The following is a 114,534-nucleotide window of genomic DNA, read 5'->3' as shown; positions in this document are numbered from 1 at the left end:
TCCGGATGGCGCAGTGGGCGCCCCGCCCGCGGGCCGGCCAGCCAAGGCGGCCTTGGCCGCGTGGATCGGCAGCGCGCTCGAGTACTACGACTTCTTCATCTACGGCACGGCGGCCGCGCTGGTCTTCAACAAGATCTTCTTCCCGGCCTCCTCGCCCGCGACCGGCACGCTGCTGGCGCTCTCGACCTTCGGCGTCGGCTACGTGTCGCGGCCGCTCGGGGCGCTTTTGCTCGGGCACCTGGGGGACAAGTTCGGCCGCAAACGCGTGCTGCTGGCGACGTTGCTGCTGATGGGACTGTCCACTGTGCTCGTCGGCTGCCTGCCGGGCTACGGGACGCTGGGCGTGGCCGCGCCGATCCTGCTGGTCGCGCTGCGGTTGCTGCAGGGCCTGTCCGCCGGCGGGGAGCAGGCCAGCGCGAACTCCATGAGCCTCGAACACGCCCCCGAGCACCGGCGCGCGTACTACACGAGCTTCACCCTCAGCGGCACGCAAGCCGGGCAGATCCTGGCGACCGCGGTGTTCCTGCCGGTGGCCGCGTTGCCGCAGGAAGAGCTGCTGTCCTGGGGCTGGCGGGTGCCGTTCTGGCTCAGCGCCGTCGTGGTGCTGGTCGGGTACTACATCCGGCGTTCGCTGGAGGAGACGCCGGTGTTCCAGGAGGAGGTCGCGAGCGGCGAGGTGGTGAAGCTGCCGCTGGCCGTGCTGCTGCGCGACCACTGGGCCGACGTCCTGCGCGTGGTCGTGGCCGCCCTGATCGCTTCCGTCAGCACGATCTTCACCGTCTACGCGCTCAGCTTCGCCGTGAACACGGTGGGCCTGAGCAAGACGCCGATGCTGTGGGTCGGCGTGCTGGCCAACGTCGCCGCCGTCGTCTCGATCCCGTTGTGGGCCAAGTTCTCCGACCGCTTCGGGCGCAAGAAGATCTTCATGGCCGGGTCGCTGGGCTGCGCGATCCTGATCTTCCCTTACCTGGGCGCCATCGCGGCCGGCAGCTACCTCTGGATCTTCGTCGTCGGCATCGGGATGTTCGGCATCGTCTACACGGCCACGAGCGCGGTGTGGCCGTCGTTCTACGGCGAGATGTTCCCCGCGCGGGTCCGCCTGTCGGGCACCGCGATCGGGACCCAGATCGGGTTCGCCATCAGCGGGTTCCTGCCGACCATCGCGGTCGGGGTCACCGGGACGGGCCACGGCGCGTGGGTGGGCGTCGCCGTCTTCACCGCGGCGCTGTGCCTGGTCAACGTGATCGCCGTGGCCACCGGGAAGGAGACCTTCCGGGTGCCGACCGCGCGGCTGGGCCTCAAGGACCCGGCACCCGAGCGGAGCGGGGCCGGCGTCCCGCGGTGAGCGGCTTCGAGGTCTACGCGCTCTGCTACGGACGGCGGACCGGGTACCGCGGCGAGCACTTCCTGGGCCACGGCCGGGATTCCGCGGAACCCCACCCGACCGCCTACTACGTCTGGCTGGCGGTGTCGCCGGAGCACACGGTGCTCGTCGACGCGGGCATCCGGGCCGAACGCGCGCGGGAGGTGGCCGGGCTCGAGTACGTCGAGCCCGGCCGGCTGCTCGCCGAACTCGGGGCGACGCCGGACATCGTCGTCCTCACGCACCTGCACTACGACCACTGCGGCACGGTGGCCGACTTCCCCGGTGCGCGGTTCGTGGTCCAGCGGTCCGAAGTGGACTACTGGACCGGCCCGTGGGCCGAGCGGATCGAGCGGGAACGGTGGCTGCTCGACGAAGTCGCCCTCGACCACCTGCGGGCCGGGCCGCTCGACCTCGTCGACGGGGACGCCGAGGTGGTGCCCGGGCTCAGCGTCCACCTGGTCGGCGGGCACACCGCCGGGATGCAGGTCGTCCGCGTCGAGACGGCCGCCGGTCCGGTCGTGCTGGCCTCGGACGCCGCCCACTTCCACGAGAACCTCGACGACGACCGCCCGGCCCCGCTGCTGCACTCGATGACCGGCGTGTACGGCGCTTTCGACCGGGTTCGCGCGCTGGCCGGCACCGGTCCGGTCGTCCCGGGGCACGACCCGGAAGTGCTCACCCGGTACCCGCCGGTGGGGGACCGGATCGTCCGGCTCAGCGGGTCGTCAGGTAGCTGACCAGCATGTCGGCGACCATGCGGCGGTGGTGGTCGCGGTGGACGGGGTCCAGCATGTCGCGGTCGAAGATGGCGTTGAAGGTGTAGCGGTTCGCCGTCCGGAACACGCAGAACGCGCTGATGACCATGTGCACGTCGAGCGCGTCGACGTCGTCGCGGAACTGCCCGGCCGCCCGGCCGCGCTCGAGGATCCGGGTGAGCACGTCGAGGGCCGGGTTGGCCAGGTTGGACAGCGCGTTCGACCGGGCGATGTGCTCGGCGCGGTGGATGTTCTCGATGCTGACCAGCCGCACGAAGTCCGGGTGGGACTCGTGGTGGTCGAAGGTGAGCCCGGCGAGCTGCCGGATCGCCTCGGCGGGGTCGAGGTGGTCGACGTCGAGGTCCTGCTCCAGCGAGCGGATGACCGTGTACGCCCGTTCGAGCACCTCGACGAACAGCTGGTCCTTGTTGGTGAAGTAGTAGTAGATCATCCGCTTGGTGGTGCGGGTCTTCGCGGCGATCTCGTCCACGCGGGCGCCGTCGAAGCCCTTCTCGGCGAACTCGCGGGCGGCCGTGTCGAGGATTTCGGCACGCGTCCGGTCGGCGTCGCGGATGCGCTCGGGCCCGCGCTTCGCGGCGACGTTCGAAACCTCATCGGGCGATGGTGCTGCCACGGCCTTCCTTCCTCGCGCCGGCTGTTGTGCCCACTCTAGGGTGCCGCGGGCTCTTCACGGGGCCGACGCCATGAGGTACAAATAACGTACTGGTTCGTACATTAGGAGTGTCCGGTGTCCCTGTCTTCGGCCGTCGAGGCGATCCGCGTCCACGCTGGGCGGGCGGCGCCGGGCACGCTGCTCACCGGGCTGATCGGCACGGGCATCGGGCCGTCGCTGAGCCCGCCGCTGCACGAGGCCGAGGCCCGCCGGCTCGGGCTGGCGCTGGGGTACGCGCGGTTCGACCTCGACGACCACGGGGTGCCCGCCACCGCCGTCGGCCCGATGCTGGCGGCGGCCCGGGACGCGGGGTACCGCGGGCTCAACATCACGCACCCGTGCAAACAGGTGGTGCTCGGGCACGTCGACGAGCTGTCGCCCGACGCCGCCGCGCTCGCCGCGGTCAACACCGTCGTGTTCCGCGACGGCCGGTCGATCGGGCACAACACCGACTGGTCCGGCTTCGCCAGCGGCCTGCGGACCGGGCTGCCCGACGCGCCCCTCGGGTCCGTCGTGGTGCTCGGCGCGGGCGGGGCCGGCGCCGCGGTGGCGTACGGCTTGCTCACCGCCGGCACGGCTCGAATCCACGTCTTCGACCTGGACACCGGGCGGGCCCGCGAACTCGCCGCCACGCTCGCGGGCCGCTTCGGGACCGGCCGCGCGGCGGCCGGGACGGACCTCTCGGCGGCCGTCGGCGCCGCGGACGGGTTCGTGCACGCCACCCCGACCGGGATGGCCGCCCACCCGGGGCTGCCGCTGCCCGCCGAACTGCTGCGGCCCGGCCTGTGGGTCGCCGAGGTGGTCTACCGCCCGCTCGACACCGAGCTGGTCCGGGCCGCCCGCGCGGTCGGCGCGCGGGTGCTCGACGGCGGCCGCATGGCGGTGTTCCAGGCCGCGGAAGCGTTCCGCCTGTTCACCGGCGCGGAACCCGACGCCGGGCGGATGCTGCGCCACCTCGCCGTGCTCACCGGAAACCCACCCCTGGAAAGGCAACCCGCCGATGTCCTCGACTGAACCCCGCCGCTCGATCGCCACGGTCTGCCTGTCGGGGACCCTGGCGGACAAGCTGACCGCGGCCGCCCGCGCCGGGTTCGACGGGGTGGAGATCTTCGAGAACGACCTCATCGCCTCGTCGTGGTCGGCGAAGGAGATCAGCGAACACTGCGCCGAACTGGGGCTGTCGATCGACCTCTACCAGCCGTTCCGCGACTTCGAAGCCGTCCCGCCGGACGTGCTCGCGCGGAACCTCCGGCGCGCGGAGCTCAAGTTCGACGTCATGGAGCAGCTCGGTGCCGGCACGATGCTGGTGTGCTCGTCGGTGTCCCCGGACGCGGTCGACGACGACGAACTCGCGGCCGAGCAACTGCACCTGCTCGCCGAGCGCGCCGCGGCCCGGGGGATCCGGATCGCCTACGAAGCCCTGGCGTGGGGCCGGTTCGTCAACACCTACGAGCATTCGTGGCGCATCGTGCGCCGCGCCGCCCACCCCGCGCTGGGGCTGTGCCTGGACAGCTTCCACATCCTGTCGCGGGGCAGCGACCCGGCCGCGATCCGCACGATCCCCGGGGAGAAGCTGTTCTTCCTGCAGCTGGCCGACGCGCCGCGGCTGCAGATGGACGTCCTGCAGTGGAGCAGGCACCACCGCCTCTTCCCCGGCCAGGGCGCGTTCGACCTGACCGCGTTCACCGGGCACGTGCTGGCGGCGGGCTACCGCGGACCGCTGTCGCTCGAGGTGTTCAACGACGTCTTCCGCCAGGCCGACCCGGCGCCGGCCGCCGTCGACGCGATGCGGTCCCTGCTCGCGCTGCAGGAAACCCTCGGTGTCACCGACGTCCCGCCCGCACCGGAGCTCGCCGGGCACGCGTTCGTCGAGCTGGCCGTCGACGACGTGTCGGAGCCCCGGCTCGCGGAGGCGCTGAGCGGCCTCGGGTTCGCCGAAACGGGCCGGCACCGGTCCAAGCCGGTCCGGTTGTGGCAGCAGGGTGACGCGCGGATCCTCTTGAACCGCACCGCTTCCGGCCAGCAGGGGAGTGCGTCCGTCGGCGCGGTCGCGGTGGAGAGCGCGGACCCGGTCGGCTCGGCCCGGCGGGCCCAGCGGCTGCTCGCCCCGCCCCTGCCGCGCGACCACCGCGCCGGCGAAGCCGACCTGTCGGCGATCGCCGCCCCGGACGGGACGTCGGTCTTCTTCTGCCGCACCGGCGCCGAAACCGGCGACAGCTGGCTGGGCGACTTCACCGTGACCGAGCCGGCCGGCCCGGGCACGGGCGTGACGAAGATCGACCACCTGGCGCTGGCCCAGCCGTTCGACCACTTCGACGAGGCGGCGCTGTTCTACCGCGCGGTGCTCGGCCTGGAGCCGGAGCCGGTGACGGAGTTCGCGGCGCCCTTCGGGCTGGTCCGCAGCCGCACGGTCGCCGACCCGCCCGGCCGGGTGCGCATCGCCCTCCAGTCGGCGTTGCTGCGCCGGGGCGACTGGGCGCCGAAAGTGCGGGAGCCGCAGTGCGTCGCGTTGAGCACGGGCGACGCGCTGGCGAGCGCACGCCGGATGCGTGAGCGGGGCGCGCCGCTGCTGGAGATCCCGGGGAACTACTACGACGACCTCGACGCCCGGCTGGCACCGGAGCCCGCGCTGCTGGCCGCCCTGCGCGAGCAGTCGGTGCTCTACGACCGCGACGAGCACGGCGAACTGCTGCACTTCTTCACGGTGGTGCTGGGCGGCCGCGTGTTTTTCGAGGTGGTGCAACGGATCGGGGCTTACGCGGGCGACGGCGCCGCGAACTCCCCGGTCCGCATGGCCGCCCACCGGCGGCAGCGCGAAGCCGGCGCCTGAGTTCCGCGCGGACGCCGTCCGCGCGCCGGCCGTAACCCGCGTCCCCGAGCCGGCGCAGCAGGTCGTCGCGAGCCGGGCACCCGGACCGGCCGCGCGGCGGTCCGGCACGCCCGGTCGGCCGGCCACCGTGGTTCGCTAGGGCCTGTCCTCAAAGCCAGAGGAGCAGAGTGGCCAGATCGATCAACCCTCGGTAAGAGGTAGCGGTCTTGTCGAAGCGGGTGGCGATGGCACGGAACTGCTTGAGCCGATTGAAGCAGCGTTCGACGACGTTGCGGCGCCGGTAGGCGACTCGGTCGAAAGCCGGTGGGCGATCACCGGCCCGGCCCCGGCGCAGCCGGTTGGCTCGTTGGTCCCGGCGTTCAGGGATGGTCGCCGGGATGTGCCGTCGACGCAGGTAGGTCCGGATGGCGCGGCTGGAGTAGCCCTTGTCTGCAAGGACCCTGCTCGGCCGGGTCGGCGGGCGGCCAGGACCGGGCCGACGGAATTCGATACCTGCCATGACCTGGGTGAACATGGTGCAGTCGTTGACGTTGCCGCCGGTCAACACGACCGACAGAGGCCGTCCGTGGCCGTCGCAGGCGAGGTGAATCTTGGCCGTGGGTCCGCCACGGGACCGGCCGATGGCATGATCACCTGGCTCGCTGTGCCCGCCGCGAGAGCGTGCTTCCCCCTGTGCGGGACGCGGTTGCGCGGCGGGCGCCGGCGGCGTGCTGATGCGCCCGCACGATGCTGGAATCGATCGAGACCTCGCGGTCGAGTTCGTCGATCGCTTCGGCGAGCACCTGCACCTGCGCGACCAGAGCGGACAGGGTGCCGGTGCGTGACCAGCGCCAGAACCGGTTGTAGACCGTCTTCCACGGCCCATACCGTTCCGGCAGGTCCCGCCACGCCATCCCGGTCTTGGCCTTGAACAACATCCCGTTGATCACCCGCCGGTCATCAATCCGCGGACGTCCCTTCGCACCAGACACCGGCAGCAACGGCTGGATGACCTGCCACTGCTCATCAGTCAGCTCATGCCTACGCACCACGACCGAAGATCAAAGCAGACCTCTCACACCAGCTTTGAGGACGGGCGCTAGCCCGGGCCGCGCCTGAGCCCGTCCAGCATCACGATCGTCAGGTAGTCGTCCGGGCGGGCGCCGGGGCGGCAGACGATCGTGCTCAGCAGCCGCTGGGCTTCCCGCAGGGGGATGTCCGCGCGCAGCGTGCCCTCCCGCTGGGCGCGCACGATGACGTCGGCCAGCAGCGAGTCGACCGTGTGCTCGAGCTCGGCCTGCGTCTCGTCCTCGGGCAGCAGCTCGGTCAACGACTTCGCCAGCGCCAAGGGCAGCGTCGCGCAGTGCCCGATGATCGCCAGCAGTTCCGCCCAGGCCGTCTCTTCGCGCTCGCGGGCCCCGCGCGCGAAGTCCGCCAAGTCGCGCAGGGCGCCGGCGCCGATTTCCCAGGCGAGGGCGCGGCGGTCGGGGAAGTGCCGGTACAGGGTTCCGACGCCGAGGCCGGCCGCGTCGGCGATCTCGCACATCGGCACGTCCGGTCCGCGCCCGGCGAACAGCCGCACCGCGTGCTCGACGATCCGCTCGCGGTTGCGCACGGCGTCCGCCCGCATGACCGGCCTCCTCCCAAAACGGAATCCTGGATTCATCTTATGCTACGTTCGCGGCACAAGGTGAATCTGATATTCCGGTTGGAGGCGGCATGCGGATCGGGCTCTACGCGACCGGTCAGGCGGGACTCGAGGGGATCGTCGAGGACATCGCGGCGGCGGAACGGCTGGGGCTGGACAGCGCGTTCCTCCCGCAGCTCACGGCGTGGGACGCGCTGACCGTCGCGGCGCTGGCCGGGCCGCGCGTGCCGCGGATCGGGCTGGGCACCGCGGTCGTGCGGACCTACGCCCAGCACCCGCTGGCACTGGCCGGCCAGGCGCTCACGGCGCAGGCGGCCACCGGCGGGCGGCTGACCCTGGGGATCGGGCCGAGCCACCGCGAGATCGTCGAGGGCGGCTACGGGCTCTCTTACGACCGCCCGGCGCGGCACGTCCGCGAGTACCTCCAGGCGCTGCGGCCGTTGCTGCGCGGGGAAAGCACCGACTTCCGCGGCGAGACGCTCTCGGTGTCCGGGACGGTCGACGTGCCGGGCGCCGAGCCGCCGCCGGTGCTCGTGTCCGCGCTCGGCCCGGTGCTGCTCGGCATCGCGGGCGAGCTGGCCGACGGCACGGTCACCGTGTGGGCGGGACCGGAAGTGCTGGGCGAGTACGTGGTCCCGAAGATCACCGACGCCGCGAAGCGCGCCGGGCGGCCGGCTCCGCGGGTGGTCGCGTCGGCGATGCTGTCGGTGACGGCGGACCCGGACCGGGTCCGGGCCGACATCCGCGGCCGGTTCGGTACGGCGGGGGAGTTCGCGAGCTACCGGCGGCTGCTGCGGCAGCAGGGGAAGGCCGGGCTCGAAGACACCGTGGCGGCCGGTGACGAGGACTTCGTGGCCGCCACGGTCGCCCGGTTCGCCGCGGCGGGCGTGACCGACCTGCTGGTCAGCCCGGTCGGCACCGACGAGGAGCGGGAGCGGACGCTGGCGTTCGCCGCGCGCCTGCGCTGAGCTTTCACACCGCGGCGAGCCGGCGGAAGCGGCTGCCGTGGAAGACCAGGGGCGGGGTCTCCGCCGTGTGCAGGCCGTGGATCCGCAGCAGCGCGATCAGGTGGTCACCGGCGGGCACCTCTTCCTCCAGCGAACATTCGAGCAGGGCGCTCGACCCGGTGATGAACACGCTGCCGTCCGGGCCGGGCTGCCACGGGATGCCGCGGAACCGGTCGCCCCGCGACGACAGCCGGCGGCAGGCGTCGTCCTGTCCCTCGGCCAGGACGCTCAGGCCGAGCCGCCGGTCGCGCAGCCGCGGCCACGTCGACGACGTGCGCTGGATGCACAGCGACACCAGCGGCGGGGCCAGCGAAACCGACGTGAACGAACTCGCGGCCATCCCGTGCGGGACGCCGTCGATGAGGGCGCACACCGCGGTGACGCCGGACGGGAAGCAGCCGAAGGCTTCGCGCAACCGGCTTTCGGACGTCACGGGCTGCAAGGCGATCATCGGTGGCCTCTCACGATCGGGGGACGCAGGACACTCACTTCCGGGACCGGGCCGTCGAAGCGCTCGACGTCGACGGCCGCGTGCTGGCCCGCGCAGCCCTGCGACAGGCGGGACGACGGGATGTCGGCGGTCAGGACGTTCGGGTTGCCGTGCGCGCACAGCGGGCCGGTCGGGTGGTCCTCGACCGGGTCGAACCAGGCACCGGTCGGGAGCTGGACGACGCCGGGCCGGAGCGCGTCGTCGAGGACCGCGCCCGCCAGGCACGCGCCGCGCGCGTTGAACACCCGGACGATGTCGCCGGTCGCGATGCCGCGGGCCGTCGCGTCGGCCGGGTTCAGCCGGATCCGCTCGCGGCCCGCCACCTTGCCCTCGCGGCTGGTGTCGCCGGCGTCGAGCTGGCTGTGCAGGCGGGTGTGCGGCTGGTTCGCGATCAGCCACAGCGGCCCGGTTTCGCCCGGGGGCAACCAGACGGGGTGCCCGGGGCAGTCGGGGTAGCCGAAGCCCGCGACGGTCGCCGACGTGATTTCGATGCGTCCGCTCGGGGTGCGCAGGGGGTGCGCGGCCGGGTCCGCGCGGAAGTCCGCGAACAGCGTGTGGTGCTCGCGCCCGGGCGGCAGGCGCAGCCCGCCGTCGGCCCAGAACTGCGCGAACGACGGTGTCTCGCGCCAGCCGGCGTAGAGGTGCTCCAGCCACTGCCGGGCCGTGCGACCTTCGGTGAACTCCGCTTCGACGCCGAGGCGGCGGGCCAGCGCGGCGAAGATCGAGTAGTCGTCCCGCGCTTCCCCGGCGGGCGAAGCGATCCGGTGCATGGCGATCACGTGGGTGTCGCGGCGGCCGGAGCCGATGTCCTCGCGTTCCAGCGCGGTCGTCGCGGGCAGCACGATGTCGGCGTGCCGCGCGGTGGCCGTCCAGTGCGGTTCGTGGACGATCACCGTGTCCGGGCGGGTGAACGCGCGGCGGAGGCGGTTGAGGTCCTGGTGGTGGTGGAACGGGTTGCCGCCGGCCCAGTGGACGAGCCGGACGTCGGGGTAGCGGCGGACCTCGCCGTCGTAGTCGTAGGACTCGCCGGGGTGCAGCAGCAGGTCGGCGATCCGCGCGACCGGGATGAACTCGCGCACCGGGTTGCCGCCTTGGGGCAGGTACGGGATCCGCAGCTCCGGCCCGGTGTCGCCGACGTCGCCCATCGAGCCGTAGCCGTGGCCGAACCCGCCGCCGGGCAGGCCGATCTGCCCCAGCATCGCCGCCAGCGCGATGCCCGCCCACACCGGCTGCTCGCCGTGTTCGGTGCGCTGCAGGGACCACGTCACCGCGATCAGCGTCCGCTTCGCGGCCATCTCGCGGGCCAGCGCGACGATGTCGGCCGCCGGGATGCCGGTGAGCTCCGCCGCCCAAGCCGGGTCCTTGTCGAGCAGGTAGCGCTCGAACTCCGCGTAGCCGACGCAGTACCGGTCGAGAAAAGCCTTGTCGTGCAGGCCTTCGACGACGAGGGTGTGTGCGAGGGCGAGCATCAGCGCGGTGTCGGTCGCGGGCCGCACCGGGTACCACCGCGCGTCCACTGTGGACGGCAGGTCGTCGCGCAGCGGGCTGACGAGCGCGACGCTGCCGGCGTACCGCGCCAGGTGACCGGGTGTGCCGTGGATCGTGACGCCGCCGGGCGTGACGAAGACGTTCTTCTCGGGCACGCCGCCGAACGCGACGATCAGCTCGGTGTGCTCGAGGATAGTCGGCCAGGTCGACGCCTGCCGCAGCACGGCGTGGGTGTCGCCGACCACGTGCGGTAGCAGCACCGACGACGTCCCGTTGCTGTAGGTGTTGCGCGAAGACGTGAAGCCGCCGATGGTGTTCAGGAACCGGTGCAGCTGGCTCTGCGCGTGGTGGAACCGCCCGGCGCTCGCCCAGCCGTACGAGCCGCCGAAGATCGCCTGGTTGCCGTGCCGGGTGCGGACGCGGTCGAGCTCGGCGGCCACCCGGTCGAGCACCTCGTCCCACGGCACCTCGACGAACTCGTCGCGGCCCCGGCGCTCGTCCGGGCCCGGGCCGTCGTCGAGCCAGCCGCGGCGCACCGCCGGCCGGGCCACCCGGGTCGGGTGGTCCAGCCCGGCGGCGAGGTTGCCCAGCAGCGGCGACGGCGCCGGGTCGGCCGGGTGCGGCTCGACCCGGAGCCGGCCGTCGGCGTCGACCTCGGCGGAGAAGGCGCCCCAGTGGGAAGTGCTCGGCTTCATGCCCCGACGGTAACGTCCGCGCGCTCCCGGACCAGCCGGACGAGCGTGCCGTAGTCGCGGGCGTCGGCCAGCGGCGAGAACCCGCGGATCAGCAGCGTGCCGACGCCGAGCCGGACGTAGTCGAGCAGCGAGTCGGCGACCTGCTCGTAGCTGCCGACCAGCGCGGTGGAGTTCCCGGCCGCGCCGGTCGTCTTCGCGACCGCCGTCCACAGGCGTTCGTCGACGACGTCACCGGTCGCGGCGGCCTCGAGCAGGCGTCGCGACCCGACGGCCTCGGTCGAGTCGCGACGGCCCTTGAACTCGCCGACGCGGTCCTGGGTCAGCCGCAGGATGTCCCGGGCCCGCTCCCACGCCTCGGCTTCGGTGGCCGCCGGGATCGGCCGCAGGCTGACGCTGAACGCGACGTCCCGCCCGGCCGCGGCCGCCCGGACCTGGTCGATCCGCTCGGCGATCCCGGCCAGCGGCTCGCCCCAGAAGGCGTAGACGTCGGCGTGCTTGCCCCCGACCTGGATCGCGTCGGCCGAGGCGCCGCCGAAGTAGACCGGGATCGGGCGCTCGGGACGGACGTCCGAGAGCGCGCCGCGGACCCGGTAGAACTCGCCGTCGTGGTCGAACGGCTCGGCCGACTCCCACGTCCGGCGCACCACGGAGAGGAAGTCGTCGGTGCGCCGGTAGCGGGTGGGCTTGTCGGTGAAGTCGCCGTCGCGGGCCTGGTCGGCGTCGTCACCACCGGTGATGACGTGCAGCGCGACCCGCCCGGGGTGGAACGCGTCGAGCGTGGCGAACTTCCGGGCCAGCTGCGTGGGCGCGACGAACCCGGGCCGGTGGGCGAGCAGAACACCGAGCCGTTCGGTGGCGGCGAGCACCTGATCGGCGAGCACGAACCCGTCGGGGCTGCTCGCGGACTGGGCGATGAGCACGCGGTCGAACCCGGCTTGTTCGTGTGTGCGGGCGACTTCGCGCAGGTAGTGGGGTTGGATGGTGGGGCCGTCGGGTGCGATGGTTTCGCTGGTTTGGCGGCCGGCGGCGTAGCCGATGAATTCGAGGGTCATGGGGTCTCCTGTCCCAGGGCGCGGGCGGCGGCGAAGATGTCGCTCATCCGCCAGCTCTCGTTCGGGTGGGTGCGGCGCGCCCGGCCCCAGCCGGAGTCGCGCCGGTACTGCGCCGGCCAGTCCGTGGCGCGGACGGCCGTTTCGTCGACGCCGACGGGGGTGCGGCAGTCCGGGGCGACGAACAGCGCGTCGACCGGGCAGTACAGCTCGCACAGGAAGCACGTCTGGCAGTCGCTCTGCCGCGCGATGACCGGCGGGGCGTCCGGTACCGCGTCGAAGACGTCGCTGGGACACACCTGGACGCACTTGTCGCAGGTGATGCAGCGGTCGGCGAGGACCAGTTCGATCACGCGGCGGCCTCCTTTCCGTCGATGCGCCAGTGCATGCCGAGGGTTTCCCGCCGGTGCAGCGCCGCCTCCTTGACCCAGCGGCCCATGGCGACCAATGACGCGGTCTCCCGCGCGGTCACCGCGTCCCGACCGGTGCCGGTCAAGCTGCCTTCGACCTCCGTCCACAGGGAATCCAATGTGGACAAGGAGGCGCGCAGGCCCGGCTCGTTCCGGAACATGTTCTTGTCGTAGGCGTTCAGCTCCTCACGGACGACATCGACGACCGCGGTGGTGTCCACTGTGGCCGCCCGTCCGCTGGGCCGGATCCCGGCGCGGCCGGCCGGGTGCAGGGGTGCCGGGCCGGCCGAGCGGGCGTGCTTCACCGCCGCGCGGCCGGCCCAGGTGCCCGACGAGACCGCCCACGCGGAGTTCGGTGAGCCGCCGCCGGAGATCGCGCCGACCACCGGTACCCGGCTCGCGACGTCGCCCGCGGCGAACAGGCCCGGCACGTCGGTGGCGCAGTCCGGGGCCGAGACGGTGAGGCCGCCGACGCCGCGGATCGTGCCTTCGCCGAGGAGGGTGACCTCGAACCGGTCGGTGTAGGGGTCGAGGCCGCGGCGGGTGAACGGCAGCAGGAAGTTCGGCTGGACCACCGGCATCTTCCGGCGCACCCACTCCGGCGCGCGGTCGAGGGTGGTGAACACCGGCCCGCGCAGCAGCGCCGCGCCGAGGACGCGGTTGCGGTCCGGCCCGGACGGCAGTTCGAGCTCGCGGCCGTCGGCGTCGGTGTAGGTGCCGAACAGGTACGACATCGACCGCGCCATCGTCGAGAAGGCCGGGGCGAGCGTGTAGTAGTTCGAGAACTCCATGCCCGAGAGCCGGGCACCCGCTTCGACGGCCATCAGGTGGCCGTCGCCGGTGTTGCCGCGCGAGCCGAGCAGGTGCGAGCGGAACGCCGTCCCGCCGGTCGCCAGCACGACCGCCCCCGCGTGGACCCGCCAGCTCCCGCCGGCCTGGCGGCGGACGCCGGCCGCGCCGCCCGCCGAGCCGTCCGGCCGCAGCAGCAGCTCCAGCGCCGGGTGGTGGTCGAGGATCCGGACGCCGGCGCGGTGGACCAGGCCGCGCATCGCGCGCAGGTACTCCGGGCCGCGCACGTTGTGGGTGCGGTCGGGTTCGCCGCCGCGGACCGGGAACGGGTAGTACCTGTCCAATGTGGGTAGTCGCTCCCACGTCGTGCGCAGGACCCGCAGAGCCTGTTCGGGATCCGCGAGCCCGCCGGCGTGCGCGTGCCGCTCGGCGACCGCCTGTTCGTGGCGATCGGGCGGCACGAACCAGTGCGTGACCCCGGCGGTCGCGGTGACGCCGCTGGTGCCGCAGTAGCCCTTGTCCACGAGCACGACGTCGCCGCCGGCCTGGGCCGCGGCCAAGGCGGTCCAGGTCGCGGCGAGGCCGCCGCCGATGACGAGCACGTCGGCGTTCACCGGGTCCCGGCCAGTTCGGCGACGCCGAGTTCGGCGAGCAGGCGGTGGCGCAGCTCCTCGAACTCGGGGTTGCGGCGGCTGCGTTCGCCCTCGAAGGTCACGCGGTGCTCGGCGGCGAGCCGGCCGGACCGCATCGCGACCACGCGGTCGGCGAGGAGAATGGCCTCGTCGACGTCGTGGGTGACGAGCAGGACGGCCGGGCGGTGCGCCGCCACGAGCTGCCGGACCAGTGCGTGCATCTTGATCCGGGTCAGGGCGTCGAGCGCGGCGAAGGGTTCGTCGAGCAGCAGGAGCCGCGGCTCGCGCACCAGCGCCCGGGCGAGCGCGACGCGCTGGGCCTCGCCGCCGGAGAGCGTCACGGGCCAGGCGTCGAGGTGCCCGGCCAGGCCGACCTCGGTCAGCGCCCGGGCGGCGGCCTCGCGGGGGAGCCCGAGCGCGACGTTCTGCCACACCCGCCGCCACGGCAGCAGCCGGTGCTCCTGGAAGACCACCATCCGCTCGGGCGGGGCCGCCAGGTCGCCGCCGTCGGGCCGGTCGAGCCCGGCGAGCAGCCGCAGCAACGTCGTCTTGCCGCACCCGCTTTCGCCGATGAGCGCGACGAACTCGCCGGGCGCGATGTCGAGGTCGAGTCCACTCAGGACGGTCCGGTCGCCGAAGCGCTTGGCGAGCCCGCGCACGCGCACGGCGGTGCTCACAGCTTCACCGCGTGGTCGGCGACGGTGATCGGGCCGCTGAGGATCTTGCGCTGGGTGAGCCAGTCGGCGCCGCGCTGCAGCTGGGCGATCCCGGCGTCGTCGATCAGCGCCAGCTTGGTCCGCACGTTCTTCGCGGCCATCTTGTCCAGCACGGCCTGCGGGTAGTGCGAGACGGCATTGCCGATGTCGAGGGACTCCTGGTAGTGCTGGTTCTGCCAGTCGTAGTCGGCCTGGAACGCGGTGACGACCTTGCGGATCGTGTCGGCGTTCTGCTCGGCGTAGTCGCGGCGGACGAGGAAGCTGGTGAAGTCGATCTGGAAGTCCAGCTCGTCGCCGTCGACGAAGATGGGCTTGGCGCCGTACTGCACCTCGGCGATCTCGCGGAAGCCCTGCCAGATGGCCCAGGCGTCGATCTTCCCGGCGCCGAACGCGGCGGACGCCTCGGGCGGGTTGAGGTAGGTGACCTTCACCGATTCGCGCGGTACGTGGTACTTCTCCAGCGCGGCGACGAGCAGGAACTCGCCGAGTCCGGCCTTGTTGACCGCGACGGTCTTGCCCACGAGGTCGGTGACCTTCGTGATGCCGGTGTGCGCGCCGGCGACGATCGCGGTGGTGCGTGGGGTGGAGGTCGCCCACGCGACGTAGACGAGGTCGGCGCCGGAGAGGATCGCCTGGTCGGCCGGGGTGGTGCTGCCGCCGAAGCTGAAGTCGGCGGTGCCGCCGACGACGGCCTGCAGCGTGGGCGCGTGGTTGGGGAACGGGCCGACCCATTCCACAGTGATGTCCTGCTCCTTGAGCGTCTTTTCGAGCACCCCGCGGGACTTCGGGACGGAGATGGTGCTGTAGGTCAGGCGCACCTTGCCCTGGGTGGCGCCGCCGGCCGAGCCGGTGGCGCACGCGGCGAGCGGCGCGGCCAGCGCGGTGAGCCCGGCAGCGGTCAGGAACGTGCGTCTCGAGAATGTCATGGGGTTTCCTCAGGCGTTCAGGCGGGCGTAGGTGGGGTGCCAGCGCAGCAGGCGGCGTTCGAGGAGCCGGGTGACGAGGTCGCAGAGGATCCCGATCACGGCGTAGATGAGCACGACCAGGACGATGACGTCGGTCTGCAGGAATTCGCGGGCGTTGGTGGCCATGAACCCCAGCCCCGCGTCCGCGCCGAGGGTTTCGGCGATGACGAGGGCGAGCCAGGCGGCGGTGAGGGAGAGCCGGAGGCCGCCGAGGATCGAAGGCAGCGCGCCCGGCAGCACCACCCACCGGATCTGCGCTGTCCGGCCGAGCCCGACGACGTCGGTCATCTCCAGCAGCTTGGGGTCGATCTGCCGGATGCCGAGCACGGTGGTCAGGTAGAGCGGGACGGCGGTGCCCAGCGAGATCAGGAAGATCTTCCCGGCCTCCCCGATCCCGAACCAGACGATGACCAGCGGCAGGATGGCCAGGAACGGCACCGCGCGCACCATCTGGATGCTGCGGTCCAGCACGGCTTCGGCCACTTTGGACAGTCCGACCAGCAGTCCGGTCCCGAGTCCGATGGCCGCGCCGAGCACGAACCCGGTCGCCGAGCGCTGGAGGCTGGCCAGCAGGTTGGTCACCAGCTCGCCGTCGGCCAGCAGTTCGCCGGCCTTGGCCAGCACGCTGCTGGGCGCGGGCAGGACCTGCTCGGGCAGGATCCCGGTCCTGGCCAGCAGTTCCCAGAGCGCGAGCAGGGCCACCGGCGTCAGCCAGGAGACCGCCCGGTACGGGAACCGGAACTCGCGGGCCGGGGTCACCGCGGATCGAGTCCGGAGTCGATGTACTCGGTCAGCTTCTTGCCGCCGGGGAACAGGCCTTGCTGCACCCAGGTGTCGTAGGTCTTCTGCAGCTGGGCCGCGAGCGCGGCATCGACCGGGATGCGCTGGTACGTCGTCTCGTCCGGGCGGACCTGCGCGGCGATCGCCAGCGGCTGGTGCGCGAACCCGGCGTACCACTTGTCGAACGCGCCGGGGTTGTCCTTGGACCAGGCGTAACTCTTGTCGACGCGGCTCGCGAAGTCCTGGATGGCGGTGCGCTTGCGCGGGTCGCCCAGTGCCTTGTCGGTGGCCGAAAGGACGTTGAGGCCGGAGTTGATGCCCGCGCCGTCGGACAGCACGCGGGCACCGAGTTCGCCGCGGGCGCGGGCCGCGTAGACGCTCCACGTGGCCCAGGCGTCGATGTTGCCGGTGGAGAAGGCGCCGTTCGCCTCGGACGGGGCGAGGAAGTTGAGCGTGACGTCCTTGTCCGACAACCCGGCCTGCTTGAGCGCGCCGATCACCAGGTAGTGCGCGACGCTGCCGCGGGTGGTCGGCGAGATCCGCTTGCCCTTGAGGTCGGCGACCGTGCGGGCCGGGCTGTCCTTCGGCACCAGGAGGTAGGTGCCCTTGCCACCGTTGCTCCAGGCCGCGGCGACCTTGATCTTCGAGCCGCCGGCGATCGCGGTCACGGTCGGGGAGTCGTTGGCGCCGCCGATGTCGATCGCGTCGGCGCGCAGGGCTTCGTGCAGGTTGACCGCGGCGGCGAACTGCGACCACTCGACCTGGTACGGCAGGTTGTCGAGCAGGCCCGCGGCCTTGAGCCGGGACTGCGTGGCGCCGGTCTGGTCGCCGACCCGCAGCACGACCTCGCCGGAAGCGTCCGAAGTGGACGATCCGCACGCCGTGAGCGTGGTGAGGCCGAGCAGCGCGGCCACGAGCAGGGCGAGCCGGGGTTTCGAGGGCATGCGGGAACTCCCCAATGCGAGTCAGGGTGCGGAGATTCGGTGACGGTGCCGGGCTAATCAGTCACCGGCATGTGTCTATTTTCCCCGGCGGGCGGGGAGAGTCAACGCCCGCGGCCGGGTTCCCACGAGCCGGGAATGGTTCCACTGTGGACCGACGCGGCGCGCGCCGCGTCGAAGTACTCGCGCAGGGGACGCCAGCCGGGCACGACGAACCGGCCGCCGGGGCCGGTGAACGTCAGCGTAGGCAAGGCGTAGCGGACGTGGTGTTCGAGGTGTTTCGCGCGGCCGCTGTGCGGTCCGGGCGCGGTGATGTCGAGGACTTCCGGGCACGGGTTTCGCGTCTCACGCCAGTCTTCGCGCACGGCCCGGCGGACTTCGTCGCTCGCCATCGCCGTCCGCAACGCGGGGAGGTCGAGGCCCGGGACGCCGTCGACGGCGGAGAGCACGCGCTCGGGGTCGTCGGCCGGGGTGCCGAGCAGGAACGTCGTCTCGCGCAGCCGCTGCAGGACCCGGTCGGCCACGGCTTGTCCTTGCGCCTCGGCGGCCTTCGCGGCCAGGGAAGCGGGCCAGCTCGTCTTCGCCACCCAGGACAGGTGCGGCGGTTTCGGGGCGCCGGTGTGTTCGGTGACGCCGTCGATGAACTTCGCGTACCAGGCGGCTTCCGCGGCCGGGTCCGGCGCGGGGTCCTCGTCGTCGTCGAAGAGGATGCCGAACACCCGGCGCCACCGCACGGCCGGCAGTTCCGCCCGCAGCAGGCGGAACTTCGGCTCCGAACCCCACGCCCACGGGCACGCCGGGTCGGTGTACTCGACGACTTCGAGCGCCGGGCCCATACGTCAGTCCTCGGGCACGTCGACCGGGGACCAGAGACTCGGCAGGTTGACCACGATGCCTTCCTGGCTGCTGCGCGCGATGATCACGACCGCTTCTTCGTCGGTCGGGTTCTCCTCGCGGTGCGGCACGTAGGGCGGCACGAAGATGTAGTCACCGGGGCCGGTTTCGATGCGGACCTCTTCGTCGCCGTCGGCGAAGACGAACACCGGGTGCCCGGACTTGACGTAGATCGCGGTCTCGGCCTCGCCGTGGTGGTGGTCGCCCGAGTTGGTCACCGGCGCGACGTGCGTCTCGCCCATCCAGACCTTCGACGAGCCGGCCGTCTTGCCGGAGATCGCCTCCAGCCGGGTCATCCCGGTCGTCTGGTTCGTGTCGCCGGTCAGGTCCGCGCCGCGGATGTGGCGCAGCGGCTGGTGCCAGAGGTCGGTCATGCCGGGGTGTCCTTTCGTCGGCCGGTGGCGGCACCGGTGAGCAGGTCGGCGAGCGTCGTCGCGCGCAGGATCGAGTCCAGGCCGGCCTCGACGCCGGACCAGAACGGGCCGAGCCCGGCGGCGGTGCCGTGGTAGGCGAGGGCGGGGCGCGGTTCGCCGCGGACGGAGAGGAACTCGCCGTCGACCGCCACGACGGCGTCCCGCACGGTGATCTCGGTGGCCGTCCTGGCCAGCCAGTAGCCGCCTTCGCAGCCGCGCTGGCTGCGGACCAGCCCGGCCTGGCGCAGGTCGCGCAGGACGGCCTTGATGAACCGCGCCGGGATGTCCTGGGTGGACGCGACGGCCTCGCAGGTGATCGGCCGCGTGGTGTCCGCGGCCAGCTCCAGCAGGACGCGGATCGCGTAGTCCGCCCGGGCCGAGATGCGCATACCCGCCATCATCCCCGGACCAGGGCCGGCGCGCCCGCTCCGGCCCGCAGCCACTCCAGGAACTGGACGATCTCGGCGGCGACGCTGCGGTGGTCGACGTCGTTGAGCACGTCGTGGCGGCCGCCGGAGACCAGCACGAACCGGGCGTCCGGGAGGTTCGCCGCGTACGCCCGGGCGGCCTCGGCGTCGGCGACCCGGTCGGCTTCGCCGTGCAGGACGAGGACCGGGACCGGGGGACGGGCGGACGACGTCCGTGCGGGCTCGCCGAGCTCGCCCCGGGCGAAGCGGTCGTCGGATTCGAGCAGCGCGCGGTGGACCGGGCAGGCGGTCCGGGCGTCCAGCTCGTCCTCCCAGCCGCGCGGCGCGCCGAGGGGGAGCCCGCTGGCGACGACGGCGGCTACCGGCAGGGTCGAGGCGAGCTCGAGGGCCCGGGTGGCACCGGTGTCGTGGCCGAGCAGCACCACGGGCCCCGGGCCGGCGGCGACCTTCACCGGGACGCCGGGGTCCGGCACCGTGACGCGGTAGCCGTCGAACGCGAGCCGGGCGCCCAGCCGGGGGTAGGTCCCGGCGTGTTCGCCGCGGCCCGGCAGCACCAGCACCGTGCCGCGGACCGCGGCGCTCGCCGGCGGGCTCCAGCTCGCCGGGACGGGTGGGGCGAGCGTCATACGGCGGCCGCCGTGGCCGGTCGCCGGTCGCGGCGGGCGAGCTCGGCGCGGACCAGCGGCAGCAGATGCCTGCCGTAGTCGATCGCGTCGTCGAGGGGGTCGTAGCCGCGGATCAGCAGGGTGGTGACACCGATGTCGACGTAGTCCAGCAACGCTTTCGCGACGGTTTCCGGCGTGCCGACCAGCGCGGTGGAGTTGCCGGCCGCGCCGGTGGCGGTGGCCGTGGGTGTCCACAGTGCACGGTCGTGGCGATCGGCCTTCGCGGCCGCGGCCAGCAGCCGGACGCTGCCGACGTTGGCCGGGGCGCCGCCGTCGCGCCACTCGCGGGCCGCCTTCGCCGCGCCGGACGCCGTGATCGTGTCGAGGATCCGCTGCGCGCGTTCCCAGGCGAGGTCCTCGGTGGGGCCGAGGATCGGGCGGAACGACACGCTGATCCCCGGCAGGGTGAGCCGGCCGGCGGCCTTGGCCGCGGCCCGGACGGCGGCGATCTGCTCGGCCGTTTCGGCCAGCGGCTCGCCCCAGAGCGCGAACACGTCGGCGTGCTTGCCGCCGACCCGGTAGGCGGCTTCCGAGGAACCACCGAAGTACACCGGGATCCGCGGGTTCTGCAGCGGCCGCACCTGCGGGGTGTAGCCGTCGAGGCGGTAGTGCTTGCCGTGGTGGGAAAAGGCGTCGCCGGAGGTCCAGGAGCGCTTGAGGATCTCCAGGTACTCGTCGGTGCGCTCGTAGCGCTCGTCCTTGCCGAGGTAGTCGCCGTCGCGGGCCTGCTCGACGTCGCTGCCGCCGGTGATGGTGTGCACCGCGACCCGGCCGCCGCTGAAGTGGTCGAGCGTCGCGAACGCCCGCGCGGCGAGCGTCGGTGCGACGAACCCGGGCCGGTGGGCGATGAGCAGGCCGAGCCGCTCGGTGTGCGCGGCGGCGTAGGCGGCGACCTGCTGGCCTTCGGGCCAGCCCGCGCCGTAGCCGATCAGCACGCGGTCGAAGCCGCCGTCCTCGTGGGCGCGGGCGAACCGCCGCACGTAACCGGGGTCGATCACCGGTCCTCTGGCCGGCCGGGTCTCGCTCGCGTCCCGCGTGCCGATCATGCCGACGAACTCGACGGACATCTGCTTTTCCTTTCGCCGCAACCCAAACGCCTTCGTAGCGAACGGCATCGGCCGCGGCGCTGTCAATTGGTCAGCTCCGGGTGTCCATTTGCTGGACGCGCTGGCCCCGGGCGCGCGGGACGGCTTATCGTCCCCGCAACCCGACTCCCCGGAGGACTTCGTGAGCACCAGCGTCGCCACCGTGCCGCAGCCCGACCTGGGCGAGCTGCCGTCGATCGCCACCGCGCTCGCGGCCCGCGCGGGGGAGCACGACCGCGAAGCGACGTTCCCGCACGAAGGCGTCGAACTGGTGCACGCGGCGGGGTTGCTGACGACCACGGTGCACCCGCGCTACGGCGGCCCGGGCGCGGGCGTCCTCGACACGGCCCGCCTGCTCGCCGAGCTCGGCCGCGGCGACCCGTCGGTCGCGCTGGTCACGGCGATGACGCTGTTCGTGCACGCCGCGCAGGGCGAAACGCCGACGTGGCCCGACGAGATCTACCGCGAGGTGCTCGCGGAGTCCGCGGACCGGCCGGTCCTGATCAACGCACTGCGCGTGGAGCCCGAGCTGGGCTCGCCCACCCGCGGCGGCCTGCCCGCGACGATCGCCCGCCGGACCGCGGACGGCTGGCGGCTCACCGGCCGCAAGATCTACTCGACCGGCTCGGAAGGCTTGCGCTGGCTGGTGGTCTGGGCCCGGACCGACGAACCCGAGCCGCGCGTCGGCGGATTCCTGGTGCGCGCCGACGCGCCGGGCATCACGATCGAACCGACGTGGGACCACCTCGGCCTGCGGGCGAGCGCGAGCCACGACGTCGTCTTCACCGACGTCCCGGTTCCGGCGGACGCCACCGCCGGACTGTCCACACCGGACACCCAGCGCCCGCCGGTGCTCACCTTCCCGCTGGCGCTGCCGGCGCTCTACCTCGGCGTGGCGCGCAACGCGCTGGACTGGCTCACCGGCTTCCTGCGCGAGCGCGTCCCGAGCGGGCTGGGCAAGCCGCTGTCGACGTTGCCGCGGTTCCAAACGGGAGTGGGCGAGATCGCCGCCCGCATCACCGGCGCCCAGGAAATCCTCTTCGGCGTCGCCGCCCGGGCGGACCAGGGGGTCGTCGGAGCGGACGCCGGCGTCGCCAAGGTGCTGGCGACGCGGCTGCTCATCGAAGCGGTCGAGCACGCGGTCGCCCTGGCGGGCAATCCCGGCTTGACGCACGGGAACCCGCTGCAGCGCCACTACCGCGACGTCCTCTGCAGCCGCGTCCACACGCCCCAGGACGACGCGGTGCTGACCGGGCTGGGCCGCTCGATCCTGGGGTGAGCGGCCCGCACCCGGTGGGATCAGGCGCCGGTCACGGCTTCGGCGACGTCGCGGAGCGTGCGGACCGGGTCCTCGCCGAGCGGGTAGACGCCGACGTGGTCCGCGCCGGCGTCCAGGTGGGCGTGCAGCCCCGCCGCGACGGCCGCCGGGCCGCCGTGTGCGACCAGTGCGTCGATGAGGCGGTCGCTGCCGGCGTCGGCGAGGTCGTCGTCGGTGTAGCCGAGCCGTCGGAGGTTGGTGGCGTAGTTGGTGACCTGCAGGGCCGTGCCCGGGGGCGCGGAGCGGGCCAGCTTCCGGGCGCGCCCGGGGTCGGGGTCGACGACCGCGAAGTGGCCGGGCAGGAGGAGCTTGCCCGGGCCGAGGATCGCCCGCGCCCGCCGGGTGTGCTCGGGCGTGCTCATGCACGGGAGGGTGCCGGCCGCGCGGTCGCGGGCCAGTCGCAGCATCCGCGGGCCGAGCGCGGCCAGCACGATCCGGTCTTCGGGCACCCCGGCCGCGGCCAGCCGGTCCAAATAGGACACCAGGGTGTCGTACGGCGACGCGTAGCCGGTGTGCACCTCGCGGTGCCCGATCCCCACGCCGAGCAGGAAGCGGCCGGGGTGCGCGGCGGCGATCCGGTGGTACGAGGCGGCGACGGTGTCCGCGTCGGCGGTCCACACGTTCACGACGCTGGTCCCGACGGTCAGCCGCGTGGTGGCGTCGAGCAGCCGTTCCGCCAGGGCGAGGTCGGCCGGGGGAGAGGCGTCCAGCCACAGCGTGCCGTACCCGGCCGCTTCCAGTTCGGCCGCCCGGTCCGGGGTCACTTGGTGGTCGCGCAGGTGGGCACCGAGCACGCCGAGTTCGATCGTCATGCGACGACTTCAGCACCCGGCCCGGCGGTGAACCAGATCCGAAGCTCACGTGCAGCGATAACCTGTCGTTATCGTGCGAGGAGGAGACGTGGAACTACGAGCGCTGCGGTACTTCGTCACCGTCGCCGACGAACTGCACTTCGGCCGCGCCGCCGAGCGCCTGCACATCGCGCAGCCCGCGGTCAGCAGGCAGATCGCCCGGTTGGAACGCGAACTGGGTGCCCGGCTGTTCGACCGCTCCCCGCGCCGGGTCCGCCTCACCGGCACCGGCCGCCGCGTGCTCGACGCGGCACGCGCCGCCCTCGCCGCCGCCGATGAGGTCCGTGCCGCCGCCGCGGTGCCCGCCGGGACCATGCGCATCGGCACCGCCGCCGGGTTCACCGGCCGCCTCGAGCGCGGTATCGACGCCCTGCGCGCGAGCCCGGCGTCCTTCGACGTCGCGCTCGTCGACCTCCCGCTCGCCGCGCGCCTGAACGCCCTCCGCCAGGGCGACCTCGACGTGGCGCTGGCCCGCGGCGTTCCGTCGGTGCCGGGCCTCCGCACGCTGCCGGCGTGGACGGAACCGCTGTTCGCCGTCGTCTCCCGGCACCACCGGGCGGCGGAGCTCCCCGCGGTCGCCCTCGCCGACCTGGCCGGCGGCGTCCTGCGGGTCCCGGACTCGTCCGTGCACGACGTGGTGACGACCGCGTTGCGCGAGGCGGGGGTGAGGCCCCGGCTGGGCCGCCCGGCCGGAGCGGTCCAGGACACCGTCGTCGAGGTCGGCTCCGATCCGCCACAGCTGGGCGGTGCTGCCGCCGACCAGGTCGCCGAGATCGGCTCGACCCGCGTCCGCGCGATCCCGCTCCGGCCGGCCCTGACGATCACCGGCAGCGTCGTCGTCCCCGGCGACCTCCCGAACCGGTGCGCCACAGCGCACGGGGCGGCCTTCCGCGACGCGGTTTCCGTCAGCTGTAGGTGACCGTGGTCGCGCCGGTACTGGTGTTGTACGTGACGCCACCGTGCTGGAAGTCGTTGCGGCGCCCGACGGACACGCCGTATTCGTCACTGGTCGGGTAGGCGAGTGCGCTGCGCTCCCAGCCCAGCGAGGCCCACTTGTCCCGGATCGCGCCGTGGATCGACCACGCCCCCGTGGACGCGGACCAGTAGACCGACGCGGAGTTGGTGAAGTGGTTGTAGCGGCCCACTCCGTCCGGGGTGCTCGACTCGTCCGTGGTCGGGTAGCCGAGGCCGCGTTCCCAGCCGAGCGCGGCCCACTTCTTCCGGATCTCGCCCTGGATGCTGTGGGTGCCGGTGTTCACGGTGTAGTAGATCGACGAGCCGGTCGTGAAGTGGTTGTACCGGGCGACGCCGTCCGGGGTGCTCGACTCGTCGGTCGTCGGGTAGCCGAGGCCGCGTTCCCAGCCGAGCGCGGCCCACTTCTTCCGGATCTCGCCCTGGACGTTGTGGGCGCCGGTGCCGACCGTGTAGTAGATCGAAGCGTTGGTGCTGAAGTGGTTGTAGCGCGCGACGCCGTCGGGTGTCGACGTCTCGTCCGTCGTCGGGTAGCCCAGGCCCTTCTCCGCGCCGAGCGCCCGCCACTTCTTGCGGATCTCGCCCTGGATGCCGTGCGCGCCGGTGCCCGGCGTCGTGTAGATCGAGCCGATCGCGAAGTCGCTGTAGCGGCCGGCGCCGTCGGACGTCGTCGTCTCGTCGGCCACCGGGAAGCCGAGTGCGCCGGCCGGACCGCCGAGGCGCTGGTAGGCGGTCAGGATGTCGCCGTGCACCGCGAACGCGCCGGTGTTCGGCGCGTAGTCGATGACGCCGCCGGTGTACTTCTGCTCCCAGCCACCGGCGACCGGGGTCTCGCCGCCCACCGGGGTGCCCAGGTAGGACGCGGCGCCGCCCAGCGCGGCGTAGTGGTCGGCGATCTTGTCCGGCCCGCTGCCGAGCGCGACCGCCCGGACCTGGTCGGCGGTTCCGCCGAAGTAGTCCTGGTCGCCGGGGAAGGTGCCGGAATCGGCGTACTGCCAGAACGTGTAGGCGCTCCACCCGCCGGGGAGGGTGCCCGGGTCGGTGCCGTTGTGGGCGATCCACAGTGGACTGTTCGCGGCGGTGCCGGTGTCGCCGCCGGTGCAGTTGGCCCACCAGCCGTTGGTCGTGTAGATCGCCGGCCAGCGGTTCGTGCGGTCGTGGACGGTGGTGGTGAAGTCGGTGATCCACGCGGTCAGCTGCGCCGGGGTCAGGCCGTAGCACCAGCCGGCCCAGTCGGCGGTGCCGTACGGGTTGTACTCGATGTCCAGCACCGGCGGCAGGGTGTGCCCGTCGGCGACCCAGCCGCCGCCCTGGGCGAGGAAGAAGGTGGCTTGCGCGGCACCGGAAGCGGTGTCGGGCAACGCGAAGTGGTAGGCGCCGCGCATCAGCCCGGCGTTCGCCGAGCCCGCGTAGTTCGCGGCGAACCGGTCGTCGACGTAGGTCGTGCCCTCGGTGGCCTTCATGTAGGCGAAGGTCGCCCCGTTCGTCGCGGCCGTGGTCCAGTCCACCGAGTTCTGCCAGTGGCTGACGTCCATGCCCGCCGCGTCCGGAGTCGCGGCCGCCGCCGCGGCGCGGGTCGTCGCGCGGGCCGTGCTGTGCCCTTCGACGCGGTGCACCATCGAACCCATGAAGTCGGATTCGGGGTGGGCCGGCGTGCTGTTCGCTTGTGCGGGAACGGTGCACAACAGCATTCCCGCCGCCAACGCGGGCACCACGACAAGGGCGCGCAACACCATGGAGTCCTCCCCGGTTTCGATCCGAGCGGGACTTTAACCGACGCCGAATTCCCTGGGTAGATCCGTCCGGGAACCGAGGAAAACGGTTCGTCGGTCAATTTCTCACCGGTGTCGCGGCCGGTCGGTCGGCGCGGCCGATCGCGGCGATCGGGCGGCAAGGCACACTGACCGGGGAGCGTCCGGAGCCGGGCGCGGAAACGAGGGGGTTCCTGTGCGGCGTTGGTGGGTGGCCGCGGCGGCCGGGGTCGTGGCCGCCGGTGTCGTCGTGGCGGTGGCGGTGTGGCCGTCGGGGGAGCAGCCGGACCTCCCGCCCGCCCGGGCGCGGGTGTACGCCGACTTCTCGGCGTGCCTGCTCACCGGGGGTCAGGGCCTCGCGAGCCCCGGCGCCGGCCCGGTCTGGGCCGGGCTGCAGGACGCGTCCGGCGACACCGGGATCAAGGTCTCCTACCTCGCCGCGGCCGGCCCGGCGACCGACGCGAACTACCGCCCGTACTTGACTTCCCTGCTGCAGCGCCGGTGCGACGTCGTCCTGACGGTGGGCGAGCCGGGCGGCGCCGTGGCGCTCGCCGAGGCCCCCGGGCACCCCGCCACCGGGTTCGTCGTCGTGGGGGATTCCGCCCCGCAGGCGGCCAACGTCTCCCCCGTGCGGGTGACTGATCATGTCCGCCAGGACGTCGCCGAGGCGGTCCGGACGGCCGCGCACACCGCCGGGCACTGAGGAATTGGATTCGTTCGTCCGATTTGGTCCCTTTTGTTCTTCGCGGCTGGTGTCCGGGATCTCAAAACTGGTTGTTTTGGAGTCTTTTCCGGACACCCTTCCGTGTGGTGAACTCATCCGCCGTTCGTCGGGGATGGACATCGAGGGGGACTCGTGCGTCATCGCGCTGCGCGGATTTGCGCTGCCTCAATTCTTTTGGGACTGGGGCTTTCGCTGGGCACCGGGCAGGCGGACGCGGCCCAGCTGACGCCGGGGCACCTGCCGGTCACCGAGCTCGGCTCGTGGCTCGGTTCGCTGTTCTCCGGTTCCCCGCACTGGGGCGCGACCCCGCGGCAGGGGGGCGGCACGGCCGACGGCAAGGGCCACGACGCGAGCACCGCGTCGACCCGCGCCCGCGGCGGGACGGGCCACGCGCCCGGCGCCGCACCCGGTGAGCTGCCGGCGGATCGGGACCACGGCCGGAAAGTGACGCCGGGGCCGAGCGGCGTGGCGACCCGGGGCTTCGACGCCGCGACGAGCCGGCGCGACGCGGTGAAGTCGAGCGCCACGATGAACTACTTCACCAACGCCGACGGCTCGGTCACCCGCGACTACACGCGGGGCCCGGTCAACTTCGCCGACGGGCCGTGGGGCTGGCGGCCGATCGACACGACGGTGCGCGGCGGCCAGGACGGCCGCTGGCACGAGACCGCCAACTCGCTGGCCGTCGACTTCGCCGGCAACGCGGCGGATCCCGCACTGGCCACCCTGACCGTCGACGCCGGTCACGCCGTTTCCTACGGCCTGCAGGGAGCCCGTGCCGTCGCCCCGCGCGTCGACGGCCACGCCGCGACCTACCCGGGCGCGCTCGCGGGCACCGACGTGGCGCTCGAGCCGACCGCGACCGGGCTGAAGGAGTCGCTCGTCCTGCACGCCGCGACCGCGCCGAACACCTGGGTCTTCCCGCTGGCGCTCGACGGGCTGACCCCGCGGCTGGAAGCCGACGGTTCGGTGAGCCTGCTCGACGGCGGCGGCGCGACGCGGCAGCGGATCCCCCGCGGCTACGCCTTCGATTCGCGCGTCGACCCGGTTTCCGGCGAGCCCGCCACGACGTACGCGATCAAGTACGAGCTCAGCTCCGCGGCGGGCAAGCCCGCGCTGAAGATCACCCTGGACCCGAAGTGGCTGGCCGACCCGGCGCGGGTGTTCCCGGTGACCGTCGACCCGACCTTCACCGACACGCCGTCCTCGACCTACGCCGAGATCGGCGCGCCCGGCGACCACTCGATGGAGAAGGTCGTCAAGATCGGGTCGTTCAACTCCGGGCCCGACTCGGCGAACACGTTCCTCCAGTTCCCGAAGGACCTCGACGGCTCGCAGGTCACGGTGAGCGCCGCGACGCTGAAGCTGTTCGACACCTGGGCTTCGACCTGCACCGCCGAACGCTTCGACGTCGCCCCGGTGACGCAGACCTGGACGCCGTCCGGCGTCTCCGCGTACCCGGGGCCCTCCTACGGCGCGAGCATCGGCAACGTCACGCCGTCCGTGCCCACCGCGTGCGCCAACCGCGCGGCCGACCGCACCAAGGGCGACTGGGTCAGCGTGCCGCTGTCCACGGCGACCTTCACCGGCTGGGCCAACGGGTCGGTGGCGGACAACGGCCTCGCCGTCTACGCGGCCACGAACGACTCGCTGCACTGGAAGCAGTTCGACTCCTGGCAGATGAACGCCGGGTTCCAGCCGGTGCTGTCGCTGACCACGAGCGGGAACGTGCCGCCGGTCGTCGACTCCGCCTACCCGGGCGCGGGTGGTGTCACCACCAGCCTCGTCCCGTTCCTGTTCGCCACGGCCCACGACATCGACGCCGGCCCGGGCGCGCTGAAGTACCGCTACCAGGTCGCCGACCAGGCGGGCACGACCATCGCCGACTCCGGCCTGGTCGCCGAGGGCACCTGGCGGGTGCCGGCCGGGAAGCTCAAGTACAACCAGACCTACTACTGGGCCGTGCAGGCCTACGACGGTTCGTCCTATTCGGCCGATCCGCCGTGGAACCCGCTCACCGTCAGCGTCGACCAGCCGCTGGTGACGTCGTCGCTGTCGCAGAACACCGGCGTGCACGGGGTCGAGCCCAGCATCGGCAACTACACGACTTCGGCCACCGACGCGGAAGTGCGCGGGGTCGGCCCGGCCCTGTCGGTGGTGCGCGACTACAACTCCCGGGATCCCCGCACGTCGGGGGCCTTCGGCGCCGGCTGGTCGAGCTTGGTCGACGCGCGCGCGGCCGAGCAGTACGACTTCGACGGCTCCGGCACGGTCGTCAGCGTGCTGGTGACCTACCCGGACGGCTCCGAAGTGGGCTACGGGAAGAACGCCGACGGCACGTTCTCCCCGCCGGCCGGGCGGTTCGCCACCTTCAAGGCGATCACCGGCGGCTACAGCCTCACCGACAAGAACGACACGGTCTACACCTTCACCCAGGCGCTCGGCTCGGGCGTCTACCAGCTGTCGTCCATCGCGGACGCCAACGGCCGCGCCGTGAACCTGACCGTCTCCGGCGGGCACCCCGCGACCCTCACGTCCGCGGTGTCCGGACGGGCCCTGCACCTGGCCTGGACCACTCCGGCCGGCGCCACGAGCGCGCACGTCGCCACGGTCTCGACCGACGAGCTGACCCCGGGCACGCCGCTGACCTGGACCTACGGGTACACGGGCGACCAGCTCACGAGCGTCTGCCCGCCGGGCACCACGACCGGCTGCACCCGCTACGGCTACACGGCCGGTTCGCCGTACCGCACCAGCGTCCTCGACGTCGGCCCGCACTCGTTCTGGCCGCTGGCCGAAGCGACCGGGACGACCGCGGCGAGCGCGGTGCTGACCAACGAAGGCGCCGACGCCGGCACTTACCACGACGTCACCCTCGGCCAGCCGGGTCCGCTCGCCGGGTCCGCCGCGACCGCCGCCGGGTTCAACGGCACCTCGTCGTACCTGCAGCTGCCGCGCGCCGACGCGGCCGCGCCGAACACGATGTCGGTGTCGATGTGGTTCAAGACCGCGGCCACCAACGGCGTTCTGTTCTCCTACAGCACCATGCCGCTGACCGAGACGACGAGCCCGGCGTCGCAGTACACGCCCGCGCTCTACGTCGGCAACGACGGCAAGCTCGTCGGCGAGTACTGGACCGGCGCCACGGACAAGACGATCACCACGGCCAACCCGGTCAACGACAACGCGTGGCACCACGTCGTGTTCACGCACTCCTCGACGAGCCAGGGCATGTATCTCGACGGCCAGTTCGTCGGGTCGTCGATCGGCGCGATCGTGCCGATGGGCCCGCAGAACCGCTACATCGGCGCGGGCTTCCTCGGCAACGCGTGGCCGGACCAGTCCCACAGCGGCCAGCCCGGCACCGCGACGTTCTTCAACGGGCAGATCGCCGACGTCGGCATCTGGGACAAGTCCGTCCCCGGCGTCCAGGAGATGCCGCTCTACCAGGCGGGCAAGCAGCAGGCCAGCCTGCTCACCTCGATCACCCGCCCGTCCGGCGCGGTGCACACGACCGTCTCCTACGACCCGGTTTCCCAGGCGGTCACGCAGATCGGCGACGAGAACGGCGGCACGTGGAAGTACGCGCCGCTGACCGCGGCCGGCTCGAGCCAGGTCTACCGCGGCGCCGTGCTCGGCTCGCACCCCGAGCTGTACCAGCGGCTCGCCGACGCGCCGGGCACGGCCGTCCCGGCGGGCGAGGTCAACTACCGGCCGTCGGCCTACACGAACGCGACGCTCGGCGTCACCGGGCCGTTCACCGACTCGACCGCGGCGAAGTTCCCCGGCACGGTCGCCGGCGTCACCCTGCCCGACCACGTGGTGAGCGCGTCGAACACCGCGTCGGTCGAGCTGTGGTTCTCCACGACGTCCGCCGCGGCCGGCATGCTGTTCTCGACCGGGAACTCGCCGCTCGGCGCCGCGAACCCGTCGACCGGCGCGATGCCGGTGCTGTACGTCGGCACGGACGGCAAGCTGCACGGGCACTTCTGGGACAACTCCGTGGCCGGTATGGCCTCGGCCGGGAAGGTCAACGACGGCAAGTGGCACCACGTCGTGCTCAGCGGTGCGAACACCGGCCAGGCGCTCTACCTCGACGGCCAGCAGGTCGGCTCGCTGTCCGCGCAGATCTTCAACGTCGACCCGTACGCCTTCGCCGGCGCGGGCGTCTTCAACACCGGCGGCTGGCCCGCGGCGCCCGCGGGCACCACCTGGAACTACTTCACCGGGTCCATCGGGGAGCTCGCCTACTACCGGTCGGCGCTGTCGGCCGGCGAGGTCGCCCAGCACTTCCTCGCCGCGGGCAACTCGCAGGGGCTCGCCCCGCTGACGACCTCGACGGTCACCGACCCCGGTGGCAAGACTTCGGTGCTGCAGTACGACCCGGCCGCCGGCAACCACAAGGTGGCCGAGACCGACACCGCCGGGCACCGGACGACCTACGGCTACGACACGTCCGGGTTCCTGCACACCAGCACCGACCCCAACGGCAACGTGGTCACCGTCGGCCACGACGTCCGCGGCAACACCGTCTCGCAGACCACCTGCCAGAACCAGGCCGCCGAGAAGTGCTCGACGACGTATTCGACGTACTTCCCCGACGACACCACCCCGCAGCTGACGACCGCCGACGCGCGCAACGACCTGATGCTCACCTCGCGGGACGGCCGGTCGGCGAGCGCGACCGATCCGGCGTACCTGACGACTTTCGGCTACGACACCGCGGGCAACCGGACCTCGGTGACCACGCCACCGGTCCCGGGCTTCCCGAACGGGCGCACCACGGCCATCGCCTACAGCGACGGCACCGCGGCTTACCCCGCCTCCGACACCGGCAACGTCCCGGCCGGGCTGCCGGTCAAGACGACCTCGCCCGGCGGCGCGGTCAACAAGATCGCCTACCGGCACAACGGTGACGTCGACAGCACGACCAACGCCGACGGGCTCGTCACCCGGTTCACCTACGACCCGCTCGGGCGCGTGCTGACCAAGACCGCGGTGTCCGACAGCTACCCGGCGGGCCTGGTCACCTCCTACGGCTACGACGGCAGCGACCAGGTCGTCTCGCAGACCGACCCGGCGGTGACCGACCGGGTGACCGGCGCGGTGCACACCGCCGTCACCACCAGTGTCTACAACGCCGACGGAAGCATCACCTCCCAGACCGTCGCCGACGGCACCGGCGGCGACGCCGCCCGGACCACCAGCTCGGTCTACAACGACAAGGACCAGGTCGCGTCCACCACGGACGCGAACGGCAACGTCACCACCTACACCTACGACGCCTACGGCAACAAGAAGAGCGAGGCCGATCCCAACGGCACCGAAACGGACTGGACCTACGACGGCGAAGGCCGGCTGCTCACCCAGGGCTTCTGGTACACCGGCAACCCGGCCGACCCGCAGCCGGCGACGTTCCTGACGCAGAAGTCCAACGCCTACGACCCGGCCGGGCGCCTGGCGTCCGAAACGGACTCGATGGGCAACACCACCGCCTACACCTACACCGACAACGGGCTCACCTCGACCGTCACCCGCAAGGACCCGACCGGGCAGCAGTCCTTCGTCACCGAGTCGAACACCTACGACGCGGCCGGCAACCTCGTCGGCGCGGTCACCGGGAACGGCGCGAACACCTCGGCGTCCACAGTGGACGCCGCGGGCCGCGTCGCGCGGACCGTCGACGACCCCGCCGGCGCGGCGCGCACGACTTCGGTGTCCTACACCCCGGACGACAAGGTCGCCACGAGCACGCAGTCGGACCCGTCCGGGCGCAGCCGCACGGTCAGCACCACCTACGACCCGATGGGCGTGCTCACGTCCCGGTCGCTCGCCGCTGACGGCGCCGGGCACCCGGTCGGCTGGTGGAAGCTGAACCAGCCGTCCGGTACGACGGTCACCGACTCCTCGGGGACCGGCAACACCGCCGCCGCTTCCGCGGTCACGTGGTCCGGCGGCGCCGCGACCCTCGACGGCACCAGCTCGCAGATCGCCACCAACGGCCCGGTGCTCAACACCGCGGCCGCGTACACGGTGTCCGCCTGGGTCAACCCGGCCACGCTCGGCACCGCCTGGCAGACCTTCGTCGTGCAGAAGGGGACCGTGATGAGCGGTCTCTACCTGGAGTACGACGGCTCCGCCCACAAGTGGTCGTTCTCGCGGCACGGCACCGACGCCGCGAACGCGACGGTCTACCGCGCCGAATCGGCGGCGACCGCGCAGGCGGGGTGGACCCACCTCACCGGCGTGTACGACCCCGGCACCGGCGCGATGACGCTGTACGTCAACGGCGCGGCCGCCGGGAGCACGACCGACCCGTCGCCGATGGCGTCGGGCGGCCCGCTGGTGATCGGGCACGGCTGGGCCGGCGGTGCCAACGGCAACTACGCCACCGGGCAGGTCGCCGGCGTCCAGGCGTACTCCCGCGCGTTGTCCGCGGCCGAGGTCTCGACCATCTTCACCGGCGGCCGGAACGGCGGCACCGCGGCGTCTTCGGCGGCCGAAACGACGACGTGGACGGTCGACCAGCGCGGGCTGCCGACGTCGATGACCGACGCGAACGGCAACGTCACGGCCTACGCGAACGACGAGGCCGGGAACCCGGCGGTGACCACCGCGCCGACGGTGAACACCGAGACGAACGGCGGCGCGCCCGTCGCGGTGCACCCCGTCACCACGAACGGGTACAACACGTTCGGCGAACCGGTCGAGAACGTCGACCCGGACGGCAACCAGATCACCACGGTCTACGACGCGTCGGGCCGGCCGGTGTCGGTCACCAACCCGAACTACACCCCGCCGGGCGGCGGTGCCCCGATCACCGCGACCACCGTCCGCACCTACGACAAGATCGGGCAGGTGGTGTCCGAAAAGGACCCGCTGAACCACGTCACCGGCTACAAGTTCGACCAGCTCGGCAACCTCGCCCAGGTCACCAAGCCGTCCGGCGCGAAGTCTTCGTCGACCTACGACACCAACGGCGACCGCCTGTCGGTGACCGACCCGAACGGCGCGCGCACCGAGGCGACGTATGACTTCCTGTCGCGGCCGCTGACGTCGACGGTGTTCGAGCGCTACCCCTCGACGCTGACCGCGACCACGACGAACTCCTACGCCGCGTCCCCGCTCAACCCCGGTGGCGCGAACCTGGCGTCGACCAGGACACCGAACGGCGCGCTCACCTCCTACGGGTACAACGCGCTCGGGGAAACCACGTCGGTCACCGACGCCGCGGGCAACACCACCCGCTACGGCTACAGCTACCTCGGCGAGAAGGCGTCGATCACCGCGGCGGACAACACGTCCACGGTGACCAGCTACGACCAGTCGAGCAGGCCGGTGCAGGTCACCCGCAAGGACGCGACCGGCGCGGTGCTGAAGCAGACGTCGGCGGCCTACGACGCCGGCGGCCGCCTGACGTCCAGTGTGGACGGCCGGGGCACGCCCCGGACGTTCACCTACGACGCCGCGAACCGGCTGGCGAGCGAGCTCCAGCCGGTGTCGGCGACGTCGTCGATCACCACGACGTTCGGCTACGACGCGGCGGGCAACCGGACGCGGTTCACCGACGGGCGCGGCAACCCGACGATCACCCGCTACAACCCGTGGAACCTGCCCGAGGCGCTGGTCGAGCCGGCCACCGCCGCCTACACCACCGACGCGGACCGGACGTCCACTTCGGTCTACGACGCGGCGGGCCGCGCGGTCACGCAGACCCAGCCGGGCGGGGTGACCGTCTCGGCGGGCTACGACGACGACGGCAACCTGGTCAGCCAGACCGGCGGCGGCGCGGACGCCGCGACCGCGTCCCGGACGTTCGGCTACGACCCGGGCGGCCGGCTGACCTCGGTCGCCACCGCCGAAGCGGGCGTGACCGGTCACTCGGACCACCAGGCGGCCTCGAGCGAGACGCTGGGCTACAACGACCGCGGCGAACTGCTCACCGCGAGCGGGTCGGCGGGCTCGTCGTCGTTCGCCTACAACACCGACGGGCTGATGACCGCGCGCACCGACGCGGCGGGCACCACCTCCTACGGCTACGACGGCGCCGACCGGCTCTCGAACATCACCGACGCGGCCACCGGCGGCTCCCAGACCCTGAGCTACAACGCGCTCAACCAGGTCAGCGGGGTGACGTACGGGACCGGCAACACCCGGACGTTCGGCTACGACGGCCTGCACCGCCTGACCGGCGACACGCTGAAGACGGCCGGGGGAGCGGCGATCGCGTCGGTCGGCTACGGCTACGACGGCAACGACAACCTGACGTCGAAGACGACCGCCGGCTTCACCGGCGCGGCGGCCAACACCTACACCTACGACCTCGCCGACCGGCTGGCGTCGTGGAACAACGGCGTCAGCACGGTGGCCTACGGCTACGACGCGGCGGGCAACCGCACGCAGGTGGGCTCGTCGACCTACACCTACGACGCGCGCAACGAGCTGACGTCCGACGGCTCGAACACCTACACCTACAGCGCGCGCGGCACGCTGCGGGAGCGGGCGTCCTCGACCAGCTCCCTGGTGTCCTCTTCGGACGCTTTCGGGCAGATGATCGTGCAGGGCTCGCAGAACTTCGGCTACGACGGGCTCGGCCGGAACCTGACCGACACGACGATCGCGTCCGGCGCGACGACGACGTTCGCGTTCTCGGGGCTGGGCAACGCGATCGCCTCGGACGGCACGTCGACCTACAGCCGCGATCCCGGCGGCGGCCTGGTCGGCATCGCCTCGGGCGGCACCGGCGCGTTCGCGTTCGTGGACCAGCACACCGATGTCGTCGGGACGTTCACGGCGACCGGCTCGGCGTTGGCGGGTTCGAGCACGTACGACCCGTTCGGGAACGTGCTGGCGTCGGCGAACGTGAAGGGGCAGCTGGGGTACCAGTCGGGCTGGACGGATCGTTCGACGGGCAACGTGAACATGGCGGCGCGCTGGTACAACCCGGCGGTCGGGCAGTTCATGAACCGCGACACGGTGTCGAACAGCCCGGTGCCGAACCCGATGGAGGCCAACAAGTTCGCCTACGTCGACGACAACCCGATGACGGGCACGGACCCGTCCGGGCACGGCTGGTTCAGCGACGCGTGGTCGTTCGTGAGCAACCACGTGGTGCAGCCGGCGGCGTCGTTCGTGTACCACCAGGTGATCCAGCCGGCGGCGCACTTCGTGAACACGTATGTGGTGCAGCCGATCGTGCACGTGGCGGTGGCCACGTACCACGTGGTCCGCGACGCTTACCACGCGGCGGCGCGGGTGGTGCGCACGGTGTACCACCATGTGGTTCGAGCGGTGAAGAAGGTTTACCACGCGGCTGTGCATGTGGTGAAAACGGCGTACCACGCGGTGGCGAAGGCGGTGAAGACGGCAGCGCACGCGGTGGTGCACGCAGCGGCGGCGGTGGGCCACGCGGTGGCGTCGGCGGCGAAGAGCGTGGGTCATGCGGTGGCTACGGCCGCGACGGCGGTGGGGCATGCGGCGGCGTCGGCGGCTTCGCACGTGGCGACGTTCGTGAAGGATCATGCTTCGACGATTGCGGGCATCGCGGCGGGAGTGATCGTCGGCGCGGCGTGCACGGCGGCGACGCTGGGGATCGGCGCGGTGGGCTGCGCGGCCATCGGCGGTGCGGTCGGTGGTGCGGTGTCTTATGGGATGGATTGTTCGAAGGCGCACAACTGTTCTGTCGGTGGTGCGGTCGAGGCAGTGGGCCTCGGGGCTTTGGGCGGCGCTTTGGGTGCCGGCTTGGCGGGCCCGCTGGGCGGTCGGCTGGTGTCCGAGGCTTTGGACGGTGTCCTGCCCCAGGCGGCTACGCAGGGTCTGATCGGTGCGGGTTCGGGTGCGGTCAGCGGCGGGGTGACGGCGTTGGCGGGCTACGGGTTGAACTGCGGCCGAAGCTGTTCGGTGGGTGGCGCTTTGTCGGCGGCTGGCTCCGGCGCGCTGGTCGGTGGTGCCGGTGGGGCCGCGTTCGGGGCTTTGGGTGGTCTGCGAGCCCGGGGGCGCAGTTCTTCGGAGGAGCCGGCGGCCTGCCCGGTGCATAGCTTCCTGGGCTCGACGAAGGTGTTGCTGTCCGACGGTTCGTCGAAGCCGATCTCTTCGTTGAAGGTGGACGACCGGGTCGCGAACTCGCAGCCAGGGAAGGCCGGACTCGAGTCGCACCCGGTCGACCGGGTGATCAAGACGGAGACCGACCACGACTTCGTGAACGTCAAGGTGAAGCCCCTGCGCCGCGCGTTGGGCCGGGCAGCCGCGGGTCTGGCCGTCGCGGCGGCGGTGGTGACCGGTGCCGCGGCCCCGGCTTCGGCCACACCCGCGACGTTGACGACGACGTTCCACCACCCGTTCTACGACTTGACGCGGGGCGTGTTCGTCGAGGCGGTGAATCTGCAGGCGGGTGACCACCTGCAGACCGCGGATGGCGGCGAGGCAACGGTCGAGGAGGTGGTCCCGTACCACTCGACGGAGGTCACGTACGACCTGACGATCGACTCGCTGCACGCGTACTACGTGTTCGCGGGCGACACGCCGGTCTTGGTGCACAACTGCGGGGGGCGTGATCCCGAAACCGGCGGTCTGGACGATCCTACCTATGACCGGATCGATGACGCTCACGGACCGAATGTCGCACAAGGTGTCGACTACCAGGTCAAGCGAATGCACGACGGTTCATCAACCTCGGCAGATCATGAGCTACCAGGGATCGGGCACAACCCGGACGCGCTCGGTGAGTATTTCGCATCGTGGGAGGGTAGGATGACGCACGTGGATGCGAAAACAGGGTCACAAGTCGCTTACGACGCCGTGAATGGCAATATAGTCGTCGATAATTCTTACATGATCCACGGATATCAGATGTCGGCGGACGCATTCAATGGAGCTCAATTCAAGGGGCCTGGCGGAAGTATGACTCCCCGGTATGTGCGCCGATGAGGGCCAGATTCCGAGTTGCTCCTGTCGATGGAGGAGTTGAACTCCAGATTACGACGTCGAGCCGGGATGTAATACGTGCGGCCACTTTGGTGGCCCAGGATGTCCATATTTCCGAGACTGCGTTCTTGGTTCAATTTGGCGTTCTTCGAAATGCTGTCGTCGAGGCGGGGAGTCGATGCTCGGACTCCGATGCCCTTGCGGTGTCGCTCACTGTCGCTGAATTGCATCTTGTCTACCTGCTCCTGGTATCCGTGCCGAGGTGGTTCCCGTCCGAAGAGTCGTTCCACATTCGTACGGGGTTTTACAAGGAGAACTTTGCGGAAATCGGTCGTGGGTTGCTGAGTGCTAGCGCGACAGTCGAACTTGGATGATCTTGGCTGTTCAGGGTCATTGGCGAGACCTCGTTGATCGTGAGGGCTGCGGCTGCGACGGTAGAAGGGTTGATGGCGAGGAAATGGCCGCAGCGTCGGTCAGCGCGTCAGCGGAATCGGTTTGAAGTCGACCGGAACCTCCAGCGCCACGTTGATGTAGTTCGTGAACACGTTCAACGCCACGTGCGCCACCGTCTCGACGATCTCCTCCTGGGTCAGGCCGGCGTCGCGGGCGGACTGGAGGTCCGTGTCGCCCAGCCGGCCGCGGTGGTCCACGAGGGCCGTCGCCAGCTTCAGCACCGCGTCGGTGCGGGGGTCGGTGGAGTGGCCGGTCTGCGCCGTCGTCATCTCCTCGGTGGTCGCGCCGGCCTTCTTGCCCAGCATCGTGTGGGCGGAAAGGCAGTAGTCGCACCGGTTGCGGTCGGCGATCGCGACCGCGATCTGCTCGCCGAGCTTGGCGCCGAGGGTGCCGGTGCCGAGGGCGGCGAACTGGGACCACATGCTCGTCAGCGCCGCGGGGGAGTTCGCGACGGCGCGGAACATGTTGGGTACCAGGCCGAACGCGCCCTTGATCTCCGACAGCGTTTCGGCGCGCTGGTCGGTGATCCGGTCGGGGTCGACGAGGTCGATGCGGGTCACGGTTTCTCCTTGGGGTTCACGGGCGGGTGGTACGCCACCAGCATGCCACAAAGTAGCTAGGAGTCCTACCTAAAACTACGGCCGCCGGTAGATCGTGATCGAGTGGCCGACCTCGTCGATCGGCACGCTTCCGGAGAGCAGTGCCGTGAGCTGGGCGTCCGCCTTCGCGATGGCCGAGTCCGACACCGCGAGCAGCCCGTGGACCTCGTCCGGGGGCACGGTGCGGGGGTCGGCGGCGTCGATGCCGTACGCCGAGGGCACGCCGCTGCCCTTGTAGACGAGCCAGAGCCGGTCGTGCGGGTACCGCTGGTGCAGCCGGCCCAGGTCCTGGCCCCAGTCGACGTTCGAATCGTGCAGCCGGAGGTGGGTCTCGGCCGGGCCGCCGAAAGCCTCGTTGGAGTACGGCAGGTAGTAGGGGAACGTCCGCAGTGAGCTGACGGCGGCGAAGACGACCAGTGCGGCCACCACGGCGTGCACCCACCGGCGCTCGACGACGACCAGGCCGCCCGCCGCGACGGCCAGGAACATCGGGACGGAAATCGCGTACCGGACGCCGAGGTCGCGGGTGCTGGTCATGGCCGCGGCCAGCAGCACGGCCGTGGGGACGAGCACGTACAGCGCCGCGGGACGCAGCCGCGCGATCAGCACGACCGCGCCGGCGAGGCCGAGGGCCAGTGCGCCCAGTGGCAGCTTCACCAGCAGTGCCGCCGGGACGTAGTACCACAGCGCGCCGGGGTGGTAGGTCCCGAACAGGAACGTGCTCCACGTCCGGTCCTCGAAGGCGAACTGGACGCGCATCCCGTCGACGTACGGCCGGGGCAGCGGCAGCCAGCCGGCGAGGGAGCGCGGGCCGTGCAGTGCCGGCAAGCCGGCGGGCTCCGCCCAGCGCAGCCGCGGATCCACCACGAGGTAAGCGGCCCACACCACGGCGATCGCGATCAGCGCGACCCCGATCGCCGCCGCGACAGCGCGCCCGAGCCGTGGAACGGTTTGCCAGGAGGACACCGCGGCGAGGATCAGCAGCACGGGAACCGCGGGAAGCGCGCTCATCTTCGTGGCCAGTGCGGCGCCCAGGGCGAGCCCGGCGGGGGGCAGGTACCGGGCCGGGCGGTCCCGGGCCCGCCACAGCAGCCACGTCGAAGTCAGCAGGAACCCGGTCACCGGGACGTCGAGGGTGGCCAGCGAGCCGTGCGCGATGACGTCGGGGGAGAACGCGTACAGCGCCAGCGCCGTCACCCCGCCCGCCGGGCCCGTCAGATCACGCGCGAACGCGAAGACGACCAGCCCGAACAGCAGCGTCAGCACGATCATCGGCAGCCGCGCCAGGAACAGCAGCCGCCCGGGGTCGTTGCCTGACTCGTACAGCACGTGCCGGCCCAGCTGCGTCTGGTCGCCGGCGAAAGCCGGGTCGAGGTGGACGTCGGCGAAGGCCAGCCCGCTCGCCACGATCAGCTTGCCCAGCGGCGGGTGCTCCGGGTTGTACCGGAGGCTGTGCTGCTCCAGGTAGACCGTCGCCGTGCCCACGTAGACCGGCTCGTCGATCGTCGGGGACTGCGCCACGGCCGTCGTGATCATCGCGATCGCCATCTCCGTGAGCAGCGCGACCACGACGAGCGGGAGCAACCACGGGCGAAGCACGAGGGACACCCCTTCCGCGCGCGAGAACCGGGTCACTCCTCAGGACGTCCGGCGGGCAGCCACGGTTCCCTCTCGAGAGCTACACAGGTGTCCGGCACGGAGTGACGCGGAACTGCTCGGCCCGCTCGTAATCTCGCCGCACCCCGGAAAACTCGGCGAGAGGATCCCCGATGACCAGCCCCACCGAACGGAAGCCGGCGCTGCTGCGCTTCCGGGTTCCGCTCCTGCTCCTGGCCACCGCCGTGCTGCTGGTCGCGGCCCGCGGGCTCGACGCGCTCGTCGCGGGCGTGCCGGTCCTGCGGCTCCTGGTCGGGTTCGCCGCCGCCGCGGGCGCGGTCGTCGCCTACAAGTGGGTGGTCCGGCGGGTCGAAAACCGGGACGAGGTAACGGAACTGGCCACGCCGGGGCGCTGGGGTGGTCTCGGCCGCGGCGTGCTCGTCGGGGCCGGTGCCTTCCTCGCGACCATGCTGCTCGCCTTCGTCTTCACCGACGCCGACGTCTCCGGCGGCTCGTTCTGGGCCTGCCTCGGTGTCGCCGGGTCGATGGCTTCGGTGGCGGTGACGGAGGAACTGCTCTTCCGCGGCGTGCTCCACCGCATCCTCGAACAACGCGTCGGCAGCGTGCTCGCGATCGTCGTTTCGTCGCTGCTCTTCGGCCTCACGCACCTGGTCAACGGCAACGCGACCCTGTGGGGCACGCTGGCCATCGCCGTCGAGGGCGGCGCCATGCTCGCCGTCGCCTACACCGCGACGCGGTCGCTGTGGCTGCCGATCGGCCTGCACTTCGCGTGGAACTTCCTCCAGGGCGGCGTGTTCGGCACCGCGGTTTCCGGCGCCGAAAGCGAACCCGGCCTGCTGCGGACCGTCCTTTCCGGACCGGACGCGCTCACCGGCGGCGCGTTCGGCCCGGAGGCCGGCCTGTTCGCGCTGCTCTGCTGCGGCACGGTGACGGCGCTGCTGCTGCGCCGCGCGAAGCTCATCCCGCGGCGCTGACCAGCCCGGTCCGGTAGGCCAGCACCACGGCCTGCACCCGGTCCCGCAGGTCGAGCTTGGTGAGGATCCGCGAGACGTACGTCTTCACCGTCTCCACGCTCAGCACCAGCTCGGCCGCGATCTCGGCGTTCGACAGGCCGCCGGCGATCAGCTCGAGCACCTCCCGCTCCCGCGGCGCGAGCCGGTCCAGGGGACCGCCGGCGGGCGCCACCGGCTGGAGCCGGTCGGCGTAGCGGCCGATGAGCGTCCGGGTCACCGCGGGGGAGAGCAGCGACTCGCCCCGCGCGACCGTGCGCACCCCCTCGGCGAGCTCGTCGAGGGGCGCGTCCTTGAGCAGGAACCCGCTCGCTCCGGCCCGCAGCGCGTCGTAGACGTACTGGCCGACGTTGAACGTCGTGACGATCAGGACCTTCGCCGGGTTCGCGGCGTCGGGGCCGGCGACGCGCCGGGTCACTTCGATCCCGTCCAGCAGCGGCATCTGGATGTCCATCACGACGACGTCCGGGCGCAGCCGGCCGATCTCGGTGAGCGCGTCGCGGCCGTTCCCGGCCTGTCCCACGACCTCCATGTCCGGCTGGGCGCCGAGCACGGCCACGTACCCCGCGCGGATGAGCTGCTGGTCCTCGCAGATCAGCACGCGGATCGGGTCGTCGGTCATCGGTCGCTCCCGGCGGGGATCTCGGTGGTGGGGAAGGCGGCGCTGACGCGGAAGCCGTCCCCGGACGGCCCCGCGCTGAACCGGCCGCCGAGCGCGCCGACCCGGTCGCGCAGCCCGGCCAGCCCGCGGCCGCCGGAGCCGAGCGCACCGGCCGCCGTCGGCGGACCCTCGGTGGTCACCTCGATTTCGAGGAGGTCCGCACCGTAGCCGACGCGCACCTTCGCGGGCCGCCCGGCGGCGTACTTGGCCGCGTTGGTCAGCGCTTCCTGCACGATCCGGTACGCGGTGAGCTCGGTTTCCGCCGGCAGCTCCGGGCGTTCGCCCGCTTCGACGAGTTCGACGTCCCGGCCCGGCTGCTCGACGAGGCCGCGCAACGCGCTCAGTCCTGGTGTGCGCGCGCCGGTCGCTTCGAGGACGCCGAGCAGGAACCGCAGCTCGGTGAGCGCCTCGCGGCCCGAGCCGGTGATGGCGGCGAAGACGCCGGGGGCGTTCTCGGGCGGGAGGTACCGGGCGGCGTCGGCCTGGACGACCATGGCCGTCACGTGGTGGGTGACGACGTCGTGCAGTTCACGCGCGAGCCGGGCCCGCTCGTCCGCCGCCGCGGCCCGGGCGGTGAGCCGCCGTCGTTCGGCTTCCTGCCGCCGTCGTTGCCGCACCAGCGCGCCCAGCGACCAGAACAGGCCCAGCACGACGTAGTAGACGGCGTAGGTGAGCAGTTCCGTGGGGGAGCCGCGCAAGGTGACCAGGACCGCGAAGAGGACGTAACCCGCTGACACCGCGATCGGCGCCGCCCGGCGGAACCGCTCCTCGCGCGCCCCGGCCGAATAGAGCGCGAAGTACAGCGCGAGACTGCCGACCGTCGGTGGGTACGCGAGCACTTCGTGCGCCGCGAAACAAGTCGCGATGACCGCCAGGCTCGCCGCGGGCCACCGGCTGCGCACCGCCAGCGGGAGCGTCTGCCCGAGCACCAGCAGGAGCGCCGCGGCCCCGCCGTCGTGCCTCGGCAGGTCGCCGAACTGCGCCCCGATCATCGACAGCACCGGCACGAACGCGGCGGCGGTGACGACCGCGGCGAGAGCGCCGTCCCTGGCCGCCGGGGTCACGCGCGCCCAGCGGTCCCGGAGACGTCCCAGCGTCGGCATGGCGAGGAGCCTAGCGAGGCCGGGCCCTTCGTTGGTCGCGCCGCTGCCCATCGCCCTCGGGGAGAGCGACGGGCAGCGGCGCACCCGACCGGATCAGTGTGCGGTGACGTCCGTGCAGTCGAGGTCCTTCTCCGGCAGCCGCCCGCTGTCGAGGAACGTGACGGTCGCGTTGTCGGCGCACGCCGAACCCTCGTGGTAGACGTAGTGCCCGCCGTTGTCGACCCCGACGAGCGCCGCGCGGTTCCCCAGGGCGCGGCGCAGCCCGACGCCCGACTCCCACGGCGTGGCGTGGTCGCGGCGGTTCTGCAGGATGAGCGTGTTCCGCGCACCCTGGTCCGTCACGGTGACCGGCTTCTCGACCGGTTTCGGCCAGAACGCGCACGGCCAGATGTTCGCCGGCATGCCCGCGGTCAGGGGCCAGGCCTTCCGGTCGGCGGCCGTGGCACCGGCGTAGCTGCCGACGTCGTGGGACCACTCGGCGTCCCCGCAGGTGAGGGCCAGGAACATGGCCGCCTGGTTGTCCGCGGGCACCCCCGGGGCCGCCGGGCTGTCGGCGAAGACCTGCTGGACGACCTTGCCGTCGGCTTCGGTGAGGTGGCCGTCGGCCAGGTCCGCGGCGGCCTTCCAGACCTGGGCGAGCACCGGCAGGGTGTTGTTGTGGATCAGCAGGGCGTAGGTGACCCCGCGCAGCATCGCCCCGCTCAAGGACTGGTTCGTGCCCGGGACCGGCGCCGGCGTGCGGTCGAGCCGGTCGGCGAGCGCGAGGTAGGTCCGGGTGACGTCCTCGGGGGTCTTGCCGAGCCCGAGGGAGACGGCGACGGCGGCCGCGTCCGGGAACCGCTCGGCCATGCCCTTGCCCCAGCTCCGCGCTTCCCCGGCCCAGACGTGGGCGGGGTCGACGTTGCCTTCGAGGACCACGCGGTCGGTGTGGTCCGGGAACAGCGTGCCGTAGACGGTGCCGAGGTAGGTGCCGTACGACTGGCCCCAGTACGAGATCTTGGCTTCGCCGAGCGCTTCGCGGACGCGGTCGAGGTCGCGGGCGGTGTTGGCGGTGGTGAAGTGGCGCAGGTTCTCCCCGGCCTCGGCGGCGCACTTCCCGGCCGTGGCGCGGGCGGCCTCGACGTTCGCGTCGATCGAGCCGTCGGCGGCGGGGAAGGGGAACAGCGCGGCGACGCTGGGGTTTTCGAGGCCGCAGGTCTGCGGGGTGCTGGTGCCGACGCCGCGCGGGTCGAAGCCGATCAGGTCGTAGCCGTCCAGGACGGACTTCGGCAGCGTCGGCGCCATCGCGCCGGGGGTGTCGAGACCCGGCAGCGCCGGACCACCCGGGTTCAGCAGCAGGACGCCGTGCCGCTTCGCGGGATCGGTGGCGCCCAGCCGGGAGACGACGACCTCGATCGCCGTGCCGTCCGGCCGGCCGTAGTCGAGCGGGACCTTCACCTTCGCGCAGGTGAGCCGGGGATCGCGGGCCGTGCCCGGCGCCGCCGCCGGGCACGGCTCCCATGCGAGCGCCGCGGCCGCCGGGTGGTCTTCGTCGTCCGCGCTGTCGCAGGCGGCCACCCCGGAAACGGCCAGTGTGGTGACCGCGAACGCCGCGGCCAGTCGTGTTTTCCTCATGGGGGCGAAATTAGCGAGCACCGGCAAGGGAAAACGTCACCCCGGAGCGAGCAACGGGTGTAGCTCGCCCGGGGGACAGAAGGCTCAGGAACTGCTGCAGCTGACGCTCGGCCAGTTCCAGTTCCCGTTGTGCTGGATGGTGACACCCCAGTTGTTGCCGTTGCCGTTGGGTGTCGCGACGAGGACCTGGCTGCTGGGCCACGTGGCGTTGATGTTCCAGGTGGCGCTGATCCTCGCCGGGCTCGGCACGGTCATGGTGACCGTCCACGAACTGGCGCCGCTGACCGAGACGTTGAGGTTGTACCGGTCGCTCCACGACTGCCCCGCCGACAGCGAAGCGGTGCAACTGCCCCCGCCCGGTGTGGTCGTTGTCGTCGGTGTCGTCGTGGGATCCGTCGGTGTGGTGGTGGTGGGGGTCGTGGTCGTGCCCCCGCCGGAGTTGAGGACGTTCAGCACCGAGTTGTACGCGGCTTTCTTGTTCCCGTTGCCGTCGAACAGCAGCGGGCTTTCATTCGAGCGCCAGGAATCGCTGTCGCGCACGCCCCACACGGTGATGCCGACGCACCGCGCGACGTTCATGCACGCCTGGGTCAGCGCGGCGTACTGCGAGGTCGACGAGTTCGTGACGTCGACTTCGGTGAGCGCCACGTCGACGCCGAGCGCGGCGAAGCTGGAGATCGTGGTCTGGAGGTTGCTCGGGACCGAACTGCCGCCGGTGAAGTGGGCCTGCAGGCCGACGCAGTCGATCGGGACGCCGCGGGACTTGAAGTCCCGCACCATGTTGTAGACGCCCTGGGTCTTGCCGTAGTTCCAGTTGTCGATGTTGTAGTCGTTGTAGCAGAGCTTGGTCGACGGGTCGGCCGCGCGCGCGGTCTTGAAGGCGACCTCGATCCAGTCGTTGCCGGTGCTCTGCAGGTTCGACGAGCGGCGGCTGCCGTCTTCGTTGAAGGCTTCGTTGACGACGTCCCAGTACGCGAGTTTCCCTTGGTAGTGGGCCATCACCTTCTGGATGTGGTTGATCATCGCGTTGCGGAGTGAACTGCCGCCCATGTTCTGCATCCAGCCCGGCTGCTGGGCGTGCCAGGCCAGGGTGTGCCCGCGGACCTTGGCGCCGTGGCCGACCGCCCAGTTGTAGATCTGGTCGCCGGAGGAGAAGTTGAACTGGTTCTGGTTGGGCTCGGTCGCGTCGGGCTTCATCTCGTTCTCGGGCGTCACCATGTTGAACTCGCGCGCGGCGATCGTGGTGTAGGCCGAGTTCCCGAGCTTGCTCGCGGCGATCGCGGTGCCGAAGTACCGGCCCGACTGCGCGGCCGCGGCGCCGAGGGTACTGGCCGCGGCGTCGGCGCCGGGAGCGGTCACCAGGACGGCGGCTGTCGCGGCGATGGTGGCCACTCCCGCCAATGCCCGGGTGGCGGGCGATCGCCACCATTTGCTGTGCGGTCCCGCCGAAGTTCTTGCCATCCGTGGTCTCCTTGCCGGCACGCGATGAAGTCACTTACCGCAAGCAGAAGAACACGGCGTCTCGCCGTGTCGCAAAGACTTTCGATCGACTTTCGAGGCCGGAGCCCGGGCAGGTGCGCGTGCGCCCGGCGGGGGAAGTGCCGCCTCAGCGGTGCCGCGCGTCGTCCAGGCGGCGAGCCTCGGCGGCCTGCTCGAACGGGGTGTCGCCGGCCGGGTGGCGGTCGCCCAGGCCGGCGAACAACGCGGCCACCTTGACGGAGTCGTGGTGGGTGGCCAGCTCGGCCAGTTCGGGGTCGGTGGCCGCGAGCACCTGCCGGAACCGGAGCTCGGCCAGCGGGCCGAGGCGGTCGTAGATCTGCAGGAACACCTTCTGGGCCCGGTCGCGCGCCCAGCCGGCGGGCAGCAGCTCGGCGGGCAGGTCCGGGTCGGTCTCGGGGAACCGCCGCCAGTCCACGCGCAGTTCGGTACGGGTGTGCAGCGCCTGCGCCGGGCTGATCAGGCCGGCGTCCAAGCCGGTGAGCACCTGCTCGTAGCGCTCGACGAACCCGTCGTACTCCCGGGCGAGCGGCTCGAGGTCGAACGCCGCGACCGCCGCGCCCGAACCGGGGACCTCGGTGGCGCGGAAGACCGTCGCGCTGCGGAGGTCGAGCTCGCGCAGCGCGGTGAGCGCGGGTTCGGCCAGGTCGTGCGGGCTGACCCACACCCCGTCGTAGAGGGCGGCGAACCGCAGCACCCGCAGCCGCGACCGCAACGCCGTGCGCAGCCCCCGCTCCTGCTCCGGCACCGAGAACGTGACCACCGTCCACTGCCCGTCCCACGCGGGTGCGCTCGTGCCGAAGGTCAGCATCCGGTGCGTGCGCTCGATGATCACCTCGGACGTGCGCGCGGGGATGCCGTACGCGGTCGTCCGCCCGCTGCGCGACACCGTGAGCAGGCCGCGGGCGGCGAGCCGGCGGATCGCCGCCCGCGCGCTCGCCGGGCTGATGTCGAACTCGCCGAGCAGCTGCACCAGCGCGGCCGAGGGGATGTGCTCGTCGCGCCAGTACCAGAAGTCGCCGAGCAGGGACGTCAGCAGCAGCTGGGGCTCGGCTCCCTGCTGGGAGCGGGGCAGCGGCCCCGAGGGCGTCGCTGTCATCGCGCGCGTGCCTCTTCCGGGTTCGGGTCGGCGGCCGGCCGGGTGTGCCCGCCGCGGGTGTCCATGGTGGCAGTGCCGTCCGGGTGGCCGCTCCAAGGGGGTTGAATCACGCGACACATCATGCGACGATCGGCGCCCAGATAGCAACCAATTGATCCCTCGGGTTCCCGCGCCGCCTGCTCCGGGTGGCCTTCCTCAGGAAGAAACGACATGGGCTCCTCTCTTCGTCAATGGCGTCGAAGCTCGCTCGCCGCGGTCGCCGCCGGGCTCGTCCTGGCCGGCTGCACGGTCGAGGACGGCGCGGCCCCGGCGCCCACGGCCGCCGCGCTGACCGCCGACACCGCGTTGCACGACCAGCTGCCCCCGGCGGTCAAGGACTCGGGCGTCCTCCGGTTCGCCGGCGACTCCCACCCGCCGTACCGCACCGTCGGCCCGGACGGGAAGACCGTCACCGGCATCGACCACGACTTCCAGCAGGCGCTCGGCCAGCTCCTGGGCGTGCGCACGGAAACCACCATCGTCAGCGGGCTCCCGGCCGCGCTGCAGGGCATGCTCAGCGGCCGCTACGAAGCCTTCAACGGGCCGGTGAAGGCCACCGCCGAACGCGAGAAGCAGTTCGACACCGTCACGTGGATGACCACGCGGACCTCCTACGTGATCCCCGAAGGCTCCGCGGCGGGCATCAAGCAGGCCGCCGACCTGTGCGGCAAGCGCGTCGCCGTGGTCACCGCCAGTGTCGTGGAGGACCAGCTCGCCAAGCTGTCGAAGTTCTGCGAAGGCGCGCGGAAGCCGGCCGTGCAGGTGGTCGGGCTCGACGACACGAACGCCACCCTGCTGGCCGCGAAGTCCGGCCGCGCCGAGGCCGCCGGGATGACCCAGGCGGCCGCGATCGACGTGACCACCCAGCAGAAGGGGCAGTACGAGTACGTGACCCAGACCGAGGAGCAGGGCGCCACGAAGGACAACCTCGCGCTGTACACGCCGAAGGCCGGCAAGCTCGGACCGGTGCTGCAGAAGGCTTTCGAGGAACTCTTCCGCAACGGCACCTACACGCGGATCATGCACCAGTGGGGCCTCGGCGACGTCACGGTCCCGCAGCCGGTCTTCGACGCGGCGTCCGCGAAATGACCGCGGTGTCCACAGTGGAGGAAACGACGGCGCCCCCCGACGACGTCGCCGCCGCCCGCGGCCGGTTCCGCCCGCTGCGCTGGCTGTTCGTGCTCGTGCTGGCCGTGCTGCTCGCGCAGCTGGTCGTCTTCCTGGCCGGCAACTCCCGGTTCCAGTGGGACGTCGTGGTGAAGTACCTCTTCGAGAAGAGCGTCATGGCCGGCCTGGGCACCACGGTGCTGCTCGCGGTCGCGGCGATGGTGCTCGGCTCGCTGGCCGGCGGCGTGGTCGCGGCGATGCAGCTGAGCGGGTTCGGGCCCGCCCGCTGGGTGGCGACGCTGTGGGTGGGCCTCTTCCGCGGGATCCCGCCGCTGGTGCAGCTGATCTTCTGGTTCAACCTCGCCTACCTGCTGCCGAAGCTCTCGATCGGCATCCCGTTCGGCCCGGTGTTCGGCACGTGGGACGCCAACAGCGTCATCACGCCGCTGACGGCCGCGGTGCTCGGCCTGTCGCTGGTCGAATCGGCCTACCTGGCGGAGATCTTCCGCGCCGGGGTGTCGTCGGTCGACCCCGGCCAGCGCGACGCGGCCCGAGCGATGGGCTACCCGCCGGGCCAGACGCTGCTGCGGATCGTGCTCCCGCAGGCGATGCGCGTGATCATCCCGCCCGCGGGCAGCCAGTTCATCAACGTCCTCAAGGGCACCGCGCTGGTGTCGGTCATCGCGATGTCGGACCTGCTCCACTCGGTGCAGGTGATCTACAACCGCACCTACGAGATCGTGCCGATGCTGCTGGTCGCCTGCTTCTGGTACCTGGTCGTGGTCACCGTCCTGACCGCCGGGCAGCGCCGGCTGGAGCGCCGGTTCTCCCGCGGCCACCGGGACGTCCGATGACCGCCCCCGTGCTGCGGATCAGCGACGTCCGCAAGGAGTTCGGCCCGGTGACCGCGCTCGCGGGCGTCAGCCTCGACGTGCACGAGGGCGAGGCGGTCGTGGTGATCGGGCCGTCGGGCTCCGGCAAGTCGACGCTCGTCCGCTGCGCCCACCAGCTGGAGCCGATCGACGGCGGGGCGATGTACCTCGACGGCGAGCTGCTCGGCCACCGGCGCTCCCCGGGTGGCCTGCGCCCACTGACCGAGCGGCGGATCGCCGCTCAGCGCCGCCGGATGAGCATGGTCTTCCAGCAGTTCAACCTGTTCCCGCAGTTCACCGTGCTGCGCAACGTGACCGACGCGGCGATCCACGTCCACGGGCGCGATCGGTCCACTGTGGAGCGAGAGGCCCGTGAGCTGCTGGAGCGCATCGGGCTGGCCGGGCGCGAGGACCACTACCCGCGGCAGCTCTCGGGCGGGCAGCAGCAGCGGGTCGCCATCGCCAGGGCCGTGCTGGTCCGGCCGCGGATCATGCTGTTCGACGAGCCCACCAGCGCCCTCGACCCGGAACTCGTCGACGAGGTCCTTGCCGTTCTGCGAAACCTCGCCGCGGCGGGCACGACGATGGTCGTGGTCACCCACGAAATGGCCTTCGCCCGCGAGGTGGCCGACCGGTGCGTGTTCATGGAAGCTGGCCGGATCGTCGAGGAAGGGCCGCCGGGTGAGCTGTTCGCGCGGCCGCGGACCGAGCGGCTGCGGGCCTTCCTGTCCCGTCATCTGTCCGAAAAGGAGGGTGTTTCGTGATCACTGTCGGCGCCGTCGGCGACCTCATCCTGGACGAGCCGGACCCGGAATCGTTCCTCGCCCCGGCCGCGCCGGTGCTGCGGGGGATGGACCTGGCCATCGGGCACGTCGAGGTGCCGCACTCGACCACGGCGGTCTCGCGCAGCACCGACGTCCCGGCGCCCCCGTCGGACCCGGAAGCGCTGAAAGCGGTGGCCGATGCGGGCTTCGCCGTCGTCACCCTCGCGGGCAACCACGTCTGCGACGCCGGGGACGGCGGACTGGCCGACACCATCGCCTACTCCCGCGCGGCGGGGATGGTGACGGCGGGGGCCGGGCCGGACCTCGCGCAGGCCCGCCGCCCGGCGATCGTCGAGCGCGGGGGGCTGCGCATCGGCGTGCTGTCCTACAACTGCGTCGGCCCGCGCGACTCGTGGGCGACCTCCCGCAAGCCCGGCTGCGCGTACGTCCACGTCCTCACCCACTACGAGCTCGACCACGCGAGCCCCGGCGGGCCGCCGAAGATCTACACCTTCGCCGACCCCGACAGCCTCGAGGCGATGGCCGAAGACGTGCGCGCCCTGCGTGCCGAGGCCGACGTCGTGCTCGTGTCGCTGCACAAGGGCGTCGGGCACACCCCGGTCACGGTCGCGATGTACGAGGGCCCGGTCGCCCGCGCGGCGGTCGACGCCGGGGCGGACGCCGTGTTCTCCCACCACCCGCACATCATGCGCGGCATCGAGGTCCACCGAGGGCGGCCGATCTTCCACGGGCTGGGCAACTTCGTCACCGTCACCCACGCCCTCACGCCGGGAGCCGGCGTGGGCGCGGACGAGCTGCGCGCGTGGGCCGAGCGGCGGACCGAGCTCTACGGCTTCGCGCCGGACCCCGCCATGCCGTTCTTCCCGTTCCACCCCGAAAGCCGCAACACCGCCATCGCCTTCTGCCGCTTCGACGGAACCGGGTTGCGTGAAGCCGGTTTCGTCCCGTGCTGGATCGACGACCACGGCCGTCCGGTGCCGGTCGGCGGCACCGCGCGAGGCGAGGCCGTGACCCAGTACGTCGAGGACATCACCCGCGGGGCCCGGCTCAACGGCCGGTTCACCCCGCGCGGCACCGAAGTGCTCGTCGATCTCTCCGAGGGGGCCCCTTCATGACCGACCAGCCACTGGCCGGCCGCACCGTCGTCGACCTGACCACCGCGCTCGCCGGGCCGTACGCGACGCTGCTGCTCGCCGGGCTCGGGGCGACCGTGATCAAGGTCGAGAACCCGGCCACCGGCGGGGACTCCTCCCGCAACAACGCGCCCTACGTCGGCCGGGACGGGCTCAACCTCGCCCGGCGGCACGACGACGACCTGTCGGTGTCGATGCTGCTGCGCGGCCGCAACAAGCTCAGCGTCACCCTCGACCTGAAGAACCCGCGGTCGCACGCGGTGTTCACCGACCTCGTCCGCGACGCCGACGTCCTGGTCGAGAACTACAGCCCGGGCGTCACCGACCGGCTCGGCATCTCCTACGCCCACGTCCGGGAGGTCAACCCCCGGCTCGTCTACACCTCGATCAGCGGGTTCGGCGCCCAGGGCGGCCCGGGCTCCGGCAAGGCGATGGACTCGATCATCCAGGCGCTGAGCGGCGTGATGATGACCGCGGGCGAGCCCGACGAAGGCCCGGTCCGGTTCGGCCTGCCGATCGGCGACCTGCTGGCGCCGCTGTTCGCCGTCGTCGGCACGGTGTCGGCGCTGCTGCAGGCCGAACACACCGGCGAGGGTCAGCATGTCGACGTGTCGATGCTCGGCGCGCTGACCTCGCTGGTCGCGTGCGAGCCGTTCGACGCCTTCGAGGCGGTCGGCCTGCCCCAGCGCACCGGCTCGATGGTGCCGCGGCTGGCGCCGTTCGGGATCCTGCCGGCGCTGGACGGCCACCTCGCGCTGTGCGCGCCGACCGACGCGTTCGCCCACGGCGTCCTCCGCGCGATCGGCCGGCCCGAGCTGGCCGAGGACGACCGCTACCGCACGCGCGACCAGCGCGTCGGCGCCGCCGACGAGCTCCACGACCTCATCCGCGAGTGGTGCCGGGTGCGGCCGCTGGCCGAGATCCTCGCCGCGTTCACCGCCGAAGGCGTGCCGGCCGCCGAGGTCCGCGAGCCGCGCGACGCCGTCCGCGACCCGCTGGTGCTGGCGCGCGAGGAGGTCGTGCCGCTGCGGCACCCGCGCCACGGCGACGTCGCCGACCTGGCCGGGACCGGCGTGCCGATCCGGTTCTCCGCCGCCCGCGTTTCGCTGGACCGGCCGGCGCCGGGGCTGGGGGAGCACAACGAGCACGTCTACCGCGAGCTGCTCGGCTACACCGAACAGCAGCTGGCGGACCTGGCCGCGGAGGCCGTGATTTGAGCGCCGTCGGGTACGTCGGCGCCGACGTCCCGGTCGAGCTGATCACCGCGGCCGGCCTGCGGCCGCTGCGGCTGACCGGGAAGCCGGGCGAAGACAGCGCGGTCGGCGACCGCTACCTCGGCCGCGGCGTGGACCCGGTCGCCCGGTCGATCCTGACGCGGATCCTCGGCGGGGACTACGGGCCGCTCGAAGCCATCGTCGTCTCCCGCGACTGCGAAGCGTCGTTGCGCCTGTTCTACGCCTTGCGGGAGCTGCACCGGATCGAGCCGGCGCTGGGGCTGCCGCCGGTGCGCCTGGTCGACGTGCTGCACCTGCCGCACCACACGACCACCCGGTACGTCCACGCGAAGATCGCGCAGCTGCGCGAGTGGCTGGGCCGCTGGCGGCCGATCGGCGACGACGACCTCGCCGCGGCCATCACCGCGCACGACACCCTGCGCCGGTCGCTCGGCCGGCTCGCCGCCCACCGCCGGGCGAACCGCCTGAGCGGCACCCGGTTCCTCGAGATCGTCGCGGCGACCACCGCGGTGCCGGTCGCCGAGGCCATCGCGCTCGTCGAACGCGAGCCGGCCGTCGAAGGGCCCGAGGCCGAGGGGGTGCGGGTGTTCCTCACCGGCAGCTCCCACGACAGCCCTGCCGTTTACGAAACGGTCGAGCGCAACGGATTTCTCGTCGTGGGGGAGGACCACGACTGGGGCGAGCTGCTCTTCGCCCGGACCTGCGCGGCGCCGACGGAACTCGCGCTGGCCGAGCGCTACCAGCACAACGGCCCCGCCGCCCCGCGCGCGTCCATCCGGCAGCGGGCGGCGCACACCGCCGCGGCCGCACGCGCTTGCGGTGCGGAGGTGCTGTTTTCCTACGCGCGCGTGCACGACGACGCACCGCCGTGGGACTTCCCGGAACAGCGGGCCGCGACGGGACTGCCCGCGGTCCTGGCCGAGCGTCAGCCCTACGGCGAACTGACCGGCGAAGCGCTGGCGGCGCTGGGTGCGGCGGCATGAGCGCCCGGCTGACGTCGGCGACCACCGCGACCGCCCACCAGCGCGAGTGGTTCGCCCGGGTGCGCGCCGCCGAGGGGCCCCTGGCCCTGGTCAACGCGGACGCGCCGCAGGAGATCTTCCGCGCGATGGGCATCCCGTACGTGGTCAACCAGTGGTGGGCTTCGATCGTCGCGGCGAAACGCCAGACCCAGCGCTACCTCGGCCTGCTGCGCGAGCGCGGCTACCCCGACTACATCGAGCAGTACAGCGCCACGTCGCTGGCGTCGGCGTTCGAGACCGATCCCGGCCAGGCGCCGTGGGGCGGGCTGCCGAAGCCGTCGATCGTGCTCGGCGAGACGACCGGGGACGCGTCCCGCAAGATCTTCGACGTCTGGGACGCGCAACCCGGGGTCACCTACTACGCCCTGGAAAGCGCGGCGGAGAACGAGGTCCCGCAGCGGTGGTGGGAGCTGATGCCGCACCGCTGGGAGGAGGCGATCGGCAGCGACCGCCTCGACCTGCTGACCGGCGAGCTGACCGGGCTGATCCGTTTCTTGGAGCAGACCACCGGCCGGGTGTTCTCCGAGACGCGGTTCCGCGAAGTCCTGGCGCTGGTGAACGAGCAGCAGGAGTGGAACCGCCGCACCCGCGACCTCATCGCGGCCGCCCGGCCGTGCCCGATCGCCGTCACCGACGGCATCCCGAGCGTCATGGTGCCCCAGTGGCACCGCGGCACGGAGTGGGCGCGCGACGCCGCACGGGCGTTCCACGACGAGGTGCGCGACCGGATCGACGCCGGCGTCGCGGCGTGCCCGGACGAGCGGCTGCGGCTGATGTGGGTCGGCCGCGGGCTGTGGTTCGACCTCGACTTCTACCGTCGGTTCCAGGAGTCGCACGGCGCGGTCTTCGTGTGGTCGATGTACCTGGCCATCGCCGCGGACGGCTACCTGCGCTACGGCGACGACCCGCTGCGCGCGCTGGCCGCCCGGTTCGCCGCCTTCGGCGACCAGCTCTACACCCCGCCGTGGTCGGCGGAGTGGTACGTCAAGGAAGCCCGCCACCACGGCGTCGACGGCGTGGTCCACCTGGTCTCCGACGACGCCCGTGGCAGCTACTTCACGACCCGGGCGCTGCGGGCGGCGGGCATCCCGGTGCTCGAACTGCCCGCGGACAACGTCGACGCCCGCACCGGAGCCGAGCTGACCGCGCGGATGACCGCGTGGCTCGACGGACTGACCTGACCGTCCGAAAAGGACAGGAGTGTTTTCATGGGCACCAGGATCACCCTGCTGGCCGCGGCCGTGGTCGCCGCCGCCGCACTTCCCGCCACCGCCCACGCGGCGGAACCCTGCGTGGGCTCGGCGACGTGCGTCGGCGGGCAGCTGAGCGACGGCACGCCGTACAGCTTCGCCAAACCCGCGCGGTGGAACGGCGCCGTGCTGGTCGACCTGGACTTCGCCGCGGGCGGGCTGTCGAGCGCGCTCACCGCGAGTCTCCTGGGACGCGGCTACGCCGTGGGCGGCACCACCCGCACGGTCACCGGCTGGAACATCGCGCGGGCCATCGACAACCAGGCGGCGGCGCTCGGCCGCTTCGAGACCGCGTTCGGCCCCGCCCGGTACGCGATCGCCGAAGGCCGCTCGATGGGCGGGATGGTCGCCGCCGGCGTCGCGCAGGTGTACCCCGGCCGGTTCGACGCGGCCGTGCCGATGTGCGGCGGCCTCGGCGGCGCGGTGGGGCAGTGGAACCAGAAGCTGGACACCGTCTTCACGCTCAAGACCCTGCTGTTCCGCGATACGGCCCTCCCGGTGACCGGCATCCCCGCCGACGTCCCCGGCACCCAGCAGCAGTGGATTTCGGCGGTGACCGCGGCGCAGGCGACCCCGGCGGGCAAGGCGCGCATCGCGCTCGCGGCGGCGATCGGCCAGCTGCCGGGCTGGGGCCTGGCCCCCGACGGCACGACGACCCCGGTGCCGACCACCGCCGACGGCGTCGAAGAGGGGATGTTCCTGGCGCTGGCGGGCGGGCCGCTGCCCTACGTCGGGCAGGCGGTGAGCAGCCGCCGGGCGATCGAGCAGCTGGCGGGCGGGAACCCGTCGTGGAACACGGGGGTCGACTACGCGCGTCAGCTCACGACGGCGGCCCCGGAGCAGCGGGACACCGTGCGGCGGCTGTACGAACGCGCGGGGCTCGACCTGCGCGCCGACCTCGGCCGGCTCGCCGCCGAACCCCGCGTGTCCGCCGACCCGGCGGCGGTCCGCTACCTCGAGCGGGGCATCGTGTTCACCGGCGACCTGCGGATCCCGGTCCTCACCGTGAACGGCACCGGCGACCAGATCTCGACGGTGGCTCAGCAGGAGTCCTACGGCGCCTTGGCCCGCCGGCCGTCCCTGCTCCGCCAGACGTACGTCCGGACGGCCGGCCACTGCACGTACACGACCGGCGAGCAGCAGGCGGCGATCGACCGGACGCTGACCCGGCTGCGCACGGGCCACTGGCCCGACACGGCACCCCGGACGATGAACGAGCTGGCGACCGCCGCGGACGGCGTGCCAGGGCGTTACCTGCCCTACACGCCGCCGCGGTTCAACCGGATGTACCCCGCGGCCGGCTAGCGCCGCTTGCCGCAGGTCGTCCGACAGCCGGGCCCAAGCGCCCCCAACGGGGTTGTTTCATCGTGGTTGTGGCTGGTGGCAGTGGTTTGGTGGGCGTGTCTGGGTTGTGTGGCATGAAGCCCTCGGCAAGATCGAGCTGTGAGTCAATCACCCGCCGAGGCTTCGGCCCGATTTCTTACCAGGTCACCCTGCCGTTGTCGCGGCAGACCCTGGGCATGGTCGCCGACTTGATCCGTGCCCGGCGGCGTCGGTTGCGTTCCCGTTGGCGCAAAGCCGGCCCGGGCGGGCAGGCGCTGGTGGTGCTGCAACACGACCCGCGCCTGGCCGATCTGGGTGGCGGCATGAGCGTGTCGGCCTCGACGGTGCGGCGCTGGGTGCTGGAAGCCATCGCCTTGCTCGCCGCCCGCGCATCCCGGCTGGAGCGGGTGCTGCGGCGATTGGCCGCCGGTAAGGCGGGGGTGGTGCTGGTGGACGGGACTGTGATCCGGACCCGCCGCCGCACCGGCCAGGCGAACCGGGCCAACTACAGCGGCAAAGCGGACAAGGGGTTCCACGGCCGGCACAAAGACGTTCGTGCCACCGTGACTGCACAGTCTGCGGCGGGGTATGCGAGCAGATCGTGCTGGCTCCCTACAAGGCCGAGGCCAACCGGCCGTTGACCAAGGCTCAGCAGCAGGCGTTCGCGGCGGTGCGCTACGCGGTTGAGGGCGGCTTCGCCGGCCTCAAACCTGGCGCATCCTCGACAAAGCGTCCGGCCCGCCCACACCTGAGCCATTACCAAACCCGATCAACCCACCCTGACCGGCTCGAACCACGATGAAACAACTCCGATGTGGTGTTGGGTGCGTCAGACGCACCCAACGCCACATCGGGGCGCTTGCCCGGGACGCTAGCGCTGCAGCGTCAGGAGGCCCGGCCGCCACGGGAGCTGGTCGTACGGGCCGCTCGCGTTGGGGGACTTGCCCTGGTAGAGGAGCTGGAGGTTGCAGGGGTCGATGGTCTTGGTCTGGTCGGGGTTGGTGCGGACGAGGTCACCGTGGCTGATGTCGTTGGTCCAGGAGGCGCCGCTGTTGGCCTTGCCGGCGAACGGGTTGCTCTCGCTCGCGGCCTGCGGGGTCCACGAACCGCCGAGGCTGCTGGCGGTGAAGGAACGGAAGTAGCGGCCGTTCGCCCCGATCGCCTCGACGATCATCAGGTACTGGTTCTGGCCCTGGACCTTGTAGACCTCGACCGCTTCGAAGAGGTTGTTCGTCGAGTCGCTCATGACGGTCGTGTAGTTCGCGCCGAAGCTGCCGGGGAAGTTGCCGATCGGCATGCTGGCCCGGTAGATCTTGCCGTTGTCACCGGCGAAGAACAGGTACATGTTCGAGCCGTCGGCGATCAGGGTCTGGTCGATCGGGCCGGTGCCGGAGCCGGAGATGCTGCCGGTGAACAGCGGTTGCGGCGACGACCAGCCGTTGGGGTTGGTGGGGTCGCTCGACGTCCGGTAGATGAACGGCCAGGCACCCCACTGGTAGGCGAGCACCCAGATGTTCTTCGGCGCGAAGTAGAACAGCGTGGGTGCCACGGTGCTCTGGTTCATCCCGGTCTGGCCGGCCGAGGCCATGTCGGACCAGTTCGTGAACGGCGTGAAGGCCATCGAGCCGTAGGTCGAGCCCGAGACGTTCGACGCGTAGACGAGGTGCTTGCCGTTGTAGACGACGTTGGTGAAGTCCTTCAGCGAGACCCACCCGTTCTTGGGTGTCGCCAGCACGCCGGACGAGGACCAGCGGTAGGTCGACGGGAGCGAGCAGGTGCCGCCGGGGGTGGTCGAGGTGGTCGGGGTCGTCGGGGTGGTCGAGAGGCCCGTCCACTTCTGGTTGCTGCCGCCGTGGCACGTCCACACCGTGACCGCGGTGCCGTTGGCCGTGCCGGCCCCCGTGACGTCCAGGCAGAGCCCGGACTGCACGCCGACGATCGTGCCGTCGGAGTTCAGCCGCCACTGCTGGTTGGCGCCGCCGTGGCACGTCCAGATCTGCACGCGGGTGCCGGCGGTCGCGCCGCCGGGGACGTCGAGGCACTTGGAGCCGAACACCGTCAGCAGGCCGGCGGCCGTCGACGTCCACTGCTGGCCCGCGCCGCCCGAGCAGTCGTAGATCTGCAGGGTGGTGCCGTCGGTCTGGTTGGCGTTGGGGACGTCCAGGCACCGGCCGGAACCGACGCCGTGCAGGGCGCCGGTGGAGTCGGCCAAGGCCGGCCCCGCCCCCAGCGTCACCGCGGTCACCACCGCCGCCGTGACCGTCGCCGCGGCGGCGAGCGCAGCGATCCTGCGGCTCGTGCTTCGTCTGTTCATGTCGACCTTCTCCCGGTCAGCTGCCTTACTGTTATCGCTAACATCCGCGGGACAGCCTGAGCTTCCGCGTGGACGGTTGTCAATCGGTGCGGCCGGGGTTCCGGGAAGCCGGCCGCCGGTCCGGGTGGCGGCGCACCTCAGGGGCGCGATCTTGCGTCCACAAAGGACGGAACCGTCGTGAAAGTTACATGCGCGCGGGGCCCGGATGTCCTTTTGCCGAGCCGGATTCCGAAAGTTTCGCGAGAATACCGGAGACCGCGCCCGGGCGCTACGGCGCGCGAGAACCCCCTCCGGGACGATCGGCCCCGGAGGGGGTTCGAGCGGGGGAACTCAGGCGCAGGAGGCGCCGTTCAACGTCGGCGACCCGAAGGGCGGTGCGCTGCCGGTGTAGTTCGCGTTGTAGCCGATCGTGGCGGTGGCGCCCGTGCCCAGCGTTCCGTTCCACGCCGCGTTGGCGACCTGGACGACGTCGCCGGTGTCGGTCCAGGTTCCGTTCCAGCCTTGGCTGACGGTCACGCCCGGGGCGGAGAAGGTGAGCGTCCAGTGGTCGACCGACGTCCCGCGGTTCTCGATGACGATCTCGCCGGTGTACCCCGTCGACCACGTGCTGACCACCCGGTGCGTGACCTTGCAGCCGCCCGAGGGCTGCGGGGTCGTGGTGGTGGGCGTCGTCGGAGTCGTCGGAGTGGTGGGGGTGGTGGTCGGCACCGGGCCGGCCGCGACGGCGAGGTCGTAGGCCCGCTGCGGGACGAACTGGCCGGCCGTGGCGAGGCAGCCGTCCGCCTCACCCGGCGGCTTGACCCAGAGGAAGGCGGCGATCCGGCTGTCGCCGGTCTGGTCGGTGCTCGGGGTGCCGATCGCGCGGCCGGCGGGGTCGCACCACTCGCTGCCCTGCGGCCCGTTGCCGTTGCGGCTCGTGTCGACCACCGCCTTCAGCCGCGAGTCGCCGACCTGGTCGAGGACCGCCTTGTCGTAGGCGACCTCGTCGCCGGTCGCGCGGTAGTTGGACACGTTGGTCGAGATGCCGTCGGCGCTGTTGGACACGTCCGCGGCCCGCAGCCGCGCCGCGGCGTCGCCGGGGGAGAGCCAGGCGGAGTGGCCGATGTCGAAGTACACCTTCGCCTGGGACGAGCCGGCCTTGAGCCGCTTGCCCGCGTACGCGATCGACGCGGTCGTCTGGCTCTGCTGGTCGCCGCTCTGGCAGCTGGTCATGAGCGCGAGCACGTCGGGTTCGAGCACGATCGCCGCGGGGCGCCCGGCCAGGCCGGCCGCCACCTGGTCGATCCACGCCCGGTAGGCGTCGTGCGACGGCGCGCCGCCGCCGCTGGCGCCGCCGCAGTCGCGGTTGGGGATGTCGTAGACGACCAGGATCGGGATCTTCCCGGCGGCGGCCGCGGCCCCGGTGTAGGCGTCGACCTCGCCGCGCACCGCCGAGGTGTTCGTGGTGGTGAACCACCTCGCCTGCGGCACCGCGGCCACGCGGTCGCGGATGACCGCGGCGCGCGAGTCGCCGGGGTTGGCCGCGACCCACTTGGCCGCGTTGGTGCCGGGGTCGGTGTAGAACGCGGAGCCCGCCGCCTGCGCACCCGCCCACGTGGTCGTGGCGACGACCCCGGTCACGGCCAGCGCGGCGAGCGCGCCGGCTGTCACTGTCCTGCTTCGCATGCACTTTCTCCTTCGAACGGATCGCCGGAACGAAAGTGCTGGGAGCGCTCCCATCAGTCCAGCACTGTAGCCGGACGGGCTGAATCGGGAAAGAGGCAGCCGGGTGCCTGCGGTCGTCGTCCTACTGTCCACTTCGGAGGTCGTCGTCGTGGCGGAGCTGCTCGTTCACCCAGATCGCGACCTGGGTCCGGTTGCCCAGCCGCAGCTTGGTGAAGATGTGCTCGAGGTGGGTTTCCGCGGTCCGCCGCGAGATGACCAGGTGCACGGCGATCTCCCGGTTGGTCAGTCCGTTCGCGACGAGCCCGGCGATCTCGGACTCCCGCCGGGTCAACGGCGGCAGCACCACGACACCGCCGGTCGGCGGGCGCTCGGTGGCCAGCACGTCGTGCAGGTTCGCCCGGTGCCCTTCGCCGGACAGCTCCTCGAACCGCGCGTCACCGAGCGCACCGCGGGCGGCCTTCACCGCTTCCCGGTGCGGCAGGGCGACGGCCACGCCGGGCTCGGATCCGCACTGGTCCCACAACGCCGCCGCCGCGCCGAACAGCCGGGCCGCCCGCCGCCAGTCCTCGCGCCGGGCCGAGACCCACGCCAAGCCGTCCACCCGGTACGCCGCGGAGAGCAGGTCGGGGCCGCGCAGATCGATGTCCAGCGCGTCGCGGATCGCGCGTTCCCCGGTGCCGAGGTCACCGCCGTAGCAGACTTCCACCACGCCGAGGCCGAACAACGCCATCGAGCGGTAGGAATCGTCCTGCGCCGCTTCGCACAATCGCCGCATGCCTTCGAGCAGCCGTCGCGCCCCTGCGAGGTCGCCGCGGTAGGCCATCGACACGCCTTGGATGAACATCGGGTGCAGCTGCTGCCGGACCTGGCCGCGCGCCTCGAACAGCCGGACGGCTTCGGCCGCGTGCTCGATGGCGTGCGGCTCGACCGCGAGCATCGCGACGAACGCCCGTGCGTGGCAGAGGTAGGGCGCCGCGTCTTCGTCACGGACGGCCTCGGCCCGCGCCAGCCGCTGTCGCGCTCCGGGCAGGTCCGCGTGCAACGCCGAGCACAGCGCGGCGACGGCTTGCCCCCGGGAGCGGCCCGCGGCCTCGGCGGGCGTGGCCGCGAGCGCCCGGTCCGTCCACTCCCGGACCTCCCACACGGCACCGCGGGCCAGCCAGTATTCGAGCACGCTCGTCGCCATCCGCAACGCGATCACGGCTTCCCCGCCGGTACGCAGTGACCACGACAGCGCCGCGCGGATGTCGGCGTGGCCGGCGGACAGCCGCGCGAACCAGTCGTCGCGCCGGGGACCCAGCCACTCGGCGCCCGCTTGCTCCAGGAGCCGGGCGTGGTAGTCGCGGTGCCGCCGGGCCGCGACGTCCGCCGCGCCGGTCTCGGCCAGCCGTTCCTGACCGAACTCACGCAGGGCGTTCAGCATCTTGTAGCGGACGCCGGCCGCGCCCTCGACGCGCAGCAGCACCGACTTGTCGACCAGGCCGTCCACCGCGTCCAGGACGTCGGCGGGCCCGTCGACGGCCGGCAGCTCGAACGGACCGGCGAACACCGAACAACGCTCCCAGACCTCCCGCTCGAGGTCGGTGCACAGGGCGTAGCTGCCCTCGACGGTCGCCCGCAAGGTGCGGTGCCGCTCGGGCAGCGACCTCGCCCCGGTGATCAGCAACGTCAAGCTCGCGCTCACCCGGTCGGCGATCTGGCGCGGCGACAAGGCCCGGATGCGGGCGGCGGCCAGCTCGACGGCGAGCGGCAGCCCGTCCAGCTGCCGGCACACCTCCGTCACCGGGCCGACGTTGTCCCCGGTGAGCCGGAACGACGGCAGCACCGCCGCCGCCCGGTCGGCGAAGAGCCGGACGCTGTCGTAGGCCATCGCCAGCTCCGGGGTCCCGGCGGTCTCCGGCGGCACCGCCAGCGGCGCGACCGGCAGGACGTGCTCCCCGGCGACGCCGAGCGAGCTGCGGCTGGTCGCCAGGACGCGGACGCCGGGGCAGCGCCGGAGCAGGGAGAGGACGAGGCCGGCGCAGCTGTCGACGAGGTGCTCGCAGTTGTCCAGCAGCAGCAGGACGTGGCGGTCCCGCAGGTGCGCGACCACGGCGTCGCGGACCGGCCGGCCGGCGGTGTCGTGCAGGCCGAGGCAGTCGGCCAGCGTGCGGGTGAGCAGGCTCGCTTCGCTCAGTTCGGCGAGGCTGACCACGACCACGCCGTCCGGGAAGGCGTGGGTCATCGAGCTGGCGACACGGCCGGCGAGCCGGGTCTTGCCCACTCCGCCGGGGCCGGTGAGGGTGACCAGGCGGGCCGTTTCGAGCAGGCCGCGCACGTCGTTCTCGTCGCCGGTGCGGCCGACGTAGCTCGTCAGCTGCCCCAGCTCCACCGCGCCGTGGTCGTCCACCGCACACATCGTGATCGAATCCGGTGCGGGTGTCCACTTGGGTTGACGAATACGTAGTTCTCCCGACGCGTCGGGCGGGGGCCGCCGAGCAGACTCGGCGCGCCCGGCGATGCCCGCTCCGCTCCGGAGGTCGACGATGACCACGTCCCAGCCGATTCCCGGCCCCGCCGCGGCGGCGATCGCCCGGGCGATCGTGGCCGGCGTCCGGCACGCGGTGCCCGAGCACGCGCCGCTGTTCGACGCGGACGCCACGGCGTTCGCCGGCACCCTGGTGGCGAATCCCCGCGCGGGCACGTCGTCCGGGGCGGGCGCCTTCCGCCGGGCCGGCGTCGCCGAGCACGCGGCGGGCGGCGAACTCGACCGGCTCGTCCGCGCCTACCAGGCCGGTGGCCGGTGCGCCCTGCCGGTCGTGGCCGCGTTGAGCCACCGCGCCGGTGCCGGCGTCGTCGGGTCGGGTGTGGAGGCGGTGCTGCGCTGCGTCGACGTCCTGATCGGACTCTCGACCGAGGGCTACCGGGCGGCGCAGCGCGCGGCGGTCACCGACGTGCGCGCGGACCTGCTGCACGCGCTCCTCGCCGGTCAGGGGTGGGCCGACCTGGCCGGGCGCGCGAACTGGCCGGTGCCGGAGCGCGTCGTCGCCGTCGTCGTGGCGCCCGGTGCGTGCGTCGGCCCGTTCGGCGCCGAGGTGCTGGCCGACCTGAGCGCCGCGAGCCCGTACCTGGTGCTGCCCGCGGACACCGACCCCGGCCGGGTCGTGGGCGGCACGCCCGCGGCGACCGGCCCGGCCGTGCCACCGGCCCAGGCGGCGACGTCGCTGCACTGGGCCCGGCGGACGTGGAACCTGCGCCGCCGCGGCCTGGCGGCCCGCGACCCGGTCGTCCACTGGACGGACCACGTGGTGACCCATTGCCTGCTCGCCGACGAATCGCTCACCGGCGCCCTCGCCGCGCGCAGCCTCGCGCCACTGTCCGGGCTGCCACCGAAAACGCGCGACAAGCTCGTCGTGACGCTCCACGCCATGCTCGACGCCCGGGGCGGCGCACCGGAGATCGCCGCACGGCTGGGGGTGCACCCGCAGACGGCCCGCAACCGCACGCGCCGGCTGCAGGCCCTGTTCGGCAGTCGCCTGGAGGACCCCGAGGAGCGGTTGAGCCTGCGCATTGCGGTGCGCGCGGACCGCGTCGGCATATAGCACTGCCTTTGCGGAAAGCACAAGGACATCCCCGGACGTGAATCGTGTCCGGGCACGAAATCGCCTCTTGATCTTCGTGCCCGGAGACCGGAACGAGTATTTCCCCGCGAACCGAAACCGGCCCGTGATCTTCCCCGGCGTACGGAGTACTGTTCGGGCACCAATCGGACTCGGGGAAGTGGAGCGATGTCGGAACGATCGCCTGCACAGCATCGGGAAGAACGTGAGTCGGTCGGCCGGGCCGTGATGGGAGTGCTGGTCACCGCCGTTGTCGCCGGGGCGATCTGGACCACCGTGTCCTTGCTGGTTTCGGGCGGGCAGGCGATCTTCGTCGCCGTGGCGGGTGCGGTCACCGGGATCGCCACCTGCGTCGCCGTGTTCTTCGCCCTGCGCCGGGGTGACCAGGTCGCGCGGGCGGCAGCGCAGGCCGAGGCTGCGCGCGACGAAGCCGGGCAGGTGCGCGAATCCGCGCAGTCGGGCAGCCGTGAACTGGCCTGGCTGCTCGATCGGACGGTGCCCGAGGCGGTCCGGCGGCTGCGCAGCGGCTCGGCCGCGGACAGCGTGCTCGCCGAAATCCCGCGTCCCGCCGACGAATTGCACGAGCGCACCCTCCGGTTGCTGATCGACGAGATCGCCACCGGTGAACGCCGCCGCGCCGCCGCGACCGCCGCCTGCGCGAACGCCGCGGGCCGGCTGCAGGCGCTGGCGACCAGCACCCTCGCGGACCTGCGCGAAATGGAGAACCGGTCCTCCGACGCGATGCTCGGGGATCTGCTGAAGGTGGACCACACCACCGCGCAGGCCGGCCGGCTCGCCGACAGCATCGCCGTGCTCACCGGCGCGCGCTCGGGCCGCCGCTGGACGAAACCGATCCGGATGGAGAGCATCCTGCGCGGTGCGCTCGGCCGCATCGGCGCATATCAGCGGGTTCGCGTGCATTCCGCGAGCGGGGTCGCCGTCGTCGGTTACGCCGCGGAAGACGTCATGCACGCGCTCGCCGAACTGATGGACAATGCCACGAAGTTCTCGGCGCCGTCCGAAGAAGTGCACGTTTATGTCGAAGATCTGCACAACGGGGCAGTCATCACCATCGAAGACGGTGGCCTCGGGATGAAGGCGCAGGCCCTCGTCCGCGCCGAGCGCGCGGTGTCCCTCGACGAGCCGCTCGACCTGACCGCGATGTCGGGGACGCGGCTCGGGCTCGCCGTCGTCGGCTGCCTGGCGCGCAAGCACCAGCTGCACGTCTTCTTCCGCCCGTCCTCGCGCGGCGGGATCGGGGTCGTCATGCGGATCCCGACCCAGCTGATCACGCAGCCGCGCCCGGATGTCCTGCCGGAGAAGGAAGAGCAGCCCGCCGCCGTCGCGTGGCCGGGGCCCGACACGAGCCACGAAATCACCGGTGACCTCATCGAGCCGTCGGAACTGCCGAAGCGCTCGCGCGGGCAGACGCTGACCGCCGCGTCGCGCCGGCCGCCGTCGCCCACGCCGAGCACGGCCCGGGCCGAGCGGGACACCGGTTCCCGGTTCGGTGCCTTCCAGCAGCGGCGCAGCGGCGGTCCCACGCCGTCGCACCGCGCCGCCACCCCGGCGGAGACCGGCGAAGACGCGTGACCTCCCACACCCGACCCCGCCAGATTGGAGCGAGGGGACCCGCCTGCCCGGTCCCCGGATTCGATGACTGATTCGGACAAGAGCCTCGAATGGCTCCTCGAGAACCTCGTCGGCAACACCGCCGGCGCGTGTCACGCCCTCGTGCTGTCGCGTGACGGCCTGAAGCTCTGCCACACGCAGGGACTCACCGTCGACCGCGCCGACCAGCTGGCCGCGATCGCGGCCGGGGTCCAGGCGCTGGCGCACGGCGCGTCGGTCGAGTTCGGCGACGGCACCGGCGGCGTGCGCAACTCGATGACCGAGTTCCACGGCGGGATCCTCTTCATCGTCGAGGCCGGGGTCGGCTCGCACCTGGCCGTGATCGCCACCGAGGACGCCGACGTCGGCCTGATCGGGCACAACATGGACGAGCTGGTGGAGCAGATCGGCTCGGTGTTCACCGCTCCGCCGCGGTTCGCGGCGGCCGACCAACCGGCTTCGTGACGCGTTCGGCGCTCGACGGAGAAGACCCGGACCGGCTCTACACGGTCACGGGGGGACGCAGCAGCGCGGACGACATCGACCTCGACCTCGTCACGTTGATCGTCAGCGAATCGGAGCCGTCCGCGGGGATGCAGTCCGAGCACGTGCGGATCCTGCGGATCGCCGAGAAGCCGACGTCCGTCGTCGAGCTGTCGTCCTACCTGGCGCTGCCGGTGAGTGTGCTCAAGATTCTGCTCGCGGACCTGCTGGCCACGGGCAAGGTGTCCGCCCGACATCCGTCGTCGGCCCAGGCCGCGGGACGGACCTCCGACTCGGAATTCCTCAAGAAGGTGCTCGTTGGACTCCGCAATCTCTGAAGTAGAAGAACGGCAGCCACTGGCCGACAGCGCGAGTGACGGCCTGAAGATCGTCGTCGTCGGCGGCTTCGGCGTCGGGAAGACGACGATGGTCCGGTCGGTCAGCGAGATCCGGCCGCTGAGCACCGAAGAGACGATGACGCAGGCCGGCATCGGCGTCGACCACACCCGCGGGGTGCAGGGCAAGACGACGACCACGGTCGCGTTCGACTTCGGCCGGATCAGCCTCGACGAGCAGATGGTGCTCTACCTGTTCGGGGCGCCCGGCCAGGAACGGTTCTGGTTCCTCTGGGACAGCCTCTTCGCCGGCACCCTCGGTGCGGTCGTCCTGGTCGACGCCCGGCGGCTGGCCGACTCGTGGTACGCGATCGACCGGCTCGAGCACCACGGGACGCCGTTCATCGTGGCCCGCAACAACTTCGGCCCGCCGAAGCACAGCCTCGACGACGTCCGCGCGGCGCTCGACCTGGCCGAGGAGGTCCCGCTCGTCGACTGCGACGCCCGCGACCGGGACTCGTCCAAGCAGGTGCTGATCTCGCTCGTCGACCACCTCTACACCCTGTCCAAAGTCCGGGAGGGCGCATCGTGACCGGTTTCCAGACCAGCACCCCGCCGGAGACGGTCCCCGCCGCGGACCGGGTCCGGTTGTACGGACCGGAGTTCCAGAAGGATCCCGCGGCGTTGTACGCCCGGATCCGGCGGGAGTACGGCGGCGTCGTCCCGGTCCTGCTCGACGGCGACATCCCCGCGTGGCTGCTCACCGGCTACCGCGAGATCCACCAGGTGTGCCAGGACTCGCAGCTGTTCGCCCGCGACAGCCGCCGGTGGAACCAGTGGGACAACGTCCCCGACGACTGGCCGCTGCTGCCCTACGTCATGCACAACCCGTCGGTGATGTTCACCGAAGCCGCGGAGCACCGCCGGCGGGCGGGCGCGATCGGCGACGCGTTGTCCGCGGTCGACCAGTTCGACCTCGGCTCGCACTGCGAACGGATCGCGGACAGCCTGATCGACGAATTCGCGGGTAGCGGCGAAGCCGACCTGATCGCCCAGTTCGCGCAGCGCGCGCCGCTGCTGGCGATCGCGAAGATGTACGGCATGCCCGACTCGGAGGCCCCGGCCCTGGTGCGGGACGTCGCCCTGTCCCTCGACGTCGGCCCCGAGGCGCTGCCCGCGTACGTCCGGGTGCAGGAGGCGATGGCGCGGCTGGTGGGCGTGAAGCACGAGCGGCCGGGCGCCGACGTCCCCACGACCATGATGCGGCACCCGGCGGACCTGACCGACGACGAGGTCGTCCAGGACCTGCTGGTGGTGACCGCCGCGGCCCAGCAGCCGACGGCGAACTGGATCGGAAACACGATCCGGCTCATGCTGACCGACAGCCGCTTCGCGATGACGCTGTCGGGCGGCCGGGGTAGCGTCGGGCAGGCCCTCAACGAGGTGCTGTGGCACGACACGCCCACGCAGAACTTCATCGGCCGGTTCGCGTCCCGCGACACCGTGCTCAGCGGCGTCCGCGTGCGCCAAGGCGATCTGCTCGTGCTGGGCCTGGCGGCCGGCAACGCGGACCCGCACGCCCGCCCGGACGCGGCATACGGCGCCCTCGGCAACCACGCCCACATGTCGTTCGGCCACGGCGAGCACGGGTGTCCCTATCCGGCACCGGAAGTGGCCGAGGTGATCGCCCGGACCACGGTCGAGGTCCTGCTGGACCGCCTGCCCGACCTGGAACTCGCTGTTCCGGCGGGCGAGCTGGTGTGGCGGCCGTCGGTGTGGATGCGCGGACTGGAGAGCTTGCCGGTGACCTTCACCCCGGTCCACGTCGGTGGACCGGGGGCGTGGTGACCTGTCTCGGTGGCTAGGCGGGGGTGAACGTCACCGGCAGGGAAGCCGGGCCGCGGGTGAACACCCCTCGCTCGGCCGGCGCCGCGCCGTCGGCCAGGCGCAGGTCCGGCATCGCGTCGAGCAGCTGGTTGACGCCCACCTCGATCTCCGTCTTCGCCAGCAGCGCTCCCACGCAGAAGTGGCGGCCCAGTGCGAAGGACAAGTGGCTGGCCGCCGCGGAAAAGGCCGTGTCGGTCGGGAGGTCCGTGCGGAAGATGTCGAACGCGCCGGGGTTGGCGAAGCGGCGCGGGTCGCGGTTCGCGGCGCCGATCAGGCACGTCACCGTGCTGCCCGCCGGGATCGTCTCGCCGGCGATCTCGACGTCTTCCGCGGGCTGGCGCATGATCATGTGCACCGGCGGCGTGTAACGCAGGGTTTCGGCGAAGGCCTTCGGGATCAGCTCGCGGTCGGCGCGCACGGCGGCCAGTTGCTCGGGGTGCTCCAGCAGGTTGCGGAACAGCGAGGCGATCGCCTTGTCGGTGGTCTCGCCGCCCGCGGCCAGCAGCAGGCTGCAGAACGCCTTGATGTCCTCGTCGCTCATGGTGGTGCCGTCCACCTCGGTGGCGCACAACGTCGAAAGCAGGTCGTCGCCGAGGTTCGCCCGGCGGTCGCGGATGATCGGCAGCATGTACGCGGCCAGCTCGTCGTGGGTTTCGAGCCCGGCGGCGGTCACCGCCTCGTCCTGGCTGAGGTTGCCGAGGAACGCGATGATCGCGGTGTACCACCGCTGGAACCGCTCGTGGTCGCTCGGGTCGAGGCCCAGCATGTCCACGATGACGTTGATCGGGAAGTGCCGGGCGTAGTCCCCGACGAGGTCGGCCGAGCCGCGGCCGCGGAAGGTGTCGATGAGCTGCGCGGAATTGCGTTCGATCACCGGGCGGAACTTCTGCTCCAGTTCGTTGCCCCGGAACGCCGGCGCCACCAGCGCGCGGCGGATCGAGTGTTCGCGGCCGCTCATCTGCAGGATGGTCCGGCCGTGCACCGGTTCCAGTTGCCACCCGTAGTTTTCGGTGGTGAACGTGCCTTCCTTGAAGGCGCGTGACACGTCGTCGAAGCGCGAAACGATGTAGCTCTGCATTCCCTCGTGCCAGATCACCGGTGAGTGCTCGAGCATCAGGTCGTAGGCGGTGTACGGATCGGCGGCGAACTCCGGAGAGAGGATGTCCGGTGCGTGCCCTGCTGAAGTCACGTGACTCCTTCGCTCAGTGGTCAAGCCGCCAGGTTAACGGGAATAGTTGCTACTGCGAAAGACTTGGTCACTGTGCGTAAAATCGGCCGTTGCCCCACGGAGCAACTCGGGAAGCCGCGTAGTTCTGCAGGAACAGCGCTTCGGTCAGTGCCATCGCCGAGATTTCCGATGGTGCGACGCTTTCGTTGGGCGCGTGGATCAGAGCCTGCGGCTCCTCCACCCCGATGAGCAGCAGCTCGGCGCCGGGACAGGTTTCGGCGAACACGGTGCACAGCGGAATCGAGCCGCCCTGGCCGAGCAGGCTCATCGGGCGGCCGTAGGCGGCCTGCATCGCGTCGGCCATCGCCCGGTGGGCCGGGCCGTTGATGGCGGGGCGGAACGGGTGGCCCACCGCCTCGATCTCCACCGACAGGCGCACGCTCCGCGGTGCGGCCGCGCGCAGGTGCTCGGTCAGCGCGTCCGCGGCTTCGTCCGGTTCGACGCCCGGCGGGATGCGCAGGTTCAGCCTCGCCCGTGCGCGGGGGGTGATGGCCGCGGCGGAGCCGACGACCGGCGGGCAGTCGATGCCGAGGACCGTCACCGCCGGACGCGCCCAGAGCAGGTCCGCGATCTCGCCGTCGCCGGGCAGGACGGCGTCCGGGGCCAGGCCGATGTCCGCGCGGAACCGCGCCGCCGGGTAGGGCGCGCCGGGCCAGGTGCCGTCGTGGGCGAGCCCGTCCACCGTGGTGTTGCCCTCGCTGTCCCGGAGGGACGCGAGCACGGTCACCAGCGCGGCCAGCGCGTCCGGGGCGGGGCCGCCGAACATGCCGGAGTGCAGCGCGGACGGCAGCGCTTCGACCGAGACGACCGCGTTCACCATGCCGCGCAGGCTCACCGTGACCGCCGGTTGCCCCACTGCCGCGTTCCCGGTGTCGCACACCAGGATCGCGTCGGCCCGCAGGAGCTCGGCGTGCTCGGGGACGAACGCCTCCAGCCCGCCGGTGCCCTGCTCCTCGGAGCCCTCGACCACCAGCTTGAGGTGGACGGGCAGGTCGTCGCCGAGCGCGCGCAACGCCGTGAGGTGCATGAGGATGTTGCCCTTGCAGTCGGCGGCACCGCGCCCGTACCAGCGTCCGTCCACTTCGGTCAGCCGGAAGGGCGGCGTCCGCCAGGCGTCGTCGTCCAGCGGCGGCTGGACGTCGTAGTGGGCGTAGAGCAGCACGGTCGGCGCGTTTTCCGCGGCGCAGCGGCGGGAACCGAGCACGGCCTGGCTGCCGTCCGGCGTGTCCACCAGCCGGGCGTCGGCGAACCCGGTCTCGGCGAACGCGTCGGCGACCCAGGTCGCGGCGCGCCGGCACTCCTCGGGCGGGAACTGGCGCGGGTCCGCGACGGACCGCATCGCGACGAGGTGCGCGAGTTCCTCCCGCGCCCGCGGCATGAGCGCGTTCACCCGGTCGCGCAGATCCATCGCGTTCACCGGTTCACCGCCCCGGCGAAGGCCAGTCCGCGGACGTAGTCCTGGAACGCCCCGAGCTTGCCGGGGCAGTAGATCTCGACGACGAACGTCTCCCCGCGCACGACGGTGGCGGGGGAGCGGACGGGCCGGGCGCCGGGCCCGCCCGCTCCGTTGGAGATCCCGCTGTCACTGGTCGCCCGCGTCAGCGCGGACGCCGGGTCGACGCAGATGGCGCCGCCGTCGGTGCCGAGCAGCCGGACGACCTGGTCGTGCGCCGGTACCCGGGCGCCCGCCTGGCCGAGCCGGGCGATCAGCTGGTCGGCCTTCGCGCCGGCTTCGGCGTCCGACCGGGCGGAGTGGTACAGCAGCGATCCGGCCACCAGCAGCGCACCCGTCACGACTCCCGCGACGAGGTAGCCGAGCACCCGGTGCCGCCGGGACGATCGTTCGTCCACTGTGGTCACGACTGACTCCCTTCGGGCTGGGCCGGCTGCCGCCAAGACGGCTTTCGCAGCCGGTAGAACAGGTACGGCACCAGCAGGCCCAGCCCGAGCGCGCCGCCCGCGACGATGCCGAGGTACACCCACGGGCTGCCGGAGCCGAACTGCGAAGGCGGGACGAAGCCGACCAGCAGTGCGGCCAGTGACGCGCAGAAGCCGATTCCGCACAGGCCGAGCAGCATCGGGGCGCGGTAGCCGCGGGGGTGGTCGGGGAACTTGCGCCGCAACCGCACCGCCGCGATGAACATCAGCAGGTACATGATCAGGTACACCTGGGTGGTGATCACCGAGAAGATCCAGTACGCGCTGGACACGTCCGGGATGAACGCGTAGAGCAGGGCGATGAGGGTCGTGATCGCGCCCTGGGTGACCAGGATGTTGCGCTGCACGCCCTGTTTGTTCAGCCGCTGCAGGAACGGCGGCAGGTAGCCCTCCTGCCGGGAGATCAGCAGCAACCCCTTCGACGGGCCCGCCAGCCACGTCAGCATCCCGCCGAGCGACGCCATGACGAGCAGGACGCCGATCACCGGGGTGAGCCACTGGATGCCGAAGTTGGCGAACACCGCGTCGAAGGCCTGCATCACCCCGGCGGTGAGGGAAAGCTGGTCGGCCGGGATGACCCAGCTGATCGCCAGCGCGGGCAGGACGAAGATCAGCAGGACGAGTCCCATCGAGAGGAACATCGAGCGCGGGAACTCCTTGGCGGGCTTGCGCAGCGACGACACGTGCACCGCGTTCATCTCCATGCCCGAGTAGGACAGGAAGTTGTTCACGATCAGCACGAGGCTCGCCAGCCCGGCCCACGCGGGCAGCAGGTTGCCCGCCGACATCGGCGCCGCGGACGGGTGCCCCTGCCCGAGGAAGACGAGGCCGAGCACCACCAGCAGCGCCCCGGGGGCGAGCGTCCCGATGATCAGCCCGCCGCCGGCGAGCCCGGCCACGCCTTTCGTTCCCCGCGCGGAGATCCACACCCCCGACCAGTACGCGACGACGATCACCGCGGCGGTCCACAGGCCGCTGGAGGCCAGCTCCGGGTCGAAGACGTACGCGAGCGTGCTCGCGACGTACCCGAGCAGGCTCGGGTAGTAGAAGATCGTCATCGCGAACTGGCACCAGACCGCGAGGAAGCCCATCGGCTTCGAGATCCCGAGCGCCACCCAGTTGTAGACCCCGCCCGGCCAGCCCGAGGCGAGCTCGGCCGAGACGAGCGACGTCGGCAGCAGGAACACGATCGCCGGGACCACGTAGAGGAAAACGGCCGCGAGACCGTAGACCGCCATCGTCGGGGACGGGCGCAGGCTCGCGACGGAACTGGTCGTCATGAGCGCCAGCGCGATCCAGGAGATCCACGCGGCGGACCGCGGCCGGGCGCGGCCGGCGTTCGGGGCGGGCGGCGGCGGTGAAGCGGTCCCGACCGGGACGTCCGGGCTGTTCACGACGCCGGTCCGGCCGGGTCGGGCAGGGCTCGGCTGGGGTTCGCGGTGGTCATGGCTGTCGGCCTCCCGAGGCTCGTCCGCGGTGTGTGGTGGTCAATCGTGTGGGGTGCCCGGCCCGGCCGGGTCACCCGTTGCGGGCGAGACCGGGGCGGCTCGGCGGGCGGTGGGCCCGCGCCGCGCACCGCCCCGTCTCACCCGGAGCGGAGGAGCCCGGCGGCGCCCGGACGTGCTTCCGTGACGCCGTCGAGCGGAAGATCACGGAGGGCACCATGACCGGAGAAACCCGGCCCAGGATCGCGACGGGCCGCCTGTGGGCGGGCGGCGGCGCGACGGCGCTGGTCGCCGCACTGACCGCCGTCGTCGTTTTCGTCGTCGCGCACGGGATCTTCGGCGTCCCCGTGCTGGCGCCGGTCGAGCGGGGTGTCTGGGACTCGATCGGCGCGGCGGTCTACGCGGGGGCCGCCGCCGCGGCCGCGCTCGCCGCGACGGCGTTGCTGCACCTGCTGCTCATCTGCACGCCCCGCGCGATGTCCTTCTTCACCGGGATCACGCTGCTCCTCACCGCGATCGCCGTGGTGGTGCCCGTGAGCCTCGACGCGGACTCCGGCACCCGGCTGGTGACGGCCGCCGGGAACCTCTTTGTAGGTCTCGTGATCACCGGCACGCTGTCCGGCGTCGCCCGGGCGGCGGTCCGCGCGCCGGGCTGAGCCGGTGGCCGGTCAGCCGAGGGCGGCGTCGAGCGTGACCGCGGCGTCGATGAGCGCGAGGTGGGTGAAGGCCTGCGGGAAGTTGCCGAGCTGCTCGCCGGTCGGGGCGATTTCCTCGGCGTAGAGACCGACGTGGTTGGCGTAGGTCAGCATCTTCTCGAACGCCGAGCGGGCGTCCTCGAGCCGGCCCGCGCGGGCCAGCGCGTCGACGTAGGCGAAGCTGCACAACGAAAACGTGCCTTCGTCGCCCGCCAGCCCGTCCGGTGACGCGGCGGGGTCGTAGCGGTAGACCAGGCTGTCGGTCACCAGGTCGGTCTCGATCGCGTCGAGCGTCGAAAGCCACAGCGGGTCCCGGGAAGGCAGGAAGCCGCTGCGGGGCATCCGCAGCAGGGCGGCGTCCAGTTCGTCGCCGGTGTAGTGCTGGACGAACGCGTGCCGCGTCCGGTGCCAGCCCCGGTTCAGGATCTGGTCGTAGATGCTGTCGCGCTGCCAGGTCCAGTCCTCGACCGGCGCCGGGCGCCCGCGGGTCCGGGCCAGCCGGATGCCGCGGTCGAACGCGACCCAGCTCATCATCCGCCCGTAGGTGAAGCACTGCCGGCCGCCCCGGGTCTCCCAGATGCCCTCCTCGGGCTGGTCCCAGTGCTCACCGAGCCAGTCGAGCACCGCGCGGACGGCGACCCAGCCGCGGTGGGGGAGCCCGAACCCGGCGCTTTCGACGGCGAAGACGCTGTCGAGCGCTTCGCCGTAGATGTCGAGCTGCACCTGCCCGGCCGCGTCGTTGCCGATCCGCACCGGGCTCGACCCGCGGTAGCCGGACCAGTGCGCGAGGCTTTCCTCCCGCAGGTCCGTCGTGCCGTCCACGCGGTACAGCACGGAAAGGGGGCCGGAGGCGGCGCCGTCGCCTTCGCGGATCCGGTCGCCCAGCCAGCTCCCGAACCGGGCGGCCTCCTCGGTGAAGCCGATCCCGAGCAACGCCGAAACCGAGAAGGACGCGTCCCGCACCCAGGTGTAGCGGTAGTCCCAGTTCCGGCTGCCGCCGATCTGTTCGGGCAGGCCGAGGGTGGGCGCGGCGACCAGCCCGCCGGTCGGCGCGTAGGTGAGCAGCTTCAACGTGATCGCCGAGCGGGCCACCATTTCCCGCCACCGGCCGCGGTAGGTGGACTTCGCCAGCCACCCGCGCCACCAGTCCACAGTGGAGTCGAACAGTTCCGTGAACTCGGCGAGGCGGATGTCGCGCGGCGGCTTGGCGGCGTCCGTTTCGAGGACGAGGCCGCGGACCTGGCCGGCGGACAGGGAAAGCCGCACGTGCACGTCGCCGGCCTCGACGCGCGCCTCGGCGAGGTGCTCGTCGCCGGGCTCGCGGACCACGTGCAGCACCAGGGACATCTCCCGCGCGACGAAGACGGCCCCGTGGCCGGCGAGGATCGCCTGGTGCGGACGGCGCCCGTAGTCGAACCGGGGCGCGACCAGCACGTCGAAGGCGATCCGGCCGCGGACGCACCGGACCAGCCGGGCGATCCGGTGCGTGGTGGTGGCGGCCGTGTCCAGCGGCGGCATGAAGTCGACCACCTCGCCGATCCCGTCCGCCCCGCAGAACCGGGTGATCAGCACGGCGGTGTCCGGGTAGTAGACCTGGGTGCTGGTCCAGTCGCCGGCCGGGCGGATGCGGAACCGGCCGCCGCGCTCGTCGTCGAGCAGGGCGCCGAAGACCGACGGCGAGTCGAAGCGGGGGTGGCAGAACCAGTCGACGGAGCCGTCGGTGGTGACCAGCGCGGCGGTCTGCAGGTCGCCGATCAGGCCGTGTTCGGCGATCGCGGTTTCGGTCATGGTCTCCTCCAGGGGAAGCGCCCGGTGCGGTCGTGATCACCGTCGCCGGAGCGGTCGTGAGCTGCCTCATCCGCGCGGGGTGAGGTGGCCGGGGCGCCATCGCGACACCGTGTGCGGCACGCCGACCGGAAGGCCCGCCGATGACCGTGCTGGCCCTGGCGCTCGCCCAGTTCGCCGCGACCACCATGACCGTGGCGGTCGGCGTGATCGCCGCCGACATCGGCACGACCGTGATCGGCGACGACCTGGGCCGCAAGCGGTGCTTCCTGCTCGACCTCGTCGTCTACGGGGCCGGCGCTGATGATCCCGCCGATCTGCATCCTGGTCACCGTGGCGAGCCCTGCAGGTGCTCTTCGTCGGGGTGAGCGTCGCGCTGGCGTGACAGCTCACCGAGCCGCCGAAACCGCGTGACCGCAAGCCGTTCGACGTCGCCGGCGCGGTCGGCGTCGGCGGTTGGCCTGTTCGCGGTCGGCGGGGTGGTGGTGCTGCCGGCCGGCGGGGTGTCACCGCTGTGGCTGTTCGCGACGATCGGCATCCCGGCGTCGTCAGCGGTCGCGGGACGGCCGGCGCGGCGGCACTCCCGGCGCCGGCTCGGCCGCGGGGGCTTCGTCGTCACCCTCGCCGGCCTGGCCCTCGTGCTGCTCCTGGTGCGGGCCGGCGCCGGGGTGGGGGTCATGCTGACCGCGTCGGTGGACCTGGTGCAGCCGCGCCGGCCGGATGCGGCCCAGGGCGGCATCTCGGGGGTCTCGCGCAGTGTGTCCCACCTGGGCTCCTCGGTGGGTACCGCGCCGGCCCTCGCCGCCGTGGGGGTCGAGGCCGTGGCCGGGCTGATCGCCGCCGTGCTGCTGCCGGCGTCGGACCGAACTGTCCCTTGTGGACGAGCGGCGGCGCTGCACCGCGGTCACGATCACGCGCAGCACGACGCTCAGCACCACCAGGTCGGCCACCATCTGCACCGTCACCAAGGCCCGCGCGGTGGCCGAAACCGGGGCGATGTCACCGAAACCGACCGTGGCGAACACCGTGACCGTGAAGTAGAGCGCGTCGGTGCGCGTCAGGCCCACGTCGAAGGAACCGGGGCGGTCGTGGCCGAGCACGTAGTACAGGTCGGCGAACAACAGCAGGAACAGCGGGACGATCAGGGCCAGTGCCTGTGCTCCCTGCCACGCGGGGAACGGTGACCGCAGGATCATCCGCACCTCGCCGACGACCAGCAGGGCCACCACGGCGAGGCCGCCGGTGAACACGGCCATCGTCCACGGCCGCACCGCCTGGTCCACCGGGAGCAGGTAGTACAGGCAGACCAGCGCCGTGACGGTGAGCAGCGGCCGGAGCACCGCGAGGTGGACGAACCGCCATCGCCGCGGCGCGGTCAACGCGCGAGCGCTTTCCGCTTGAGTTCGTGGTATTCCGCGTCGTCGATGATCCCCTGCTCCAGCAACCGCCGGGCCTCGGAGATCTTCGCCGCACTGGTGCGGTCCACAGAGGACACGGACCGGACGTACTGCTCGAACCTTTGCTGTGCGGCCAGTTCGCGGTCCTGGCGCCGCCGGTTCAGGTGCCGGCCCTGGGTGGCGAGGTAGAGCAGCACGCCGAGGATCGGCAGCACGATGACCAGCACCGTCCAGCCCGCCTTGGCCCAGCCGGACACCTCCGACCTGCGGTAGAGGTCGCCGAGTGCGACGAACAGCAGCCAGAACCAGGCGACCCAGCCGAAGAACACCAGCATCGTCCACACCAGATCGAGGAAGGGGTATTCCGCGCTCGCCAGTGTCATGGGGTCTCCTCACGGGATTCGGGTGGCACGCGGCGGCGTGCCCGGCTCACTCGACCGGATCCCGGGCCCGCTCGCCTCACCCACGCCGGGTGAGGCGAGCGGGCGTCAGACCGTGAAGTCGGTGACGTCGGTGTCGAGCAGGCCGCGCTGGAGGGCGATCGCCACGGCGTCCCGCCTGCTGCGGACGTGGAGCTTCGCGTAGATCCCGCGCACGTGGGTCTTGACGGTGTTCGGGGAGACGGTGAGGTCTTCGGCGATTTCGTCGATCGACCGCTGCGTCGGCAAGAGGCGCAGCACGCTGCGTTCGCGTTCGGTCAGCGGTGCCGGGATCGCCGGGGTGCTCAGCCGGCGGCGCAGCGCGAGGACTTCGCCCGCGAACCGTTCGCTCGTCCCGAAACCGCCGAGCCCGCTGGTCAGGAACTCGAGCACGTCCGGCGGGGCGAAGACCAGGGGGAAGCGGACGCCGGCGGGTTCGGCGGCGCGCAACGCGGAGCCGAGCAACCGCGCGGCCCGCTCCGGCGCGCCGGCCGCCAGCGCGGCCTGGATGCCGATCAGCGAGGCCTCGATCGCCACCCACGGCAGCAGCAGCGGTGTTTCGCCGTCCGCCAGTGAGCGCAGCACCGAACTCGCCGCGCTGTGCCTGCCGAGCCGCAGCTGGGTCCGGGCTCGCAGCAGGAGCAGCTCGCCGGAGCCGGTGAGCAGCGGCTGGGCCCAGCGAACGGTCTCCCTGGCCTGGCCGGCCGCGCCGAGCCGCAGGGCCGCGCGGTGTTCCAGCACCGCGCACAGCGCCGCGTGCTCGGACGGGCAGGCCCGGCCGGCGCCGAGGTGCGCGCGGGCCCGGCGCATCCGCCGCAGCCCGGCGTGCCAGCCGCCGAGTTCGAATTCGGCGGCGCCGTGCAGGGTTTCGGCGAACAGGCGCAGGTTGCGGGCCGCCCGGGCGGGTGCGGCACCGAGCAGCCTGCCGATCCGCTTGGCCTGGTCGACGCAGTCCGCCGGTTCGCCGCGGAGCAAGGCACCGTAGGCCAGCATCGCGCCGACCTGGGCCGCCGGGAGCGACCGCTGCGGGTCGTGGATCGGCTGCCTGCTCTCCGCCCGGCGGGCCAGCGTCTCCATCACCTGGTAGTCGCCGTCGAAGCCGGCCAGGCCGCCCAGCACCGTGAGGCACTGCGTGACGGTGAAGTCCTGCCCTTGCTCCTCGGCGGCACCGAGGACCCGCACCACCGCTTCGCGGGCCGCCCCGTTGCCGTGGCGGGCGACGAGGGTGCCCGCCCGGTGGAGGGTGGCGAGACCGGCCAGCGGGGTCCCGGCGGCCAGGCTCTCGTCGATCTGCTCCGCCGCGCGGACGGCCTGCGCCGGGCTGCGGTCGAGCTGGGCGAGCCGGGAGTACGCCAGCTGCCGCAGGACGGTCAGCTCCGCCGACGGCCGGTCCGGCCACGCCGCCTCCGCCCGCGCCAGCTGCAGACCGGCGGTGGACGTCTCACCGGTCTCCAGGCACAGCGCGGCCGAAACCAGGGCGGGCAACGGATCCGCCGGGACCCGCCGGTCGTCGAGCACGGCGAGCGCCAGCCTCAGCACCCGGTGGTCACCGCCGAGGAACAACGAAACGGCGTGCCGGTGCAGCAGGTCGCCGACGCGGGTGGTGTTCCCCGAGCGGATGCTGTGCAGCAGGGCGAGGGCGGGCCGGTCGCTGTCGGCGAACCAGCGGGCCGCCGCCGCGTGCAGGGTGCGGGTCCGGTCCGGGGCCCGCCGCAGCAGCTCGGCCCGCAGGTAGGTGCGCAGCAGGGACGGCAGCTGGTGCACCGGCGGCGTCCCGGCGGACCGGACCACCTGCAGGGCCGGTTCGCCGAGTTCGCGGAGCACCACCTCCGCGTCCGGCCGGCCGGTGAGCGCGGCCGCGAGCCCGGCCGGGACCTCGTCGCAGACGCTCATCGCCCGCACCAGATCCTGCTGGGCGTCGGTCAGCGGGGCGAGCACCTCGTCGGTCAGGTAGTCCAGCACGGCCTGGTCGCGGCCGGCGAAGAAGTCGCGCAGGCTGCCGTGCTTGGCCGCGGAGGCCGTGGCCAGGCGCAGCCCGGCCGGCCAGCCCTCGGTCCGGGCGACGAGCAGGCTGATCTGGTCCGCCGGTATCCGGGGCCCGGTCGTCTCGACGAAGGCCGTGGCCTCCGCGGCGGAGAACCGCAGGCGGTCGGCGCCGATGTCGACCAGCCGGTCCGCCAGCCGCGCCCGGACCAGCGGCAGCGGTGGTTCCCGCCGGCTCGACACCGCCAGGCGCAGGCCCGCCGGCTGGTGGCGGAGCAGGGTCTGCAGCCCGTGCCAGGTGCGCGGCGAGGTGATTTCTTGAGCGCTGTCGAGGACGAGCAGGACCGGCTGGGCCAGCGCGTCCAGCGCGTCGGCCACCTGGGCCAGGAACGCCAGGTCGGTGCCGGGTTCGTGCGGGACCGCCAGATGCCGCAGCGGGCTGGCGGCCGGAACCGGGAGGCAGCCGCCGAGCGCCTCGAGGACCGCCGACCAGAACCGGCGGTCATCGTTGTCGTCGGCGTCGGCGGTCAGCCAGGCGACCGCACCTCGCCCGCGCTGGCGGGCCCAGCCGGCGAGGAGTGTCGTCTTGCCGAATCCGGCCGGCGCCCCGACGAACACCATCGCGGCGTCCCTCGCGTCGTCGAGCAGGGTGAACAATCGGGGTCGCGAAACGCGATCGCCGCGGGGAACGGGAATGCTCACTTTGGTCGCCGGTACCCGTCTTCGGGCCGAAACTTCCTGGCGGGGGTTCATGCGTCCTCCTTCTTCGTGGTCGGACGGCTCACCCTTTCCGGGCGAGGAAAACGTTCGCCGCGCGCAGAATGGTGTGGCGCGTGAACGATCCTGGATATTCCTGGAAAAACCGGCCGGTCAGCAAGCGGGCGAAGCGAGGATTCGCCGTCACGCGGTTCTTGTGGATCGGGCCGGGCGAACTCGTGGTGCTCGACCTGGTGCGGACCGGCCGGGTCGGGATCGAGGCCGTGTTGCTCTGTTCGGCGGTCGCGCTCGCGGCGTGCGTGCCGGTGACCTCGGCGCGGCTCGGCATCCGCGCCGGTCTCGACCTCGTCGCGCGGCTGGTCTTCCTGCCCTCGCACACGTGGTCCGTCGCGGTGATCGCACTCGACGCCGTGCTCATCGCCGGTGCGTGGTTTTCCGCGGGCCGGGCCGGGCGGGCGGGGGACGACCGGTGAACGGGCCCGATTACGTCTTCCGCTGCGGCGGCCGCATTCCCGAACAGGTGACGGAGACCGTCGCGGAATTCCGGGACGTTCTCGTCGTGCCGGTTCCCCCGGACACCATCGTGTTCGGCACCGTGGCCGATCCCGGTTGCCTGCCGCGAATCCTGCGCAAGCTCGAAGCGCTCGGCATGCGAGTGGACTCCGTGCACCGGGTGCGGGAACTCCCGCGTCAGGAGCGCCGCCGGATTCCGTGAAGCCCGGGCCCGTCCCGCCACCCGGGTCACCGGCCGCCGGAGCGGCACCGCGCCACCGCCGTCCGGAGCGCCGTCACGGTTCCCCCGGCCGCGGTCCGCACGGCCGCCCGGTCGGGGGGCCGCAGCGCCGCGGCGGCCCGCAGCCGGGTGAGCGCGTGGTCCACATCGGTCAGTCCCGCGGGCGGGCGGGGTTCGGCGAGCCGGGCCGAGACGATCGCGGCGAGCGCCGTGGCTGCCACGCGGACCTGGTCCGCTCCCGCCGAACCGCGGTCGAACGACCGGGCCGTGTCGCTCACGGCGGTCTCGGTGGCGGACAGGTCCGCGCACGGGGCCAAGGCGGCACGCGAGACCGGCGGCACGGCCGACGCCGAGCCGGTCGGCGGACTGCCCGCCGCACAGCCCGAAAGCAGTGCGGCGAGGGCCCCCGCGGCGACCCGGCGCCGGACGGGCGCCCCCGCCCGGGCGGAACTGGCTCCGGCTCTTCCGGTCCGCCCCGGCGGAGCCCCGGCACCGCGGGCGCGCCCCGGCCACGGGAGCCGGCCCGTCACCGGCCGGACACCGCCGTGACGTGGCCGTTGCGGATGGCCGAGCACAGGGCGCTGTGGTCGCGTTCGTTCTGGTCGGCGCAGGCCACCGCGAACTCCCGGACGGCTTCGGCGAAGGCGGGGCCGGAACCGAGGTAGGCGGCGATGACGAGCGGATCGCCGGTGCGGGCGTGCGCCCTGGCCAGCGTCCACCCGCACAGCCGGGCGTAGGCCCGCAGCGTCTCCGGGGTCATCTTCGTGACGTCGGTGACGCCCCGGCCGTCGCGCACCCGGCGGACGTAGAAGTCCCGGGTGCGGCCCTCGAACCCGGTGGCGCGGACCCAGCCGAGGTAGCGGTCGCCGACCGCCTGCAGCAACCGCTGCCCGGTGACGACGCGCCGGCCGGACTCGCCGCGGACGGTGGTGCCGGTGCAGGACTGCAGCACCGACGGCACGGCTTCCTTCAGCTGCAGGAAGAGCGCGTCCCCGTCGTCCGGCCCGACCAGCAGCGCGAGCCAGCACCGGGTGCCGGCGCCGCTCACCCCGACCACGCTGCGGGCCACGTCGGCCAGCCGGTAGCGGTCCAGCGGCGCGCGCCGTTCGCTGCCGAGCAACTGCCGGTAGCGCGAGAACATCTCGCCGAGGCGCTGTTCGAGCGTCGCCGGGTCGCCGTCGCCGGTCAGCCTGCTGACCGGGACGAGCAGCGGCGGCCGGGCGGCCAGCCGCAGGCGCCCGTCGCGGATTTCGGTGTACCGGTGCAGCACGCCGGCGTCGTCACGGACCGGGGACCGGCCGGCGGAACGGTCGAGGCGGTGCCGCCCGGCCGGGGCCGGGGGATGGGCCGCGACCGCGCGCAGGGTCTCGGCGTCGGCGCCCGCGTGGTGGATTTCGAGCGACGTCCGGTGGGCGAAGTCCTGCATCGCCCGGCGGTACGCCTCGACGGCCGCGAGCACCGTCCGGCGGCGCTGGGCCGTCGGGTGCGCGTTCTCCCGGCCGGCGACCTCGAAGCTGGCGGCCAGCCGCTTGACGTCCCATTCCCACGGCGCGGGCAGGGTTTCGTCGAAGTCGGCGAAGTCGAACACCAAGCGGCGCCCGGCGGACGCGAACAGGCCGAAGTTGGCCAGGTGGGCGTCGCCGGACGCCTGGACCACCACCCCCGTCCGCGGGGTCGCGGCGAGATCGGCGGCCGCCGGCAGCGCGGCACCGCGGAAGTAGGCGAGCGGGGAGGCGGCCATCCGGCCGTACCGGATCGGCAGCAGCTCCGGCACCCGGTCGGCGTCCTGCCGGGCCAGGAGCGCCAGCGGGTCGGGGCGCCGGTCGGCGCCGGGGAATTCGGCGTGCTCGGACCTCGGTACGGCGATGCGGGCGGTGCGTGCCCTGGCGATCCGCGCGTCCCGGGTCCCGGTGTCCTGTTCGGTCTGCGTCATGAGCGGATCGTCGGTCCTCGGCGGCGTCCCGGGCGTCGCCCGTCGCGGGTGAACCCCGGGTCATCCACGACGGGTGACGACTCGGCGTGGTCCAGACCGCACGGTGGGCCGCGGAGGTGCGGGGCGGTGTCCCCGGGACACCCGGTGCCGCCACCCGGCCCAGCCGGCGCTCCTGCTCGGGGCGCGCCCCCGGCCGGCCGGTACCTCCCGCGGGTGGCCGCGGCGACGCTCGGGGGCGCCGCCGCGGTCGTGCTCGTGCGGCGGCTCGCCCCGGCGCGTCACCGCCGTCGCGGCTCCTCGGCTTCGCCGAAGGCGTCACGCAGCCGCGCTTCCTCTTCGGCCGAGAGGTTCGTGCTCAGCAGCGTGGCCCCGGTCTCCTTGAACGGCTCGACCACCCGGTCCAGCACGGTGTCGCCCGACATCACGAACAACGCCGACGTCCCGGGCGTGACCTGGCTCCGGACCGTGGTGATGAACTCCTCGTCGATCCCGACGTGCGCCAGCGACCCGGTCAGCGCCCCGATCGCCGCGCCGACGGCCATCCCCAGCAACGGCACCAGGAAGATCAGGCCGAACAGCAGGCCCCAGAACCCGCCGCCCAGCGCGCCGGTGCCGGTCAGGGAACCGAGGTCGGTCGTCTTCGGCTTCTTCCGGTTTTCCGGCCAGCTCACGTAAGCCGCGTCGGCGATCGAGATCAGTTGCTGTTTCTGCAGTTGCCGGAGCAACTCCAACGCGTTTTCGGCGCCTTCGGCGGTGGGGAACCTCCATACGGTCAACGCGGCCATGACGTCCTCCTCGGTGCGGCATCTGCGGTCGGCGCCGACTGTGCGCCCGGTGGCCGCACGTGCCATCGCCCGTGCCGAGTGAGCCGGGAATCGCGGTGCGGTCCGGCCGACCTGATCTCACCTGACGCGGGCGAGGCCGTTCGGACGGTGCACCGACCATGATCGCCCGGGTCCGAGCCACACCACCCGATGGAGAGAGGGACCATGACCGAACACACGCACCCCCGGTCCGGAACAGCCGGAACCGGGACGCCGCCGGGTGAGCGGGCCGTCGCCCGGTCGCGCCGGGTCGGCTGGATCTGGTTCGCCGGCGCGATCACCGTCCTGGCCGGGCTGTTCAACGTCGTGGAAGGACTGGTCGCGCTGTTCGACCGGGACTACTACGTGCTCGGCCCGTCCGGGCTGCTGGTCTTCAGCCTCGCCGGCTGGGGCTGGATCCACCTGATCGTCGGCATTCTCGCCGTGCTGACGGGTATCGCGCTGTTCACCGGCGCGCAGTGGGCCCGCGTCGTCGCGGTGGCGCTCGCCGGCTTCAACGCACTGGCGCAGCTGGCCTTCCTGTCCGCGTACCCGGTCTGGGGCGTGGTCGTGATCGCCCTCGACGTCCTCGTCATCTGGGCGATCGTCGTGCACGGCGACGAAGCCACCTACGAGATCTGGTGACCCCGCCGGACCTCGCCGGTGCGGTGGCGCCGGTGATCACTACAGTCGAGTCCCCGTCCGGCAACCGGCGCGGGGCGGGCACCGATCCCCGCCGAGAGCCGAGAGGTTGACGTGCCCGCTCGAACGACGTCCCGGTGCCTGCGGATCCCCGGCGTCAAGGCCGCGGTGCCGCGGGTGCCGCGGATCTTCGTCCCCCGGCCCCGGCTCGAGGCGCTTTTGGACCGTGCCACCGTCCGGCCCGTGACCGTCGTCCGGGCGCCCGCCGGGTCCGGGAAGACGACGGCGCTGGCCGCCTGGGCCGGGGGCGGCCGGGACGTCGCCTGGGTGTCCCTGGACGGTGACGACAACGACGAACCCCGGCTGTGGACGGCGATCCTCGCCGCGTTGAGCCGCTGTGCCGCGGTGCCGGCGGACTCCTCGCTGCACCGGCTCGAACCCCCTCGGCCCGGACGGCGCCCGGAGTTCCTGGCCGAGCTGGGCGACGCGCTCGCCGGGCTGCGCCGGCCGATGCGGCTGGTCCTGGACGACCTGCAGGAGATCTCCCGCCCCGAGCCGATGGACGCGCTGGCGGCGCTGGCCCGCCACCGGCCGCCCGGGTTGCGGCTGGTGCTGGCCACCCGGGTCGAGCCGCGGCTGCGGCTGGCCCGCCTGCACGTCGACGGGGCGCTTTCCCGGGTGGGGGCGGCCGAACTCCGGTTCGCGGTCCCGGAAACCGCGGACCTGCTGCGGGCGACGGGCGCCGTGGTGAGCGACGACCGCGTGCGGGAGCTCACCGAGCGCACGGCGGGCTGGGCGGCCGCGCTCGGCTGGGCCGCGGTGTCGGTGCGCGGGTCGGCGGACACCGACGGGCTCTTCGCCTCCGTCGCCGGGGACGAACGCGCGGTGGCGCGGTTCTTCGCCGACGAGGTGCTTTCGCGGCTGCCCCCGGCGACTTCCGACGTGCTGTCGTGCATCAGCCTCTGCGACACGGTGAGCGCGACGCTCGCGGTCCGGCTGTCGGCCCGCGGGGACGCCGGGGCGATGCTGGACGAGCTCGAGCGCTCGATGGCCCTCGTCGTGCGCACGCCGGCCGGGGAGTACCGGCTTCCGCCGCTGCTGCGGGAATTCCTGCGGGCCGAACTGGCCCGGCGCGGCCCGGAGCGGGTGCGGCGGCTGCACGCCGTCGCCGCGCGGTGGTACGCGGACGAAGGGCGGTTCGGGGACGCGCTCCGGCACGCCGTCGCGGGCCGTGACCGGCAGCGCGTCCTGACCCTGGTCCGGGACCACGGCGTCCGCCAGGTGCTCACCGGGGACGGGGATCCCGTCCGGACCGCCCTCATCCACCTCGGCCCGGAGACCGTCGCCGCGAGCCCGCCGTTGCGCCTGACTTCGGCGTTGGACCACATCCAGCGCGGGGACCTCGCCGCCGCCGGTGCCGACCTCGGCGAGGTCCCGCCCGGCGGCGAACCGGGCTTGCTGGCCGTCCGGCACCTCGCCCGCGTGACCGGGAACCGGCTGCCGGCGACCGAAGTGCCCGCGACGGCGGGAACCCCGGAGCTCGACGCGTGGGCGAAGCTCGAACTCGCCTGGCGTTCGCTGCACCGGGGTGCCCGCCGGTACGCCGTCAGCCGGGCCGAAGAGGCGCTTCGCCTGGCCCACGCCGGGCACCTCGACCACCTCGTGCTCCACAGCAGGCTGGCGCTCGGGGTGGCCACCGCCCTGCGCGGGGACCACGCGGAGATGCGGCGCGCGTGCATCGGCGCGCTCGCGATCGCGCGGCGCCGCGGCCGGCACCGGACTCCGGGCGTCGCCGAATGCCACCTGATGCTGGGCTACGACGACCTCATGCGCAGTGAGCCGGTCGCCGCGGCCAGGGAACTGGCCCAGGCGGCGCGGGCGGAGGTGCCGGGGTGCGCGCCGCTGCTGGGGCCGCTCCGGAAGTTCTTCGAGGGCGTGGTCCGGTTCGACGAGGCCGACCGGGCGGCGGGCTCCCAGGCCATGCGCGCGGCCCGCCACCTCCTCGCCGACCTCGAACTGCCCCGCGAGATCGCCGCGATGTGCGCGGTCGCGGAGCACCACGCGGCGCTCGCCCTCGGCGAGGGCCTGCACGCGGCGGAAGTGCTGGCCTGGGCCCAGGAACGGTTGCGCGGCAGTGCCGAGCCCGCGCTGCTGCAGGTGCGGGCCCACCTGGCCGCCGACGAGACCGAGCCGGCCGAGGCGGTACTGGGACAGGCCTGGTCGGCGACCGCGTTGCTGCCGGCCACCCCCGTCGACCTGTGCCTGGTCGAGACCGCGCTCGCCCTGCGCGCGCACCGGCGGACCAAAGCACTGCACGCCCTCGACCGCGCGCTCGCCCTCGCCCGGCCGAACGGGCTGGTGCGCCCGTTCGCCCTCGCCGAGCCGGCCGTCGGGCACCTGCTGATCGACCACTCGGGCGGGTTCGGCTCCCTGGACCGCTTCGCCCAGTCGGTCCGCGGCCGGCTCGTCCCGCACACCCCGTCCAGCGGGCTGACCGACCGCGAGCAGGTGGTGCTGAACCGCCTGCCGTCGCAGTGTTCGCTGGACGAGATCGCGTCGGACCTCACCGTTTCGGTGAACACCGTGAAGACCCACGTGCGGGCCATCTACGGCAAGCTCGGGGTGAACAACCGGCGCTCGGCCGTGGTGGTCGCGCGCCACCACGGCCTCACGTGACCCGGCTGCTCAGCGCTGGTCCCGGCGCGGTGCCGAGAGCAGCGCGTCGGCCCAGCGGGCCCGCGGGTCGACGTCCACGAGCAAGGCCTTGGCCAGCAGGGTGGCCGGCACGGCGAGGACCGCGCCGAGCGGGCCCAGCAGCCAGGTCCAGAACACCAGCGCCAGCACGGTGACCAAAGTGGACAGACCGACCGAGCCGGCCACGAACCGAGGCTGGATCAGCGACTGCACCACGAAGTTCAGCCCGGTGTAGAGGACCAGCACGACGAGCAGGTCGCCCCAGCCGCCGTCGAGGAGCGCGATGAACGCCGGCGGCGCCACGCCGATCACGAACCCGACGTTGGGGATGTAGTTGGTGACGAAGGCGAGCAGGCCCCACAGCACGGCTCCGGGGATGCCGAGCAGGGCGAGGGCGACGGTGTCGAGCGCGGCCACCAGCCCGCCGAACACGGTCGTCACGACGAGGTAGATCCGGGTGCCGGAGGCGAAGCTCCGCAACGCCGCGGAAATCCACGGCCGGTCGTGCGCGATCCGGCCGAGCCGCTGCCCCGCCCACGCCGATTCGCTGCTCAGGAACAGCAGCAGGGCGAACAGGAACGCCAGGTTCGTCACCAGGCCGCCGACGCCGGCGAGCAGGGATCCGGCCAGGCCGACCAGCTTCCCGGCGTCCACGCCGGACAGCATGTCCCGCAGCTGCTGTTCGCCGACCCCGAGCCGGCCGAGCACTTCCCAGCCGTCGCGCAGGAGGTCGTTCAGGCGCCCGGTGTACTGGGGGAGCAGCGCCGAAAGCTGGGCCGCGGACACCACGACCACGAGGAAGAACGCGAGCAGGACCGCGTAGACGGTCACCACCAGCACGGAGACGGTCAGCCAGCGCGGCAGGCCCTTGCGGCGCAACCAGGTCCGGACCGGATCGAGGGTGATCACGACGACGGCGGCGAGGAACACCGGCCCGGCGAGCCAGGCGACGGCGCGCAGCCCGGCCAGCACCACCACCCCGGCCGCGGCCCCGAGCAGCACGACGAGCGCGCGCGGGAGCGGGCTGCCGCCGAAGCCGGGCGTGTCCTCCGGCGGCCACGGGATCGGCGGGACGTGCCCGCGGGCGGTGAACCGGCCGGCGAGCCCGCGGAACGGGTGCCACCGGGCCCGGGCGGCGGTGGCGGCGGTGCTTGCGCCCCGCCGCCGGATCCGGAACCGGTTCGCGGGGAATTCGGTGAGCGAAATTCGCACCATGCGGCACTCTCCGGGGCAGGGGGGCGGTCGGCCGTGCCACGGTGGCAGCGTCCGGCCGCCGGGTGACCACCCGGCGCGGGTGAAAGCCCGGAGTCGCGGTGCCCCATCTCGGCTGGGTGAGTGCCGAGGTCCGGGGCGTCGTCTGGACTTCGGCCGCCTCAAGCCGTCACGAACGGAGGAACCACCCGGCCGGCGCTTGCCCGCGCCCCGTGATCCCCGCGTAGGCTGGGTCCCGCCCCAGACCCCGGCGAAGCGGCTGTCGACCCGCCGATCGAATCGGTGGTGCGTGGGGAATCGCTCCCACCCGTGGTCGGCGTCCGAACCGACTTCGAGTGAGCGGGGTGACGTCGTGGGCGAGGCCGGTGGCACCGAACCCGGCACGGACCGGAGCTGGCCGGCGCGCCACGGCGGCGGCTACCCGAGGGGCTGGCAGGTCCGCTACCGCGGCCGCCCCGGGCGGGGATCGCCGCCGCCTCCGGAACTCATCGGCACCATCGCCGGCCCCAGCCTGCGGGACGAGCACACCAGCACGACCTGGGTGCCGGTCCGCCCCTACCGCGCGGCCCCGGACACCCCGCTGAAACTGGTGCGGGCCGCCGACATCCTCGACGCCCGCCCGCCGGGCGGCGGCCCCGCACCGGCCGCGGCGGACGAAGACCGCGAGCGCGTCGAGCCGCCCGGGACGGATCCCGGCGCCGGCCCGGCGGGGTAGGCGGTGGTGCTCACCGACGGCCTGCTGGTGGCGAGCCTCGGCTTGCCGCGAGCACGGGCGCGCGACCGGCGCCCGGCCGACGTGACTTCCGAGGGGGAGCCACGTCGGCCGAGCGCCGGTCCGGTGCGCGCGAACCACCCCGGCGACGAACCCACGCCCCGCGCAAGCACAGCGGCCGGCACCGAGGCGCTCCAAGAGGCCGGTTCTTCCGGTGGGCCCCGAACCCGGGCGCGGTCGGCGGACCTCCGCCGTCCTCGTGGTGGGTGAACCGGGGAAAGGGTGTTCCGGCCCGTCCGCAGGTGCTATACCGGCAGCTGCCCGGTGTTGCGACGACGCGATGCCAAGAGCGAGCGGAGTGTCTGGTGGCGAACCGTGCTTTGCGCTCATCCACCGTGGTGGCGGCCCTGACCGCGCCGGTCCTCCTGCTGGCCACCGCGGCCGCGGTGGCCGCTCCCGGCGCCCCGCCCGGACGGCAGCTGACGATCGAGACGGTGTCGAACCCGCGGCCCGCGCTCGTCAGCGGCGGACAGGTCCTGGTCAAGGTCGTGCCGCCGGAGCGGCCGCACGCCGGGCGGGTCGACGTCAGCGCCAACGGCCACGACGTCACCCCGGGGTTCCGCGCGCAGCCGGACGGTAGCCTGCTCGGCCTGGTCAGCGGCCTGCGCGACGGCACCAACGACCTGACCGCGAGGACGCGCGGCCCCGGCCCGGACCAGCGGGCGAGCCTGCGCGTCACCAACCACCCGATCACCGGGCCGGTCTTCTCCGGCGCGCAGCAGCACCCGTTCTACTGCGAGACCCAGGCGTTCGGCCTGCCCCCGGCGGCGCAGCCGCTCTGCAGCGCGCCGACCCAGGTCAGCTACCAGTACAAGACCACCGCCGGGGCGTTCGCGCCGCTGGCGGACCCGTCGACCCGGCCCGCGGACCTCGCGACGGCGACGGTCGGCGGGCGCGCGGTGCCGTACGTGGTCCGCGTCGAACGCGGCACGATCGACCGCGCCGTCTACGAGATCGCGGCGCTCTACGCCGGTGCGCCGTCGCCCGTCGCGCCGGACGCCGGCTGGAACGGGAAGCTGGTCTACACCTTCGGCGGCGGCTGCAACGCCGGCTACCACCAGGGCAGCTCGACCGGCGGGGTCGTCAACGATCTGTTCCTGGCGCAGGGGTACGCGGTCGCGTCGTCGAGCCTGAACGTGCTCGACAACAACTGCAGCCCGATCATCTCGGCCGAGGCGGCCATGATGGTCAAGGAGCACTTCGTCGAGACCTATGGCCCGGTCGCCCACACCATCGGCTGGGGCGGCTCGGGCGGGGCGATCCAGCAGTACGACATCGCGGAGAACTACCCCGGCATCGTCGACGGGATCATCCCCGGCGTCTCGTTCCCGGACCCGCTGACCACCGGCGGCCCGGTGTCGGACTGCCGCTTGCTGGAGCAGTACTTCGCCGGGGCGGGCGCGTCGTTCACCGCGGCGCAGAAGCAGGCCGTCGCGGGCTTCGCCAGCTACGACACGTGCGTCTCCTGGACCCTGACCTTCGCCAGCCGCGCCACCGCGACCGGCAGCTGCAACGCGGCCATCCCGGTCGCGGCGCGGTGGGATCCGGTGACCAACCCGGGCGGGGTGAAGTGCAACTCCAACGAGCAGCTGGTCAACCAGATCGGGCGCGACCCGAAGACCGGGTTCGTGCGCAGCCCGCTGGACACCACCGGCGTGCAGTACGGCTTGAGCGCGCTGAAGGCCGGCACGATCACCGCGGCGCAGTTCGCCGACCTCAACGCGACCATCGGCGGCCTCGACCACACCGGAAAGCCCGTGCCCCAGCGGATCGCGGCCGACCCGAAGGCGCTCGACGCGGTGTACGCCGACGACATCGTGAACTCCGGGTCGCAGGGTCTGCGGGAGACGCCGATCATCGACCAGCGGACCGACCTCGACCTGGCCGGGTTCGGCAACGACATCCACACCACCGAGTGGTCTTACGTGATGCGGCAACGGCTTCTGCGCGCCAACGGCACCGCGGGCAACCAGGTCATCATCGAAAACCACGCCACCGCCGCCGAAGCGGCAGCGGCGAGCGGCTACGAGCTGAACGCGATGGACCGCTGGCTGACCGCGATCGACGCCGACGGTTCGCACCGGAGCCGCCAGCAGAAGGTGCTGGCGAACCGGCCGGGCGACCTCGGCGACGGGTGCTACCTCTCCGCGGCGTCGCGGATCACCGAGAAGCTGACGTACCCGGCGAGCGGCCAGTGCGGCCTGCAGTACCCGGTGGCGGCCAACACCCGGCTGGTCGCGGGGGAGGGCCTGGCCCTCGACGTGCTCAAGTGCCGGCTCAAGCCGCTGGACTTCCGCGACTACCCGGTGACCTTCACCGCGGCGGACCGCGCGCGGCTGCGTGCGACGTTCCCCGGCGGCGTGTGCGACTACCGCCGCCCGGGCGTCGGGCAGCGTCCGCCGCTCGGGACCTGGCTGAGCTACGGCGACGAACGGACCGGCACCACCCCGCCGACGAAGCCGCGGTGACGCCCGGTCACGAGCGGTCGTGGAGGGTGATCCGGTAACCGTCGGGGTCGGCGAAGGTGAAGGTCCGGCCGAAGGGGCCGTCGACCGGCGCGGCGGTAATGGTGTGCCCGTCGGCGGCGAGCGCGTCGTGGATGGCCTGGACGTCGGTGGCGTGCAGCCAGATCGCGGCCCCGATGCCGGGCTGCTCGACGGCGGCGAGATCGGTCCCGGGAACGATGTCGCGGAGCGCGAAGGCGATCGGCTTCGTCTCGAAGACGACGGCGTGCGGCGGTCCGGCGGGTGAGCGGACGAGGCCGAGGTACTTCTCGTAGAACGCCTGGGACGCGTCGAGGTCGCGCGCTTGGAGGGAGATGAAGTCGGGTCCGGTGGCGGGCATGGGATGCTCCTTGTCGTCATGTCAGGTTCCTGACATGAACCACCGTATGTCAGGAACCTGACACGAGTCAAGCCGGGTCGGTCCCGGTGCCCGTCAGTTGAGCTTGCGGGTGTCGGCGGGCAGGCCGCCGCCCGCGTAGACGTCCTCCGCCAGCTTCGCCAGCGCGGTCAGCGCCACGTTCTGGCTCCACGGGCCGTACGACACGCGGGACACGCCGAGTTCCTGCGCCCGGGCCAGCGGGATCGAGCCCGGGATGCCGATGAGGTTGACCTTGCGCTCGCCGAGCTCGGCGACGAGGCGGGCCACCTGGTCCTCGTCCAGTTTGCCGGGCACGAAGAAGTTGGACGCGCCCGCTTCGAGGTAGGCGCGGCCGCGGGTGATCGCTTCGGCCAGGGCGGTTTCGGGGTCGGTCTTGAGGAAGGCGTCGGTGCGGGCGTTGAGGACGAAGCCGACGCCCGCGGACTCCGCGGCCGCGACGGCGGCTTCGACGGCCTTCACGGCTTCGGCCAGCGGCTTCATCTGGTCTTCGAGGTTGGCGCCGACCGCGCCCACCTCGATCGCCCTGGCCACCGTGCCGCCCGGGTCGCCGTAGCCCGCTTCGAGGTCGGCGGTGACCGGCAGGTCGCCCGCGGTCCGGACGATCAGGGCGACCTCGGCGATCATTTCGTCGCGCGGGATCTTTTCGCCGTCCGGGTAGCCGCGCGAGGCCGCGATGCCGTGGCTGGGGGTCGCGAGCGCCTTCGTACCGGGGGTCTCGGCGACGACCTTGGCGGTGATCGCGTCCCAGACGTTGACGACGAGCAGCAGTTCGGGTGCGGCGTGCAGCTCTTGCAGGAGGGTGGCCTTGTCGGCGGTCGAGGTCATGCTGCCCAATCTAGGCGCGGGCACCGCAGCCGCGCCGGGGGTTCAGCCGACCGGGAACGTCGTGCCGATGCCCATCCCGGTGATCCACTCGGGCACCGGCTCGTAGCCGGTCCACGCCAGCGGGGCGCCGGCCGCGGCCTGGCCGATCAGCCAGCAGCGGATCTCGTGGCCGCCGCTGCCCGCGAGGTCCTCCAGTTTCTCGTGGCCGAGCGCGGCGACCGACTTGGCGTCGCCCGCGGACAGCCGCTCGAGGAACCAGTTGTCCCACTCCGCGTTGACCCGGGCGCCGGGGTCGCCGCCCATGGCGCGGACGCGGGGTTCGCGGGCCGCCGCGAAGGCGTGGACGTCCGCGCGGCCGTGGATCAGGGACTCGCGGCGCTCGCCGGCCACCTCGCGCGGGTCGTTCGACGGCAGCCAGTGCGACAGCCCGCCGCTCGCCGCCACCAGGACGCGGCCGGGGAACTCCGCCGAGCGCAGCGCCGCGCCCAGTGCCCGGCCCAGCGCGACGCACCGCCGCAGCGACGGCAGCGGGGGCGCCGCGGTGTTGACGACCAGCGGGACCAGCGGTAGCGCGGTGCCGCCGGTCAGCATCTCGTAGGTCTGCACGATGCCGTGGTCGACGGTGAGCGAGTACGACAGCGAAACGTCGAAGCCCGCGTCGGTCAGTCCGTTGTGGACCGACCACGCGAGCGGGCCGGCCACCGGCAGCGGGCCTTCGGTGCTGCCGAAGTCCCCGAAGCCGGCCGCGTGCTCGACGCCGAGGACGAACGGCGGCATCACGTCGTAGAAGTTGCCGTGGAAGTGGTCGGGCCCGATCACGACGATCGCGTCCGGCGCCAGCGCTTCCACCGCGCGCCGCGCGCGGTCGGCGTCGGCGAGGAACTTCGCGCCCGGACCGCCCTCGGCCGGCGGTGGCAGCAGGGTCGCGAACGGGCTGTGGGACATGCCGGCGAACCCGGCGATCGCGGCCATCAGGACGGGTCCTGACCGGTCAGCAGCCAGGTGCGGTGGACGTCGAGGAACTCGCCGACCTTCTCCCACTGCGGCCAGTGCCCGGCGTCGTCGATGACGTGCAGCAGCGCGTCCGGCAGCCAGCCCAGCAGCAGCTCGGCCTCGTCGAGCCCGCCGGTGGGGTCGTGGCTGGTCCACAGCAGCAACGTCGGCGCGGTCACCCGCGACACCCAGGCCGGGTCCCACGCGAAGTCCCTGCGCACCTCGGGGTCCTGCAGCACGAGCGTGTTGCCGATGGCCCGCACGAACCCGGGCCGGGAGTACACCCGGCGGCGCAGGTTCACCAGCTCGTCGGTGACCATTTCCTTGTGGTGGAACAGGAATTCGACGCGGCGGCGGACCGTTTCGTCGCTCGGGTCGAGCACCGCGGCCATAGTGCTGTCCCGCATCCGGGCCATCACCTCGGGCTTGTTCGCGATGTTGCCGGGCGTGTTGAGCACCAGCCGGTCGACGCGGTCCGGGTGGTGCGCGGCGGTCCACGCGACCACCCAGCCGCCGAGCGATTCCCCGGACAGGTGCGCCCGCCCGATGCCGAGGGTGTCCAAAAGGGACACCAGGTGCGCGGAGAGGACGTCGATCGTGTACGGCCGGTCCGGCAGGTCGGACCAGCCGTGGCCGACCATGTCGTAGACGGTGACGCGGAAGTCGCGCGCCAGGCCGGCCAGGTCGCGGGCATAGGCCTCGAGGTGCCCGCCGGTGCCGTGCAGCAGGACCAGGTCCGGGCCGGCGCCCGCCTGCAGGACGCGCGTGCGCACCGGCCGCCCGTCCAGCGGCACGTCGACGTAGCGCAGGGTGTGCTCGAGTTCGCCCAGCTCGCCCCAGATCCCGACGTGGTCGGGGATCGGCGGGGCGGCGCGCTCGGTGGTCGTCATGCGTCCTCCCGGTGCTCGGCGCGGGCTTCGGCCATCGTCGCCAGGCCCGCGCTCTGGCGGCGGCCGAGCCCGAACAGGCCCAGCAGCCGCGAGTTTTCGATGGTCAGGAACTCGACCGGCCGCGAAGCCGAGTCGTTGTAGTGGCGGTGCCACGTCCACGGCGGGGTGTAGACGAACGAACCCGTCGTCCACGTGACGGTTTCGTCCTCGATTTCGCTGTGCCCGTCGCCCGCCAGGACGAAGTGGACGGTCTCGTGGTGGTGGCGCTGCATGTCCGAGCTCTCGCCGGCCGGGATGACCTGGCGGAAGAGCTCGAACGTCGTGGTCGGCAGCTTCCCGGCGATCCGCAGTGACGTCGGGTTCGGGACGGCGCCGGGCGGGAGCTCCTCGAGCTCGCCGTCGTGCACGACGAGCGGGCGCTGCCCGCCGGGGCGGACGGCGTGGCCGATGCTCGCGAGGAAGTCGGCCATCGCGAAGCCGGGTCCGGACGTGGTCATGAGCGCACCTTTCAGGCTGGGCATTCCGTGCGGCCGCCGTCGACCGTCAGCACCGTCCCGTTGACGTACCCCGCTTCGGGGGACGCGAGGAACGCCACCGCGGCCGCGACCTCGCGGGGTGCCGCGGCCCGGCCGGCGGGGATGGCCGCGAGGTCCTCGGCCATTGCCGTCGAGACGTCGACCCCGGCCGCGCCGGCCCGGCTGCGCACCACTTCGAGGCGCCGCGCGGTGAGCGTCGCACCGACCGCGACGCAGTTGACGGTGACACCCCGGTCGGCGTACTCCAGCGCCGCCAGCTTCGCCGCCGACGTCGTCGCCGAGCGCAGCACGGTCGACGCGGCGAGCCCCGGCTGCGGCTGGCGCACCGCCGTCGAGGTGAGCACGACGACGCGGCCGAAGCCCCGCTCGGCCATGGCGGGCAGCGCGGCCCGCAGCAGCGCGAGCGGGCCGAGGACCAGCAGGTCGAGGTCGTGGTGCCACTGCTCGGCGGGGACTTCGAACACCGTGCCCGGAGCCGGTCCGCCCGCGTTGGCCACGACGACGTCGAGCGAACCGTGCCGCTCGCGCACGTGGTCCACGGCGGCCGCCGCCGCGGCCGGGTCCGCGAGGTCGCAGACGACGTAGCCGGCGCCGGGGCCGAGTTCGAGCGCGGTCTCGGCGAGGGTGGTTTCGGTGCGCCCGGCGAGGACCACGCGGTGGCCGCTCGCGTGCAGCGCGGCCGCGCAGGCCGAGCCGATGCCGCCGGCGCCGCCGCCGACGAGGGCGACGCGGTGCCGCTTCGGATGAGACTGGTTGCTCTCCATGATGTGCCCTACATTCGGCCCATGACCCCCGGTGACCAAGGATGAGTCCCACTGCTCGGGACTCCGGCGCGCTCGAACGGGCCGCCGCGCTGCTGGACGCGTTCGACGTGACCCACCGCGAGCTGACCCTCGCCCGGCTCGTCGAACGCTCGGGCCTGCCGCGCTCGACCGTGCACCGCACCGCGGCCCGGATGATCGAGCTCGGCTGGCTGGACAAGCCGGAGGAGAAGTACCGGATCGGCACCCGCCTGTTCGAGCTGTCCGGCCTGGTGCCGGTGCGCCACGAGCTGCGCGAGGCGGTGCTGCCCTACCTGCAGGACCTCTACGCCGCGGCCAAGACGACCGTGCAGCTCGGCGTGCTCGAGGGCACCCGGATCCTGGTCGTCGAGAAGATCAGCGGGCACCGCCCGCTGCCGATGCTCGACCAGGTCGGCGGCTTCATCCCGGCGCACTGCTCGGGCATCGGCCGGGCCATCCTCGCCTGGGCCGACCCGGAGACGGTCGGAGCGGTGGTGGCGGCCGGGCTCACCCGGCGCACTCCGCGCACGATCACCACCGCGGACGCGCTGGAGCGCGAGCTCGCCGTCGTCCACGAGCAGGGCTGGGCCTACGACCGCGAAGAGGGCAACCCCGGCATCAGCTGCGTCGCGGCGCCGATCTTCGACTTCACCGGCGGCGTCGCGGCCGCGCTGTCGGTCACCGGGCCGAGTGCCGCGGTGCAGCCCGACCGGATCGGGCCGGCCGTGCGGATGGCGGCCGCGGCGGCGAGCCGGGCCTACTCCGCCCGGCGCTGGGCGGTGCCCCGGCCGGAGCTGCCGTCCCAGTGAGCAGGACTCCCGGTTGGTTCGCGGCGCCCGGCTGGTGAACGCTGTGCGCACACCGAGCCCGGGCACCCGCCCCGGCGGCCTCGACGAGGAGGAGCAGGCATGCGCGTCGCGATCATCGGGGCCGGGCTGGCCGGGCTGACCACCGCCAAGGTGCTGCTGCAGGCCGGCCACGACGTCGAGGTCTTCGACAAGGCACCCGACGTCGGCGGGGTGTGGAGCCGGACCCGGCGCTACCCGGGGCTGACGACGCAGAGCCCGAAGGCGCAGTACTCCTTTTCGGACTTCCCGATGCCGCGGGAGTTCCCGGAATGGCCGTCGGGCGCGCAGATCCAGCAGTACCTGGCCGCCTACGCCGACGAATACGGCGTCACGCCGCACCTGCGCCTCGGCACCGAGGTGACGTCGGTGGCGCCCGACGGCGGCCGCTGGGTGGTGACCACCGCGGCGCAGGGGGCCGCGGGGTTCGACCGGGTCGTCGTCGCGAACGGCGTGTTCTGCGAGCCGGCGCTCCCGGACTACCCCGGCCGCGCGGAGTTCGAGGCGGCCGGCGGGCGCCTGCTGGCCGGCTCGGACTTCCACGACGTCGAGGACGCGCGCGGCGAAAACGTGCTCGTCGTCGGCTACGGCAAGTCCGCCTGCGACGTGACCGTGGCGATCAGCGGCGTCGCCGCGAGCACCGACGTCATCGCCCGGCAGCTGCTGTGGAAGGTGCCGCGCAAGATCGCCGGCGTGCTCAACTTCAAGATGCTGCTGCTGACCCGGCTGGGCGAGGCGCTGTTCCGCTACCGGCGGCTGCGCGGCTTCGAGAAGTTCCTGCACGGCCCGGGAAACCGGCTGCGGCGGGCGATGCTCAACTCCATCGGGTCGGTGTCGGTGCGCCAGTTCGGGCTCGCCCGCAACGACCTGGTGCCGCGCGGGCGGATGGAGGACATCGTCAAGAACGCGATCGGCCTGGCCACCGAAGGCTTCTTCGAAGGCGTGGCCGACGGCTCGATCCGCGTCCACCGCGACCAGGTGATCAAGCGGCTCTTCGCTTTCCACGGCCGGCCGCACGCCGAACTGGCCGACGGCACGGAGCTGCCGGCCGGCCTCGTCGTCTGCGCCACCGGCTTCACCCAGGGCGTGCCGTTCCTGCCCGCGCCCGTGCAGGAGCGGCTGTTCGACGAGCGCCGGAACTTCCTGCTGTACCGGCAGATCCAGCCGATCGGCGTGCCGGGGCTGTACTTCAACGGCTACAACTCGTCGTTCTTCAGCCCGCTCAACGCCGAGGTGGCGGCGTTGTGGATCGCGGCCGACCTCGCGGGCGCGCTCACCCTGCCGGACGAGGCAGCGCGGCGCGAAGACGTCGTCGGCCAGCTCGCCTTCCTCGACGTCGCGACCGGCGCGCACCACTGCCGCGGCACGAAGATCATCCCGTTCTCCATCCACAACGTCGACGAGGTGCTCGGCGACCTCGGCGTCCAGCTCGGCCGGTTCACCCGCTTCACGCACTGGCTGAACCCGGTCGCGCCCGCGGCCTACCGCGCGCTGACGCCGAAGCTGCTGGCGCGCCTGGAAAACGCGCCCGAACCCGCGAAAGCCCCGCTGTAGAAAGGAGTCCGAAATGGACACCGTGACGACCGGCGTGCTCCACCCCGGCGACGGGACGAACCTCGGCGCGATCGGGCTGGGCATCCACGCCCGGCTCACCGGCGCCGACACCCACGGCGCGTACTCGCTGTTCGAATACGTCGTGCCGCCGGGCCTGGGCGGCCCGCCGACCCACGTCCACAGCCGCGAGGACGAGCTGTTCACCTGCGTCCAGGGCCGCGTCGAGGTCGAGCTCGACGGCGTCCGGCACGTCCTCGGCCAGGGTGACTCTTTGCTGCTGCCGCGCGGGGTGCCGCACGTGTTCCGCAACCCGTTCGACGAGGAGACCCGCATCATCGCGGTGGTTTCGCCGCCGGGGCTGGAGAACTACTACAAGGAGCTGTCGGAGTTGCCGCCCGGGCGCGACATGAAGCTGGTCGCGGAAGTGATGACCCGCTACGGCCTGAGCCTGCGGAAGTGAACCACGAGCGGATGGTCCGCGAGAGATGTGCGCGGCGGTCGACGCAGGCGACGCCACCGCGGCGACGGGCGAGGACCAGCTGTTCTGCCGCTTCACGATCGAAACCGAGTCCCCGGCCGGGAAGCCGCTGGCCCTGCCGTGCGTGACGGTGATGTGGCTGGCGGGGGAGCGGATCGTCGACTACCGCGTGCACCTGGACCTCACGCCGGCGTTGTGACCGCAGGTTCGCGCGCCCCGCTGCGTTCGGCGCCGACCCCGGCCGCGACCACGAACAGGACCCCGGCCACCGCGCCGGCGTCCGGGACCTGGTGCAGCACGAGGAACCCGATCGTCAGCGCGATGGCCGGCTCCAGGCTCATCAGCGTGCCGAACGAGGAGGCGTTCAGCCGCCGCAGGGCGAGCATCTCCAGGCTGAAGGGGATCACCGGCAGCAGCACGGCGAGCCCGAGGCCGGCCAGCAGCAGGTCCCAGGTCAGCTGCCCGAACACGCCCGGCCCGGAGACGAGTGTCGCCACGATGCCCGCCACCGGCATCGACACGGCGAGCCCGCGCACGCCCGCCACCTCGTCGCCGACCCGTTGCGTCAGCAGGATGTAGGCCGCCCAGCACACCGCGGACGCGAGCGCGTAGCCGACGCCGAGCAGGTCCGCGCCACCCCGCCACGGTTCGGTCAGCAGGAGCACGCCGACCGCGGCGAGGACCGGCCACAGCTTCTTGCCGCCGCGCCCGCGCGTGACGGCGACCGTGAGCGGCCCGAGGAACTCCAGCGCGCTCGCCGTGCCCAGCGGCAGCAGGGCGACCGCCTTCATGAAGAGCATGGTCATCCCGGCCGTGACCACGCCGAGGCCGCAGCAGGCGAGGAACGTGGCGCGCCGGAAGGCCGACGGCCGCGGCCGGACCAGCACCAGCAGCAGGACCCCGGCCCACGCGAGGCGGAGCCAGGCCGCGCCTTCGGGGCCGACGCGGTCGAACAGGCCGACGGACACGGCGAGGCCGAGCTGGACGCAGAGCATGGCGGCGACCGCGAAGGCCGCGCCGGTACGGGTGGAGGACAGCACGCGCCGAGCAAAGCCGATCCGCACCGTTCGTGTCCACGTGGTGATCGTGGACGTACCGTTCGAGGATCGTGGACAATCGGGAGATGGACACCCGCAGGCTGCAGTTCCTCCTTGAGCTGTCCCGCCACGGCTCGATGCGCGCCGTGGCGGATGTGCTCGGCACCACGACGTCCACGGTCTCGCAGCAGATCGCGACGCTGGCGAAGGAAACCGGCGCGCCACTGCTCGAACCGGACGGCCGCCGCGTCCGGCTGACCCCCGCGGGACGGCGGCTGGCCGAGCACGCGGTGACGATCCTCGCCGCGGTGGAGGCCGCCCGCGCCGCCCTCGACCCGGGCGCCGAACCGGCCGGCACCGTGCGCGTCGCCGGGTTCGCGACGGCGGTCCGGCGCTCCGTCCTGCCGGCGGCGACCGCGCTCGCCGCGCACCACCCGCGGGTCGAGCTGCGGATCAGCGAGTACGAGCCGGCCGAGGCCTTGACGGCGTTGCTGGCCGACGACATCGACCTCGCCCTCACCTACGACTACGACCTCGCCCCGGCGAGCACGGACCCCGCGATCACGGTGAGTCCACTGTGGACAGCGCGGTGGTCGCTCGCGGTCCCGGCGCCCGACGCGGCCGGTGTCCGGAGCGGGGACACGGTGGCGGTGTTCGAGGCGTTCCGCGACCACGACTGGATCGTCAACTCCCGCAACACCGCCGACGAGGACGTGGTCCGCAGGCTGGCGTCGATGGCCCGGTTCACCCCGCGCGTGACGCACCGCGCGGACAGCCTGGAACTGGTGGAGGACCTGATCACCACGGGCCCGGCCCCGGCGGTCGGCCTGCTGCCGGCCGGGCGCGCGGTGAAGGCCGGCGTCGCACTCCTCCCGCTGACCGGCCCGGAGGTGCGGCAGCGCGCGTTCGCGTGCACCCGCCGCGGCCGGGAGGTGTGGCCACCGCTGGCGCTGGCGCTGGGGTTGCTGGCCCGCTGACGCCTCGGCACCGCGGCGGCGGAGGAACAACTGAAACGCCGATGGCGACACCGGCACCGACTCCGCCCGTTGTGGCGGCCAGGCCCGCGACGGTCAGGTCGAAGCCGATCCCGTTGACCGCGGCGAGGCTCGCCGAGCCCGCGCGCGAACGGCGCCCGGTGGGGTCATGACGGTCTTCGCGTGGACAAGATCGCGCCAGGGTGGGGATCGGCTTCCGGTGACGGGCAGGTCGGTGTCGCCGGGTGCCCACGCCCGGGCGGAGGTCTCGCGAGCGGTTCACCCGGATGCGCCACAACAGCGCCGGCTCAGGGGCGTGCGGTGACGGCCTCCGCCGCGGGCAGCCGGGGCCGGGTCGGGTCCGGGAGGCCGTAGCGGGTGTTCAGGACCTGCATCGCCGCGCCCGCCGCGACGACGTCCGTCCCCAACGTCGTCAACGAGACCTCCACCGTCAGCCACTCGGCGCCCGGCAGCTGCGTGCGCACCGCGTGTTCGACCGCTGCCCGGTAGAGCTCGCCGTGGGGGAGGAGGTCCGCGCCGCCGAGGACGATGTGGCCCAGGTCCAGGGTCTGCAGGAGGTTGACCACGCCCGTCGCGAGGACCGCGGCCGCCGTGGCCGGGTCGCTCGCCTGTTCGTGGACGGCCTCCAGACAGCCGTGGCGGCCGCAGGCGCAGCGGGGGCCGTCGAGCTGGACGACCGCGTGGCCGAACTCGCTGGCGTTCGTGTGCGCGCCGCGGTGGGCGGCGCCGCCGAGCCACAGGCCGGCGCCGACGCCGGCGTCGACCACGACCAGGGCCGCGTCGCGGAATTCCGTGCCGCGGCGCCAGGCTTCCGCGGTGACTCCGGCCGTTACGTCCTTGTCCACCACCACGGGCAGGCCCAGCCGCTTCTCGGCGAGTTCCGCCAGCGGGACGTCGCGCCAGTGCCGCAGCCGGTGGGCGCCGCGGACGGTGCCGGTCGACTGGTCGAGCGGGCCGATCATGCCGATGCCGACGCCGGCGAGTTCCGGGGTGGCCAGGCCGTGCTCGGCGATCATCGCCTCGACGCCGGCGGCCAGCTCGCCCAGCAGGTGCTCCGGCGTGAAGTCGGGCGGCAGCGGCGTCGCGGTCGACGCGCGGACGGTGCCGGCCAGGTCGGCGAGGACCAGGCGCAGCTCACGGCGGGTGACGTGCGCGCCGATCGCCCGGCGGCTGCCCGGGACCAGGCGGTAGACCGCGGCCGGTTTGCCGCGCGGCGGGCGCCGCACGCCCGCCGGTTCGAGCAGGCCTTCCTCGACCAGGCGGGCGAGCACCTTCGACACGGCCTGCGGGGTCAGCCCGGTGACCTCGGCGACCGTGCCGCGCTCGAGCGTGGGCACGGTCCGGGCCAGCGCGATCACCAGCGCCTCGTGGTAGTCCCGCAGGAAAGCCAGGTGCACGGCTTCACTGTATCGGCCCCTGGTACTAACGCAACAGCGTTGCTAAAGTCGCTGGGATGGACGACCTCACCCGACGACGTCGCTGGGCGGCCCTGCTCGCACTGGCCCTCGGTTCGGTCGGGATCGGCCTGACCGAGTTCGTGCCGGCCGGGCTGCTGCCCGACATCGCCCGCAGCGTGCTCGGCAACGCCGAACCGGATTCGGTCGCGCGGGCGGGGTGGATGATCACCGCGTACGCGCTGGGCGTCGTCGTGGGCGCGCCGGTCTCCGCCGTGGTCAGCGCCCGGATGCGGCGCAAGCGGCTGGTGCTCGGGCTGCTGGTGCTGTTCGTGCTCGGCACCGTCGCCTCCGCGGTGGCCTCGTCGTTCGGCCTGGTGCTGGCCGCCCGGTTCGCCGCGGGCCTGCCGCACGGCGCCTACTTCGGGGCCGCCGGCCTGCTGGCCGCGACGCTGATGGGGCCGGGCAGCGAGGGGCGCGGGTTCGCCGTGGTGCTCAGCGGGCTGACCGTCGCCAACGTGGCCGGTGTCCCGGTGATCACCCGGCTCGGGCAGGCCGCGGGCTGGCGGACGGCGTACCTGGTCATCGCCGGGGTCTTCCTGCTCGCGCTCGCGGCGGTGGCGGCCACCGTGCCGGACGCGCCGGCCGCGGGCGGGTCGCCGGCCGACGAACTGCGCGCGCTGCGCCGGCCGCAGGTGTGGCTGGTCGCGGTGACCGCCTCGATCGGGATCGCCGGGTTCTTCGCCGTCGACAGCTACCTCGCGCCGATCACCACCTCGGTCACCGGGCTGTCGCCGGGCGCGGTGCCCTGGGTGCTGGTCGCCGTCGGGCTCGGCATGACCGTCGGCAACTTCCTGGGCGGCTGGCAGGCCGACCGGAACCTCCGGCGGGCCATGGTGGCAGGCTTCGCCGCGGTGATCGCCGCGAACGTCTACTTCGGACTGTTCGTCGGTTCGCCGTTCGGCCTGTACACCGGCGCGTTCCTGATCGGCGGGACGATCCTGTTCCTCGGCCCGGTGCTGCAGGCGCGCCTGATCGCGGTGGCGCCGGGCGCCCAGCTGATGGGCGCGGCGCTGAACCAGTCGGCGTTCAACACGGCCAACAGCCTCGGTGCGGCGCTGGGCAGCGTGGTCATCGCCGCCGGGCTCGGCTACCGCGCCACGGCGTGGGCCGGGGTGGTGGTGAGCGCGATCGGGCTCGTGCTGGCCGTGGCCGGCTTCGCCGTCGACCGCCGCCGCGCCGTCAAGGCACCGGCGGACGCGCTCGTGCGGTGATCAGCCCGCCTCCAGGAGCGCGTCCAGAGCGGTCAGGCTGAGCACCTGGCCGTAGTCGCCGGGAAGAGCCACGCCGATCACTTCGCCGAGTTCGTCGAGGACCGGCGCGCCGGCGCAGGCGGCCGGGAGAGCCACGCTCGTGCGGAACAGCCGCTCGCCGTCTTCGTTCGCCTCGAACCGGTTGACCACCCCGCTCAGCAGCGTGCGAGTGCCGTCCTCGGCCGGGCCGGGCAACCACAGCTGGTCGCCGATCCGGACGAGCTCCGGGCGGCCGAGCGGCAGCGGCGCCACCCCCAGCGGCTCGGCCAGTTCCAGCACCACGACGTCGTGCCCGGCCGTGTGCACCTTCTCGACTTCGCCGCCTGTGACGGCGATCGGTGCCTCGTCCTCCGGCCGGTGCGCGACGACGAACCGGTCGCCGATCGCGAAACTCATTGCGCCGCAAGAGGTTTCGACCAGCCCGGCCGGCGGCCCCGACGGTCGCCTCGCGCCCGCACGCCGTCGCAGCGCGCGGTAGCCCTCGGCGTCGCCGGTGCCCGCGAGGCACTCTTCGTGCCGCCGGACGTCGGCGGGGTCGGCCGGCGGTTCGGGCAGCTCGCCCAGTGCGGCGAGCGCCTCCCGGTACGACCCGGCCGCGTGGTGGTCGCGGAAGCGGCGCAGCGGATCGGGTTCGTTCAGCGCCAGCCGGGCGAGCACGGCGCTCCAGCGCGCGACCTTCACGGCCAGCTCCCGGAGCCGCTCGGCTCGGGCGCGCGCGGTGTCGAGCAGGTGCGCGGTCTGGGCGACGGTGGCTTCGAGGTCCTCGTCGGCGGGCGCCGGCTGGGCGGCGCAGGCTTCGGCCGCGGCGGCGGTCTTGACCGCCGCCGTCCGCGCGGAGGCCAGGTCGAGCTCGGTCTGGACGTCCTCGTTGAACATCTCCACCAGTGCTTGCCGCGTTTCGGGCGGCAGCGCGGTGGCCGGCGGGCGGTGGGTGGCCTGCCGCTGCCGGAACTCCCGCCAAGCCCCCTCGGTGCCGTCGTCGGCGAGCGCGGCGGCGAGGTCCCGCAGCTCCGCCCGCAGGTCGGCGAGCTCACCGCGGTGCCGTTCGCGCTCGCGCTGCTGCTCGTAGCGGCGGGTCAGGTCGCCGATCTCCCGGGGCGACAGCAGGGTGGTGTCGGTCACCCGGATCCCGTTGGCCAGCTTCGTCCTCAGATCGCGTGCGGTCACCTCGAGCACGCAGTCGGCGTCGATGTCGAAGGTGACCTCGATCTGGGGTTCGCCCTTCGGCGCGGGCGGGATCCCGGTGAGCACGAACTCGCCGATCTTCGACTCGCGGTCGAGGGTGCCGTTGTAGATCTCGATGCGCACTTCGGTCTGGTTGTCGTCGTGGGTGGTGTAGATCTCGGAGCGGCGGGTCGGGATCGTGGTGGCCCGGCTGATCAGTTCGGAGAAGACCTTCCGCGCGGCCTCGCCGGTGCCCTCGGTGACCTGGATGCCGAGGGCGAGCGGCGTGACGTCGAGAAGCAGGAACTTGGTCAGCGCTCCGCTGCGCGTGGCGCCCAGCAGCGCGGCCCCGCTGGCGACCGCGGTCCGCGGATCGGTGACGACGATCCCCTTGGCAGCGAAGACCTGTTCCACGGTCTGGCGGACGAGGGGGGACAGCATCGGCCGGCCGACCAGCACGACGTGGTCCGGCCGCTCGGGCGCGGACTCCAGGAACGCGGTGGTCACCCGGCGCAGCGTGGCCAGCCGGTCGGCCAGCACCTCCGCCAGCTCGGCCCGGGTCAGTTCCACGGGGACGTGGCCGTGCGAGCCGAAGGAGAGCAGGGTGTCGGACGCCCGGTCCTGGGCGGAGAGGGCGACCTTCAGCTTCTCCGCGACGATTCCCAGCCGGCGGCGCAGCGGGTCCGTCGCCGGGACGTCGATGCCCTTGAGCCGCAGCTGGGCGGCGAGCGCCTCCGTGACGGCGGCGTCGAAGTCCTTGCCGCCGAAGCGGGGGTCACCGCCGACGTCCCGGACCTCGTAGACGCCTTCGCCCACTTCCAGCAGGCTCAGGTCGAGCGTGCCGGCGCCGAGGTCGACCACGGCGACCGTCGCCCCGAGCTTCCGTTCGTACGCGGTCGCGATGCACGCGGCGGTCGGTTCGTGCAGCAGCCGGACCACGTCGACCTCGGCGATCTCGCAGGCCGACCGGGTGGCGGCGTTCTGGTTGTTGGTGAAGTACGCGGGAACCGTGACGACCACCCGCGGCCGGTCGATCCGCAGGGCGTGGTGGCGTTCGGTCCAGGACAGCCACTCGTCCCGCACCTGACCGAGTTCGGCCTGGGCCAGCTCCCCGACGCGTTCGCGGACCCGCTCGGCCAGGAACGTCTCGACCAGGCCCCGGGCGTGCCGGATGATCCGGGCGGCCACCTCTTCCGGCCGGTAGGTGCGGTCGCGGATCTTGAACCGGGTGGCGGTGCCCATCCGCCGCTTGGCGGCGTCGATGTGCCCGGCCAGCCACGGCGCCAGCGTCTCTTCGCCGGTCAGGCCGACCAGTTCGGTGCCCTGCCGGTCGAGGCTCAGCGTCGAGGCGAACTGGAGGTGCCCCTTCCACGGGCAGAAGACCGGCCGCTGCGCCTCGCGGTCGTAGATCGCCGCGGCGGACGTGGTCGTGCCCAGGTCCAGGCCCCAGATCTCGCTGTAGCGGCGGCCGACGTCGGCACGGGCCCGCGTCACCCACGACTGCGCCCGTTCCTGGAACCGGCGCAGGTCTTCCGCGCCCAGCTCCTCCAGGCAGGCCGTGACGTCGGCGACGAGGTGCGGCGGGACCAGTTCGTCCTCGGTCAGCCGGCGCAGCGCCGAGGCCGCCTGCGAATGCTCGCCGCGGGCCTCGACCGCGGTGAGGCAGTGCCGGACGAGCTTGTCGTACTCGCCGGTCCGGCGCAGGCACTCGGCCAGCCGCGGGTCCTCCGCCGCTTCCGCGCCGAGCCAGCCGAGCAGGACGTGCGCCGCACCGGCGAAGTCACCGGCGCGCAGGTACAGCGTGACCGCCTGCTCGGGCTGCCCGACGCGCTGCCGCAGCCGGGCGGCACCGGCGAAGTCGCCGCCGGCCTCGTAGGAGGCGGCACGGGCGTCCAGCGCCTCCGGGGAGTCGTCGCCCTGCAGCACCCGCGCCGCTTCGCCGAACTGCCCGGTCCGGTTGAACAACTGGTTGGCGCGGAAGAACTCGCGCCCCTCCTCGGCCCGCCACGCCGCGAGGGCGAGCTCGCCGGCGGCTTCTTCGAACCGGCTCCAGGCCCGGTAGGCGTCCTGGGTCCCGCCGGCGTCCCCGGCCAGCCGGATCAGCGCGCCGAAGTGGAGCCGGGTGGCCGTGACGAGGTCCGTGCGCAGCCGGTCGACCCGCTGACGGCGGTCCAGCACGGCCGCGGTCGGCACGCCGGCGCGGTCCAGGTGCGTCAGCACGTCCTGGAGCCGGCCGGCCGCGGCGGCGAACTCCTGCCGCTCGGCGAGTTCGCCGACTTCCGGCAGGACGCGGTCGGCGAGCGCGGCCAGCCGGTCCGGCCGGTCGGCCGGGCACGTGGCCAGCGCGTCGGAGAACTGGCGTAGCTCCTCGTGGCACCGGCTCACCTGGTCGAAGCGGCCGAGGTCGCGGTAGACGGGGAGCGCGTCGGCGAACCGGCCGGCGTCGGCCAGCAGACCGCCGTAGCGCTCGGCCAGCGCGTCGTTCAGCTCGGTGATCGGGCGGGCGCGGGCCAGGTCCAGGCCCGCGCCGACGTCCTCGGCCGTCCGTGACCGCAGGCAGCAGGCGAGGGCCCGGCGCACGTCGTTGTCGGACTTCGCCAGCCGGACCGCGTCGGCGCCGTGCCCCAGCAGGCAGTGGACGTCGAGGACGTCCGGCCGCAGTGCCTCGGTGAGGTCCGCGAAGAAGCGCTGCCACAGCTCGGCGTCGCGCTCGAGGGGGATCCGGGCCGCGTGCTGCGTCACGACCTTCGCCACCACCTCCTGGGTGAGCACCCGCCGCTTTCCCCAGCGGAGGAGGTGGTGGATCGCGAAGTCGGCGTCGTCCAGTTCCGCCAGCAGCCGGACCATCCGGTCGCGGGCCACCCCCTGCAGCTCCGGCAGGTCCAGCCGCGAGGCGACGTCGAACACGACGGTGAGGACGTGCCGGTCCGGGCGCGAGGTCAGGGCGGCCAGCCACGGCCGGTCGAAGGCGCCCAGCGGGTAGCGCTCCGGCGGGATGCGGTGATCGTGCGCGCCGAACACCTCGACGGCCCGGACGGGCTCGGCACGCAGCGTCAGCCGCAGGGCCCGGCGGTACGCGCGGGCGGCGCGCTCCCAGCCGGCGGCGGCGGGCGCCCCGGCGGGGAAAAGGGTGTTCACCCGCTCCACGGCCCTGGCCACCCGTTTCCCGGCGCCACCCGACAACCAGTCGAGAAAAGGCTCGTGAACGGGCACGCGGTACGGCGGGGGTTCGAATGCGGGTGGGGGTGCGCCCGGATTCGAAACGATCACGTTGTCGGCGCGCCCCACAAGGATGGCGTTCCGCGCGTCGCCCGTGAAATCGTTCTTGATCTGGCGCTCGCTCACATCACTCCCTGGTGCCCGGCTGCGGGGAAACGCTAGCACTGCGCCCCGATTTCGGTTTCGGGTTCCCGGGAAGTCAATTACGAGAATTGCGTAGCTTGATGTATCAATCGTGGTTGATGTACTCTGCTCGCGTGCCCGGTGCCGACCTCCCTCCGCCGTTCGTGCGGCTGGCCGCGGATCCGCTGCGCTGGCGGATCCTGCGGGAGCTGGCCGTGAGCGACCGCCGCGTGCGGGAGCTGGTGGGCGCGGTCGGGCAGCCGCAGAACCTGGTCTCCTACCACCTGGGCAAGCTGCGCGCGGCCGAGCTGGTGACGGCGCGGCGGAGCAGTTTCGACGGCCGCGACACCTATTACCACCTCGACCTGCGCCGGTGCGCGGACGCGCTGGCCGAGACCGGTGCCTCGCTGCACCCGGGCCTGACCGTCGTGACCGCCGAGCCGGTGGCCCGGCCGAAGGTGCTGTTCGTGTGCACCGGGAACAGCGGCCGGTCGCCGATGGCCGCGGCGTTGCTGCGGCACCGGGGCGGGGACGCGGTCAGCGCGGGCAGCCACCCGAAGCCGCTGCACCCCGACGCCGTCCGCGCGCTGGCGGAGTACGGCATCGCGCTCGCGCACGAGCCGACGCACCTGGACGCGGTGCGGCGACGGCGGTTCGACTGGGTGATCAGCCTGTGCGACAAGGTCCGCGAAGCCTGCCCGCCGTTGCCCGGCCGGCCGCGGACGATCCACTGGAGCATCCCGGACCCGGCCCGCGAACCGGACGGCCTCGCTGCGTTCCGGCGCGTGGCGGCCGACCTCGACGACCGGATCGGGTTCCTGGTCCGGCGGTTCACCACTCCACGAGACGAGGAAGCATGACCGATGAGCTGGTGAGTGTGCGCTACCTGGTCGACGACGTCGAGCGCGCCGTCGCGTTCTACACCGCCCGACTCGGGTTCACCGAGCGGTTCAGCGTGCCGGCGTTCGCGGAGGTGACCCGCGGCCGGCTGCGGCTGCTGCTGAGCGGCCCGGACAGCTCCGCCGGGCGCGCGATGCCCGACGGCACGCGGCCCGGCCCCGGCGGCTGGAACCGGATCCACTTCGTCGTCGACGACCTCGACGCCGAGGTCGAGCGGCTGCGGGCGGCCGGCGTGCCGTTCCGCAGCGACGTGGTCACCGGTCCGGGCGGGCGGCAGATCGTCTTGGACGACCCGGCGGGCAACCCCGTCGAGCTGTTCCAGCCGGCTTCGGCAACGGCGTGACAGCGAGTTCGCCGCCGGCGCTGGAACGCCGCCTCGGCACGAAGGACGCCGTGGTGATCGGCCTCGGGTCGATGATCGGGGCGGGGATCTTCGCCGCGTTCGGGCCGGCCGCGAAGGCGGCGGGCACGGGCCTGCTGGTGGGCTTGGCGCTGGCCGCGGTGATCGCGTACTGCAACGCGGTCGCTTCGGCCCAGCTCGCCGCGCAGTACCCGGTGTCCGGCGGGACGTACGTCTACGGGCGCGAACGCCTCGGGCCGTGGTGGGGGTTCACCGCCGGCTGGGGGTTCGTGGTCGGCAAGACCGCGTCGTGCGCGGCGATGGCGCTGACCTTCGCCACCTACGCGGTGCCCGGCCCGGTCTGGGTGCAACGGCTGGTCGCCGTCGCGGGGGTGCTCGGCCTGGCCGCGCTGAACTACCGCGGGATCACCAAGACCGTGGCGCTGACCCGGATCCTGGTCGGCACCAGCCTGCTCGCGCTGGCGGTGGTGGTGGCCGGGATCGCGGCCGGCGGCGGCGCCACGACGGCGAACCTCGGCGGGTTCGGCGCCCTGGCTTCGGGCGGCTTCTACGGGATCCTCCAGTCCGCCGGCCTGCTGTTCTTCGCGTTCGCCGGGTACGCGCGGATCGCGACGCTGGGGGAGGAGGTCCGCGACCCGCGGCGGATCATCCCCCGCGCGATCCCGATCGCGCTGGCCCTGGCGGTGGTGGTCTACCTCGTCGTGGCGGTCGCGGCCCTGCTCGCCGCCGGGCCGGACGGCCTGGCGAACGCGGCCGCCCCGCTCGTCGCCGCCCTCGACGGCGCCGGAGCCGGGGCACTGACCCCCGCGGTCCGCGTCGGCGGCGCACTGGCCGCCCTCGGCGCACTGCTCGCCCTGATCGCCGGCATCGGCCGCACCGGCCTGGCGATGGCCCGCGAGCGCGACCTGCCCACCTGGCTGGCGGCGGTCCACCCGAAGTACCGGGTACCGCACCACGCCGAACTTGCGCTGGCCGCGGTCGTGTCGGCGCTCGTGCTGACGGTGGACCTGCGCGGGGTGATCGGCTTCAGCTCGTTCGGCGTCCTGGTCTACTACGCGGTCGCCAACGCGTCGGCGTTCACGCAGGAGCCGGCGAACCGGCGGTGGCCGCGGTGGCTGAACGTCGTGGGCCTGCTCGGCTGCGTGCTGCTCGTGGCCACGTTGCCGTGGGTGTCGGTCTGTGCGGGGGTGGCGGTGTTCGCGGTGGGGGTGGCCGGCCGTGCGGTGGTCCGGCGACGTCTGGCGGATCCTGGCTGAGCAGGCGATCGGGTGCGTGCTGCTCGTGGCGACGTTGCCGTGGGTGTCGGTCTGCGCGGGCGTGGTGGGGTGGTCGATCGGTTGGTGGTCCGGCGGCGCTCAGCCGAACCTGGCTGAGCAGGCGATCGGGTGCGTGCTGCTCGTGGCGACCTTGCCGTGGGTGTCGGTCTGCGCGGGCGTGGTGGGGGTGGCCGGCCGTGCGGTGGTCCGGCGGCGCCTGGCCCACCCCCGCTGACCAGGCGATCGATTCCCTTTCCCGCTCGCCGGAGTCTTCCTCTCGACGGTGCGGCCCGCCGGAGTGGCCGTCCGAGAAGGAGAGCGACAGCCGTGAGTCTTCCCGCCACCATGCGTGCCCTGCTGCAGACCTCGCTGGACGGACCGCAGGACCTGCACCTGGTCGCCGACGCCCCGGTGCCGGCACCCGGCCGGGGCGAGGTCCTGATCCGGGTCGCCGCCGCCGGGGTCAACTTCGCCGACCTCTCGAAGGCCCGCGGCACCTTCCGGGACGGTCCGCGGCCGCCCTACGCGGCGGGCTTCGAGGCGGCGGGCGAGGTCGTGGCGCTGGGGGAGGCGGTGACCGGCCCGCCGCCCGGAACGTGCGTCGCCGGGGTCGGAGCCGGGGCCTTCGCCGAGTACATGGTCCTGCCCGCGGCGGCGGCGCTGCCGGTGCCGGCCGGCTGGAGCGCCGGACAGGCGCTGGGCCTGGTCGTGAACTGGCCGACCGCGATCGCCGCGCTCAAGCCGCTCGGGCGGGTCGCGGCCGGCGAGACCGTCCTCGTCCACGCCGCGGCCGGCGCCACCGGCCAAGCCGCGGTGATCGTGGCCAAGCACCTCGGCGCGACCGTCGTCGCCACCGCGTCGCCGGGCAAGCACGAGACCGTGCTGGCGCTGGGAGCCGACCACGTCCTGGACTCCCGGGCGGGCGATCTCGCCGCCGAGGTGCGGCGCCTGACCGGCGGCGCCGACCTGGTGCTGGAATCGGCGGGCGGAGCCACGTTCGCCGCGAGCCTGGCCGCGGCGAAGCCGGTCATCGGCCGGGTGGTCGTCTACGGTCTGGCGGGCGGCGAAGCCGTGCTCACCAACTGGGACCTGGTGTACCGGTACCCCGTGCACGTCATCGGCCTCAACATCGGCACGCTGAGCCAGGCCGCGCCCCGGATCTTCGCGGAGGTCGTGGACGAGGTGGTGACGCTCGTCGAATCCGGCGTCCTCACCCCCGGGCGGCCCACCACCTACGCACTGGCCGACGGCCCGGACGCGCTCGCGGACCTCGAGGCCCGGGCGACCGTCGGCAAGCTCGCCCTGGTGCCGTGAGCCGGGTGAGGACGTCGACCGGGCGGGACCAGGAGCGGTTCACCGCCGAAACCGCGCGTTTCCGCCGGGAGCTGCTGGCGCACTGCTACCGCATGACCGGCTCGGCGCACGACGCCGAGGACCTGGTGCAGGAGACCTACCTGCGGGCGTGGCGGTCCCGCGGCGGCTTCGAGGGCCGGGCGTCGATCCGGTCGTGGCTCTACGCGATCGCGACCAACGTCTGCCTGACCGCGCTGGAGCCGCGCCGGAACCGGGTGCTGCCCTCGGGCTTGAGCGACCCCTACGACGGCCCCGCCCGCCCGCCGGCGCAGGTCCCGCCGGGCGAGGTCTCGTGGCTGGAACCGCTGGCGGAGTACCTGGTCGCCGACCCGGCGGCAGTGGCGGCCGGGCGCGAATCCCTGCGGCTCGCGCTCGTCGTCAGCCTGCAGCACCTGCCCGCACGCCAGCGCGCGATCCTGATCCTGCGTGAAGTGCTCGCGTTCACCGCGCCCGAAACGGCCCGGATCCTCGGCACCACCACGGCGGCGGTGAAGAGCGGCCTGCAGCGCGCGCGAGCCCGGCTGGACGAACTGGCGGCACCGCCCGAGGACCTGCTCGAACCGACCGACCGGCGGGCGCGCGCACTGCTGGAGGGCTACGTCACCGCGTTCGAACGCAGCGACGTCGGCCTGCTGGAACAAGTGCTGCGCGTGGACGCCACGCTGGAGGCGACCCCGTTCCGCGACTGGTACGCCGGGCGGGTCAGCTGTCTGCGGGTACTCGGTACCCACGTGCTGGGCGCACCGGGCGACTGGCGGATGAGCGCCACGACCGCCAACGGCCAGCCGGCCGCCGCGGTCTACCGCCGCGACCCCGCGGGGGTGCACCGGGCCCACGGCATCGTGGTGCTGGCGCCGACGAGCGGCGGGATTTCGCGCGTGGTCGAGTTCCACGACCCGGCGCTGGTCGCCGCGTTCGGCTTGGCTCGCGCTTTGCCGGGCTAGCGAGCCCGGCGCGGTTCGACGGGTTCCGGGGTGTACTCCGGCTGGCGGAAGAGGTTCCCGTACCGGTCGTCCTGGGGCGCGGTGCGCGCTTCGGGGCGGGGCTCTTCGGTGACGGGGTGGCTGAACAGCGAACTGTCCACTGTGGAAGCAGTGATCAGGGGATCCTTTCGTGGGTGCCCGCGGCGGCCGTCCCGGACCTGCGGTGCGGTCTCGGGGAATGCCCTCGGGCACCACCCAACGTACACGACGTCCTCGCGGAGTGTGTTAAGACTGGCTTCTAGCAAAGGGGCCACCGTGCACCAGCTCAGTCTCGGCGTCGTCGCGCGTTCACGGAAAGAGAACGAACGGCGGTTGCCGATCCACCCGCACCACCTCGACCGGATCGACCCCGATCTCCGGAAATCCCTCTACCTCGAACACGGCTACGGCGAACCCTTCGGCGTACCCGACGACCGGCTGGCGGCCACCGTCGCGGGGCTGCGCACGCGGGAGCAGATCATCGCCGAGTGCGACGTCGTCCTGCTGGCCAAGCCGCTGCGCGAAGACGTCGCCGAACTGCGCCCCGGCCAGGTCCTGTGGGGCTGGCCGCACTGCGTGCAGGACGTCGAGCTGACCCAGCTGGCCGTCGACCGGCGGCTGACCGTCATCGCCTTCGAAGCGATGAACCACTGGCGCCGCGACGGCTCGTTCGGCCTGCACGTCTTCCACAAGAACAACGAGCTGGCCGGCTACTGCTCGGTCCTGCACGCGCTGCAGCTGGCCGGGTCGACCGGCGACTACGGCCGCCGCCTGCGGGCGGTGGTGATCGGCTTCGGCGCGACCGCGCGCGGGTCGGTGACGGCGCTGAACGCCCACGGAATCCACGACGTCGACGTCCTCACCGCCCGCGGCCTCAGCGCGGTCGGCTCGCCGATCCACTCCGCGACGATGGTCCACATCGACCACGACGCGAACAGCCCGGGCGATCTGCGCCGCAGCCACGCGCTGACCGACCACGGGCGGGTCCCGCTGGCCGGGTTCCTCGCCGAGCACGACGTCGTCGTCAACTGCGTCCTGCAGGACACCGCCGCGCCGCTGACGTTCCTGATCGAGGACGACCTCGCCGCGTTCGCGCCCGGGAGCCTCATCGTCGACGTCTCCTGCGACGAGGGCATGGGCTTCAGCTGGGCCAAGCCCACGACGTTCACCCACCCGACCTTCCCGATCGGCGACGGCGTCACGTACTACGGCGTCGACCACAGCCCGTCCTACCTGTGGAACTCGGCGACGTGGGAGATCAGCGAAGCCCTGCTGCCGCACCTGCGGGCCGTCCTTTCCGGACAGTCCACATGGGACGAGCACGAGACCGTCCGGCGGGCCGTGGAGATCCAGGACGGCACGATCCGCAACCCCGCGATCCTGTCCTTCCAGAACCGCGCGCCCGACTACCCGCACCAGCGCCGCTGATCCCCGCGCACCTCATGTCGTGTCGTGGCGGATCCCGCGGAGCAGCGAGGTGTGGCCGGCGGGCGATTGCCGGTCGTGGAGCGCGCTCGGCCGCACGATGGCGAAGGAGAAGGGACGACCACCAGATGTCGGCGCGCCCGTTCGCGTGACAGTTCGGTTGGGCATTCATCGTCGCTCGGGCGGGGGACCGAAGTGGACTAGCATGGGCCGCGGTGAGCACCGGGGGGTGTGGGAATGCTGGAAGGGCTGCTCTCGGCCGATGCGGGAGCGCTGTACGACGCCATGGTGCGGTCCGGGCCGGTGGCGCTGGACGATCCGCGGGCCGCGAGCCCCGAGATGCAGGAGCTGCTCGACCGCGGCTTCGTGCGGCGCGACTACCGCGACGACCCGGTGCTGGCGCCGATGGAACCGGTTCGCGCGGTCGACCACGCGATCCTCGGCGCGCAGCAGCGGCTGGTCGAGCAGCAACGCCAGATCGTCGCGGCGCGCCAGCAGCTGGACCTGCTCCAGACCGTCTACCGGGCGACGTACGGCGGCGGCAGCGACGCGGCCGTCGAGGTGCTGTCCGACCCGCAGCGGATCGGGGCGCTGTCACTCGAGCTGTGCCTGTCGGCGAAGGAGGAGTTCCTCACCTTCACCACGCGCCACTTCAAGCGCAAACCGGACGCGAACACGGCGATGGCCCTGCCCGACGCCGTGACCGAACGCGGTGTCCGGCTGCGCAACGTCTACGAGCGCGCCGCGCTGGAGTTCGAGGGCGCGAAGGGTGTCGTCGAGGCCAGCATCGCCGCGGGCTGGACCATGCGGGTGGCGTCCGAGCTGCCGATGAAGATGGTGATCGCCGACCAGCACTCGGCGCTGCTGCCGCTCGACCCCAGCGGCATGGCGGGCGCGGTGTTCGTCCGCAGCCCGACCATCGTCGCCGGCCTGCGGATGCTGTTCGAGCTGGTGTGGACCCAGGCCGTCCCCCTCGGCGACGGCCAGCAGCGCCACGGCCTGACGCCGACCCAGGCCAAAGTGCTCGACCTGCTGGCGACCGGCATGACCGACGGCGCGATCGCGCGGCACCTCGACGTGAGCGAGCGGACGGTCCGCCGCCACGTCCAGGGCCTGCTCGACGCCCTCCAAGCGGACAACCGGGTGGCCGCGGTCCACGCGGCCACCCGGCTGGGCTGGCTCGACTAGGGCGTGTCTGACAAAAGTTTCGGCGGGTCGCTGGAATGCTGGCGGGCGTGTCGCGGTTTCAATTGCTTTCCGACGATCAATGGACCTTGATCGAGGACCTGCTGCCGGTCCG

General features: G+C 72.8%; 97 protein-coding genes and 1 pseudogene (1 of these 98 only partly in view). 47 read left to right on the top strand and 51 right to left on the bottom strand.

Annotated elements, in window-relative coordinates; translation table 11 throughout:
- Together AB0B33_RS39455 and AB0B33_RS39450 are read left to right on the top strand one after the other, a co-directional pair.
- A protein-coding gene (locus tag AB0B33_RS39455) for an MFS transporter (RefSeq protein WP_360781634.1) crosses the window boundary here: on the top strand, positions 1 to 1,345 show its 3' portion. The gene continues 11 nt to the left of window position 1, outside the view; 1,345 of the gene's 1,356 nt are visible here — the last part of the coding sequence; the start codon falls outside the window, past its left edge; it ends in the stop codon at positions 1,343 to 1,345.
- A complete protein-coding gene (locus tag AB0B33_RS39450; protein WP_360781632.1) occupies positions 1,342 to 2,103 on the top strand; it encodes an N-acyl homoserine lactonase family protein in 762 nt (253 codons plus the stop codon). Before AB0B33_RS39455 ends, AB0B33_RS39450 begins: the two co-directional genes overlap by 4 nt.
- Here AB0B33_RS39450 and AB0B33_RS39445 read toward each other — a convergent pair.
- The gene (locus AB0B33_RS39445; RefSeq protein ID WP_360781630.1) at positions 2,081 to 2,755 is read right to left on the bottom strand and encodes a TetR/AcrR family transcriptional regulator; all 675 of its coding nucleotides are present in this window, start codon (positions 2,753 to 2,755) and stop codon (positions 2,081 to 2,083) included. The two genes, AB0B33_RS39450 and AB0B33_RS39445, sit on opposite strands and share 23 nt — an antisense overlap.
- A 120-nt stretch (positions 2,756 to 2,875) precedes the next feature.
- On the opposite strand from AB0B33_RS39445, the gene AB0B33_RS39440 reads away from it, so the two are divergent.
- Both AB0B33_RS39440 and AB0B33_RS39435 read left to right on the top strand, forming a co-directional pair.
- A complete protein-coding gene (locus tag AB0B33_RS39440; RefSeq protein ID WP_360781662.1) occupies positions 2,876 to 3,808 on the top strand; it encodes a shikimate dehydrogenase in 933 nt (310 codons plus the stop codon).
- The gene (locus tag AB0B33_RS39435; RefSeq protein ID WP_360781628.1) at positions 3,795 to 5,624 is read left to right on the top strand and encodes a TIM barrel protein; all 1,830 of its coding nucleotides are present in this window, start codon (positions 3,795 to 3,797) and stop codon (positions 5,622 to 5,624) included. The genes AB0B33_RS39440 and AB0B33_RS39435 overlap by 14 nt, the downstream gene beginning before the upstream one ends.
- 148 nt (positions 5,625 to 5,772) lie before the next feature.
- Here the strand turns inward: AB0B33_RS39435 and AB0B33_RS39430 are convergent.
- Both AB0B33_RS39430 and AB0B33_RS39425 read right to left on the bottom strand, forming a co-directional pair.
- A pseudogene (locus AB0B33_RS39430) lies at positions 5,773 to 6,652 on the bottom strand (IS5 family transposase).
- A gap of 50 nt (positions 6,653 to 6,702) precedes the next feature.
- Positions 6,703 to 7,233, bottom strand: coding sequence for a TetR family transcriptional regulator (locus AB0B33_RS39425; RefSeq protein ID WP_360781626.1), 531 nt, complete (start codon positions 7,231 to 7,233; stop codon positions 6,703 to 6,705).
- 89 nt (positions 7,234 to 7,322) lie between these two features.
- On the opposite strand from AB0B33_RS39425, the gene AB0B33_RS39420 reads away from it, so the two are divergent.
- The gene (locus tag AB0B33_RS39420) at positions 7,323 to 8,219 is read left to right on the top strand and encodes a TIGR03564 family F420-dependent LLM class oxidoreductase (protein WP_360781624.1); all 897 of its coding nucleotides are present in this window, start codon (positions 7,323 to 7,325) and stop codon (positions 8,217 to 8,219) included.
- Between the two features lie 4 nt (positions 8,220 to 8,223).
- Here the strand turns inward: AB0B33_RS39420 and AB0B33_RS39415 are convergent, their stop codons facing one another.
- The 14 genes from AB0B33_RS39415 to AB0B33_RS39350 all read right to left on the bottom strand — a co-directional run bounded on the left by AB0B33_RS39415 (position 8,224) and on the right by AB0B33_RS39350 (position 20,680).
- Positions 8,224 to 8,709, bottom strand: a complete 486-nt coding sequence (locus tag AB0B33_RS39415) for a flavin reductase family protein (protein ID WP_247022498.1) — start codon at positions 8,707 to 8,709, stop codon at positions 8,224 to 8,226.
- Entirely contained in the window at positions 8,706 to 10,931 is a 2,226-nt protein-coding gene (locus tag AB0B33_RS39410) for a molybdopterin-dependent oxidoreductase (RefSeq protein WP_360781622.1), read from the bottom strand. Before AB0B33_RS39410 ends, AB0B33_RS39415 begins: the two co-directional genes overlap by 4 nt.
- Positions 10,928 to 11,983 (bottom strand): LLM class flavin-dependent oxidoreductase, encoded by a 1,056-nt coding sequence (locus AB0B33_RS39405; RefSeq protein ID WP_360781620.1) that lies wholly within the window; start codon positions 11,981 to 11,983, stop codon positions 10,928 to 10,930. Before AB0B33_RS39405 ends, AB0B33_RS39410 begins: the two co-directional genes overlap by 4 nt.
- Complete coding sequence (locus tag AB0B33_RS39400) at positions 11,980 to 12,333, bottom strand: ferredoxin family protein (RefSeq protein WP_360781618.1); 354 nt, start codon at positions 12,331 to 12,333, stop codon at positions 11,980 to 11,982. Before AB0B33_RS39400 ends, AB0B33_RS39405 begins: the two co-directional genes overlap by 4 nt.
- Positions 12,330 to 13,793 (bottom strand): FAD-binding protein, encoded by a 1,464-nt coding sequence (locus tag AB0B33_RS39395; RefSeq protein ID WP_360781616.1) that lies wholly within the window; start codon positions 13,791 to 13,793, stop codon positions 12,330 to 12,332. Before AB0B33_RS39395 ends, AB0B33_RS39400 begins: the two co-directional genes overlap by 4 nt.
- Complete coding sequence (locus tag AB0B33_RS39390; RefSeq protein ID WP_360781614.1) at positions 13,790 to 14,488, bottom strand: ABC transporter ATP-binding protein; 699 nt, start codon at positions 14,486 to 14,488, stop codon at positions 13,790 to 13,792. The genes AB0B33_RS39395 and AB0B33_RS39390 overlap by 4 nt, the downstream gene beginning before the upstream one ends.
- Positions 14,485 to 15,453, bottom strand: coding sequence for an ABC transporter substrate-binding protein (locus AB0B33_RS39385; RefSeq protein ID WP_360781612.1), 969 nt, complete (start codon positions 15,451 to 15,453; stop codon positions 14,485 to 14,487). The genes AB0B33_RS39390 and AB0B33_RS39385 overlap by 4 nt, the downstream gene beginning before the upstream one ends.
- Before the next feature lie 9 nt (positions 15,454 to 15,462).
- The gene (locus tag AB0B33_RS39380) at positions 15,463 to 16,251 is read right to left on the bottom strand and encodes an ABC transporter permease subunit (protein ID WP_360781611.1); all 789 of its coding nucleotides are present in this window, start codon (positions 16,249 to 16,251) and stop codon (positions 15,463 to 15,465) included.
- Positions 16,248 to 17,216 (bottom strand): ABC transporter substrate-binding protein, encoded by a 969-nt coding sequence (locus AB0B33_RS39375; protein WP_360781609.1) that lies wholly within the window; start codon positions 17,214 to 17,216, stop codon positions 16,248 to 16,250. The genes AB0B33_RS39380 and AB0B33_RS39375 overlap by 4 nt, the downstream gene beginning before the upstream one ends.
- A gap of 101 nt (positions 17,217 to 17,317) precedes the next feature.
- Positions 17,318 to 18,049 carry a DsbA family protein gene (locus tag AB0B33_RS39370; protein ID WP_360781607.1) on the bottom strand — a complete coding sequence of 244 codons (732 nt, stop codon included), beginning with the start codon at positions 18,047 to 18,049 and terminating at the stop codon, positions 17,318 to 17,320.
- Between the two features lie 3 nt (positions 18,050 to 18,052).
- Complete coding sequence (locus tag AB0B33_RS39365) at positions 18,053 to 18,481, bottom strand: cupin domain-containing protein (protein WP_360781605.1); 429 nt, start codon at positions 18,479 to 18,481, stop codon at positions 18,053 to 18,055.
- On the bottom strand, positions 18,478 to 18,909 hold the full coding sequence (locus AB0B33_RS39360; RefSeq protein WP_247022504.1) for an Rrf2 family transcriptional regulator: 432 nt from the start codon (positions 18,907 to 18,909) through the stop codon (positions 18,478 to 18,480). Before AB0B33_RS39360 ends, AB0B33_RS39365 begins: the two co-directional genes overlap by 4 nt.
- A gap of 8 nt (positions 18,910 to 18,917) precedes the next feature.
- The gene (locus tag AB0B33_RS39355; RefSeq protein ID WP_360781603.1) at positions 18,918 to 19,574 is read right to left on the bottom strand and encodes an alpha/beta hydrolase; all 657 of its coding nucleotides are present in this window, start codon (positions 19,572 to 19,574) and stop codon (positions 18,918 to 18,920) included.
- Entirely contained in the window at positions 19,571 to 20,680 is a 1,110-nt protein-coding gene (locus AB0B33_RS39350; RefSeq protein ID WP_360781601.1) for an LLM class flavin-dependent oxidoreductase, read from the bottom strand. Before AB0B33_RS39350 ends, AB0B33_RS39355 begins: the two co-directional genes overlap by 4 nt.
- Positions 20,681 to 20,840: 160 nt before the next feature.
- On the opposite strand from AB0B33_RS39350, the gene AB0B33_RS39345 reads away from it, so the two are divergent.
- Entirely contained in the window at positions 20,841 to 21,977 is a 1,137-nt protein-coding gene (locus AB0B33_RS39345; protein ID WP_360781599.1) for an acyl-CoA dehydrogenase family protein, read from the top strand.
- A gap of 20 nt (positions 21,978 to 21,997) precedes the next feature.
- On the opposite strand, the gene AB0B33_RS39340 is transcribed toward AB0B33_RS39345, so the two are convergent.
- Positions 21,998 to 22,828: a TIGR03620 family F420-dependent LLM class oxidoreductase gene (locus AB0B33_RS39340; RefSeq protein WP_360781597.1), complete on the bottom strand. Its 831-nt coding sequence runs from the start codon at positions 22,826 to 22,828 to the stop codon at positions 21,998 to 22,000.
- An 88-nt stretch (positions 22,829 to 22,916) separates the two neighbouring features.
- Here AB0B33_RS39340 and AB0B33_RS39335 point away from each other — a divergent pair, with 88 nt between their 5' ends.
- Entirely contained in the window at positions 22,917 to 23,786 is an 870-nt protein-coding gene (locus tag AB0B33_RS39335; protein WP_360781595.1) for a LysR family transcriptional regulator, read from the top strand.
- Here the strand turns inward: AB0B33_RS39335 and AB0B33_RS39330 are convergent.
- Positions 23,773 to 25,575 carry a GH25 family lysozyme gene (locus AB0B33_RS39330; RefSeq protein ID WP_360781593.1) on the bottom strand — a complete coding sequence of 601 codons (1,803 nt, stop codon included), beginning with the start codon at positions 25,573 to 25,575 and terminating at the stop codon, positions 23,773 to 23,775. The two genes, AB0B33_RS39335 and AB0B33_RS39330, sit on opposite strands and share 14 nt — an antisense overlap.
- A 211-nt stretch (positions 25,576 to 25,786) precedes the next feature.
- Here AB0B33_RS39330 and AB0B33_RS39325 point away from each other — a divergent pair, with 211 nt between their 5' ends.
- Together AB0B33_RS39325 and AB0B33_RS39320 are read left to right on the top strand one after the other, a co-directional pair.
- Positions 25,787 to 26,293 (top strand): hypothetical protein, encoded by a 507-nt coding sequence (locus AB0B33_RS39325; RefSeq protein WP_360781591.1) that lies wholly within the window; start codon positions 25,787 to 25,789, stop codon positions 26,291 to 26,293.
- Positions 26,294 to 26,488: 195 nt separating this feature from the next.
- Positions 26,489 to 37,240 carry a LamG-like jellyroll fold domain-containing protein gene (locus AB0B33_RS39320; RefSeq protein ID WP_360781589.1) on the top strand — a complete coding sequence of 3,584 codons (10,752 nt, stop codon included), beginning with the start codon at positions 26,489 to 26,491 and terminating at the stop codon, positions 37,238 to 37,240.
- 470 nt (positions 37,241 to 37,710) lie between these two features.
- Here the strand turns inward: AB0B33_RS39320 and AB0B33_RS39315 are convergent, their stop codons facing one another.
- Together AB0B33_RS39315 and AB0B33_RS39310 are read right to left on the bottom strand one after the other, a co-directional pair.
- On the bottom strand, positions 37,711 to 38,250 hold the full coding sequence (locus AB0B33_RS39315) for a carboxymuconolactone decarboxylase family protein (RefSeq protein ID WP_360781587.1): 540 nt from the start codon (positions 38,248 to 38,250) through the stop codon (positions 37,711 to 37,713).
- A 75-nt stretch (positions 38,251 to 38,325) separates the two neighbouring features.
- Entirely contained in the window at positions 38,326 to 39,888 is a 1,563-nt protein-coding gene (locus tag AB0B33_RS39310) for a phospholipid carrier-dependent glycosyltransferase (protein WP_360781586.1), read from the bottom strand.
- 170 nt (positions 39,889 to 40,058) lie between these two features.
- Between AB0B33_RS39310 and AB0B33_RS39305 the strand changes: the two genes are divergently transcribed.
- Positions 40,059 to 40,880, top strand: coding sequence for a CPBP family intramembrane glutamic endopeptidase (locus tag AB0B33_RS39305; protein WP_360781584.1), 822 nt, complete (start codon positions 40,059 to 40,061; stop codon positions 40,878 to 40,880).
- Here the strand turns inward: AB0B33_RS39305 and AB0B33_RS39300 are convergent.
- The 5 genes from AB0B33_RS39300 to AB0B33_RS39280 form a co-directional block, all read right to left on the bottom strand.
- The gene (locus AB0B33_RS39300; RefSeq protein ID WP_247022523.1) at positions 40,864 to 41,538 is read right to left on the bottom strand and encodes a response regulator transcription factor; all 675 of its coding nucleotides are present in this window, start codon (positions 41,536 to 41,538) and stop codon (positions 40,864 to 40,866) included. The genes AB0B33_RS39305 and AB0B33_RS39300 overlap by 17 nt on opposite strands.
- Positions 41,535 to 42,680 carry a histidine kinase gene (locus tag AB0B33_RS39295; protein ID WP_360781582.1) on the bottom strand — a complete coding sequence of 382 codons (1,146 nt, stop codon included), beginning with the start codon at positions 42,678 to 42,680 and terminating at the stop codon, positions 41,535 to 41,537. Before AB0B33_RS39295 ends, AB0B33_RS39300 begins: the two co-directional genes overlap by 4 nt.
- Positions 42,681 to 42,773: 93 nt before the next feature.
- The gene (locus tag AB0B33_RS39290; RefSeq protein WP_360781580.1) at positions 42,774 to 44,294 is read right to left on the bottom strand and encodes an alpha/beta hydrolase; all 1,521 of its coding nucleotides are present in this window, start codon (positions 44,292 to 44,294) and stop codon (positions 42,774 to 42,776) included.
- A gap of 84 nt (positions 44,295 to 44,378) precedes the next feature.
- Positions 44,379 to 45,755, bottom strand: coding sequence for an endo-1,4-beta-xylanase (locus AB0B33_RS39285; protein WP_360781578.1), 1,377 nt, complete (start codon positions 45,753 to 45,755; stop codon positions 44,379 to 44,381).
- A 145-nt stretch (positions 45,756 to 45,900) separates the two neighbouring features.
- Positions 45,901 to 46,890 (bottom strand): PaaX family transcriptional regulator C-terminal domain-containing protein, encoded by a 990-nt coding sequence (locus tag AB0B33_RS39280; protein WP_247022531.1) that lies wholly within the window; start codon positions 46,888 to 46,890, stop codon positions 45,901 to 45,903.
- A 210-nt stretch (positions 46,891 to 47,100) separates the two neighbouring features.
- Between AB0B33_RS39280 and AB0B33_RS39275 the strand changes: the two genes are divergently transcribed.
- The 9 genes from AB0B33_RS39275 (at position 47,101) to AB0B33_RS39235 (ending at position 56,297) form a co-directional block, all read left to right on the top strand.
- Positions 47,101 to 48,018, top strand: a complete 918-nt coding sequence (locus tag AB0B33_RS39275; RefSeq protein WP_360781576.1) for a transporter substrate-binding domain-containing protein — start codon at positions 47,101 to 47,103, stop codon at positions 48,016 to 48,018.
- A complete protein-coding gene (locus tag AB0B33_RS39270; RefSeq protein WP_247022534.1) occupies positions 48,015 to 48,890 on the top strand; it encodes an amino acid ABC transporter permease in 876 nt (291 codons plus the stop codon). The genes AB0B33_RS39275 and AB0B33_RS39270 overlap by 4 nt, the downstream gene beginning before the upstream one ends.
- The gene (locus AB0B33_RS39265) at positions 48,887 to 49,672 is read left to right on the top strand and encodes an amino acid ABC transporter ATP-binding protein (RefSeq protein ID WP_360781573.1); all 786 of its coding nucleotides are present in this window, start codon (positions 48,887 to 48,889) and stop codon (positions 49,670 to 49,672) included. The genes AB0B33_RS39270 and AB0B33_RS39265 overlap by 4 nt, the downstream gene beginning before the upstream one ends.
- Positions 49,669 to 50,808 carry a CapA family protein gene (locus AB0B33_RS39260; protein ID WP_360781572.1) on the top strand — a complete coding sequence of 380 codons (1,140 nt, stop codon included), beginning with the start codon at positions 49,669 to 49,671 and terminating at the stop codon, positions 50,806 to 50,808. Before AB0B33_RS39265 ends, AB0B33_RS39260 begins: the two co-directional genes overlap by 4 nt.
- On the top strand, positions 50,805 to 52,043 hold the full coding sequence (locus AB0B33_RS39255) for a CoA transferase (RefSeq protein ID WP_247022537.1): 1,239 nt from the start codon (positions 50,805 to 50,807) through the stop codon (positions 52,041 to 52,043). The genes AB0B33_RS39260 and AB0B33_RS39255 overlap by 4 nt, the downstream gene beginning before the upstream one ends.
- Positions 52,040 to 53,044, top strand: a complete 1,005-nt coding sequence (locus tag AB0B33_RS39250; RefSeq protein ID WP_360781570.1) for a 2-hydroxyacyl-CoA dehydratase family protein — start codon at positions 52,040 to 52,042, stop codon at positions 53,042 to 53,044. The genes AB0B33_RS39255 and AB0B33_RS39250 overlap by 4 nt, the downstream gene beginning before the upstream one ends.
- A complete protein-coding gene (locus tag AB0B33_RS39245; protein WP_360781568.1) occupies positions 53,041 to 54,264 on the top strand; it encodes a 2-hydroxyacyl-CoA dehydratase family protein in 1,224 nt (407 codons plus the stop codon). Before AB0B33_RS39250 ends, AB0B33_RS39245 begins: the two co-directional genes overlap by 4 nt.
- Positions 54,265 to 54,291: 27 nt before the next feature.
- Entirely contained in the window at positions 54,292 to 55,638 is a 1,347-nt protein-coding gene (locus tag AB0B33_RS39240) for a DUF6351 family protein (RefSeq protein ID WP_360781566.1), read from the top strand.
- 113 nt (positions 55,639 to 55,751) lie between these two features.
- Complete coding sequence (locus AB0B33_RS39235; protein ID WP_360781564.1) at positions 55,752 to 56,297, top strand: hypothetical protein; 546 nt, start codon at positions 55,752 to 55,754, stop codon at positions 56,295 to 56,297.
- A 230-nt stretch (positions 56,298 to 56,527) separates the two neighbouring features.
- On the opposite strand, the gene AB0B33_RS39230 is transcribed toward AB0B33_RS39235, so the two are convergent.
- From AB0B33_RS39230 to AB0B33_RS39220, 3 genes are all read right to left on the bottom strand, one after another.
- Positions 56,528 to 57,970: a non-reducing end alpha-L-arabinofuranosidase family hydrolase gene (locus tag AB0B33_RS39230; RefSeq protein WP_360781562.1), complete on the bottom strand. Its 1,443-nt coding sequence runs from the start codon at positions 57,968 to 57,970 to the stop codon at positions 56,528 to 56,530.
- Positions 57,971 to 58,300: 330 nt separating this feature from the next.
- Complete coding sequence (locus AB0B33_RS39225) at positions 58,301 to 59,620, bottom strand: glycoside hydrolase family 6 protein (RefSeq protein ID WP_360781660.1); 1,320 nt, start codon at positions 59,618 to 59,620, stop codon at positions 58,301 to 58,303.
- A 136-nt stretch (positions 59,621 to 59,756) separates the two neighbouring features.
- Positions 59,757 to 62,033 carry a LuxR C-terminal-related transcriptional regulator gene (locus AB0B33_RS39220; protein WP_360781560.1) on the bottom strand — a complete coding sequence of 759 codons (2,277 nt, stop codon included), beginning with the start codon at positions 62,031 to 62,033 and terminating at the stop codon, positions 59,757 to 59,759.
- A 127-nt stretch (positions 62,034 to 62,160) separates the two neighbouring features.
- On the opposite strand from AB0B33_RS39220, the gene AB0B33_RS39215 reads away from it, so the two are divergent.
- The 6 genes from AB0B33_RS39215 (at position 62,161) to AB0B33_RS39190 (ending at position 67,511) form a co-directional block, all read left to right on the top strand.
- On the top strand, positions 62,161 to 63,216 hold the full coding sequence (locus AB0B33_RS39215; protein WP_360781559.1) for a helix-turn-helix domain-containing protein: 1,056 nt from the start codon (positions 62,161 to 62,163) through the stop codon (positions 63,214 to 63,216).
- Between the two features lie 246 nt (positions 63,217 to 63,462).
- Entirely contained in the window at positions 63,463 to 64,827 is a 1,365-nt protein-coding gene (locus tag AB0B33_RS39210; protein ID WP_247022551.1) for an ATP-binding protein, read from the top strand.
- Between the two features lie 63 nt (positions 64,828 to 64,890).
- Positions 64,891 to 65,310, top strand: coding sequence for a roadblock/LC7 domain-containing protein (locus AB0B33_RS39205; RefSeq protein WP_247022552.1), 420 nt, complete (start codon positions 64,891 to 64,893; stop codon positions 65,308 to 65,310).
- Positions 65,307 to 65,666 (top strand): DUF742 domain-containing protein, encoded by a 360-nt coding sequence (locus AB0B33_RS39200; RefSeq protein ID WP_247022554.1) that lies wholly within the window; start codon positions 65,307 to 65,309, stop codon positions 65,664 to 65,666. The genes AB0B33_RS39205 and AB0B33_RS39200 overlap by 4 nt, the downstream gene beginning before the upstream one ends.
- Complete coding sequence (locus AB0B33_RS39195) at positions 65,659 to 66,255, top strand: ATP/GTP-binding protein (RefSeq protein ID WP_315863283.1); 597 nt, start codon at positions 65,659 to 65,661, stop codon at positions 66,253 to 66,255. The genes AB0B33_RS39200 and AB0B33_RS39195 overlap by 8 nt, the downstream gene beginning before the upstream one ends.
- Complete coding sequence (locus AB0B33_RS39190) at positions 66,252 to 67,511, top strand: cytochrome P450 (protein WP_247022557.1); 1,260 nt, start codon at positions 66,252 to 66,254, stop codon at positions 67,509 to 67,511. The genes AB0B33_RS39195 and AB0B33_RS39190 overlap by 4 nt, the downstream gene beginning before the upstream one ends.
- A gap of 13 nt (positions 67,512 to 67,524) precedes the next feature.
- On the opposite strand, the gene AB0B33_RS39185 is transcribed toward AB0B33_RS39190, so the two are convergent.
- The 4 genes from AB0B33_RS39185 to AB0B33_RS39170 all read right to left on the bottom strand — a co-directional run bounded on the left by AB0B33_RS39185 (position 67,525) and on the right by AB0B33_RS39170 (position 72,020).
- Positions 67,525 to 68,739 (bottom strand): cytochrome P450, encoded by a 1,215-nt coding sequence (locus tag AB0B33_RS39185; RefSeq protein WP_360781555.1) that lies wholly within the window; start codon positions 68,737 to 68,739, stop codon positions 67,525 to 67,527.
- 67 nt (positions 68,740 to 68,806) lie between these two features.
- Positions 68,807 to 70,186 carry a dipeptidase gene (locus AB0B33_RS39180; protein WP_360781657.1) on the bottom strand — a complete coding sequence of 460 codons (1,380 nt, stop codon included), beginning with the start codon at positions 70,184 to 70,186 and terminating at the stop codon, positions 68,807 to 68,809.
- Between the two features lie 5 nt (positions 70,187 to 70,191).
- The gene (locus AB0B33_RS39175; RefSeq protein WP_247022560.1) at positions 70,192 to 70,638 is read right to left on the bottom strand and encodes a hypothetical protein; all 447 of its coding nucleotides are present in this window, start codon (positions 70,636 to 70,638) and stop codon (positions 70,192 to 70,194) included.
- Positions 70,635 to 72,020 carry an APC family permease gene (locus AB0B33_RS39170; protein WP_360781655.1) on the bottom strand — a complete coding sequence of 462 codons (1,386 nt, stop codon included), beginning with the start codon at positions 72,018 to 72,020 and terminating at the stop codon, positions 70,635 to 70,637. Before AB0B33_RS39170 ends, AB0B33_RS39175 begins: the two co-directional genes overlap by 4 nt.
- Before the next feature lie 359 nt (positions 72,021 to 72,379).
- Between AB0B33_RS39170 and AB0B33_RS39165 the strand changes: the two genes are divergently transcribed.
- Positions 72,380 to 72,817 carry a DUF6069 family protein gene (locus AB0B33_RS39165; RefSeq protein ID WP_360781553.1) on the top strand — a complete coding sequence of 146 codons (438 nt, stop codon included), beginning with the start codon at positions 72,380 to 72,382 and terminating at the stop codon, positions 72,815 to 72,817.
- 12 nt (positions 72,818 to 72,829) lie between these two features.
- Here AB0B33_RS39165 and AB0B33_RS39160 read toward each other — a convergent pair whose 3' ends face one another.
- The gene (locus AB0B33_RS39160; protein WP_360781551.1) at positions 72,830 to 74,644 is read right to left on the bottom strand and encodes a glycoside hydrolase family 15 protein; all 1,815 of its coding nucleotides are present in this window, start codon (positions 74,642 to 74,644) and stop codon (positions 72,830 to 72,832) included.
- 140 nt (positions 74,645 to 74,784) lie between these two features.
- Between AB0B33_RS39160 and AB0B33_RS39155 the strand changes: the two genes are divergently transcribed.
- Entirely contained in the window at positions 74,785 to 75,009 is a 225-nt protein-coding gene (locus AB0B33_RS39155; RefSeq protein WP_360781549.1) for a hypothetical protein, read from the top strand.
- Positions 75,010 to 75,189: 180 nt separating this feature from the next.
- Here the strand turns inward: AB0B33_RS39155 and AB0B33_RS39150 are convergent, their stop codons facing one another.
- The 3 genes from AB0B33_RS39150 to AB0B33_RS39140 form a co-directional block, all read right to left on the bottom strand.
- Positions 75,190 to 76,020 carry a potassium channel family protein gene (locus tag AB0B33_RS39150; RefSeq protein ID WP_360781547.1) on the bottom strand — a complete coding sequence of 277 codons (831 nt, stop codon included), beginning with the start codon at positions 76,018 to 76,020 and terminating at the stop codon, positions 75,190 to 75,192.
- The gene (locus AB0B33_RS39145; RefSeq protein WP_360781545.1) at positions 76,017 to 76,421 is read right to left on the bottom strand and encodes a PLDc N-terminal domain-containing protein; all 405 of its coding nucleotides are present in this window, start codon (positions 76,419 to 76,421) and stop codon (positions 76,017 to 76,019) included. The genes AB0B33_RS39150 and AB0B33_RS39145 overlap by 4 nt, the downstream gene beginning before the upstream one ends.
- A 105-nt stretch (positions 76,422 to 76,526) precedes the next feature.
- Entirely contained in the window at positions 76,527 to 79,193 is a 2,667-nt protein-coding gene (locus AB0B33_RS39140) for a LuxR C-terminal-related transcriptional regulator (protein ID WP_360781544.1), read from the bottom strand.
- 80 nt (positions 79,194 to 79,273) lie between these two features.
- On the opposite strand from AB0B33_RS39140, the gene AB0B33_RS39135 reads away from it, so the two are divergent.
- Positions 79,274 to 79,630 carry a hypothetical protein gene (locus AB0B33_RS39135; RefSeq protein ID WP_360781542.1) on the top strand — a complete coding sequence of 119 codons (357 nt, stop codon included), beginning with the start codon at positions 79,274 to 79,276 and terminating at the stop codon, positions 79,628 to 79,630.
- Positions 79,627 to 79,872, top strand: a complete 246-nt coding sequence (locus AB0B33_RS39130) for a hypothetical protein (protein ID WP_247022568.1) — start codon at positions 79,627 to 79,629, stop codon at positions 79,870 to 79,872. Before AB0B33_RS39135 ends, AB0B33_RS39130 begins: the two co-directional genes overlap by 4 nt.
- Before the next feature lie 26 nt (positions 79,873 to 79,898).
- Here the strand turns inward: AB0B33_RS39130 and AB0B33_RS39125 are convergent, their stop codons facing one another.
- The 3 genes from AB0B33_RS39125 to AB0B33_RS39115 form a co-directional block, all read right to left on the bottom strand.
- Positions 79,899 to 80,168 (bottom strand): hypothetical protein, encoded by a 270-nt coding sequence (locus AB0B33_RS39125; RefSeq protein ID WP_360781540.1) that lies wholly within the window; start codon positions 80,166 to 80,168, stop codon positions 79,899 to 79,901.
- Between the two features lie 248 nt (positions 80,169 to 80,416).
- Positions 80,417 to 81,823 carry a DUF2252 domain-containing protein gene (locus AB0B33_RS39120; protein ID WP_360781538.1) on the bottom strand — a complete coding sequence of 469 codons (1,407 nt, stop codon included), beginning with the start codon at positions 81,821 to 81,823 and terminating at the stop codon, positions 80,417 to 80,419.
- Positions 81,824 to 82,101: 278 nt separating this feature from the next.
- Positions 82,102 to 82,608 (bottom strand): DUF1269 domain-containing protein, encoded by a 507-nt coding sequence (locus AB0B33_RS39115; protein WP_360781537.1) that lies wholly within the window; start codon positions 82,606 to 82,608, stop codon positions 82,102 to 82,104.
- A gap of 204 nt (positions 82,609 to 82,812) precedes the next feature.
- Here AB0B33_RS39115 and AB0B33_RS39110 point away from each other — a divergent pair, with 204 nt between their 5' ends.
- Both AB0B33_RS39110 and AB0B33_RS39105 read left to right on the top strand, forming a co-directional pair.
- Positions 82,813 to 83,271, top strand: a complete 459-nt coding sequence (locus tag AB0B33_RS39110; RefSeq protein WP_360781535.1) for a hypothetical protein — start codon at positions 82,813 to 82,815, stop codon at positions 83,269 to 83,271.
- A 111-nt stretch (positions 83,272 to 83,382) separates the two neighbouring features.
- Entirely contained in the window at positions 83,383 to 85,944 is a 2,562-nt protein-coding gene (locus tag AB0B33_RS39105) for a LuxR C-terminal-related transcriptional regulator (RefSeq protein ID WP_360781534.1), read from the top strand.
- A 9-nt stretch (positions 85,945 to 85,953) separates the two neighbouring features.
- On the opposite strand, the gene AB0B33_RS39100 is transcribed toward AB0B33_RS39105, so the two are convergent.
- The gene (locus tag AB0B33_RS39100) at positions 85,954 to 87,177 is read right to left on the bottom strand and encodes an AI-2E family transporter (RefSeq protein WP_360781532.1); all 1,224 of its coding nucleotides are present in this window, start codon (positions 87,175 to 87,177) and stop codon (positions 85,954 to 85,956) included.
- Positions 87,178 to 87,526: 349 nt separating this feature from the next.
- On the opposite strand from AB0B33_RS39100, the gene AB0B33_RS39095 reads away from it, so the two are divergent.
- Together AB0B33_RS39095 and AB0B33_RS39090 are read left to right on the top strand one after the other, a co-directional pair.
- On the top strand, positions 87,527 to 87,889 hold the full coding sequence (locus AB0B33_RS39095) for a hypothetical protein (protein ID WP_360781530.1): 363 nt from the start codon (positions 87,527 to 87,529) through the stop codon (positions 87,887 to 87,889).
- Between the two features lie 362 nt (positions 87,890 to 88,251).
- The gene (locus AB0B33_RS39090; RefSeq protein WP_360781528.1) at positions 88,252 to 90,414 is read left to right on the top strand and encodes a DUF6351 family protein; all 2,163 of its coding nucleotides are present in this window, start codon (positions 88,252 to 88,254) and stop codon (positions 90,412 to 90,414) included.
- A gap of 7 nt (positions 90,415 to 90,421) precedes the next feature.
- Here AB0B33_RS39090 and AB0B33_RS39085 read toward each other — a convergent pair whose 3' ends face one another.
- From AB0B33_RS39085 to AB0B33_RS39060, 6 genes are all read right to left on the bottom strand, one after another.
- Entirely contained in the window at positions 90,422 to 90,790 is a 369-nt protein-coding gene (locus AB0B33_RS39085) for a VOC family protein (protein WP_360781526.1), read from the bottom strand.
- Between the two features lie 93 nt (positions 90,791 to 90,883).
- Complete coding sequence (locus AB0B33_RS39080; protein ID WP_360781525.1) at positions 90,884 to 91,654, bottom strand: isocitrate lyase/phosphoenolpyruvate mutase family protein; 771 nt, start codon at positions 91,652 to 91,654, stop codon at positions 90,884 to 90,886.
- Positions 91,655 to 91,696: 42 nt separating this feature from the next.
- Positions 91,697 to 92,626, bottom strand: a complete 930-nt coding sequence (locus AB0B33_RS39075; protein ID WP_360781523.1) for a 2,3-dihydroxyphenylpropionate 1,2-dioxygenase — start codon at positions 92,624 to 92,626, stop codon at positions 91,697 to 91,699.
- Positions 92,626 to 93,537 carry an alpha/beta hydrolase gene (locus tag AB0B33_RS39070; RefSeq protein ID WP_360781521.1) on the bottom strand — a complete coding sequence of 304 codons (912 nt, stop codon included), beginning with the start codon at positions 93,535 to 93,537 and terminating at the stop codon, positions 92,626 to 92,628. The genes AB0B33_RS39075 and AB0B33_RS39070 overlap by 1 nt, the downstream gene beginning before the upstream one ends.
- On the bottom strand, positions 93,534 to 94,034 hold the full coding sequence (locus AB0B33_RS39065; protein ID WP_360781519.1) for a cupin domain-containing protein: 501 nt from the start codon (positions 94,032 to 94,034) through the stop codon (positions 93,534 to 93,536). Before AB0B33_RS39065 ends, AB0B33_RS39070 begins: the two co-directional genes overlap by 4 nt.
- 11 nt (positions 94,035 to 94,045) lie before the next feature.
- Complete coding sequence (locus AB0B33_RS39060) at positions 94,046 to 94,837, bottom strand: SDR family oxidoreductase (RefSeq protein ID WP_360781517.1); 792 nt, start codon at positions 94,835 to 94,837, stop codon at positions 94,046 to 94,048.
- 41 nt (positions 94,838 to 94,878) lie between these two features.
- Here AB0B33_RS39060 and AB0B33_RS39055 point away from each other — a divergent pair, with 41 nt between their 5' ends.
- From AB0B33_RS39055 to AB0B33_RS39040, 4 genes are all read left to right on the top strand, one after another.
- Positions 94,879 to 95,664, top strand: coding sequence for an IclR family transcriptional regulator (locus tag AB0B33_RS39055; protein WP_360781515.1), 786 nt, complete (start codon positions 94,879 to 94,881; stop codon positions 95,662 to 95,664).
- A 99-nt stretch (positions 95,665 to 95,763) separates the two neighbouring features.
- The gene (locus tag AB0B33_RS39050) at positions 95,764 to 97,254 is read left to right on the top strand and encodes an NAD(P)/FAD-dependent oxidoreductase (RefSeq protein ID WP_360781514.1); all 1,491 of its coding nucleotides are present in this window, start codon (positions 95,764 to 95,766) and stop codon (positions 97,252 to 97,254) included.
- Positions 97,255 to 97,267: 13 nt separating this feature from the next.
- Positions 97,268 to 97,714, top strand: coding sequence for a cupin domain-containing protein (locus tag AB0B33_RS39045; RefSeq protein ID WP_360781512.1), 447 nt, complete (start codon positions 97,268 to 97,270; stop codon positions 97,712 to 97,714).
- A 25-nt stretch (positions 97,715 to 97,739) separates the two neighbouring features.
- The gene (locus AB0B33_RS39040; protein ID WP_360781510.1) at positions 97,740 to 97,931 is read left to right on the top strand and encodes a hypothetical protein; all 192 of its coding nucleotides are present in this window, start codon (positions 97,740 to 97,742) and stop codon (positions 97,929 to 97,931) included.
- On the opposite strand, the gene AB0B33_RS39035 is transcribed toward AB0B33_RS39040, so the two are convergent.
- Positions 97,915 to 98,772: an EamA family transporter gene (locus tag AB0B33_RS39035; RefSeq protein WP_247022587.1), complete on the bottom strand. Its 858-nt coding sequence runs from the start codon at positions 98,770 to 98,772 to the stop codon at positions 97,915 to 97,917. The genes AB0B33_RS39040 and AB0B33_RS39035 overlap by 17 nt on opposite strands.
- A gap of 83 nt (positions 98,773 to 98,855) precedes the next feature.
- Between AB0B33_RS39035 and AB0B33_RS39030 the strand changes: the two genes are divergently transcribed.
- Entirely contained in the window at positions 98,856 to 99,746 is an 891-nt protein-coding gene (locus tag AB0B33_RS39030; RefSeq protein ID WP_360781508.1) for a LysR family transcriptional regulator, read from the top strand.
- 305 nt (positions 99,747 to 100,051) lie between these two features.
- Here AB0B33_RS39030 and AB0B33_RS39025 read toward each other — a convergent pair whose 3' ends face one another.
- Positions 100,052 to 101,161: an ROK family transcriptional regulator gene (locus AB0B33_RS39025; RefSeq protein ID WP_247022590.1), complete on the bottom strand. Its 1,110-nt coding sequence runs from the start codon at positions 101,159 to 101,161 to the stop codon at positions 100,052 to 100,054.
- 56 nt (positions 101,162 to 101,217) lie between these two features.
- On the opposite strand from AB0B33_RS39025, the gene AB0B33_RS39020 reads away from it, so the two are divergent.
- Complete coding sequence (locus AB0B33_RS39020; RefSeq protein WP_360781506.1) at positions 101,218 to 102,432, top strand: MFS transporter; 1,215 nt, start codon at positions 101,218 to 101,220, stop codon at positions 102,430 to 102,432.
- On the opposite strand, the gene AB0B33_RS39015 is transcribed toward AB0B33_RS39020, so the two are convergent.
- On the bottom strand, positions 102,433 to 106,773 hold the full coding sequence (locus AB0B33_RS39015; RefSeq protein ID WP_360781505.1) for an Hsp70 family protein: 4,341 nt from the start codon (positions 106,771 to 106,773) through the stop codon (positions 102,433 to 102,435).
- Positions 106,774 to 107,096: 323 nt separating this feature from the next.
- On the opposite strand from AB0B33_RS39015, the gene AB0B33_RS39010 reads away from it, so the two are divergent.
- The 6 genes from AB0B33_RS39010 to AB0B33_RS38985 all read left to right on the top strand — a co-directional run bounded on the left by AB0B33_RS39010 (position 107,097) and on the right by AB0B33_RS38985 (position 111,791).
- Positions 107,097 to 107,837, top strand: coding sequence for an ArsR family transcriptional regulator (locus tag AB0B33_RS39010; protein ID WP_360781653.1), 741 nt, complete (start codon positions 107,097 to 107,099; stop codon positions 107,835 to 107,837).
- Positions 107,834 to 108,220, top strand: a complete 387-nt coding sequence (locus tag AB0B33_RS39005) for a VOC family protein (protein ID WP_360781503.1) — start codon at positions 107,834 to 107,836, stop codon at positions 108,218 to 108,220. Before AB0B33_RS39010 ends, AB0B33_RS39005 begins: the two co-directional genes overlap by 4 nt.
- Entirely contained in the window at positions 108,217 to 109,494 is a 1,278-nt protein-coding gene (locus AB0B33_RS39000; RefSeq protein WP_360781501.1) for an APC family permease, read from the top strand. Before AB0B33_RS39005 ends, AB0B33_RS39000 begins: the two co-directional genes overlap by 4 nt.
- Positions 109,457 to 109,729, top strand: a complete 273-nt coding sequence (locus tag AB0B33_RS38995) for a hypothetical protein (protein WP_360781499.1) — start codon at positions 109,457 to 109,459, stop codon at positions 109,727 to 109,729. The genes AB0B33_RS39000 and AB0B33_RS38995 overlap by 38 nt, the downstream gene beginning before the upstream one ends.
- A 92-nt stretch (positions 109,730 to 109,821) precedes the next feature.
- Positions 109,822 to 110,808, top strand: a complete 987-nt coding sequence (locus AB0B33_RS38990) for a zinc-binding dehydrogenase (protein ID WP_360781497.1) — start codon at positions 109,822 to 109,824, stop codon at positions 110,806 to 110,808.
- Positions 110,805 to 111,791 (top strand): RNA polymerase subunit sigma-70, encoded by a 987-nt coding sequence (locus tag AB0B33_RS38985; protein WP_360781495.1) that lies wholly within the window; start codon positions 110,805 to 110,807, stop codon positions 111,789 to 111,791. The genes AB0B33_RS38990 and AB0B33_RS38985 overlap by 4 nt, the downstream gene beginning before the upstream one ends.
- On the opposite strand, the gene AB0B33_RS38980 is transcribed toward AB0B33_RS38985, so the two are convergent.
- Positions 111,788 to 111,931: a hypothetical protein gene (locus AB0B33_RS38980; protein ID WP_360781493.1), complete on the bottom strand. Its 144-nt coding sequence runs from the start codon at positions 111,929 to 111,931 to the stop codon at positions 111,788 to 111,790. The genes AB0B33_RS38985 and AB0B33_RS38980 overlap by 4 nt on opposite strands.
- 154 nt (positions 111,932 to 112,085) lie before the next feature.
- Here AB0B33_RS38980 and AB0B33_RS38975 point away from each other — a divergent pair, with 154 nt between their 5' ends.
- Together AB0B33_RS38975 and AB0B33_RS38970 are read left to right on the top strand one after the other, a co-directional pair.
- The gene (locus AB0B33_RS38975; RefSeq protein ID WP_360781492.1) at positions 112,086 to 113,237 is read left to right on the top strand and encodes a N(5)-(carboxyethyl)ornithine synthase; all 1,152 of its coding nucleotides are present in this window, start codon (positions 112,086 to 112,088) and stop codon (positions 113,235 to 113,237) included.
- A gap of 234 nt (positions 113,238 to 113,471) precedes the next feature.
- Positions 113,472 to 114,422: a LuxR C-terminal-related transcriptional regulator gene (locus AB0B33_RS38970; protein ID WP_360781490.1), complete on the top strand. Its 951-nt coding sequence runs from the start codon at positions 113,472 to 113,474 to the stop codon at positions 114,420 to 114,422.
- Positions 114,423 to 114,534 lie beyond the last annotated feature (112 nt).

Source organism: Amycolatopsis sp. NPDC049159, from assembly GCF_040648295.1.
Lineage (GTDB): Bacteria > Actinomycetota > Actinomycetes > Mycobacteriales > Pseudonocardiaceae > Amycolatopsis > Amycolatopsis pretoriensis_A.
Note: the sequence above shows the minus strand (reverse complement) of the source record. Positions and strands in the feature narration are given on the sequence as shown.

Coding starts and splice junctions, on each gene's coding strand:
- AB0B33_RS39435 (WP_360781628.1), top strand. CDS start 3,795: ATGTCCTCGACTGAACCCCGCCGCTCGATCGCCACGGTCTGCCTGTCG.
- AB0B33_RS39425 (WP_360781626.1), bottom strand. CDS start 7,233: ATGCGGGCGGACGCCGTGCGCAACCGCGAGCGGATCGTCGAGCACGCG.
- AB0B33_RS39420 (WP_360781624.1), top strand. CDS start 7,323: ATGCGGATCGGGCTCTACGCGACCGGTCAGGCGGGACTCGAGGGGATC.
- AB0B33_RS39415 (WP_247022498.1), bottom strand. CDS start 8,709: ATGATCGCCTTGCAGCCCGTGACGTCCGAAAGCCGGTTGCGCGAAGCC.
- AB0B33_RS39410 (WP_360781622.1), bottom strand. CDS start 10,931: ATGAAGCCGAGCACTTCCCACTGGGGCGCCTTCTCCGCCGAGGTCGAC.
- AB0B33_RS39405 (WP_360781620.1), bottom strand. CDS start 11,983: ATGACCCTCGAATTCATCGGCTACGCCGCCGGCCGCCAAACCAGCGAA.
- AB0B33_RS39385 (WP_360781612.1), bottom strand. CDS start 15,453: ATGACATTCTCGAGACGCACGTTCCTGACCGCTGCCGGGCTCACCGCG.
- AB0B33_RS39375 (WP_360781609.1), bottom strand. CDS start 17,216: ATGCCCTCGAAACCCCGGCTCGCCCTGCTCGTGGCCGCGCTGCTCGGC.
- AB0B33_RS39370 (WP_360781607.1), bottom strand. CDS start 18,049: ATGGGCCCGGCGCTCGAAGTCGTCGAGTACACCGACCCGGCGTGCCCG.
- AB0B33_RS39365 (WP_360781605.1), bottom strand. CDS start 18,481: ATGACCGACCTCTGGCACCAGCCGCTGCGCCACATCCGCGGCGCGGAC.
- AB0B33_RS39360 (WP_247022504.1), bottom strand. CDS start 18,909: ATGCGCATCTCGGCCCGGGCGGACTACGCGATCCGCGTCCTGCTGGAG.
- AB0B33_RS39355 (WP_360781603.1), bottom strand. CDS start 19,574: ATGACGCTCGCCCCACCCGTCCCGGCGAGCTGGAGCCCGCCGGCGAGC.
- AB0B33_RS39350 (WP_360781601.1), bottom strand. CDS start 20,680: ATGTCCGTCGAGTTCGTCGGCATGATCGGCACGCGGGACGCGAGCGAG.
- AB0B33_RS39340 (WP_360781597.1), bottom strand. CDS start 22,828: ATGACGATCGAACTCGGCGTGCTCGGTGCCCACCTGCGCGACCACCAA.
- AB0B33_RS39330 (WP_360781593.1), bottom strand. CDS start 25,575: ATGGTGTTGCGCGCCCTTGTCGTGGTGCCCGCGTTGGCGGCGGGAATG.
- AB0B33_RS39305 (WP_360781584.1), top strand. CDS start 40,059: ATGACCAGCCCCACCGAACGGAAGCCGGCGCTGCTGCGCTTCCGGGTT.
- AB0B33_RS39300 (WP_247022523.1), bottom strand. CDS start 41,538: ATGACCGACGACCCGATCCGCGTGCTGATCTGCGAGGACCAGCAGCTC.
- AB0B33_RS39295 (WP_360781582.1), bottom strand. CDS start 42,680: ATGCCGACGCTGGGACGTCTCCGGGACCGCTGGGCGCGCGTGACCCCG.
- AB0B33_RS39290 (WP_360781580.1), bottom strand. CDS start 44,294: ATGAGGAAAACACGACTGGCCGCGGCGTTCGCGGTCACCACACTGGCC.
- AB0B33_RS39285 (WP_360781578.1), bottom strand. CDS start 45,755: ATGGCAAGAACTTCGGCGGGACCGCACAGCAAATGGTGGCGATCGCCC.
- AB0B33_RS39280 (WP_247022531.1), bottom strand. CDS start 46,890: ATGACAGCGACGCCCTCGGGGCCGCTGCCCCGCTCCCAGCAGGGAGCC.
- AB0B33_RS39275 (WP_360781576.1), top strand. CDS start 47,101: ATGGGCTCCTCTCTTCGTCAATGGCGTCGAAGCTCGCTCGCCGCGGTC.
- AB0B33_RS39270 (WP_247022534.1), top strand. CDS start 48,015: ATGACCGCGGTGTCCACAGTGGAGGAAACGACGGCGCCCCCCGACGAC.
- AB0B33_RS39265 (WP_360781573.1), top strand. CDS start 48,887: ATGACCGCCCCCGTGCTGCGGATCAGCGACGTCCGCAAGGAGTTCGGC.
- AB0B33_RS39255 (WP_247022537.1), top strand. CDS start 50,805: ATGACCGACCAGCCACTGGCCGGCCGCACCGTCGTCGACCTGACCACC.
- AB0B33_RS39245 (WP_360781568.1), top strand. CDS start 53,041: ATGAGCGCCCGGCTGACGTCGGCGACCACCGCGACCGCCCACCAGCGC.
- AB0B33_RS39240 (WP_360781566.1), top strand. CDS start 54,292: ATGGGCACCAGGATCACCCTGCTGGCCGCGGCCGTGGTCGCCGCCGCC.
- AB0B33_RS39235 (WP_360781564.1), top strand. CDS start 55,752: ATGAAGCCCTCGGCAAGATCGAGCTGTGAGTCAATCACCCGCCGAGGC.
- AB0B33_RS39230 (WP_360781562.1), bottom strand. CDS start 57,970: ATGAACAGACGAAGCACGAGCCGCAGGATCGCTGCGCTCGCCGCCGCG.
- AB0B33_RS39220 (WP_360781560.1), bottom strand. CDS start 62,033: ATGTGTGCGGTGGACGACCACGGCGCGGTGGAGCTGGGGCAGCTGACG.
- AB0B33_RS39215 (WP_360781559.1), top strand. CDS start 62,161: ATGACCACGTCCCAGCCGATTCCCGGCCCCGCCGCGGCGGCGATCGCC.
- AB0B33_RS39210 (WP_247022551.1), top strand. CDS start 63,463: ATGGGAGTGCTGGTCACCGCCGTTGTCGCCGGGGCGATCTGGACCACC.
- AB0B33_RS39205 (WP_247022552.1), top strand. CDS start 64,891: ATGACTGATTCGGACAAGAGCCTCGAATGGCTCCTCGAGAACCTCGTC.
- AB0B33_RS39180 (WP_360781657.1), bottom strand. CDS start 70,186: ATGGATCTGCGCGACCGGGTGAACGCGCTCATGCCGCGGGCGCGGGAG.
- AB0B33_RS39165 (WP_360781553.1), top strand. CDS start 72,380: ATGACCGGAGAAACCCGGCCCAGGATCGCGACGGGCCGCCTGTGGGCG.
- AB0B33_RS39160 (WP_360781551.1), bottom strand. CDS start 74,644: ATGACCGAAACCGCGATCGCCGAACACGGCCTGATCGGCGACCTGCAG.
- AB0B33_RS39155 (WP_360781549.1), top strand. CDS start 74,785: ATGACCGTGCTGGCCCTGGCGCTCGCCCAGTTCGCCGCGACCACCATG.
- AB0B33_RS39145 (WP_360781545.1), bottom strand. CDS start 76,421: ATGACACTGGCGAGCGCGGAATACCCCTTCCTCGATCTGGTGTGGACG.
- AB0B33_RS39140 (WP_360781544.1), bottom strand. CDS start 79,193: ATGAACCCCCGCCAGGAAGTTTCGGCCCGAAGACGGGTACCGGCGACC.
- AB0B33_RS39120 (WP_360781538.1), bottom strand. CDS start 81,823: ATGACGCAGACCGAACAGGACACCGGGACCCGGGACGCGCGGATCGCC.
- AB0B33_RS39115 (WP_360781537.1), bottom strand. CDS start 82,608: ATGGCCGCGTTGACCGTATGGAGGTTCCCCACCGCCGAAGGCGCCGAA.
- AB0B33_RS39110 (WP_360781535.1), top strand. CDS start 82,813: ATGACCGAACACACGCACCCCCGGTCCGGAACAGCCGGAACCGGGACG.
- AB0B33_RS39100 (WP_360781532.1), bottom strand. CDS start 87,177: ATGGTGCGAATTTCGCTCACCGAATTCCCCGCGAACCGGTTCCGGATC.
- AB0B33_RS39085 (WP_360781526.1), bottom strand. CDS start 90,790: ATGCCCGCCACCGGACCCGACTTCATCTCCCTCCAAGCGCGCGACCTC.
- AB0B33_RS39080 (WP_360781525.1), bottom strand. CDS start 91,654: ATGACCTCGACCGCCGACAAGGCCACCCTCCTGCAAGAGCTGCACGCC.
- AB0B33_RS39075 (WP_360781523.1), bottom strand. CDS start 92,626: ATGGCCGCGATCGCCGGGTTCGCCGGCATGTCCCACAGCCCGTTCGCG.
- AB0B33_RS39070 (WP_360781521.1), bottom strand. CDS start 93,537: ATGACGACCACCGAGCGCGCCGCCCCGCCGATCCCCGACCACGTCGGG.
- AB0B33_RS39065 (WP_360781519.1), bottom strand. CDS start 94,034: ATGACCACGTCCGGACCCGGCTTCGCGATGGCCGACTTCCTCGCGAGC.
- AB0B33_RS39060 (WP_360781517.1), bottom strand. CDS start 94,837: ATGGAGAGCAACCAGTCTCATCCGAAGCGGCACCGCGTCGCCCTCGTC.
- AB0B33_RS39055 (WP_360781515.1), top strand. CDS start 94,879: ATGAGTCCCACTGCTCGGGACTCCGGCGCGCTCGAACGGGCCGCCGCG.
- AB0B33_RS39050 (WP_360781514.1), top strand. CDS start 95,764: ATGCGCGTCGCGATCATCGGGGCCGGGCTGGCCGGGCTGACCACCGCC.
- AB0B33_RS39045 (WP_360781512.1), top strand. CDS start 97,268: ATGGACACCGTGACGACCGGCGTGCTCCACCCCGGCGACGGGACGAAC.
- AB0B33_RS39040 (WP_360781510.1), top strand. CDS start 97,740: ATGTGCGCGGCGGTCGACGCAGGCGACGCCACCGCGGCGACGGGCGAG.
- AB0B33_RS39030 (WP_360781508.1), top strand. CDS start 98,856: ATGGACACCCGCAGGCTGCAGTTCCTCCTTGAGCTGTCCCGCCACGGC.
- AB0B33_RS39020 (WP_360781506.1), top strand. CDS start 101,218: ATGGACGACCTCACCCGACGACGTCGCTGGGCGGCCCTGCTCGCACTG.
- AB0B33_RS39010 (WP_360781653.1), top strand. CDS start 107,097: ATGTACTCTGCTCGCGTGCCCGGTGCCGACCTCCCTCCGCCGTTCGTG.
- AB0B33_RS39005 (WP_360781503.1), top strand. CDS start 107,834: ATGACCGATGAGCTGGTGAGTGTGCGCTACCTGGTCGACGACGTCGAG.
- AB0B33_RS38970 (WP_360781490.1), top strand. CDS start 113,472: ATGCTGGAAGGGCTGCTCTCGGCCGATGCGGGAGCGCTGTACGACGCC.